The sequence below is a fragment of the Streptomyces sp. NBC_01669 genome (assembly GCF_026339735.1).
Lineage (GTDB): Bacteria > Actinomycetota > Actinomycetes > Streptomycetales > Streptomycetaceae > Streptomyces > Streptomyces yanii.
Window position 1 is genome coordinate 6,382,844 of record NZ_JAPEQG010000001.1, and the last position, 115,343, is coordinate 6,498,186.

General features: G+C 70.5%; 99 protein-coding genes, 1 other RNA gene and 3 pseudogenes (2 of these 103 running past the window's edge). 50 read left to right on the forward strand and 53 right to left on the reverse strand.

The genetic code is table 11. The features are described 5' to 3' along the window. Positions 1–526, reverse strand: partial view of an MFS transporter gene (locus OG972_RS28570; protein ID WP_266986195.1) — the start only. The gene continues 1,277 nt to the left of window position 1, outside the view; only the first 526 of its 1,803 coding nucleotides appear in the window; its start codon is at positions 524–526; its stop codon lies off the left edge, out of view. 245 nt (positions 527–771) lie between these two features. Between OG972_RS28570 and OG972_RS28575 the strand changes: the two genes are divergently transcribed. Genes OG972_RS28575 through OG972_RS28585 form a run of 3 tightly spaced genes read left to right on the forward strand, consistent with a single transcriptional unit; the run spans position 772 to position 5,728 of the window. Then, positions 772–2,946, forward strand: a complete 2,175-nt coding sequence (locus OG972_RS28575) for an acyl-CoA dehydrogenase (protein WP_266986197.1) — start codon at positions 772–774, stop codon at positions 2,944–2,946. 17 nt (positions 2,947–2,963) lie between these two features. Beyond that, positions 2,964–4,214, forward strand: coding sequence for a lipid-transfer protein (locus OG972_RS28580; RefSeq protein WP_266986199.1), 1,251 nt, complete (start codon positions 2,964–2,966; stop codon positions 4,212–4,214). Continuing rightward, entirely contained in the window at positions 4,211–5,728 is a 1,518-nt protein-coding gene (locus OG972_RS28585) for an MFS transporter (RefSeq protein ID WP_266986201.1), read from the forward strand. Before OG972_RS28580 ends, OG972_RS28585 begins: the two co-directional genes overlap by 4 nt. Positions 5,729–5,777: 49 nt before the next feature. Here OG972_RS28585 and OG972_RS28590 read toward each other — a convergent pair whose 3' ends face one another. The 4 genes from OG972_RS28590 to OG972_RS28605 are packed head-to-tail and all read right to left on the reverse strand — an operon-like array spanning position 5,778 to position 9,290. Next, complete coding sequence (locus OG972_RS28590) at positions 5,778–6,410, reverse strand: response regulator transcription factor (protein WP_266990762.1); 633 nt, start codon at positions 6,408–6,410, stop codon at positions 5,778–5,780. Positions 6,411–6,415: 5 nt separating this feature from the next. Next, a complete protein-coding gene (locus OG972_RS28595; protein WP_266986203.1) occupies positions 6,416–7,618 on the reverse strand; it encodes a sensor histidine kinase in 1,203 nt (400 codons plus the stop codon). Positions 7,619–7,629: 11 nt separating this feature from the next. Beyond that, the gene (locus OG972_RS28600) at positions 7,630–8,355 is read right to left on the reverse strand and encodes an ABC transporter permease (RefSeq protein WP_266986205.1); all 726 of its coding nucleotides are present in this window, start codon (positions 8,353–8,355) and stop codon (positions 7,630–7,632) included. After that, complete coding sequence (locus OG972_RS28605) at positions 8,355–9,290, reverse strand: ABC transporter ATP-binding protein (RefSeq protein ID WP_266986207.1); 936 nt, start codon at positions 9,288–9,290, stop codon at positions 8,355–8,357. Before OG972_RS28605 ends, OG972_RS28600 begins: the two co-directional genes overlap by 1 nt. A gap of 308 nt (positions 9,291–9,598) precedes the next feature. Here OG972_RS28605 and OG972_RS28610 point away from each other — a divergent pair, with 308 nt between their 5' ends. The 3 genes from OG972_RS28610 to OG972_RS28620 are packed head-to-tail and all read left to right on the forward strand — an operon-like array spanning position 9,599 to position 12,541. Then, positions 9,599–10,453: a MaoC/PaaZ C-terminal domain-containing protein gene (locus OG972_RS28610; RefSeq protein WP_266986210.1), complete on the forward strand. Its 855-nt coding sequence runs from the start codon at positions 9,599–9,601 to the stop codon at positions 10,451–10,453. Positions 10,454–10,483: 30 nt separating this feature from the next. Beyond that, positions 10,484–11,560, forward strand: coding sequence for a Zn-dependent alcohol dehydrogenase (locus OG972_RS28615; protein ID WP_266986212.1), 1,077 nt, complete (start codon positions 10,484–10,486; stop codon positions 11,558–11,560). Between the two features lie 33 nt (positions 11,561–11,593). Further along, positions 11,594–12,541, forward strand: coding sequence for a 3-oxoacyl-ACP reductase (locus tag OG972_RS28620; protein WP_266986214.1), 948 nt, complete (start codon positions 11,594–11,596; stop codon positions 12,539–12,541). Positions 12,542–12,943: 402 nt separating this feature from the next. Here OG972_RS28620 and OG972_RS28625 read toward each other — a convergent pair whose 3' ends face one another. Further along, positions 12,944–14,275: a hypothetical protein gene (locus OG972_RS28625; protein WP_266986216.1), complete on the reverse strand. Its 1,332-nt coding sequence runs from the start codon at positions 14,273–14,275 to the stop codon at positions 12,944–12,946. A 205-nt stretch (positions 14,276–14,480) separates the two neighbouring features. Here OG972_RS28625 and OG972_RS28630 point away from each other — a divergent pair, with 205 nt between their 5' ends. The 4 genes from OG972_RS28630 (at position 14,481) to OG972_RS28645 (ending at position 18,445) form a co-directional block, all read left to right on the forward strand. Continuing rightward, positions 14,481–15,524: an ABC transporter substrate-binding protein gene (locus OG972_RS28630; RefSeq protein ID WP_266986218.1), complete on the forward strand. Its 1,044-nt coding sequence runs from the start codon at positions 14,481–14,483 to the stop codon at positions 15,522–15,524. A gap of 109 nt (positions 15,525–15,633) precedes the next feature. After that, a complete protein-coding gene (locus OG972_RS28635) occupies positions 15,634–16,479 on the forward strand; it encodes a Nif3-like dinuclear metal center hexameric protein (RefSeq protein WP_266986220.1) in 846 nt (281 codons plus the stop codon). Beyond that, positions 16,476–17,219 (forward strand): zinc ribbon domain-containing protein, encoded by a 744-nt coding sequence (locus OG972_RS28640; RefSeq protein WP_266990764.1) that lies wholly within the window; start codon positions 16,476–16,478, stop codon positions 17,217–17,219. The genes OG972_RS28635 and OG972_RS28640 overlap by 4 nt, the downstream gene beginning before the upstream one ends. Beyond that, positions 17,219–18,445 (forward strand): bifunctional RNase H/acid phosphatase, encoded by a 1,227-nt coding sequence (locus OG972_RS28645; protein ID WP_266986222.1) that lies wholly within the window; start codon positions 17,219–17,221, stop codon positions 18,443–18,445. Before OG972_RS28640 ends, OG972_RS28645 begins: the two co-directional genes overlap by 1 nt. Before the next feature lie 225 nt (positions 18,446–18,670). On the opposite strand, the gene eda is transcribed toward OG972_RS28645, so the two are convergent. Then, complete coding sequence (gene eda / locus OG972_RS28650) at positions 18,671–19,294, reverse strand: bifunctional 4-hydroxy-2-oxoglutarate aldolase/2-dehydro-3-deoxy-phosphogluconate aldolase (protein ID WP_266986223.1); 624 nt, start codon at positions 19,292–19,294, stop codon at positions 18,671–18,673. A gap of 73 nt (positions 19,295–19,367) precedes the next feature. Further along, the gene (yaaA, locus tag OG972_RS28655) at positions 19,368–20,168 is read right to left on the reverse strand and encodes a peroxide stress protein YaaA (protein ID WP_266986225.1); all 801 of its coding nucleotides are present in this window, start codon (positions 20,166–20,168) and stop codon (positions 19,368–19,370) included. Positions 20,169–20,352: 184 nt separating this feature from the next. On the opposite strand from yaaA, the gene OG972_RS28660 reads away from it, so the two are divergent. The 5 genes from OG972_RS28660 to OG972_RS28680 all read left to right on the forward strand — a co-directional run bounded on the left by OG972_RS28660 (position 20,353) and on the right by OG972_RS28680 (position 24,822). Then, positions 20,353–21,795: an RNB domain-containing ribonuclease gene (locus OG972_RS28660; protein ID WP_266986227.1), complete on the forward strand. Its 1,443-nt coding sequence runs from the start codon at positions 20,353–20,355 to the stop codon at positions 21,793–21,795. A gap of 228 nt (positions 21,796–22,023) precedes the next feature. Continuing rightward, positions 22,024–22,566: a TetR/AcrR family transcriptional regulator gene (locus OG972_RS28665; RefSeq protein WP_266990766.1), complete on the forward strand. Its 543-nt coding sequence runs from the start codon at positions 22,024–22,026 to the stop codon at positions 22,564–22,566. Positions 22,567–22,584: 18 nt separating this feature from the next. Beyond that, an RNA gene (gene rnpB, locus OG972_RS28670) (RNase P RNA component class A) lies at positions 22,585–22,986 on the forward strand. 655 nt (positions 22,987–23,641) lie between these two features. Further along, entirely contained in the window at positions 23,642–24,121 is a 480-nt protein-coding gene (locus tag OG972_RS28675) for a hypothetical protein (RefSeq protein ID WP_266986229.1), read from the forward strand. Next, positions 24,118–24,822: a vitamin K epoxide reductase family protein gene (locus tag OG972_RS28680; RefSeq protein WP_266986231.1), complete on the forward strand. Its 705-nt coding sequence runs from the start codon at positions 24,118–24,120 to the stop codon at positions 24,820–24,822. The genes OG972_RS28675 and OG972_RS28680 overlap by 4 nt, the downstream gene beginning before the upstream one ends. A 284-nt stretch (positions 24,823–25,106) precedes the next feature. Here the strand turns inward: OG972_RS28680 and OG972_RS28685 are convergent, their stop codons facing one another. After that, on the reverse strand, positions 25,107–25,349 hold the full coding sequence (locus tag OG972_RS28685) for a hypothetical protein (protein ID WP_266986233.1): 243 nt from the start codon (positions 25,347–25,349) through the stop codon (positions 25,107–25,109). Positions 25,350–25,734: 385 nt separating this feature from the next. On the opposite strand from OG972_RS28685, the gene ctaD reads away from it, so the two are divergent. Then, positions 25,735–27,561 (forward strand): cytochrome c oxidase subunit I, encoded by a 1,827-nt coding sequence (gene ctaD / locus OG972_RS28690; protein WP_266986235.1) that lies wholly within the window; start codon positions 25,735–25,737, stop codon positions 27,559–27,561. A 53-nt stretch (positions 27,562–27,614) separates the two neighbouring features. Beyond that, positions 27,615–27,935 (forward strand): hypothetical protein, encoded by a 321-nt coding sequence (locus tag OG972_RS28695; RefSeq protein ID WP_266986237.1) that lies wholly within the window; start codon positions 27,615–27,617, stop codon positions 27,933–27,935. A 211-nt stretch (positions 27,936–28,146) separates the two neighbouring features. Here the strand turns inward: OG972_RS28695 and OG972_RS28700 are convergent, their stop codons facing one another. The 3 genes from OG972_RS28700 to OG972_RS28710 all read right to left on the reverse strand — a co-directional run bounded on the left by OG972_RS28700 (position 28,147) and on the right by OG972_RS28710 (position 29,684). Next, entirely contained in the window at positions 28,147–28,794 is a 648-nt protein-coding gene (locus OG972_RS28700; protein ID WP_266986239.1) for a protein-L-isoaspartate(D-aspartate) O-methyltransferase, read from the reverse strand. A 7-nt stretch (positions 28,795–28,801) separates the two neighbouring features. Then, positions 28,802–29,035, reverse strand: a complete 234-nt coding sequence (locus OG972_RS28705) for a hypothetical protein (RefSeq protein ID WP_266986241.1) — start codon at positions 29,033–29,035, stop codon at positions 28,802–28,804. Positions 29,036–29,447: 412 nt separating this feature from the next. Further along, positions 29,448–29,684 carry a hypothetical protein gene (locus tag OG972_RS28710; protein WP_323135902.1) on the reverse strand — a complete coding sequence of 79 codons (237 nt, stop codon included), beginning with the start codon at positions 29,682–29,684 and terminating at the stop codon, positions 29,448–29,450. Between the two features lie 100 nt (positions 29,685–29,784). Between OG972_RS28710 and OG972_RS28715 the strand changes: the two genes are divergently transcribed. After that, a complete protein-coding gene (locus OG972_RS28715) occupies positions 29,785–31,920 on the forward strand; it encodes a hypothetical protein (RefSeq protein ID WP_266986243.1) in 2,136 nt (711 codons plus the stop codon). A gap of 283 nt (positions 31,921–32,203) precedes the next feature. Here OG972_RS28715 and OG972_RS28720 read toward each other — a convergent pair whose 3' ends face one another. From OG972_RS28720 to OG972_RS28735, 4 genes are all read right to left on the reverse strand, one after another. After that, positions 32,204–33,109 (reverse strand): MauE/DoxX family redox-associated membrane protein, encoded by a 906-nt coding sequence (locus OG972_RS28720; RefSeq protein WP_266986245.1) that lies wholly within the window; start codon positions 33,107–33,109, stop codon positions 32,204–32,206. Between the two features lie 31 nt (positions 33,110–33,140). Next, positions 33,141–33,755 carry a cell wall protein gene (locus OG972_RS28725; RefSeq protein WP_266986247.1) on the reverse strand — a complete coding sequence of 205 codons (615 nt, stop codon included), beginning with the start codon at positions 33,753–33,755 and terminating at the stop codon, positions 33,141–33,143. A gap of 11 nt (positions 33,756–33,766) precedes the next feature. Further along, positions 33,767–34,189: an RlpA-like double-psi beta-barrel domain-containing protein gene (locus tag OG972_RS28730; RefSeq protein ID WP_266986249.1), complete on the reverse strand. Its 423-nt coding sequence runs from the start codon at positions 34,187–34,189 to the stop codon at positions 33,767–33,769. A gap of 273 nt (positions 34,190–34,462) precedes the next feature. Next, positions 34,463–35,815 carry a phosphoribosyltransferase family protein gene (locus OG972_RS28735; protein ID WP_266986251.1) on the reverse strand — a complete coding sequence of 451 codons (1,353 nt, stop codon included), beginning with the start codon at positions 35,813–35,815 and terminating at the stop codon, positions 34,463–34,465. A gap of 875 nt (positions 35,816–36,690) precedes the next feature. Between OG972_RS28735 and OG972_RS28740 the strand changes: the two genes are divergently transcribed. After that, positions 36,691–38,166, forward strand: a complete 1,476-nt coding sequence (locus tag OG972_RS28740; RefSeq protein WP_266986253.1) for an ATP-binding protein — start codon at positions 36,691–36,693, stop codon at positions 38,164–38,166. A gap of 208 nt (positions 38,167–38,374) precedes the next feature. Here OG972_RS28740 and OG972_RS28745 read toward each other — a convergent pair whose 3' ends face one another. The 3 genes from OG972_RS28745 to OG972_RS28755 are packed head-to-tail and all read right to left on the reverse strand — an operon-like array spanning position 38,375 to position 41,278. Then, positions 38,375–39,802: an RtcB family protein gene (locus OG972_RS28745; protein ID WP_323135903.1), complete on the reverse strand. Its 1,428-nt coding sequence runs from the start codon at positions 39,800–39,802 to the stop codon at positions 38,375–38,377. 5 nt (positions 39,803–39,807) lie between these two features. After that, a complete protein-coding gene (locus tag OG972_RS28750; protein WP_266986255.1) occupies positions 39,808–40,791 on the reverse strand; it encodes a CapA family protein in 984 nt (327 codons plus the stop codon). A gap of 25 nt (positions 40,792–40,816) precedes the next feature. Further along, complete coding sequence (locus OG972_RS28755; protein ID WP_266986257.1) at positions 40,817–41,278, reverse strand: archease; 462 nt, start codon at positions 41,276–41,278, stop codon at positions 40,817–40,819. A 287-nt stretch (positions 41,279–41,565) separates the two neighbouring features. Between OG972_RS28755 and OG972_RS28760 the strand changes: the two genes are divergently transcribed. Then, complete coding sequence (locus tag OG972_RS28760; protein WP_266986259.1) at positions 41,566–42,495, forward strand: LLM class F420-dependent oxidoreductase; 930 nt, start codon at positions 41,566–41,568, stop codon at positions 42,493–42,495. A 245-nt stretch (positions 42,496–42,740) separates the two neighbouring features. Here the strand turns inward: OG972_RS28760 and OG972_RS28765 are convergent, their stop codons facing one another. After that, positions 42,741–43,937, reverse strand: a complete 1,197-nt coding sequence (locus tag OG972_RS28765) for a winged helix DNA-binding domain-containing protein (RefSeq protein WP_266986261.1) — start codon at positions 43,935–43,937, stop codon at positions 42,741–42,743. Positions 43,938–44,780: 843 nt separating this feature from the next. Between OG972_RS28765 and OG972_RS28770 the strand changes: the two are divergent. After that, positions 44,781–45,539 (forward strand): annotated as a pseudogene (locus OG972_RS28770) (cellulose binding domain-containing protein); the annotation flags it as partial. A 681-nt stretch (positions 45,540–46,220) separates the two neighbouring features. Beyond that, positions 46,221–47,048 (forward strand): hypothetical protein, encoded by an 828-nt coding sequence (locus OG972_RS28775; RefSeq protein WP_266986263.1) that lies wholly within the window; start codon positions 46,221–46,223, stop codon positions 47,046–47,048. 57 nt (positions 47,049–47,105) lie between these two features. On the opposite strand, the gene OG972_RS28780 is transcribed toward OG972_RS28775, so the two are convergent. Beyond that, on the reverse strand, positions 47,106–48,011 hold the full coding sequence (locus OG972_RS28780; RefSeq protein ID WP_266986265.1) for a polysaccharide deacetylase family protein: 906 nt from the start codon (positions 48,009–48,011) through the stop codon (positions 47,106–47,108). A 119-nt stretch (positions 48,012–48,130) separates the two neighbouring features. Here OG972_RS28780 and OG972_RS28785 point away from each other — a divergent pair, with 119 nt between their 5' ends. Next, complete coding sequence (locus tag OG972_RS28785) at positions 48,131–48,571, forward strand: GNAT family N-acetyltransferase (protein WP_266986267.1); 441 nt, start codon at positions 48,131–48,133, stop codon at positions 48,569–48,571. Between the two features lie 54 nt (positions 48,572–48,625). Here OG972_RS28785 and OG972_RS28790 read toward each other — a convergent pair whose 3' ends face one another. Then, on the reverse strand, positions 48,626–49,528 hold the full coding sequence (locus OG972_RS28790) for a glycosyltransferase family 2 protein (protein ID WP_266986269.1): 903 nt from the start codon (positions 49,526–49,528) through the stop codon (positions 48,626–48,628). A gap of 113 nt (positions 49,529–49,641) precedes the next feature. Continuing rightward, positions 49,642–50,043 (reverse strand): MazG-like family protein, encoded by a 402-nt coding sequence (locus OG972_RS28795; protein WP_266986271.1) that lies wholly within the window; start codon positions 50,041–50,043, stop codon positions 49,642–49,644. A 71-nt stretch (positions 50,044–50,114) separates the two neighbouring features. Here OG972_RS28795 and OG972_RS28800 point away from each other — a divergent pair, with 71 nt between their 5' ends. Next, positions 50,115–51,107: an aldo/keto reductase gene (locus OG972_RS28800; protein WP_266986273.1), complete on the forward strand. Its 993-nt coding sequence runs from the start codon at positions 50,115–50,117 to the stop codon at positions 51,105–51,107. Positions 51,108–51,350: 243 nt separating this feature from the next. On the opposite strand, the pseudogene OG972_RS28805 reads toward OG972_RS28800, so the two are convergent. From OG972_RS28805 to OG972_RS28825, 5 genes and pseudogenes are all read right to left on the reverse strand, one after another. Then, positions 51,351–51,821 (reverse strand): annotated as a pseudogene (locus tag OG972_RS28805) (serine hydrolase); the annotation flags it as partial. A gap of 143 nt (positions 51,822–51,964) precedes the next feature. Then, positions 51,965–52,627, reverse strand: coding sequence for a ScbR family autoregulator-binding transcription factor (locus tag OG972_RS28810; RefSeq protein ID WP_266986275.1), 663 nt, complete (start codon positions 52,625–52,627; stop codon positions 51,965–51,967). Positions 52,628–52,896: 269 nt separating this feature from the next. After that, entirely contained in the window at positions 52,897–53,775 is an 879-nt protein-coding gene (locus OG972_RS28815) for a PhzF family phenazine biosynthesis protein (protein ID WP_266986277.1), read from the reverse strand. A gap of 173 nt (positions 53,776–53,948) precedes the next feature. After that, a complete protein-coding gene (locus tag OG972_RS28820; protein ID WP_266986279.1) occupies positions 53,949–54,722 on the reverse strand; it encodes an SDR family oxidoreductase in 774 nt (257 codons plus the stop codon). A gap of 277 nt (positions 54,723–54,999) precedes the next feature. Beyond that, positions 55,000–56,001 (reverse strand): Gfo/Idh/MocA family protein, encoded by a 1,002-nt coding sequence (locus OG972_RS28825; RefSeq protein ID WP_266986281.1) that lies wholly within the window; start codon positions 55,999–56,001, stop codon positions 55,000–55,002. An 80-nt stretch (positions 56,002–56,081) separates the two neighbouring features. Between OG972_RS28825 and OG972_RS28830 the strand changes: the two genes are divergently transcribed. Beyond that, entirely contained in the window at positions 56,082–57,389 is a 1,308-nt protein-coding gene (locus tag OG972_RS28830) for a multidrug effflux MFS transporter (RefSeq protein ID WP_266986283.1), read from the forward strand. Positions 57,390–57,492: 103 nt separating this feature from the next. Here OG972_RS28830 and OG972_RS28835 read toward each other — a convergent pair whose 3' ends face one another. Further along, positions 57,493–58,821 carry a hypothetical protein gene (locus OG972_RS28835; RefSeq protein ID WP_266986285.1) on the reverse strand — a complete coding sequence of 443 codons (1,329 nt, stop codon included), beginning with the start codon at positions 58,819–58,821 and terminating at the stop codon, positions 57,493–57,495. Between the two features lie 176 nt (positions 58,822–58,997). Between OG972_RS28835 and OG972_RS28840 the strand changes: the two genes are divergently transcribed. Further along, positions 58,998–59,999 carry a small ribosomal subunit Rsm22 family protein gene (locus OG972_RS28840; RefSeq protein ID WP_266986287.1) on the forward strand — a complete coding sequence of 334 codons (1,002 nt, stop codon included), beginning with the start codon at positions 58,998–59,000 and terminating at the stop codon, positions 59,997–59,999. 75 nt (positions 60,000–60,074) lie between these two features. Here the strand turns inward: OG972_RS28840 and ddaH are convergent, their stop codons facing one another. Next, positions 60,075–60,980, reverse strand: coding sequence for a dimethylargininase (ddaH, locus tag OG972_RS28845; RefSeq protein ID WP_353961646.1), 906 nt, complete (start codon positions 60,978–60,980; stop codon positions 60,075–60,077). 197 nt (positions 60,981–61,177) lie between these two features. Between ddaH and OG972_RS28850 the strand changes: the two genes are divergently transcribed. Together OG972_RS28850 and OG972_RS28855 are read left to right on the forward strand one after the other, a co-directional pair. Then, positions 61,178–61,786, forward strand: a complete 609-nt coding sequence (locus OG972_RS28850; protein ID WP_266986289.1) for a TetR/AcrR family transcriptional regulator — start codon at positions 61,178–61,180, stop codon at positions 61,784–61,786. A gap of 181 nt (positions 61,787–61,967) precedes the next feature. Beyond that, entirely contained in the window at positions 61,968–62,714 is a 747-nt protein-coding gene (locus OG972_RS28855) for a bifunctional DNA primase/polymerase (RefSeq protein WP_266986291.1), read from the forward strand. A gap of 89 nt (positions 62,715–62,803) precedes the next feature. Here the strand turns inward: OG972_RS28855 and OG972_RS28860 are convergent, their stop codons facing one another. The 4 genes from OG972_RS28860 to efeO are packed head-to-tail and all read right to left on the reverse strand — an operon-like array spanning position 62,804 to position 67,143. Continuing rightward, complete coding sequence (locus OG972_RS28860; RefSeq protein WP_266986293.1) at positions 62,804–63,739, reverse strand: hypothetical protein; 936 nt, start codon at positions 63,737–63,739, stop codon at positions 62,804–62,806. Beyond that, the gene (gene efeU / locus OG972_RS28865) at positions 63,672–64,643 is read right to left on the reverse strand and encodes an iron uptake transporter permease EfeU (RefSeq protein WP_266990772.1); all 972 of its coding nucleotides are present in this window, start codon (positions 64,641–64,643) and stop codon (positions 63,672–63,674) included. Before efeU ends, OG972_RS28860 begins: the two co-directional genes overlap by 68 nt. 32 nt (positions 64,644–64,675) lie before the next feature. Further along, positions 64,676–65,986, reverse strand: a complete 1,311-nt coding sequence (gene efeB / locus OG972_RS28870; protein WP_266986295.1) for an iron uptake transporter deferrochelatase/peroxidase subunit — start codon at positions 65,984–65,986, stop codon at positions 64,676–64,678. A gap of 20 nt (positions 65,987–66,006) precedes the next feature. Beyond that, positions 66,007–67,143 (reverse strand): iron uptake system protein EfeO, encoded by a 1,137-nt coding sequence (gene efeO / locus OG972_RS28875; protein ID WP_266986297.1) that lies wholly within the window; start codon positions 67,141–67,143, stop codon positions 66,007–66,009. 553 nt (positions 67,144–67,696) lie between these two features. On the opposite strand from efeO, the gene OG972_RS28880 reads away from it, so the two are divergent. After that, entirely contained in the window at positions 67,697–68,428 is a 732-nt protein-coding gene (locus OG972_RS28880) for a PhzF family phenazine biosynthesis protein (RefSeq protein WP_266986298.1), read from the forward strand. A gap of 64 nt (positions 68,429–68,492) precedes the next feature. On the opposite strand, the gene OG972_RS28885 is transcribed toward OG972_RS28880, so the two are convergent. Both OG972_RS28885 and map read right to left on the reverse strand, forming a co-directional pair. Continuing rightward, complete coding sequence (locus tag OG972_RS28885; RefSeq protein WP_266986300.1) at positions 68,493–69,158, reverse strand: heme oxygenase (biliverdin-producing); 666 nt, start codon at positions 69,156–69,158, stop codon at positions 68,493–68,495. A gap of 196 nt (positions 69,159–69,354) precedes the next feature. Then, positions 69,355–70,212 carry a type I methionyl aminopeptidase gene (gene map / locus OG972_RS28890; protein ID WP_266986302.1) on the reverse strand — a complete coding sequence of 286 codons (858 nt, stop codon included), beginning with the start codon at positions 70,210–70,212 and terminating at the stop codon, positions 69,355–69,357. Between the two features lie 58 nt (positions 70,213–70,270). On the opposite strand from map, the gene OG972_RS28895 reads away from it, so the two are divergent. Then, positions 70,271–70,501, forward strand: coding sequence for a hypothetical protein (locus OG972_RS28895; protein ID WP_266990774.1), 231 nt, complete (start codon positions 70,271–70,273; stop codon positions 70,499–70,501). A 35-nt stretch (positions 70,502–70,536) separates the two neighbouring features. On the opposite strand, the gene OG972_RS28900 is transcribed toward OG972_RS28895, so the two are convergent. Together OG972_RS28900 and OG972_RS28905 are read right to left on the reverse strand one after the other, a co-directional pair. Then, positions 70,537–71,862 carry an MFS transporter gene (locus OG972_RS28900; protein ID WP_266986304.1) on the reverse strand — a complete coding sequence of 442 codons (1,326 nt, stop codon included), beginning with the start codon at positions 71,860–71,862 and terminating at the stop codon, positions 70,537–70,539. 65 nt (positions 71,863–71,927) lie between these two features. Then, complete coding sequence (locus OG972_RS28905) at positions 71,928–72,530, reverse strand: hypothetical protein (RefSeq protein ID WP_266986306.1); 603 nt, start codon at positions 72,528–72,530, stop codon at positions 71,928–71,930. A 138-nt stretch (positions 72,531–72,668) separates the two neighbouring features. Here OG972_RS28905 and npdG point away from each other — a divergent pair, with 138 nt between their 5' ends. Then, entirely contained in the window at positions 72,669–73,379 is a 711-nt protein-coding gene (gene npdG, locus OG972_RS28910; RefSeq protein ID WP_266986308.1) for an NADPH-dependent F420 reductase, read from the forward strand. A gap of 99 nt (positions 73,380–73,478) precedes the next feature. Beyond that, positions 73,479–73,652, forward strand: a complete 174-nt coding sequence (locus OG972_RS28915) for a hypothetical protein (RefSeq protein WP_266986310.1) — start codon at positions 73,479–73,481, stop codon at positions 73,650–73,652. 23 nt (positions 73,653–73,675) lie between these two features. On the opposite strand, the gene OG972_RS28920 is transcribed toward OG972_RS28915, so the two are convergent. After that, positions 73,676–74,476: a site-2 protease family protein gene (locus OG972_RS28920; RefSeq protein WP_266986312.1), complete on the reverse strand. Its 801-nt coding sequence runs from the start codon at positions 74,474–74,476 to the stop codon at positions 73,676–73,678. 327 nt (positions 74,477–74,803) lie between these two features. Here OG972_RS28920 and OG972_RS28925 point away from each other — a divergent pair. Further along, positions 74,804–78,216: pseudogene (locus tag OG972_RS28925) on the forward strand (BTAD domain-containing putative transcriptional regulator). A 17-nt stretch (positions 78,217–78,233) separates the two neighbouring features. Here the strand turns inward: OG972_RS28925 and OG972_RS28930 are convergent. From OG972_RS28930 to OG972_RS28940, 3 genes are all read right to left on the reverse strand, one after another. Then, positions 78,234–79,085 (reverse strand): ABC transporter permease, encoded by an 852-nt coding sequence (locus tag OG972_RS28930; RefSeq protein ID WP_266986314.1) that lies wholly within the window; start codon positions 79,083–79,085, stop codon positions 78,234–78,236. Continuing rightward, positions 79,082–80,098, reverse strand: coding sequence for an ATP-binding cassette domain-containing protein (locus OG972_RS28935; protein ID WP_266986316.1), 1,017 nt, complete (start codon positions 80,096–80,098; stop codon positions 79,082–79,084). Before OG972_RS28935 ends, OG972_RS28930 begins: the two co-directional genes overlap by 4 nt. 252 nt (positions 80,099–80,350) lie before the next feature. Beyond that, positions 80,351–80,722, reverse strand: a complete 372-nt coding sequence (locus OG972_RS28940; protein ID WP_266986318.1) for a helix-turn-helix domain-containing protein — start codon at positions 80,720–80,722, stop codon at positions 80,351–80,353. A gap of 100 nt (positions 80,723–80,822) precedes the next feature. Between OG972_RS28940 and OG972_RS28945 the strand changes: the two genes are divergently transcribed. Together OG972_RS28945 and OG972_RS28950 are read left to right on the forward strand one after the other, a co-directional pair. After that, on the forward strand, positions 80,823–81,461 hold the full coding sequence (locus tag OG972_RS28945; RefSeq protein ID WP_266986320.1) for an NAD(P)-dependent oxidoreductase: 639 nt from the start codon (positions 80,823–80,825) through the stop codon (positions 81,459–81,461). An 887-nt stretch (positions 81,462–82,348) separates the two neighbouring features. Next, complete coding sequence (locus OG972_RS28950) at positions 82,349–84,391, forward strand: transposase (RefSeq protein WP_266986322.1); 2,043 nt, start codon at positions 82,349–82,351, stop codon at positions 84,389–84,391. On the opposite strand, the gene panB is transcribed toward OG972_RS28950, so the two are convergent. Beyond that, a complete protein-coding gene (gene panB, locus OG972_RS28955; RefSeq protein WP_266986324.1) occupies positions 84,388–85,272 on the reverse strand; it encodes a 3-methyl-2-oxobutanoate hydroxymethyltransferase in 885 nt (294 codons plus the stop codon). The genes OG972_RS28950 and panB overlap by 4 nt on opposite strands. Positions 85,273–85,429: 157 nt before the next feature. On the opposite strand from panB, the gene OG972_RS28960 reads away from it, so the two are divergent. The 4 genes from OG972_RS28960 (at position 85,430) to OG972_RS28975 (ending at position 90,540) form a co-directional block, all read left to right on the forward strand. Beyond that, positions 85,430–87,040 carry a DHA2 family efflux MFS transporter permease subunit gene (locus OG972_RS28960; protein ID WP_266986326.1) on the forward strand — a complete coding sequence of 537 codons (1,611 nt, stop codon included), beginning with the start codon at positions 85,430–85,432 and terminating at the stop codon, positions 87,038–87,040. A 150-nt stretch (positions 87,041–87,190) separates the two neighbouring features. Beyond that, on the forward strand, positions 87,191–87,880 hold the full coding sequence (locus tag OG972_RS28965; RefSeq protein ID WP_266986328.1) for a TetR/AcrR family transcriptional regulator: 690 nt from the start codon (positions 87,191–87,193) through the stop codon (positions 87,878–87,880). 192 nt (positions 87,881–88,072) lie between these two features. After that, positions 88,073–89,095 carry an endonuclease/exonuclease/phosphatase family protein gene (locus tag OG972_RS28970; RefSeq protein WP_266986330.1) on the forward strand — a complete coding sequence of 341 codons (1,023 nt, stop codon included), beginning with the start codon at positions 88,073–88,075 and terminating at the stop codon, positions 89,093–89,095. Between the two features lie 230 nt (positions 89,096–89,325). Continuing rightward, positions 89,326–90,540 carry an MFS transporter gene (locus tag OG972_RS28975; protein ID WP_266986332.1) on the forward strand — a complete coding sequence of 405 codons (1,215 nt, stop codon included), beginning with the start codon at positions 89,326–89,328 and terminating at the stop codon, positions 90,538–90,540. Positions 90,541–90,730: 190 nt separating this feature from the next. Here the strand turns inward: OG972_RS28975 and OG972_RS28980 are convergent, their stop codons facing one another. From OG972_RS28980 to OG972_RS29005, 6 genes are all read right to left on the reverse strand, one after another. Next, the gene (locus OG972_RS28980; protein ID WP_266986333.1) at positions 90,731–92,485 is read right to left on the reverse strand and encodes an NAD+ synthase; all 1,755 of its coding nucleotides are present in this window, start codon (positions 92,483–92,485) and stop codon (positions 90,731–90,733) included. A gap of 99 nt (positions 92,486–92,584) precedes the next feature. Then, a complete protein-coding gene (locus OG972_RS28985; protein ID WP_266986334.1) occupies positions 92,585–94,219 on the reverse strand; it encodes a multicopper oxidase domain-containing protein in 1,635 nt (544 codons plus the stop codon). A 61-nt stretch (positions 94,220–94,280) separates the two neighbouring features. After that, positions 94,281–94,706, reverse strand: coding sequence for a hypothetical protein (locus tag OG972_RS28990; protein WP_266986336.1), 426 nt, complete (start codon positions 94,704–94,706; stop codon positions 94,281–94,283). Between the two features lie 100 nt (positions 94,707–94,806). After that, positions 94,807–95,232, reverse strand: coding sequence for a CBS domain-containing protein (locus OG972_RS28995; RefSeq protein ID WP_266986338.1), 426 nt, complete (start codon positions 95,230–95,232; stop codon positions 94,807–94,809). 135 nt (positions 95,233–95,367) lie between these two features. Then, a complete protein-coding gene (locus tag OG972_RS29000) occupies positions 95,368–96,108 on the reverse strand; it encodes a DUF305 domain-containing protein (RefSeq protein ID WP_323135904.1) in 741 nt (246 codons plus the stop codon). A 17-nt stretch (positions 96,109–96,125) separates the two neighbouring features. Then, the gene (locus OG972_RS29005; RefSeq protein WP_266986342.1) at positions 96,126–96,803 is read right to left on the reverse strand and encodes a DUF3105 domain-containing protein; all 678 of its coding nucleotides are present in this window, start codon (positions 96,801–96,803) and stop codon (positions 96,126–96,128) included. Positions 96,804–97,077: 274 nt separating this feature from the next. Here OG972_RS29005 and glnA point away from each other — a divergent pair, with 274 nt between their 5' ends. After that, positions 97,078–98,439 carry a type I glutamate--ammonia ligase gene (gene glnA / locus OG972_RS29010; protein ID WP_266986344.1) on the forward strand — a complete coding sequence of 454 codons (1,362 nt, stop codon included), beginning with the start codon at positions 97,078–97,080 and terminating at the stop codon, positions 98,437–98,439. Between the two features lie 151 nt (positions 98,440–98,590). Here glnA and OG972_RS29015 read toward each other — a convergent pair whose 3' ends face one another. Continuing rightward, positions 98,591–99,181, reverse strand: coding sequence for a TetR family transcriptional regulator (locus tag OG972_RS29015; protein ID WP_266986346.1), 591 nt, complete (start codon positions 99,179–99,181; stop codon positions 98,591–98,593). A gap of 156 nt (positions 99,182–99,337) precedes the next feature. Here OG972_RS29015 and OG972_RS29020 point away from each other — a divergent pair, with 156 nt between their 5' ends. From OG972_RS29020 to OG972_RS29030, 3 genes are all read left to right on the forward strand, one after another. Next, positions 99,338–100,837, forward strand: a complete 1,500-nt coding sequence (locus OG972_RS29020; protein ID WP_323135957.1) for an MDR family MFS transporter — start codon at positions 99,338–99,340, stop codon at positions 100,835–100,837. A gap of 163 nt (positions 100,838–101,000) precedes the next feature. Then, positions 101,001–101,216 (forward strand): hypothetical protein, encoded by a 216-nt coding sequence (locus OG972_RS29025; protein ID WP_266986350.1) that lies wholly within the window; start codon positions 101,001–101,003, stop codon positions 101,214–101,216. 218 nt (positions 101,217–101,434) lie between these two features. Then, entirely contained in the window at positions 101,435–102,247 is an 813-nt protein-coding gene (locus OG972_RS29030) for a putative protein N(5)-glutamine methyltransferase (RefSeq protein ID WP_266986352.1), read from the forward strand. 113 nt (positions 102,248–102,360) lie between these two features. Here the strand turns inward: OG972_RS29030 and OG972_RS29035 are convergent, their stop codons facing one another. Then, on the reverse strand, positions 102,361–102,876 hold the full coding sequence (locus OG972_RS29035) for a pyridoxamine 5'-phosphate oxidase family protein (protein ID WP_266986354.1): 516 nt from the start codon (positions 102,874–102,876) through the stop codon (positions 102,361–102,363). Positions 102,877–103,011: 135 nt separating this feature from the next. Here OG972_RS29035 and OG972_RS29040 point away from each other — a divergent pair, with 135 nt between their 5' ends. Beyond that, entirely contained in the window at positions 103,012–106,002 is a 2,991-nt protein-coding gene (locus OG972_RS29040) for a bifunctional [glutamine synthetase] adenylyltransferase/[glutamine synthetase]-adenylyl-L-tyrosine phosphorylase (protein ID WP_266986356.1), read from the forward strand. A gap of 87 nt (positions 106,003–106,089) precedes the next feature. Here the strand turns inward: OG972_RS29040 and OG972_RS29045 are convergent, their stop codons facing one another. After that, positions 106,090–107,025 carry a phosphatase PAP2 family protein gene (locus OG972_RS29045; RefSeq protein ID WP_266986358.1) on the reverse strand — a complete coding sequence of 312 codons (936 nt, stop codon included), beginning with the start codon at positions 107,023–107,025 and terminating at the stop codon, positions 106,090–106,092. A 74-nt stretch (positions 107,026–107,099) separates the two neighbouring features. Further along, on the reverse strand, positions 107,100–108,167 hold the full coding sequence (locus tag OG972_RS29050) for a LacI family DNA-binding transcriptional regulator (RefSeq protein WP_266986360.1): 1,068 nt from the start codon (positions 108,165–108,167) through the stop codon (positions 107,100–107,102). A 407-nt stretch (positions 108,168–108,574) separates the two neighbouring features. On the opposite strand from OG972_RS29050, the gene OG972_RS29055 reads away from it, so the two are divergent. The 6 genes from OG972_RS29055 to OG972_RS29080 all read left to right on the forward strand — a co-directional run. After that, the gene (locus tag OG972_RS29055; protein ID WP_266986362.1) at positions 108,575–109,849 is read left to right on the forward strand and encodes an extracellular solute-binding protein; all 1,275 of its coding nucleotides are present in this window, start codon (positions 108,575–108,577) and stop codon (positions 109,847–109,849) included. A 21-nt stretch (positions 109,850–109,870) separates the two neighbouring features. Continuing rightward, positions 109,871–110,887, forward strand: a complete 1,017-nt coding sequence (locus tag OG972_RS29060; protein ID WP_266986364.1) for a carbohydrate ABC transporter permease — start codon at positions 109,871–109,873, stop codon at positions 110,885–110,887. Beyond that, complete coding sequence (locus tag OG972_RS29065) at positions 110,884–111,768, forward strand: sugar ABC transporter permease (protein WP_266986366.1); 885 nt, start codon at positions 110,884–110,886, stop codon at positions 111,766–111,768. Before OG972_RS29060 ends, OG972_RS29065 begins: the two co-directional genes overlap by 4 nt. Positions 111,769–111,874: 106 nt before the next feature. After that, positions 111,875–113,551 carry a glycoside hydrolase family 13 protein gene (locus OG972_RS29070; protein ID WP_266986368.1) on the forward strand — a complete coding sequence of 559 codons (1,677 nt, stop codon included), beginning with the start codon at positions 111,875–111,877 and terminating at the stop codon, positions 113,549–113,551. Continuing rightward, on the forward strand, positions 113,536–114,594 hold the full coding sequence (locus OG972_RS29075) for a LacI family DNA-binding transcriptional regulator (RefSeq protein ID WP_266986370.1): 1,059 nt from the start codon (positions 113,536–113,538) through the stop codon (positions 114,592–114,594). Before OG972_RS29070 ends, OG972_RS29075 begins: the two co-directional genes overlap by 16 nt. 472 nt (positions 114,595–115,066) lie before the next feature. Then, positions 115,067–115,343, forward strand: the beginning of a protein-coding gene (locus OG972_RS29080) for a carbohydrate-binding module family 20 domain-containing protein (RefSeq protein WP_266986372.1). The gene runs 1,430 nt beyond the window's last position; 277 of the gene's 1,707 nt are visible here — the first part of the coding sequence; the start codon lies at positions 115,067–115,069; its stop codon lies beyond the right edge, outside the window.

Genomic DNA, 115,343 nt, shown 5'->3' on the forward strand with positions numbered 1-115,343 from the left:
CGTGCTGCGCGACCAGCGCGGCGCCGGGCAGCGCGAGCCCGCCGCCCACGCCGATCGAGGAACTCATCAGCGCCATCGCCGAGCCGAGCTTCTCGCGCGGCAGCTCGTCGCGCATGATGCCGATGCCCAGCGGGATGGCGCCCATCGCGAAGCCCTGGAGCGCCCGCCCCACGATCATGACGACGAGTTCCTCGGTGAAGGCGCAGACCAGCGAGCCGATCACCATGACGGCGAGGCTGGCGAGCAGCATCCTCCGCTTGCCGTGGAGGTCACCGAGCCGACCCATGATCGGCGTGGCGACGGCCCCGGCGAGCAGCGTCGCGGTCATCACCCAGGTGGCGTTGGACGGATCGGTGTGAAGAAGAGCGGGCAGGTCCTTGATGACGGGGACGAGCAGGGTCTGCATCACCGCGACGGTGATACCCGCGAAGGCGAGTACGGGGACGACACCGCCGCCCGCACGTCGCTCCCGCGGATCGGGGAGCTGCTGCTCCTCGGCGTGCTGATCGTTCGTCGTCTGTGGCATACGTGCGGCCTCCGGGCAGCGGAAGAAGGGGAGAGCGGAGTGCGGTCCGGCGGCGGGCAGCACCGACCGCCAAGTGTGTGCACGCTGAACGCTTCCGGAGGTCCGGGGTATTCCGGTGAACGCGGTACCAACAGGACATGGCACGGCACTTGGCCGGAACCGTGCGGCCATCTGACCTTCCGTCAGATTGAAACGTGTTCTACTCTTGCGCCGTTCCAGTGGCCGCGACCGGCGAGGATCCGTACATGGGCATCGGAATCACCCAGGAACAGCGGGATTTGGCGCGGGCCGTACGGGGGTGGCTGGCGCGCGCCGTACCCCCGGACGAGATCCGCGAGCTCCTCGACGCGAGCGCTCCTTCCGCACCCGGCGTGCGCCCCGGCTACTGGGACGGTCTCGGCGAGCAGGGGCTGCTCGGCATCCATGTGCCCGAGGAGAACGGCGGAGCGGGCGGCACACTCCTCGACCTCGCCGTGGTTCTGGAGGAGGCGGGACGGGCCGCGCTCCCCGGCCCGTACCTGGCGAACGCGCTCGCCTCGGCGGTGCTCGGCGACGCGGGCGGGAGCGACCTGCTGGGCGCCCTCGCCGCCGGTACCCGCATCGGCGCCGTCGCCCTCGGCCCCGGCACCCTCACCGTCGTGGAGGGCGAGGACGGTCACCTTCTCGACGGCACGGCTCCGCCCGTGCTCTCCGGTGCCGACGCCGACCTGCTTCTGCTCCCCGCCGAATCGGCCGCCGGTACCCTCTGGTTCGCCGTCGACACCGCAGCCGAGGGGCTGACCGTGCGCCCGCACCGCGGCGCCGACCCGACCCGCCCCACCGCCGAGGTCCGGGCCGACGGCGTACTCGTACCCGCGGACCGTGCCGTACGGATCGACTCCGCGGCCGTCCGTGATCTCGCCGCCGTCCTCCTCGCAGCCGAGGCGTGCGGCACCGCCTCCCGGGCGCTGGACACCGCCGTCGCGTACGCCCAGGTCCGCGAACAGTTCGGCCGTCCCATCGGGCAGTTCCAGGGCATCAAGCATCTCTGCGCCGACATGCTCGTCCGCGTCGAACAGGCCCGCGCCCTGGTGTGGGACGCCGCCCGCGCGGCGGACGAAGCCCCGGAGGTACGGGGACTGGTCGCCGCCCTCGCCGCGGGCACCTCGCTCGACGCCGCGTACAGCTGCGCCAAGGACTGCATCCAGGTCCTCGGCGGTATCGGCTTCACCTGGGAGCACGACGCACACCTCCATCTGCGCCGGGCGCTCGTGGCGCGGCAGTTGCTGGGGGCGGGGGACGCCCACCGGCTGCGGGCCCTCCGGCTGGCCGAGGGCGGAGCGCGCCGCGAGCTCGTCCTCGAACTCCCCGCCGAGGCCGACCGCCACCGCGCCGAGGCGCGCGAGGCCGTCGCCGCCGCCCAGGGGCTCGACCCGAAGGCGGCCCGCCGCGTCCTCGCCCCGACCGGCTACGCCGCCCCGCATCTGCCCGCCCCCTACGGTCTGGACGCCGGACCTCTCCACCAGCTCGCCGTGCAGCAGGAGTTGAAGGAGCAGGGAGTGAAGGTGAGCGACCTGGGGATCGCCACCTGGGTGGTGCCGTCGCTCCTCGCGCACGGGACACCGGAACAGCAGGACCGCTACCTCATGCCCACCCTGCGCGGCGAACTCCTCTGGTGTCAGCTGTTCTCCGAGCCCGGCGCCGGCTCCGACCTCGCCTCGCTCCGCACGAAGGCCGAGCGGACCTCCGGGGGCTGGCGGATCAATGGCCAGAAGGTGTGGACGAGCGCCGCCCAGTGGGCCGATCACGGCATCCTGCTCGCCAGGACCGACCCGGACGCCCCCAAGCACCAGGGGCTCAGCTACTTCCTCGTCGACATGAGGAACACCGAAGGCATCGACATCCGCCCGCTGAAGGAGATCACCGGCGACTTCCTCTTCAACGAGGTGTACTTCGACGACGTCCTGCTGCCCACCGACGCCGTCGTCGGCGACGTGGGCGACGGCTGGCGGGTCGCCCGCAACACCCTCGGCAACGAACGCGTCCACATGGCCGACCAGATGACCTTCGACACCGGACTGGAAGCGCTCATCGCCCGTTCCGGCGAGCTCGACGGCAGCTACCGGGCGCGGATCGGCGCCCTCGCCGCCGAGGCGCACGCACTCGCCTGCATCGGACTGCGGACCACCCTGCAGCAGGTGTCCGGACTGGAGCCGGGCGCCGGAGCCTCGGTACGCAAGCTCGTCCAGACCACCCACCAGCAGAAGGTCGCCGAAATCGCCCTGGAACTGCTCGGACCTGCGGGCGCGACCGCGGAAGGTCCCGGGGATCGGGCCCTGCACGGATTCCTGATGTCCCGCTGTCTGACCATCGCGGGCGGCACCACCCAGGTTCAGCTCAATGTCGTCGCCGAGCGCATTCTCGGCCTCCCGCGTGACTGAAGGGACGTGACCTCGCCATGAAGGCGTACATCGTCGGTGTCGGGATGACGAAGTTCGAGAAGCCGGAGACACGCGACTGGCAGTACTGGGACATGGCGAAGGAGGCGGGGAACGCCGCGCTCGCCGACGCCTCGGTCGCCTACGAGGAGGTGCAGCAGGTCCCCGTCGGCTACTGCTTCCAGGCCTCCACGGCCGGCCAGCGCGCCGCGTACGAGCTCGGACTGACCGGCGTACCCGTCTACAACGTCAACAACAACTGCGCCACCGGCTCCACCGCGCTGATGCTGGCCCGGCAGTTCGTCGAGGGCGGCATCAGCGACTGCGTCCTCGCGCTCGGCTTCGAGAAGATGACGCGCGGGTCGTTGGGGAGCGGGTCCGACGGCGGAGCGGACTTCAGGACCTCGCCCGTCGCCCGGCACTACGGGATCATGGCCGCCGCCCACGGCTTCGAGATGTCCCCGCCCACCGCCCAGATCTTCGGCAACGCGGCCCGCGAACACATGGAGCGGTACGGGACGACCGAGGCGCAGCTCGCGGCGGTCGGCGCCAAGAACCACCGGCACTCGGTGAACAACCCGTACGCCCAGTTCCAGGACGCCTGCACGGTCGACGAGATCCTCGCCGCCAGGACCGTCCATCGCCCGCTGACCAAACTCCAGTGCTCGCCCACCTCCGACGGGGCGGCCGCAGCCGTCGTCGTGTCGGAACGCTTCGTCGGCAGCCACGGGCTGGAGGACAGGGCGGTCGAGATCGTCGCCCAGGCCATGACGACCGACACCGGCGAGTCCTTCGCCTCCGGCACCTGCATCGACGCCGTCGGACTGCCCATGTCACGCGCCGCCGCCCGGCAGGTGTACGACACCTCGGGGCTCTCGGCCGCGGACCTCGACATCATCGAACTGCACGACTGCTTCTCCATCAACGAACTCCTCACCTACGAGGCGCTCGGCCTGTGCGGTGAGGGCGAGTCCGGCAAGCTCGTCGAGTCCGGGGCCACCACCTACGGCGGCCGCTGGGTGGTCAACCCGTCCGGTGGCCTGATCTCCAAGGGCCACCCGCTCGGCGCCACCGGCATCGCCCAGGCCGCCGAACTCACCTGGCAGCTGCGCGGCGAGGCGGGCGACCGGCAGGTGCCCGGTGCCCGGGTCGGACTCGCCCACAACATCGGGCTCGGCGGCGCGGCGGTCGTCACGCTCCTCCGCCGACAGTCGGAGCCGGGTGTCCGGCCATATACCGATGTACGGGGCGCAGGGCGCCTGCGAGTATGACGCTCATGGTTGACGTCACGGCGCCCACGCCCCTGCAGAAATCCCGCACCTGGGCGGTGGTACTCGCCGCCTGCACAGGTCAGTTCCTCGTCATTCTCGACGTGTCCGTCGTCAATGTGGCGCTGCCGTCCATGCGGTCCGACCTGGGGCTGAGCGCCGGTCAGTTGCAGTGGGTCCTCAACGCGTACGCGATCGCTTTCGCCGGGTTCATGCTTCTCGGCGGGCGCGCCGCCGACATATACGGCCGCAAGCGGATGTTCCTGGTCGGTCTCGGCCTGTTCACCGCCGCCTCGCTCGTCGGCGGGTTTGCCCAGGAGGGCTGGCAGCTGCTCGCCGCCCGTGCCGCGCAGGGGCTCGGTGCCGCCGTGCTCTCTCCCGCGACCCTCACGCTTCTCACCGCCGCAGTTCCCGAGGGCCCGGCCAGGACCAGGGCGATCGGCACGTGGATGGCCGTCGGTGCCGGAGGCGGCGCGGCCGGCGGACTGGTCGGCGGGGCGCTCACCGACCTCCTCTCCTGGCGCTGGGTCCTGCTGATCAATGTGCCGTTCGGCGTGCTCGTCCTGATCGGCGCCACGGTCTGGCTCGCCGAGAGCCGGGCGGGCGGGCGGCACCGTATCGACCTGCTGGGCGCGGTGCTCGTCACGGTGGGGCTGGCCACGGTCTCGTACGGCATCGTGCAGACCGAGCGGGAGGGCTGGACGGCTGCGGCCACCCTGGTGCCGCTGCTCGGCGGGGTGGCGCTGCTGGCCCTCTTCGTCCTGGTGGAGGCGCGGACGGCGGTGCCTCTGATGCCGCTCCGGGTGCTGGGCACGCGGGCGGTGGCGGCGGCGAACGTGGCGATGATCGTGATGGGTTCCGCGACGTTCTCGATGTGGTACTTCATGACCGTGTACGCGCAGTCGGTGCTGGGCTACACGCCGATGCAGGCCGGACTGGCCCTGATGCCCACCTCGTTGGCGGTGGTGCTCGGCTCGACGTTCGCGCCGCGGATCATGGCACGCGTCGGCGCGAAGAACCTCGTCCTGATCGGTCTGGCGATCACCGCCACGGGCTTCGGCTGGCAGTCCACGATGGGCGCAGACGGCTCGTACCTCACGTCGATCTGCGGGCCCGGCATCCTGATGATGGCCGGTGCGGGGTTCGCGTCCACGCCGCTCGCCTCCCTCGCCACCTCGGGCGCGGCGCCCGGGGACGCCGGTCTGGTCTCCGGGCTGGTCAACACCTCACGCACGATGGGCGGTGCGCTGGGTCTCGCTGTCCTCTCCACGGTCGCGGCGGCACGGACCGGGGGCGGCACCGGCGCGGAGGAGCTGACCGCAGGGTTCGCGCTGGCGTTCCGGACGGCCGGCACGGTACTGCTGGGCGGACTGCTGCTGATGGTCCTGTGGCTGCCGCGCCACCACTCGTCGCGCTCCGGAAGGTCCGGCCCGTCGGCCACGTCAGGCCCGTCGAGCACCTCGACTCCGTCCCGCGCGTCGAGCACGTCGGGCATGTCGAGCCCGTCCGGCGACTGAGGGCAGAAGGGGCGGCGGCCACGCCCGGCGCCCCTCCCGCGAACACCGCCTACAGCCAGCCCTGCTGCCGCGCCGCCCGCACCGCCTCCATGCGGTTCCGCGTCCCTGTCTTCCCGATCGCCGACGACAGGTAATTACGTACCGTCGACTCGGACAGATGCAGCTTCGCCGCGATGTCGGAGACCGTCGCCCCGTCCACCGAGGCGTTCAGCGCGTCCCGTTCCCGCGCCGTGAGCGGGCTGGGGCCCGCGCTCAGGGCGGCCGCGGCGAGGGCGGGGTCGATGACGGTCTCACCGGTCAGCACCCGGCGGATCGCCGCCGCGAGCTCCTCGACCGGGCCGTCCTTGACCAGGAACCCCGCCGCGCCCGCCTCCATCGCGCGGCGCAGATAGCCGGGACGCCCGAAGGTGGTGAGGATCAGCACCCGGCAGTCCGGTACCTCCTCGCGCAGGTCGGCGGCGGCGTCGAGCCCGCTGCGGCCCGGGAGTTCGATGTCGAGGAGTGCCACATCGGGACGGGACAGCAGTGCGGCGTCCACGATCTCGTCCCCGGCGCCGACCTGGGCCACGACCTCGATGTCCGGTTCGAGCCCGAGCAGCAGGGCGAGCGCGCCGCGCATCATGCCCTGGTCCTCGGCGAGCAGCACCCGGACGGACGTGTGCGGCAGGTGATCTCGGGGCATCTCGTTCACCGGCCCAGCGTAGGGGGTGAGGAGGGACTTCCTGCGGCGTTCACCGTGTCCACCGGCAGCTCCGCGCCGACCACGAAGCCACCGCCCGGCCCGGGACCCGCGGTGAGCGAGCCTCCCGCCGCGGCGAGACGTTCGGTGAGGCCCTTCAGGCCGGTGCCGCCGATGCCGGGTGCGGGCGGCGGGCCCGCCGGTCCGCGGCCGTCGTCGGTGACGGTCAGCCGGACGTGCTCGGCCGCGCCGGCCACGACGAACGAGCAGGTGGTCGCGTTGCTGTGGCGTACGACGTTGGTCACCGTCTCCCGCACCACCCAGCCCAGCAACGCCTCCGCCTGCGGGGTGAGCGGCGGTCCCGAGCGGCGGACCACCGCTTCGATCCCGGCGGCGGTCAACGCGGACCTGGCCCGGTCGAGTTCGGTGGCCAGGCTCCCCTCGCGGTAGCCCGTGACGGCCTCCCGGATCTCGGTGAGGGCCTGACGGCCGACGGACTCGATGTCGGCGACCTGGGCCAGCGCCGCGTCCATGTCGCGCGGTGCGAGCCGACGCGCGGCCTCCGACTTCACGACGATCACGGAGAGCGTGTGCCCCAGCAGATCGTGCAGATCGCGGGAGAACCGCAGCCGCTCCTTCTCGACGGCGGTCGTGGCCAGTTCCTGCCGGGTGGCCCGCAGCTCCGTCACGGTCTCCGACAGGGTCAGGATCGCGGCCGTCACCGCACCCGAGATGAAGGTGCCGTATCCGATGGTCCAGGGGTCCGAGTTGTTGTCCCCGCGCCAGATGGCGACACACGTGGCGACGGCCGCGAGGCCCAACATGCCGAACATCAGCTGCCGGTTGCGCAGGATGGTGCCGCAGGCCAGCGAGAGCAGGGGGAAGAACAGCAGCCAGCTGCCGCCGTACCCGATCGCCAGCCCGAACGTGACCAGGGCCATCACGGCGAGCAGCACATACGACACCGGGCTCTCGCGTTTCCTTTTCTCGAACCCCCGGAACACCACAGAGGGGTAGAGGGAGTTGAAGACGAGGAGTCCGAGACCGCCGATCCAGGGGTTGGAAGTCTCGCCCTGGAAGAGGTTGGAGAAGGCGCCGAGACCCAACAGCAGCCAGGGCAGCAGGGCGTACGGTCCGGGCGGCCCGAGGCGCCCTTCCTTCCGGTGCTGCCTGCGCCGTTCCTTCCACGATCCTGATCCGTTTCGGGACATGCTCGCTCCTGTCACACGGTCCTCGCCGACCGACGGTACGAGACGACGGCGTACGCACCGAACAGCAGGAGCCACCCGGCGAGCACGGCGAACGTACCGGCGGAGGGCGCGTGGCCGCCCGTGGTCGCCCAGCCCAGGTCGGCGAACCGGTGGGCGGGCGTGTACGTGCCGATGGAGCGGAGCCAGGACGGGTACTCGGAGAGCGGGAACCACAGTCCGCCGACGATCGCGAACCCCATCAGACAGGCCACGTTGACCACGCCGGTGGCCTGCGGGGTGAGCCGGTAGCCGTTGCCGATGCCGAGCATGGTGAAGGGCAGCGCACCGATCCACAGCAGCAGGGTCAGCGCGGTCCACTGCCAGACCTCCAGCCGCACGCCGTTGACCAGCGCCCCGGCGAGCAGCACCGTCAGGATGGTCGGCAGCACGGTCACCGAACCGCTGATCGCACGGCCCACGACCACCCGGGACGGGGCGAGCGGGGTGATCCGCAACTGCTGGAGCCAGCCGAGGGATTTGTCGGACGCGACGCCCGTACCGATCGACATGGCGGCGCCCAGCGCCCCGTACGCGGCCATACCGACCATCGAGAAGGCCTTCCACCCGCTCGCGTCGTCCCCGCCCCCGCCGAGGTTGGTGAAGAGCAGGTACATCAGGACCGGCATGCCGATCCCGAAGATCATGAAGACGCCGTCGCGCAGGGTGCGCCGGATCTCGAGCACGATGTAGGGGAGCATCACACGGTCTCGCTCTCGGAGTCGGTGGCGGGGGAGGTCAGTGAGAGGAACGCGTCCTCGAGCGTGGCCGGGGAGACCCGGAGATTGCGGACCCGGCCGAGGCGGGCCAGCTCGATCACCGTGGCGTCCGAGTCGTCCGTACGCAGCAGGGCACGGTCGCCGCGGATCTCGACGGCGTTGACGCCGGGCAGCAGCTCCAGACCCTGGGTCGGTCCGCCCGCCAGGTCGAAGGAGACGTGGCTGCCGCCGACGGACTCCTTGATGAGGTCGCCGCTGCCGTCCGCGACGATCCGGCCGTGGTCGATGACGACGATCCGGTCGGCGTTCTCGTCGGCCTCCTCCAGGTAGTGCGTGGAGAAGAGGACCGTGTTGCCGCGCCGGGCGTAGGCACGCATGGAGCCCCAGAACGCCCGCCGGGCTTCGACGTCCAGGGCGGCGGTCGGCTCGTCCAGGACGACCAACTCCGGGTTTCCGGCCAGTGCGACGGCGAACCGGACGCGCTGGATCTGCCCGCCGGAGAGCTTGTCGATGCGCCGGTCGGCGTACGCGGAGACGCCCGCCAGGGCCAGCGATTCGGGGACCGGCATCGGGCTGGGGTAGGTGGAGGCGACGAACGCGATCAGTTCGCGGACGGTGACCCGGGGGATCGGCCGCCCGTCCTGCAGCATGGCGCCGACCCGGCCGGCCCGTACCGCCTGCTCGGGGGCGCTGCCGAGCAGTTGCACACCTCCGGAGTCCGGCTCGTTCAGACCGAGGAGCAGACTGATGGCGGTGGACTTGCCCGCGCCGTTGCGGCCGAGCAGTGCGACGGTCTCGCCGCGCTCCACGGTCAGATCGATCCCGTCGACGGCCCGTACGGTCCGCTCCGCCCGGCCGAAGGTCTTGACTGCCCCGGTGAAGACCACCGCGGGCCCGTTCCCCGTTGTCTTTTCCATGACACTGACGGTACGGAGCCGGGCCTGCACCACGGCAGAGGCGCTTGTACGGACTCCGCCATGACAAATGTCATGGCCCGGGTGTGCGCCTGAACGGCCCTCGGAGGGCGTCTGATCGCCTGTCCCGCACCGCATCTGACGCGACGTCAGCAGTCTTCCCAACTGCTGGGAGCTGCGTTATACATAGGGCCAACCGGCTAGAACGCGTTCTAGAACGAGCGTGGCGGCCGGTCCCGCACGACCTCGGTGCGGCCGACGGTGCGGACGGCCGCGCCGAGGTCTTCCCACCATCAAGGAGCAGCACCTCCATGCCCATTGATGCCGCAAAGGCGATCGCCGCCGACCCCCGGACCGCAGAGATCGGCTGGGACCACAAGGACATCCAGCTCTACCACCTCGGACTCGGCGCCGGCATCCCCGCCACCGACCCCGACGAGCTGCGCTACACCCTGGAGTCCCGGCTCCATGTCCTGCCCAGCTTCGCCACCGTCGCAGGCGCCGGCATGGGCGTCGTCGGCGGACTGTCCTCGCCCGGGATCGACGTCGACCTCGCCGCCGTGCTCCACGGCGGACAGACCGTACGGGTGCACCGGCCGATCCCGGTGAAGGGCAGGGCCGTGCAGACATCGAAGGTCGCCGCCGTGTACGACAAGGGCAAGGCGGCCGTCCTCGTCCTGCGCACCGAGGCCGCCGACGACGACGGACCGCTGTGGACCAACGACGCCCAGATCTTCGTCCGCGGCGAGGGCGGCTTCGGCGGCGAGCGCGGCCCGTCCGAGCGGCTCGCGCTCCCCGACCGGGCACCCGACCGGGTGGTCGAGCGGACCATCCGGAAGGACCAGGCGCTGCTCTACCGGCTCTCCGGGGACTGGAACCCGCTGCACGCCGACCCCGAGTTCGCCGAACTGGCCGGCTTCGACCGGCCGATCCTGCACGGTCTGTGCACCTACGGCATGACGCTCAAGGCCGTGGCCGACACGCTGCTCGACGGTGCTGTGGCACGGATCGGCGCATACAGCACCCGTTTCGCCGGGGTGGTCTTCCCGGGCGAGACCCTCCGCATCCGGATGTGGGCCGGGGACGGCCGCGTCCAGGTGGCCGTGACCGCCGCCGAGCGGGGCGATGCACCGGTCCTGGCCGACACGCTCGTCGAGCACTTCTGAATCACCCGACGACCCGAGGGGAGCCGCACCATGCGCGCAGCCGTACTGCACGAGATAGGTCAGGACAAACTGGAAGTCCTCGACGACGTCGAGGCGGTGGGCTTCGGCCCGGGCAAGGTCAGGCTCCGCATCCGGGCCACCGGGCTGTGCCACTCCGACGTCTCGGCGATGAGCGGCGTGCTGCCGCAGCCCGCCCCCTTCATCCCGGGCCACGAGGGCGCCGGTGAGGTCCTCGACATCGGCGACGGCGTGACCGGACTGAGCGCGGGGGACCGGGTGCTGGTCTGCTGGCTGCCCGCCTGCGGGGCGTGTCCCGCCTGCAGGCGCGGCCAGACGCAGCTCTGCCTGGCCGGGTTCATGAACGCGGGCACACCCAACTTCAAGCGCCCCGGCGGCGATGTGTTCGGCTTCGCCGGGACCGGCACCTTCACCGAGGAGGTGGTCGTCGACGCGGGCTGCGCGGTGCCGATCCCCGACGACGTGCCGTTCGAGATCGCCGCGCTGATCGGCTGCGGGGTGACCACCGGACTCGGCGCCGCGATCAACACCGCGCAGGTGCAGGCAGGTTCGTCGGTCGCGGTGATCGGCTGCGGCGGCGTCGGTATCTCCACCATCCAGGGGGCCAGGGTCCAGGGCGCCGCCCAGATCGTCGCCGTCGACCCGGTCGCGTCCCGGCGCGAGGCGGCACTCCGGTTCGGCGCGACGGAGGCGGTCTCGCCCGACGAGCTCGCCGACGCCAAGCAGCGGATCACTGGCGGCGAGGGCTTCGACTACGTCTTCGAGGTCGTCGGCAAGTCGGCGACGGCCCGCACGGCGTACGAGAGCACCCGGCGCGGCGGCACGCTCTGCATCGTCGGCGCGGGCGCGATGGACGACAACTTCCAGGTCAACATGTTCGAGCTGTTCTTCGACGAGAAGCGGATCCTGCCCTCGATGTACGGGGGAGGGGACGTGCTCCGCTCCTATGAACGGGCCATCGCGCTCTGGCGGGCGGGCCGGATCGACCTCGAATCGATGATCACCCACCGGGTGCAGCTGGCCGAGATCAACGACGCCCTCGGCCAGATGAGGACCGGCGAGGCGCTCCGTACCTGCATCGAACTCTGACCCCGTCGCTTCCGAGAGGACTCCGAGATTCCGATGGCACACCCCCTTCCCCTGGACGGGCTGTCCGCGATCGTCACGGGCGCGGGCCGCGGCCTCGGGCGCGCCGAAGCGCTGGAACTGGCGAGGCTCGGCGCGGCCGTCGTCGTCAACGACTACGGACAGCCGGGCCGCGACGGCTCCGGCGAGGCATCGGCGACCCCCGCCGAGAAGGTCGCCGAGGAGATTCGCGCGGCCGGCGGCAGGGCCGTCGCCCACCTCGGCGACGTCTCCGACCACGAGCAGGCCCGCGCCCTGGTGGAGCTGGCCGTCAGCACGTACGGCACGCTCGACATCCTGGTCAACAACGCGGGCATCCTGCGTGACCGGATGGTCTTCTCGATGACCGAGGACGAGTGGGACTCCGTCATCCGGGTGCATCTCAAGGGCCACTTCAACACCACGCACTTCGCCGCGGCCCACTGGCGCGCCCGCTCCAAGGAGTCCGGCGGCCCGGTCTACGGCCGGATCATCAACACCTCGTCGGAAGCGTTCCTGGCGGGCTCGGCGGGCCAGCCGAACTATGCGGCGGCCAAGGGCGGCATCGTCGGCCTCACCACCTCGACGGCCCTGGCCCTGGCCAAGTACGGCGTCACCGCCAACGCCATCTGCCCGCGGGCCCGCACCCGGATGACGGAGGACGTCTTCGCGGGATTCGAGGAGCCGACGGACGGCCGGCTCGACGCGCTGGCCCCCGAACACGTCTCCCCGCTGGTCGGCTATCTGGCCTCGCCGGCGGCCGCCGAGGTCAACGGCCAGCTGCTCGTGGTGCACGGCGGGATGGTCGCGATCGTCGAACGCCCGCGGGTGGCCGCGAAGTTCGACTCGTCCAAGGAGACGTTCTCCTTCGACGAGCTGGACGAACTGATCTCCCCGTACTACGCGGAGCGTCCGCCGAACGAGACGTTCGCGGCGGCGGAGGTACTGGGACTGAAGCGGGGCTGACCCCCGGGGGACAGCGCACAAGGAAGGGCCTCCGCAGCCGAACAGCGCTGCGGAGGCCCTTCCCTCACTCGTTCCCTCGTTGATTTCCGTTGCGGTCAGGCCGCTCTGCTGCCCCCCTCGGCGGGGCGCCGGTGGCGACCGTGCGGCTGCCCGCCCGTGCTCTCCATCGACACACCCCCTCGGTGCTTTCCGGAGCCGTCGGCGTCGGCCCGTGCGGCGTCCGCCCCCGGCGGGCGCGTCTGGGTCGTGTCGGTTCGGGCTTCAGACATGTGGGAAGTCACCCCGTTGTGATCGCTTACGTGTGTGTCACCGGGACCATCGCGCCACCACCACCCGACACGGCCGGCGTCGGCAACCGCGCCCATCGGCTCGTAGGGGTGCCCCCTGGCCCCGGCCCAGAATTTAACCAGGTGCCGTGCGCCCCACGAGAGGCGCCTGGCCCAATGGAACCGGCTTGCACACGGGAAGAGGCGCGACAGCCGCGGACGGTTGCATACCGCTTTCCGCGACCGCCGTCCACGCAGGCCCGGCGCCGCGTTCCCCGTCCTCCGGCGCCTGCAGCAGGGCCACCCCGCACGGCACGTCCCGGCCGACGTACGGGAGCTTGAGGAAGCCGTCCCGGGTCCACAACCCGGACCCGGCCAACCATCCTTCCGGGGCGGCGAGTTGGTGCAGCCTGCGCCCCGCCGGACGCCACACCCCGACCCAGCTGCCGGCCGCACCGTCGATCCGCAGCGCCACCGCACAGCTCTCCGGCATCAGCGTCTGCCCCGGCTGCACTGCGAACGGCGTCACCGCGAGATCCGCCGGATGCAGACACTCCGGGAAGCGCACCGGCAGACAGCTGCCGAGCACCCCCCACCCGAGCCGGTCGTGGCCCGGCGCATCGGAACGGATCAGCAGCAGTCCGCTGTCCGCATCGGCGAGCAGCAGACGGTCGTTGCTGTCCGGCGTGATCTGCAGCAGCGGCGTCACCTCGCCGCTCCGGTCCAGATCCACGGCGACGGCCTTCACCGGACCGCCGCCCACAGGCTCCCGGTCCAGGGCCAGCATCCGCCCCGCCCGGTCCAGCCATACCCCGCCGGAGCACCGTCCAGGCACCTCGGCGACCTGCTCCGGCCCGTACGCCCCGCCCGCCACCAGCCAGACGGCGGTGGAGCGTTCACCGACCGACAGCGCGTACGCACTCGCACCGTCCGGCGACGGCGGCAACAGGGTCAGGGGGGTGTCGTCGGCGCACTCGAGGGCGCCGAGGGGCAGTTCGCCGGTGCCGGGGCCGGTCGGATAGAGCAAGGAGAAGGCGTGCCGGTCCGCCACCCGCCGCCGGATCAACACCCGGCCGTCGGCGAGCGGCAGCACGTCGGAGTCCGGCTCCTCGGGCTGGTCGAGGGGGAGCGGCACGGCGTACGGCTCGTGCCCGTCGAGCGTCCAGCGCTCGGGGAACCAGGCGGCGTCCGGCGCCTGCCCGGCGAGCGTGAGCCGCGCCGCGTACGAGCCGTCGGCGGCGATGGTGAACGCGCCGGCCCCGACGGCGGCAGCCCCGCCCGGCCCGGCGGACCCGCCGGGCCCGTCGGGGAGACTCGGCTCACCGAACTCGCCCTGCCCGCCGGGCTCGATGAGCCCGTCCGGCTCCTCCGGCTCGTCCGAGCCCCCGGGTTCTTCCGCTTCTCCGGACGCGGGATCCACCGTCACGGCGGCCCCGGCCGACTCACCCTCGATGGCACGGGCAGTCATGGACTCATCACCTCCGGCAACCGAAGCTAGTTTTCGCACTTCCTGCCGAACAACACGAGAACCGCCATTTCACACATATGGGTGGTGATGCCCGTATTCGCCTGAGAGCGAGGGGGTGGTTGTGCTGCCGTTGAAGGGTGTAGCTAAGGTTAGGCATCCCTAAGCATTTCCTGTGAGTCCCTCAACTGGAGCAAGTGACCACGTGATGTCCATACGACGCCGCAGCGCCGCAGCGGTCGGCCTGGCAGTGGCCGCCGCCCTCGCCCTCTCCGCCTGCAGCAGCGACGACGGCGGAAAGGCGGGCGACTCGGCCAAGTCCGCCGGCGGCGACAAGAAGGCGGCGGTGGCGACGGGCGGCAAGGACTTCGGCGACGCGGCGAAGAAGACGGCCGGGTACGGGACGGACGCCCCGGCGGGCCAGTTCCCCCGGACCCTCACCCACGCCATGGGCAAGACCGAGCTCAAGTCCGCCCCGAAGCGGGTCGTCGTGCTGGACGTCGGCGAGTTCGACAACGTCGTCTCGCTGGGTGTGAAGCCCGTCGGCTACGCCCCCTCCGAGGGCGACGAGGCCATTCCCTCGTACCTGAAGAAGAACGCGGGCAACCCGAAAAACGTCGGCACGATCAACAGCCTCAACCTCGAGGCGATCGCGGGCCTGAAGCCGGACCTGATCCTCGGCAGCCAGCTGCGCGCCGCCGACAAGTACGACCAGCTCTCCAAGATCGCGCCGACTGTGTTCTCCATCCGTCCGGGCTTCACCTGGAAGGAGAACTACCTCCTCAACGCCGCGGCGCTGGACAAGACCGCCAAGGCGAAGAGCCAGCTCGACGCGTACGAGAAGAAGGCCGCGAAGCTGGGCGAGGACATCGGCCCCGACAAGCCGACCATCTCCATGGTCCGCTACCTGCCGGACCGCATCCGCCTCTACGCGAAGGCGTCGTTCATCGGCACGATCCTTGAGGACGCAGGTCTGCCGCGGCCCAAGAACCAGCAGATCGACGACCTCGCCGCCGAGATCAGCCCCGAGAAGATCGACGAGGCGGACGCCGACTGGATCTTTACCGGCGTCTACGGCGACCCGAAGGCGACCAAGCGCGACACCGCGCAGTCCAACCCGCTGTGGAAGAACCTGAAGGCGGTCAAGGAGGGCCGGGCGAAGGACGTCCCGGACGAGACCTGGTACCTCGGCCTCGGCGTCACCGCGGCGAACCTGGTCCTCGACGACCTCCGCGCCGACCTGGTCAAGTAGCCGACCGGGCGGAACTGCGCGTAACGATGCGTAACCGGCTGTCGCCCGGCCCTCACGGGTCGCCTCAGCCATGGGCAACGGGGCACGGACGGAAGGTAGCCTTTCCTCCGTGCCCCGTCTGTCTGAAGTTCTCACCGCGCTCGACGCCCTCTGGCCCCCCGAGCGGGCCGAAGGATGGGACGCGGTCGGAACGGTCTGCGGAGACGTGGACAACCCGGCCGCCGAAGTCGACCGCGTGCTCTTCGCCGTCGACCCGGTCCAGGAGGTCGCCGACGAGGCGGTCAGGCTCGGAGCGCAGCTGATCGTCACCCACCACCCCCTTTATCTGCGGGGTACGACGACGGTCGCGGCCGACACCTTCAAGGGCCGGGTCGTGCACACCCTCATCAAGCACGACATCGCCCTGCACGTCGCGCACACCAACGCCGACACCGCCGACCCGGGCGTCTCCGACGCCCTCGCCGGCGCCCTCGACCTGCGGGTCACCGGCCCCCTCGTACCCGACCCGACCGACTCCAAGGGCCGTCGCGGCCTCGGCCGGATCTGCGAACTCGGCCACCCCGAGACCCTCCGCGACTTCGCGGCCCGCGCCGCCGCCCGGCTGCCCGCCACCGCGCAGGGCATCCGCGTGGCCGGCGACCCGGACGCGCTCGTGCGCACCGTCGCGGTCAGCGGCGGCTCCGGCGACGGCCTCTTCGACGCCGTGCGCGCCGCGGGCGTCGACGCCTTCCTCACCGCCGATCTGCGCCACCACCCGGCCTCCGAGGCCGTTCAGCAGTCTCCGATCGGCCTGATCGACGCCGCGCACTGGGCCACCGAATGGCCCTGGTGCGAGCAGGCCGCGGCGCAGCTCGACGCGATTTCCGACCGCCACGGATGGGACCTGCGGGTCCATGTCTCGAAGCAGGTCACCGACCCCTGGACCACCCACCACTCTTCTGGAGCCCCCAACTGAACGCCGCGCCCGCCGACCAGATCCGACTTCTCGACGTCCAGGCCCTCGACGTACGGCTGTCGCAGCTCGCCCACAAGCGCAAGTCGCTGCCCGAGCACACCGAGATCGACTCGCTCACCGCCGACCTCGCACAACTGCGTGACCTGCTGGTCGCCTCGCAGACCGAGGAGAGCGACACCGCTCGCGAGCAGACCAAGGCGGAGCAGGACGTCGACCTGGTGCGCCAGCGCGCCGTCCGCGACCAGCAGCGCCTCGACTCCGGCGCCGTCACCTCGCCGAAGGACCTGGAGAGCCTCCAGCGCGAGATCACCTCGCTGGCCAAGCGCCAGGGTGACCTGGAGGACGTCGTCCTCGAGGTCATGGAGCGCCGCGAGTCCGCACAGGAGCGCGTCACCGAACTGACCGCACGGGTCTCCGCCGTCCAGGCCAAGGTCGACGACGCGACCGCCCGCCGGGACGCCGCGACCAATGGGCTCGACGAGGAGGCCGCGACCGTCACGAAGGAGCGCGAGCTCGTCGCCGGCTCCGTGCCGGCCGACCTCCTCAAGCTGTACGACAAGCTCCGCGCCCAGTCGGGTGGGGTCGGTGCCGCCCGGCTCTACCAGCGCCGTTGCGAGGGCTGCCGGCTGGAGCTGAACATCACCGAGGTCAACGACGTGAAGGCGGCGTCCCCGGACACGGTGCTGCGCTGCGAGAACTGCCACCGCATCCTGGTCCGTACGGCGGAATCGGGCCTGTAATGACGGAGTCGCGCCAGTTCGTCATCGAGGCCGACGGCGGCTCCCGGGGCAACCCGGGGCCCGCCGGGTACGGCGCGGTCGTGATCGACCCGGTCACGGGGGAGACGCTCGCCGAGGCCGCCGAGTACATCGGCATTGCGACGAACAACGTGGCCGAGTACAAAGGCCTCATCGCGGGCCTGAAGGCCGCGAAGGCGCTGGTGCCGGACGCATCGGCGGACGGTGCACTGCGGGTGCGCGTCCGGATGGACTCCAAGCTGGTCGTGGAACAGATGTCGGGCCGCTGGAAGATCAAGCACCCCGACATGAAGCCGCTCGCGGCGGAGGCGGCCCGGATCCTTCCGGCGTCCGCCGTCACGTACGAGTGGATCCCGCGCGAGAAGAACAAGCACGCGGACCGGCTTGCCAACGAGGCGATGGACGCGGGCAGGCGAGGCAAGCAGTGGGAGCCGTCGGCGTCGACGGCCGCACTCGACCTGCCCCCGGTCTCCGGTCCCCCCGGCGACGCGGTGGCAGGCGCCGCGAAGGCGCGGGCGGCGATGTCCACCCGCCGTGAACCCGCGGCCACCCCACAGGTCGGCTGGGGCGCCGACCCCGACATGGGTGCGCCCGCGACGTTCGTCCTGCTCCGCCACGGCGAGACGGCCCTCACCCCCGAGAAACGATTCTCCGGAAGTGGCGGCACCGACCCCGAACTCTCGGCGGCCGGCCGCCACCAGGCGGAGCGCGTGGCCGAGTCCCTCGCGGCCCGCGGCACCATCCAGGAGATCGTCAGCTCGCCCCTGCGCCGCTGCCGCGAAACGGCGGCGACGGTGGCCGCACGCCTGGGCCTGACCATCGAGATCGAGGAAGGTCTGCGCGAGACGGACTTCGGTGCCTGGGAAGGCCTGACGTTCGCCGAGGTCCGTGAACGGTACGGCCCCGACCTGGACGCCTGGCTCGCCTCCACGAGGACGCCCCCGACAGGCGGCGGCGAGAGCTTCGCCGAGGTGGCCCGCCGGGTCTCGTCCACCCGCGACCGCCTGACCACCCGCTACGCGGGCCGCACGGTGCTCCTGGTCACGCACGTGACCCCGATCAAGACCCTGGTCCGCCTGGCCCTGGGCGCCCCACCGGAGTCCCTGTTCCGCATGGAACTCTCGGCGGCGTCGCTTTCTGCGGTGGCGTACTACGCGGACGGCAACGCGTCACTGCGACTGCTGAACGACACGTCGCACCTCCGGTAGAAAGCGGAAGCCGCTAGAAAGCGGAAGCCGCGCACGGACTCTGTCGCTCCTGAGGGTGGCGCCCCGGGAACGGCGCGAGGCTGTTGCCGCCGCAGGGGTGGTTCCCACGTGGTGCGAAGCTGCCGCCGCGCGAAGCAGGCTGCCCGCTTCCGCAGGGGCAGCCCCGTCAGCACCCACCGGGGTCCGGGGCGGAGCCCCCGGTTCGGGAAGGGGCGGGGAGGGGAATCAGCCGCGCAGCGCCGCCGCCTCGCCCGCCAGCCGCTCCACCCGCGCCCAGTCCTTCGCCGCCACCGCATCCCCCGGCACCATCCAACTGCCGCCCACGCAGCCGACGTTCGGCAGTGCCAGATACGAGGGAGCCGAGGCGAGCGAGATGCCGCCCGTCGGGCAGAACCGGGCCTGGGGGAGCGGTGCGGACAGGGCCTTGAGGTAGGCCGTGCCACCCGCCGCCTCCGCCGGGAAGAACTTCATCTCGGTGACCCCGCGCTCCAGCAGCGCCACCACCTCGGACGTCGTCGAGACGCCCGGCAGAAACGGCACCCCCGACCCCTTCATCGCGTCCAGCAGCACATCCGTCCAGCCCGGACTGACCAGGAACCGGGCCCCGGCCGCCACCGTGTCGGCGACGTTCTGCGCGGAGATCACCGTGCCCGCGCCCACCACCGCATCCGGTACCTCCGCGGCGATCGCCTTGATCACGTCCAGTGCCGGCGCCGTCCGCAGCGTCACCTCGATGGCCGGGAGCCCGCCCGCGACCAGGGCCCGGGCGAGCGGCACCGCGTCGGCGGCGTCCTCCAGGACGACTACGGGGACTACGGGGGCAAGGTCCAGCACAGAGGAGGAGGTCATGGCCTCATCTTGCCGCGCTCACCGCACAGTACGCAACGAGCGTTGCACATGCTGCAACACTGCTTGTCGGGCGTCAGTGGATCTCCGTCACGACGACATCGAGCGCCCACGGCCGCCCCGCCCGCCCCGGAGCCTCCGCCTCCACCACGTACCCCAGCTCCCGCAACGCGTCCACCAGCTCCGCGGGCCCCTTCGGCCGGTCCCCCGACTGCAGCAGGTCGCGGACCATCCGCCCCTTCGTCGCCTTGTTGAAGTGGCTGACCACCGACCGCTTCTCCACCCCGTCCACCATCTGGGAGTGCAGCACCCGCACGCTCGCCGTGCGCTCCGCCACCGCACCCTTCGGCTTCCACGCCGCCGTGTACGCGGACGACCGCAGGTCCAGTACGAGCCCGTCCCCGGCCGCCTCCGGCATCACCTCGGCCATCGGCGCCCGCCAGTACGCGCCCAAGGCGCCGAGCCCCGGCAGCTTCACCCCCATCGAGCAGCGGTACGACGGAATCCGGTCGCCCACCCGCACTGCGCCCCACAGCCCGGAGAAGACCAGCAGCGACTTCCCGGCCCGCCGCCGGGCCGCCGTGTCCAGGGACGCCAGGTCCAGCGCGTCGTACAGCACCCCGGTATAGATCTCCCCGGCGGGCCGCGTTCCCGCCGTCCGCAGCTCGACGTTCTTCGCGATCTCGCCGCGCAGCCCCTCGCCGATACCGAGCACCTCGCGGGCCTTCTCCTCGTCCGCCACGCAGAGCTCGACCAGCTCGTCGAGGACCGCAGCCCGAGCCTCGGCAAGCCCCGGCAGCGACAGCGACTCCGGCTTCAGGGGTGCTCCGCGCCCCGAGGCGGCCTTTCCTTCGGAGGGCGGCAACAGCACGAGCACGACGGTTCTCCTTCGTACGAACAGGGAAGCGGCCCCCACGACTGCCCAAGGCCTGCCTGCCAGCGTAAAGGGACGCCGGGACCGCCCATCCCGGCACCCGGTCCGCAGGACCAACTGGTCCCCGGACCGCAGGGCCGCCCGCACCCGGGATGCCGGTCGCCCCGCCCCGCCATACGCTCGGTCCATGCCCCGCCGCCATCTCCACATGACCGGCGCAGCCGACACCCCGCTGCGGGCGGCCCTGCGCGAACTGCGCACCACGCTCGGACTGCCCGTCGATTTTCCGCGCGAGGTCCTCGCGGAGGCGGCGCAGGTGGCGAAGTCCCTCGTCCTGACAGGACACCAGGACGCGACGGACCTCCCCCTCTTCACCATCGACCCGCCCACCTCCACCGACCTCGACCAGGCGATGCACCTCGAACGCCGCACGCACGGCTTCCGGGTGCACTACGCCATCGCCGACGTCGCCGCCTTCGTCCGCCCCGGCGGCGCACTCGACACCGAGGCCCACCGCCGGGTGACGACCCTCTATTTCCCCGACGGCAAGGTGCCGCTGCACCCCACCCCGCTCTCCGAGGGCGAAGCCAGCCTCCTCCCCGGGCAGCCACGCCCCGCCCTGCTCTGGCGGATCGACCTCGACGCGGAGGGCCGCACGGTCGCCACCGACGTACGACGGGCCCTGGTCCGCAGCCGCGCCAAGCTGGACTACGCGGGCGTCCAGCGGCAGATCGACGCGGGCACCGCCGAGGAACCCCTCGCCCTGCTGAAGGATATCGGCCGGCTCCGCGAGGAGCAGGAGGTCGCCCGCGGCGGGATTTCGCTCGACGTGCCCGAGCAGGAGATCGTCCAGCGTGACGGCGCATACGGCCTGGAGTACCGCGCGCCGCTGCCCGCCTACGGCTGGAACGGGCAGATCTCCCTCCTCACCGGCCTGGCCGCCGCCCATCTGATGGCCGAGGCGGGCACCGGCATCCTGCGTACGCTCCCGGTCGCCCCGGACGGCGCCGTCGCCCGGCTGCGCCGCTCCGCCGAGGCCCTGCACATCGACTGGCCGCACCACGTCCCGTACGCCCAGATCGTCCGGTCGCTCGACCCGAGGAGGGCGAGCCACGCCGCGTTCCTCCAGGAGTGCACCACCCTGCTGCGCGGCGCCGGCTACACGGTCTTCGACCACGGCGAACTCCCCACCCCCGCCGTCCACGCCGCGGTCGCCGACCTCTACACGCACTGCACCGCACCCCTGCGCCGCCTCGTCGACCGGTACGCGGCCGAACTGTGCGTCGCGGCGGTCGCGGACCAGGAGCCGCCCGAGTGGGTGACGGCCGCGCTCCCCGGCCTCCCGAAGGAAATGGCCGAAGGGACCCGCCGCGCCAACACGGTGGAACGCGAGTGCGTCGACCTGGTCGAGGCAGCACTCCTCAGCGACCAGGTGGGCGAGGTCTTCGACGCGTACGTGGTCGACGTACAGGACCAGGAACCCACCATCGGCACGGTCCACATCGAGCACCCCGCCATCGTGGCCCGCATCGACGGCGGCACGACGAAGCTCCCCCTGGGCGAGCGGCTCCGGGTCCGCCTCACCCAGGCGGACCCGGGGGCGGCGAAGGTACTGTTCGCGCCCGCATGAGAGCGGCGACGGCGGCGCGCGGCCGGCCGGCCTCGTGTCCCGGTGCGGCCGACCCGCCCGTCATCTCGTACGATCGCGCCTTCGGCCACGGGCTCCGAGGGCACCACGGACTCCGGCGCACCCCTGCAGACTCCGTACGAAGGAAGGCTTTCCAGCGTGACTGAACGTGTCACTGCACCCACGACGGACGCCGTCACGGGCCATGTGACCGGCCATGCGACGGGCCATGTGACGGACCGGGCCCGGCAGATCATCGCCGCCGCCCGCACCCTCCTGGAGACGGAAGGCCCGGAAGCCCTCACCATGCGCCGGCTCGCCGACAGCATCGGGATCACGGCGCCGTCCCTCTACAAACACTTTCCGGACAAGGCCTCCGTCCTGACGGCCCTGGCCGGCGAGGTGCTGCGGGAGACGGCCGAGACGCTGGAAGCGGCCGAGTCCGCCGCCCCCGGCTCGTTCCCGGCCTTCGCCACCGCGTACCGCGCCTACGCCCTCGCCCACCCGCACCTCTACCTCCTCACCACCGCGCGGCCCATGGACTCCACGGCGCTCCCTCCCGGCCTGCAGGAACGCGCCGTGGCTCCTCTCCTCCGCGCGGTCGACGGCGACCAGGAGCGGGCTCGGGCGGCCTGGGCGTTCGCCCACGGAATGGTGGTCCTGGAACTCAACGGGCGGTTTCCCCCGGGCGCCGATCTGTCGGCCGCCTGGTCCGCAGGCATTGCGGCGTTCGCCCGATCAGCTCCGTCCGAGGCGTCCCGCGCGTCCGGGTAGCATGGTCGACACGGCAGACGAGCCGGGCGGACGGCCGCGTGGGGATTTTCGGATCCTCCCGAGGAACGTCCGGGCTCCACAGGGCAGGGTGGTGGCTAACGGCCACCCGGGGTGACCCGCGGGACAGTGCCACAGAAAACAAACCGCCGGGGACTTCGGTCCTCGGTAAGGGTGAAACGGTGGTGTAAGAGACCACCAGCGCCTGAGGTGACTCAGGCGGCTAGGTAAACCCCACCCGGAGCAAGGTCAAGAGGGGCCGTCGCAGGACGGCCCTGCGCGAACGTCCGAGGGCTGCTCGCCCGAGTTCGCGGGTAGACCGCACGAGACCGGCAGCAATGCCGGTCCTAGATGGATGGCCGTCTCCCCGGCCGCCGCGAGGCGACCGGGTGACAGAACCCGGCGTACAGCCCGACTCGTCTGCCGCCACCTGCGGTTTTTCCTTCGAAAGGGCCTCCGACCTGCGTCGGAGGCCCTTTCTGGGCTTTCAGTAGCTTGCCGCTTCGGGCCGCAAGAAGTCCCTCCGAAGCCCCTCGGACAGCGCTGAAAGTCCCTGAATAGTCCCTGGGGTGAAGAGGCGAGGAGTGTCGCGCAGGGCTGTGGCGATGCCCGCCTGGGGCGGGAGTCGCGGTGCTGTGCGTGCTCGCCCTGCCGCGTCGGCTCACGGGGTCCGGAGCCCCGACGTCCCGCCGAGCAGGCTCAGCGCCTGAGCGCCCGTCAACTCGACCGGGCGGCGTGGTCCGGTGGCCGCCGGGCCGCGCGCCGGGGCCGATGCCGACGGCGTGGGACTGGTCGCGGGAACGGACGGCTGGGGCGACTGATGACCTGCGTGGCTCATAGGGCGGCCTTGTCTCCTGATCTGCTCGCCTGCCGCACGAGTACATCGCGTGCTGCCATCCGCACGCCAGGGCCGAACGGCCCAGGGCCGAACGGCCCTAGCGGCGTCGGACCCCCGATGGGTTCACTGCGGTGGACCGCATGCTGCAGGCCGGCCCAACGGCGGCTCCGGGGCCGGGCCGTGGCTTGTGGAGCGTTCGGTCGGAGCGGGCGGTGCGGATGTGTACAGGAGGAGAACGCGTTGATCGCGGTCGTCGGACACAGAGACCTCAACGACAGAACTCTGGCGCTGGTGGAGGCTGAACTGGGAGCGCGGCTGGACTGCCTTGCAGAGGGCGTGGCCGCTCTCGTACGGGTCGGGGCGGGGCTGCCGCTGGTGTTCGGGCGCGCCGCCCGGGAAGCCGGACGGAAGCTGACGGTACTGCTGCCGGCCCAGGGCGCGGTGCCCGCAGTGCTGCCCGAGGGGGACCGGCAGGCCGCAGGGGAACTGCTGGTCCTGGCCGAGAACGTACGGTTGCTGGCATTTGATCCGGCCGACCGCAACGCTTGTGTCAGCGCCGATGAACGTCTGGTGGAGACGTGCCGGACCGTGCTCGCCGTGTGGGACGGTTCGCCGTCGGACGGCCGGGACGCCACCGCACATCTGGTTGCCTTCGCCCGGGCGCGTGGAATCCGGGTGGAGGTCGTCTGGCCGGACGGCTCCGTGCGGGGGCGGGCATGAGCGCGTCGGCGCGTGAGTCGGAGCTGGTAGCGGGAGCCCCCGAGGCCGATGACCGGGAGGTCCGCTCCTCGCAGGACAGGGCGGACGACGGTGCTTCGGGGACGAGCGGCGAACAGGAGCGGACCGCGGCGCGCCAGGGATTCGCATGGCTGTTGGTGATCACCGCCGCCCTCGGGCTGCTGGGCTCCTTCGTGATCACCACCGACAAGTTCGAACTGCTCGCCGACCCCGGCTTCGTACCCGCCTGCTCGCTGAGCCCCGTGGTGTCCTGCACGGATGTGATGCGCAGCGAACAGGCGTCGGTGTTCGGCTTCCCCAATCCGCTCATCGGACTGATCGCCTTCGGGATGGTGATGGGGACCGGCGCGGGCCTGCTCGCAGGTGCGCGCTACCAGCGGTGGTACTGGCTGGGGCTGAACCTGGGCACCTTGTTCGGCGTCGGCTTCTGCATGTGGCTGATGACGCAGGCGCTGTACGACATCGGCGCGCTCTGCCTGTGGTGCGTACTCGTGTGGGTGGCCACCATCTTCATGTTCTGGCACACGACCGTGCACAACCTGCGCCATGGCGTCCTGCCCGCCCCACGCGCTCTCGTCGCGGTGGTGCTGGAGTTCCCGCTTGTGGTCCCGGTTACCTGGTGCCTGGTCATCGTCATGCTGATAGCAACGCGGTTCTGGTCGTACTGGCAGACGTTTCTATGACCCGTACGATGCCGGTGCTGTCGTGATGGGTGTGCATGGCCGGGACTCCGGCGGCGGCCGGCCGGGCGCCGACGGCCCGCGCGGAGCCTGTCGTGGATGCCTCGGGTTCCAGGGCCAGATAGACGTGCTGCCGGGCGGGGCGGCCCCGGGACGCTGCGCCGGCATTCCGTCCAGGGCCCCCCGGACCGGGATCTGCGGAGAGACCGGCCTGACCGGCTGTGAGGACGGTCAGCCAGGGGCGTCCGCGCCGGAACGCCTCCGGATACGCCGCGTCGTACATGCCCTCACCCACCCTTGCATCCAGCAGCAGCCGCACCCGGAGCGCACGGGACCGTTCGGCGACCCAACTGCGCGAAGGTGCCGATCATCTCGTCCGTACGGTGCAGATTACCGATCAGATAGCGGAAGATCCCGACGAGATGGGCCTGCTGGAACGCCATCGACTCGGGGAACAACGACCGCAGATACGGATGCCGCTCGAACATGACCCGGTACAGCTCGGCGATCAGCTCCTCCAGCGGGCTCACCAGCGGCAGGAATTCGCTGATCAGCTGCTGGTCGGCCGTTCCGTTGTACGCCTGAGGTGCCTCGGCGCGCAGGGCTGGGACCGGTCCACGGGCGGTCGGCCTACGACAGCCCAGGTGCCGAGGGCCCGGCGGTGTGTGGTCTCGAAGGCCGGCGCGGGCGGGGCCGGTCGGCTGCCGAATGCGTGGGGAAGTAGGGCCGGTCGGCCCCGTGGAAGGTGCCCGTCGGTCCCTGGGGAGCGTCGCCGCTTGCGACCAGCATGGTGCGGTCGGGAAGGTCCGGTCCGTTCCCTCGTGATCCGCCGGACCTTCCCGACCGCTCCCTGAAGCCGTCCGCGTGCGGCCGGGGCGCGTTCGGAGAACTGCCAGAGCTGGAGGACACGGTCCGGTGGACGCAATGGAATCGCAGGGCAATCAGGCCGCCCCTGCATATGGCCCCAAGCCCCCCGGCCCCAGGGCCGACCCCGCCGGCGCGCGGGCCATCACCGTCGACGCGGAGGGCACCCCGGCCGGTCGCCGGCCCACTCGGGCGGGCACGACCCAGCCCGGCACGACCCAGCCCGGCAGGACGCAGCCCGGCACCGATCTGCCGGGCCGTTCCTCGCGCGGCCGGATCGTCGTCTCGTGGCTCACGACGACCGACCACAAGCAGATCGGCACGCTCTATCTCGTCACCGCGTTCGCCTTCTTCCTGATCGGTGGGGCGATGGCGCTGGTGATGCGCGCCGAACTCGCGCGTCCCGGGACGCAGATAATGTCCAACGAGCAGTTCAACCAGGCATTCACGATGCATGGCTCGGTGATGCTGCTGTTGTTCGCCATGCCGCTGTTCACGGGATTCGCCAACTGGCTCATGCCGCTCCAGATAGGCGCACCCGATGTGGCCTTTCCGCGGCTGAACATGCTGGCCTACTGGTTGTTCCTCTTCGGTTCACTGATCGCCGCGGGAGGGTTTCTCACTCCTCAAGGAGCTGCCGACTTCGGCTGGTTCGCCTATGCCCCGCTGTCCGACGCCGTTCACTCGCCGGGCGTCGGCGCCGATATGTGGATCATGGGCGTGGCACTGTCCGGCTTCGGTTCCATTCTCGGAGCGGTGAACTTCATCACCACCATCATCTGCATGCGTGCCCCGGGAATGACCATGTTCCGGATGTCGATCTTCACCTGGAACGTACTGCTGACCGCCGTACTCATCCTCCTGGTCTTCCCGGTCCTCGCCGCAGCACTCCTCGCGCTGGAGATGGACCGGAAGTTCGGCTCGCACATCTTCGACGCCGCCAACGGGGGTGCACTTCTGTGGCAGCACCTGTTCTGGTTCTTCGGGCACCCGGAGGTCTATGTGTTGGCTCTGCCGTTCTTCGGCATCGTCTCCGAGATCATTCCGGTCTTCTCCCGAAAGCCGATGTTCGGCTATATCGGTCTCATTGCCGCGACGATAGCCATTGCCGGTTTGTCCGTCACTGTCTGGGCCCACCACATGTATGTCACCGGTGGTGTACTGCTGCCCTTCTTCTCCTTCATGACCTTCCTGATCGCCGTACCGACCGGAGTGAAGTTCTTCAACTGGATCGGCACGATGTGGAAGGGGTCGCTGTCTTTCGAGACGCCGATGCTGTGGGCCACCGGATTTCTGATCACCTTCGTCTTCGGTGGACTGACCGGAGTCATCCTGGCCTCACCCCCACTGGACTTCCACGTCTCCGACTCGTACTTCGTGGTCGCCCACTTCCACTACACGCTCTTCGGTACGGTCGTCTACGCGATGTTCGCCGGATTCCACTTCTGGTGGCCGAAGTTCACCGGCAAGATGCTCGACGAGCGCCTGGGGAAGATCAACTTCTGGGTGCTGACGGTCGGCTTCCATCTCACGTTCCTGGTGCAGCACTGGCTCGGTGTGGAGGGAATGCCCCGCCGATACGCGGACTATCTCGCCGCCGACGGTTTCACCGCCCTCAATACCCTGTCCACTATCGGCTCGTTCCTGCTCGGGCTGTCGTTCCTCCCCTTCTTCTACAACATCTGGAAGACCGCTCAGTACGGCAAGAAGGTACCCGTGGACGACCCCTGGGGTTATGGCCGCTCCCTGGAATGGGCCACGTCGTGTCCTCCTCCCCGGCACAACTTCACCGCCCTGCCCCGAATCCGCAGCGAGTCCCCGGCCTTCGATCTGCACCATCCGGAGATTGCCGCGCTCGACCCTGCCGTACCGCACTGACCTCTGAGCCCGTCTACCACCGCAAGCCCCGCTCCTGAGGAGAGTGCTGCCCGATGTCCCATGGTGTTCTGGCGCTTGGCGTCGCCGTACTCTGCGTATCGGGCAACGTCTGGTACCTGCCCGCCTGCATCGACCTGCGTGCCGGGCAGGACCGGCCGCGCTCCCGCCGGCTGGTCGCGGCCGCTGTACTGACCGGGTGGGGATCGGCGGCCCTCACGATGCTCCTGCTGCTCATGCCGGTCACCCTGTCCGCGGTCGCGCTGGTGGCGGTCGCGGGCACCACCACCACGGTGTCCCTGGCCTTCCGCGCGCGGCTGAGTCGCGGCCAGGAGCAGCGTGAAGAGGAGGCCCGCTGGGCCGCGCTCTTCCGTTGACCAACGCGTTCGCGTCCTTCCCGATACCTGGTGCCGAGTGGGTGAGAACTTCCGGAGTGCGCCGGCCGGATGCCCGTAAAAGTGCAGGTCAGAGCGTGATCGCTCCCTGAGTGGAACAGAACCCGGCGTACAGTCCGACTCGTCTGCCGCTTGCTCACTACCTCGATGCGACGGCCTGTCCACGGAAAGAGGCGGCGGTCTGGCGGTCTGTCTAGGGAAAGCCGTACCGTCCCCGCAGACGCACGAAACGGGCCGCCGTCAGCAGCCGCACGGTGACCAGCCCCGAGGAGGTGCGCCGGAAGGACATGACATCCTCGTCCCCTCCCGGCCCGATGGGCTGTACCAGACGGCCGCCGAGCCGCAACTGTTCAATCAGTGGCACGGGGACCTCGGGGAACGCGGCGGACACGAGGATGGCGTCATAAGGAGCGAGGTCCGGCACGCCGCCGCTGCCGTCCCCGATCCGTAGTTCCACGTTCCGGATGTCTTGGCCGGCCAGATTGCGCCGGGCCTGAGCGGCGATGTCCGGCCACATCTCGATGCTCACCACGTCCGCCGCCAGCCGGGCGAGCAGCGCGGTCTGGAAGCCGAGTCCCGTACCGACCTCCAGTACATGCTCGTCCCCGTCCAGGCCGAGGCTCTCGATCATCATGGCCGACAGCGAGGGCTGCGTGGTCACCTGCTCGTAGCCGATCGGCACCGGTACGTCGTCGTAAGCGGCCGCCGCACGGTTGCTGGGGACGAACTGCTCTCGCGGCGTCGTACGCACAGCCTGGAGCAGGCGCTCATCACCGATCCCGGCCGCACGAAGGGCCCGTACGAGATCATCGGGAGTACGAGCAGAATCTCGCGAGCGCACCGGCTGCTCAGGTGCGATCGACCAGCTGCGCGAACCTCTGCCGGTGGGCGCAGTGCGCACAGCAGAAGAACTGCCCCTCGGCCCGCAGACCGTAGCCGGGAGTGTGGCTCCGACCGGTGGTGCACACCGGAGCCAACTGCCGGGCAGCGCATTCCGGACTGTCGAAGACGTGGACAGCTCCCTCCGCCGCTACCTCGAACGCCATGTCGTAGTCGTCGTTGCAGAACTCGCACGCTGTCACGAACGTTCACTCCTTGATGGACTGCGGGCATGTGGCTCGCATGCGGCCCGGCTCCCGCTCGAAAGGCTGTTTCCGACTCATCGACTCATCTTCCACGGGCCCGATGCGCGGATGCGTCCGTGCGCAGGGATCACACGGCTGGGCCCCGACGGTGATGTGCGCGCCTCCATCGATGTGCGCACCAAGGAAGGAGCCCCGAGTTTCTTCGACCTCATGCGGAAGGAGGCGTTCGGCGACAACCAAGGCAACCCGACTCGGCCGGCCCCTTGCCGAACTGCTCGTGCATCACCTGCCGGTGATCTCGGGGAGCCAGGCCGTGTCCTCCGCGCCCGGCGCACCGGAGCCCGGCTCGGGCAGCCAACGCGCCGCGCCCGTGCCCAGAGAGACCGTGGCCCGCGGCCGCATCGGTCCGTCACCCCTGCGCGAGAGCAGGACGAGCTCCCAGAGCCCCACGCCCACGACGGTGCGGGAACCGCTGCTGCAACGCGCGGTACAGGCACTCCCACGGTGCCGCGCCGGACGCCGCCGGATCGAGCCACACGGTGGAGTACGCCCGGTGCCGGAAGGTGCGCACCCCGTCCAGCGGCGTCTCGGCCGCCACCGCAGCGAGCAGCAGCGGCGCCGCCCGCTCGAAGTGGGACTCAGGCACGAAGCCGAAGGTGGCTCCGGGTCCCGGCCTGCCCTCATGGCCGGTAGCGTGGGCAGCGGAGACGGAGCCCTGCGAAAGGCAAGAGCGGGAAATCATGCGGATGATCTTCAATCCCGCGGAGGAGAACGAGTACGAGGCGGCCTGTGATCTTCTTGTCCACCGGTTCGACCGGTGGGCCCGGGAGAACGGGATCGACGCCGATCCGTTCGTCGCCGAAGCCGCGCTGGAGTACCGCCATATCGGTACGCCGGACGGCAGGCTGGGACTATGGGACCAGCGGCACATCGAGGAGTTCCTGCTCGACTGGGTTCCGCGGTCGGTGACCGTACTTCCCGACGAGGAGCCCGCCGATGTGCCGGGCACTCTGCGAGCCCTGCTGCGGTATCTGGATGCCGTCCACCTCGCGGATCCTCGAGGGGCGTCCCTGTCCGAGGGGCTGGAGGCCGTCGACGCGGCAGCGCCGTGCCACGCGGAGGCGATGGCCGACCGCAGCCGCTGGGGCATGGCGAAGTTCTGGATCACCATCGCCGCGGAGCAGGGCGTCGACGTCCACGACGAGCATGCGCTGCAGGACTTCGTGGGGCGGACACAGCGCGAAGAGGTGCCCTACGACCCCGAGGTGCTTCAGGCCATCGCCGAGCGGCAGTTGCGCAGTTCCGGGCCCGTACGGTCCGAGCCGCAGCTCCCGATCACGCTCCCGGGCGACGACGTCCTGCGGGAGCAGGCCGACCGGTCACCGGTCCTGCGGCAGCTGCGCGGCCTTGCCGAATGGGCGGGGCGCGAGGGCCGGACGCTCACCGGCTCCGGCAGGCTGCGGCTGTCCGATGCGCGGGAGCTCGTGGAGCGGCTGGACACCGGGGACAGCACCGACTCGGTCCGCTCGTCCGCGGGTCTGCCGCGCCTCAACCTCCTTGTGGAGTGGGCGAAGACAGCGAGGCTGATACGAGTCGCCAAGGGGAAGCTGTACGTGGTGGCCAGGGCGGAGCCCGTGCTGAACGACCCGCTTGGACTGTGGCGGCGCGCCTTCGACGCGTTCCGCGAGCTGCGTGGCCCAGTGCGGGGCGCGCGCGGTGGCAGGTACAGAAAATCCGTGCTGTCCGACGCCTACGACGACCTCGACGTGCATGACGTCATCCTGCCCGACGTACTGGCAACCCTCTACAGCCTGCCGTACCCCATGCCCTGGCCCGCGTTGCGGGACGCCGTCCACCTCGCCCACCGCTCGCGTTCGTTGCTCGGCGCTTTCGCCACGTTCGAACAAGCCGATGACGATCTGCGCACGGTGCTGGGTGTGTTGGAGAGCCTGGGGGCGATCGAGTGCCACCGGGGGATGGCCGATCCTGTCTTCGCGGATCTGGCGATGAGCGAGAACGACATCGAGGGGTGGGCCGGCATACCGACCGAGGACGATGACGACCTCGAGACGTCGCCCGGCGTGCTGCCGGGGATGTCGACCGGACGTGCCGGACCGCTGGGCGAAGCCCTGCCGGACGGTGCCCTGTTGGACGAGGAGGACACCCGGCGGGCCCGGAAACTGAAGTCCGAACTGAGCGCCGGTCCTGTTGAGTTGATCCGTCTCACCGACCTCGGAACGGACTCCGTGCGTCGTCGGCTGCTGGCCGAAGGCCGGGACGCGCCTCTGATCGGTGAGCTTGCCCAGGCCCCGGCGGCCGGCCTGCTGGGCGTCCTCGCCGATGACTACGATCCCGAGTCCGCCCGGGCGGAGCTCGCCGGGTGGATCGCCGTCCACGGCGCCCGGCCCGCGGCGCTGGAGCAGCTCGTCCACACGGTGCGGACCATGCCGTTCCGCACCCGGGCCGAGGCCATGCTGGACGTCCTCGTCTCCTCGCTCGACGACGGGGAGCGGCTGCTGCGAAGTCTCCGTTCGGACCCCTCGGTGGCTCCCACCGCGCTGAGCCTCCTGGCCCGCCGGGGGATTCTCTCCCCGGAGGACCTGACGGAGCCGGAAAGTCTGCTCATGGTTGCTGAAAGCCTGTTGCAGCTCTGTGAGGCGGCCGGCGCCGACGGGGCGAGAGAGGTACTGCACCAACAGGGCCGTGAGGCCGAAGAGGCCCTCCGGGCGGCTCTGGCCTCCGGTCACCCGGACCGGGAGGGCCTCACGAACCTTCAGGTCCTCGCCGAGAGAGTGTCCCGGGAGCGCAAGGCCCACGTCGCCCTTGTCCGGCAGCGCGGCCACCGAAGGAACGGCAGACAGGGCGGCAAGCGGCGCCGCTGAGGACCTGGCGCTCAAGACCGGCCGGGCGACCGCATGACAGCGGCGAGTCAGCCGCCCGCACCTCGTGTCCGTCACCGCGCATCACCGGGCGGTAACGGAGAAGATCTTCCGGTGAAGGTGCCGGTTGCCCGCGGCAAACAGCCCGGCTCGTCTGCCGCTCGTACGGTCGGCCCGCTACGGCGCCCGGCAGGTATGGAGCAGGGGGCCGGACCCGCGGCTGTCGCGGGTCCGGCCCTGTCGTGCTCCTCACGCCCGTGGGGCGCCGAGGTGTCCGTCCGTGGCGTCAGCCCGCCATCGGCAGGCTCTTGCGCGACGGCACCGCGCCCAGTTCGTCCACGGCCACCGCCCCCCCGCTGTCCGCGTCGACGTAGCTGACACGGACGACCGGGTCGTCGCCGGTGTCGCGGCCGGCCGTGGCATCGAGTGCGAACACCACCGCGACCGGACGCGCGTTCTCCCCGTCCCCGTACACACCCGAGTACTGGAGAATGCGCCAGCCGTCGTCCTCCCAGTGGTCCAGCAGCGCGGACCGGACCACTGGCGCGGCGGCCTGCCAGGCAAGGGAGTTCTCCAGGAGCTCGACGCTCGCCGCGACCGGCACCTGGTGGTTCCCGGCGGCGGTGCCGAGGAGCGGGTGCCCGAAGACACGCAGCCTCGTCCGGCGCAGTGGCAGCAGCCACCACCGGTCGAGGTCGGCCGAGAGAGCGACCAGCACCGCCGCCGCCCCGGCCAGGAAGACAAGGGCACCGGCAGGCCGCTCGGAGACCGCCGACCACCACGTGTCCTGTGCCGGCGCCACCGCGGCCCCGCCGATGAGCACGACCGCCGCCCGTGCGAACGCCCGCCAGGTGATGGGCGTGTCCTCACGTGCCGAGCAGCCGCAGGAGGACTCCGGTGCCATGGTCCGGCCGTAGCCGAGATAGACGAGGAAGCCCGCCCCGAGGACCGCGGCGGCTGCCCCCGGCACCGGGTTCGCCGGAATCACCAGCAGACCTGCGGCGATCAGGAGTTCACCTGCGCCGGTCGCGCGCAGCACCGTCGTGGCCCGCTCACTGCTGCGCAGCATCCGGGCCAGCGCCGTCTTCGGCGCCTGCTGCGCGGTGCCCCGGCTGAACACCTTGACCGCTCCGGTCCACCCGAGCAGGCCCGCGAGGACCAGTGGGGCGAGGCCCGTTGTCAGTGACAGCATCTCTTCCTCTCTCTGTGTCCTCGGTCCCGCATCAGTGCCCGACGGAGATGCGGACGACGTCCACGGAGTTGTCGGACGGCCGCCAGGCACCGAGCACCTGGGCGCTCTGCCCGATACGCAGCCGGGACAGGTCGGACGTCAGGGCGCGGCCCGCGTAGGAGGCGCTGGCGTCCGGGGCGACGTGACCGACCAGTTCGTGCTGCCCGTGGGCGAGGTGCAAGCGGTTCTTCGCGATGCCGCGGATCTGCGTGTCAAGGTTCACGATGTTCACCCACACCGCGTCGGCGGCCACGGTGCCGTCGGGCATCTTGACGCCGCGTGCGTAGAGCCCGTCGCCGACCTCGATCACCTCGGCCGTGGTGGCGCGCACCTTCCACACGCTGGTGACGTTGGTCATCTGCACCCGGGAGTGGCCGCCCTGGGAGCCCGCCACCTCCAGGACGCTGCCGGTGATGCCTGTGATGCGGCCCTCCACGAAGGTGGACTTGGCTATCGCGGGGTCGAGCGAGGGCTCCGCGGCGAAGGCGGCCTCGGCATCGAGGCCGCCGAGCGCGGTCGCGCCGACGATGGTCGCGCCGCCGAGGGCGGCAGTGGTGAGGAAGCGCCGACGGCGCATCCCGTCGGCCCGGTCGTGTCGTACGGTCATGTCCGTCCCCCTCACTCGTAGATGTAGACCGGCAGCTTGCCGGAGCTGAGGTTGCCGATCGCCGAGAAGGCGGCCGGGGTCAGGTCGAGGACGCGGTTGGTGCGACAGGTGCCGTTGCAGCACGTCGCCTCTCCGCACCAGTCCTTGGTGCGTGGGCCGCAGTCGGTGATCGTGATGCACACCGTCGCGCCCGAGCACTGGTGTTTCACTTTCATCACCGCACCGCAGCCGCGTCTGGGGATGTTCTCGCCACAGAGGTCGGGCCGGGTGATGTTCCAGCACGCCTGTGAGGCGTTGGGCCACGCGCCGTGGTGTGCGCTGGACTGGCAGTTGCCGCAGGCGCCGCCGCCGGCGCTGGAGCATGGGCCCCAGGCGTTGCCGCAGCAGAACCAGCTGGTTTCACCGGCCCACAGGCTGGTGGATCCGCAAGCCATCGTGTTGCCTCCCCTAGGAAATGACAAGTGCATGACAAGATGCGTGTCGACCGAGGACAGGCACAGGTGAAGCGGGGATGCCCACGCCGCGGCCGGGGATGGTTGTGCGAGCGAAGCAACCCAATGATGCGCGTAGATAAGCAGGTTGCATAGATGGCCTCGTTCCCCTCCGTTCGCGCGCCGCCGTCCTTCACCGCGCCCCTCACGGCACGGACCCAGGGGACGTGCACAGCTGTGCCGGAGCGCGGCGGTGGCCGCGCGCCGCGCCGACGCTCAACCTCCCGGTTCTGCGCGAGGCCCCAGGTGGCCGGTGAACCACTCTGTGGCCAGGTCCGCCACCTTGGCGAGAGCACCAGGCTCCTCGAACAGGTGAGTGGCGCCGGGGACCACGGCGAGCCGGCTCTCGCAGCGCAGCTGTGCCCGGGCCTGGCGGTTCAGGTCCAGCACCACCTCGTCCTCGCCTCCGACGATGAGCAGCGTGGGTGCGGTCACCGCCGGCAGGCGGGGCCCGGCCAGATCGGGCCTGCCGCCGCGGGAGACGACCGCCACGACCTGGGAGCCCGGCTCCGCCGCCGCCCACAACGCGGCGGCCGCGCCGGTGCTGGCGCCGAAGTAGCCCACCGCGAGGCCCTGGGCCTCGGGTTGTTCGAGCAGCCAACGAGTCGTGTCGGTCAGACGGCGGGCCAGCAGGGCGGTGTCGAAGACGTTGGCCCGGTCCAGTTCTTCCTGCGCCGTGAGGAGGTCGAACAGCAGCGTGGCCAGGCCGACCTTGTTCAGCGAGGTCGCGACGGAGCGGTTGCGCGGGCTGTGCCGGCTGCTGCCGCTGCCGTGGGCGAACACCACGAGGCCCGTGGCCCCTTCGGGGACGGCCAGGTGTCCGGCGAGCCGGACCGGTCCGGCGTGCACGACGACTTCCGGATCCGCAACGGGCGGAGTGGCGGATCGTGCCGCATCCTGCGGGGCCGAGCCCAGCGGATCGCTCCCTGGCAGACGGTCTGCCGCCCGTTCGAGGCAGGCGATGACCTCGGAGTCGGTGGTCTGCGCGAAGTCCTCGTAGAACTGTCCGATCCCGAGGAAGCCGACCGGGGTGGACAGGCACACCAGCTCATCGGCGGCGCCCTGCATCCTGGCGGTCCAGCCTTCCGGTGCCACGGGGACGGCGAGCACCACCCGGGCCGCTCCGTGGCCGCGCGCGATCAGGCAGGCGGCCCGGGCGGTCGACCCGGTGGCGACGCCGTCGTCGACGACGACCGCCGTCCGGCCCCTGACCCCGGTACGCCGCCGGCTGCCCCGGTAGCGCAGGGCACGCCTGTCCAGCTCCGCACGCTCCCGCTCCTCCACAGCGGCCAGTTCCTCCTCGGCCGTTCCCGTCGCACGCATCACCTCCTCGTTGACGACGCGCACACCGTCCTCACCGATGGCTCCCATGCCCAGCTCCGGCTGGAAGGGCACGCCGAGCTTGCGCACCACGATGATGTCCAGAGGCGCTCCGAGGGCCTCGGCGACCTCCGCCGCCACCAGCACGCCACCACGGGGAAGGCCGAGGACGACGATGTCCTCGCCCGCGAGGTGTGTCAGCCGCCCGGCCAGTCGCCGCCCCGCGTCAGGGCGGTCGGTGAAGTGCATGGTCCAGCCTCCTCGATGCGGCAGAACCCGGCCGTGACACCCCGCACGGACGCCTGCACCCGGTTTCCCGGGGCGGGAAACGTGCCGACCACGGTCGGTCCTCGTGGGCGATGCGGCACGCTCGCGGCTCCTGCGGGCCGTCGGAGTCACGTTCGGCGGTGCGGGACGCGGCCCGCCCGGGACGCGTTCTTCCGTCGAGCCGGTCTCTTCGGTTCACCACCGACTACGAGCGGTGCGGAAACGGTCTGATGTCAGCCGACCACATCGACTGCTCCGGCAGTGCCGGACGGCCGCCCTCACGGCTCCGCCCGCGGCTCCCACGCTCGTGAATGTCGGCCGGACTCCTTGCCGACCCTGCCTCACGCCCCACGCTACTCGCGTTCAGCAGAGGCGCGAGCGCCGAACGCTTCACCGCCGGAGCCCACCATGACCGCCGCCCCGGCGTGCCAGGGAGCCATTTCTCCGCACCTCATGAATACGGACGAACGGATGATGTGGCCGATACCTCGGTGGGGTGCCGGTCGACCGGGCAGGGCGTCGACATCCCGTTCGCGTCGGTCCCGGACCGTCCACGCGTCGAAGGCCTGTGCCGCCCGGTGGACGGCGTCGTCGCTGTCCAGCCGACCCCTTCACCGCGCCTTCGGACACCCACGTCGACACCGGACCACCGCGGCGCGCGGCATCATCGGCCCGCACACCGCACACCGCACACCGCACACCGCACACCGCACACCGCACACCGCACACCGCACACCGCACACACCGCATCCGCCACTGACATACGCTGCCCGGTCCCGCTCGTTGAGAGGCGCGGCCGCCACCCCGGAGGTCTACTGGGTCTGAAGGCTGCCGCCGAACGAGGGGACAACCCACCCGTGCGATCCGCCACCGCCACTGCTGCCCGGCCGAAGGAGCTCTTCGACCGTGAGGCCGAATGGGACGCGCTCGTCGCCTTCGCCCGCGATCCCCGGCCCGGGCCCGCGGTCGCCATCGTCACCGGGCCCCGTCGGCAGGGCAAGAGCTTCCTGCTCCAGCAACTGACCTCGGCGACCGGTGGCTTCTACTTCGGGGCCCAGGACGTGGCGGAGGCGGAGTCCCTCCGGCGGCTCGGCGACCAGCTCGCCCGTCACACCGGTGCCGACCGCCCGACCCGCTGGAGCTGCTGGGCGGACGCGCTCGACGCCTTCGCGACTCTCGCGAGCGAACACCCGCTGCCCGTCGTCATCGACGGCTTCCCCGAGCTCGTCCGGCAGAGCCCCGCCCTGCCCTCCGACGTCAGCGGCGTCTGCCGTCGACTGCGCGAGGCGGGCCGGTCCAACCGAGTGAGGCTGCTGCTGTGCGGCAGTGCCATGCCGATGATGCGCCGACTGCTCGGCACTGCCTCGACCGCGGCAGACCTTCATCTGAAGATCCTTCCCCTGGACTTCCGGCAGGGCGCGCGGCTCTGGAGCATCGACGATCCGCGCCTCGCCCTCCAGGTCCACGCCGTCGTCGGCGCAAGCACCGCCTTCAGGTACGACCCGGCCGGTGAGGACATCCCGGTCGGCCCCGACGATTTCGACGCCTGGGTGTGCCGGACCGTCCTCAACCCCCGCCTTCCGCTGTTGTGGAAGGCCGGACACATCATCGAGCAGGAGCCCGACGGCTGGGACCGCGGCCTGTGCCACTCCACCCTGGCCGCCATCGCCGACGGCTGCTCGACGCCGGGCGCGATCGCCGACTGGATGGACCGCCCGGCCACCGAGGTACCCCACATCCTCTCCGTGCTGCGTGACTGCGGCCTCGTCCAGGGCGCACCCGATGCCTTCCGGCCGGGCGTGAACCGCTATCGCATCACCGAGCCGCTGCTCGCCTTCGACCACGCCGTCATACGCCCCAACCGCATCGCGCTGGGGCAGCAGGGCCCCGCAGAGGTCTGGAAGTCTGCGCGGTCCGTCTTCGAATCCGCCGTGGTCCGGCCGCATTTCGCCCAGGTGTGCCGGGACTGGGTGACCAGGTTCGCGTCCCGGGACACCTTCGGCCCCCGACCCGTCACCGCCTCCGCCGGGTCGCTTTCAGGGATCCGGGGGCACCGGCCGGTCGACGTCGATGTGGTGGTCCGCGGCGAGGTCCACGGCCGTGCCGGGGTCCTGCTCTCGGTCGGCAGGGCGTGTTGGGACGAGGTGATGGACGTGCGTCACCTGCACGAGCAGCTCCAGATCCTGGCCGAACTCGCCGACCGCGGCGAGGACGTGAGCCGGGCTCGGCCGGCCTGTTACAGCGCGGTCGGGTTCAGCCCGCACCTGCGCGAGGCCGAGGCGCGAGGCGAGGTGGTCCTGGTGGATCCCGAGCGGCTCTACCACGGAGAGTGAGAGGCCGCGTCCGGCTTCCCGCCGTGCTCTGACGGGATGTCGCCACCGGCGGTCGGTCGGCACGACCGAAGGCGCCGTTCACGGGCTCGCCGCCCCGTGACAGTCGATGACTGTGCTCGCGCGGTCTGCGTCGAGCAGCCGCTTGTCGTGGGCCCGCCCGGACCGGGGCCTCCGGGGGAACAGCCCACCTCTCCCGCTCCGCGCCGACTCATCCCTTGACGACGCCCAGTGGCACCAGGCGGACGATCAGCCGGGCGAGTCCGGCGCCCTCGGTGACGGCGGCGACCGTGTCGACGTCCTTGTACGCCTCCGGCGTCTCCTCGGCGAGACCACGCCACGAGGAGGGGCGCACGGCGATGCCCCGGGCCTCCAGCTCGCCGCGGAGCCGCTCCCCGCGGACCATGCGCAGCGCGTGGTGGCGGCTCCAGACCCGGCCGGCGCCGTGACAGGCGGAGTGGAAGGCGTCGTTGCCGGGCAGGCCGACCATCACGTACGAGGCGGTGCCCATCGTCCCGGGGACCAGTACCGGCTGGCCCGCCCGGACGAGGTCCTCGGGCAGGCCCGGGTCGCCCGGCGGCAGCGCCCGCGTGGCGCCCTTGCGGTGGACGCACAGTGAACGTGCCACACCGTCCACTTCGTGGGTCTCGAGTTTCGCGGTGTTGTGCGAGATGTCATAGACCAGCTCAAGACCGACGTCCGCAGCGGTCGCGAAGGCATGGCGGGTGGCTTCGGACAGCAGCTGGCGGTTGGCCCGGCCGTAGTTGGCGGCCGCCGCCATCGCCCCCAGATAGGCGCGGCCCCGCGGCGAGTCGACCGGCGTGCAGGCCAGCTGCCGATCCGGGACCTGGATGCGGTACCGGTGCAGTTCCTGGTCCATCACGCGAACGTGGTCGGTGCACACCTGGTGGCCCAGGCCGCGCGAGCCGCAGTGGATCATGACGCACACCTGGCCCACCCGTAGCCCGAAGGCCGCTGCGGTGGCCTGGTCGTAGACCTGGTCGACCGCCTGGACCTCCAGGAAGTGGTTGCCCGAGCCGAGGCTTCCCACCTGGTGGAGGCCCCGCTCGACGGCGCGCCTGCTCACCTGCCCCGGGGCCGCTCCGTCCAGGACGCCGTAGTCCTCGCAGCGCGCGAGGTCGCGTGGCACACCGTGGCCGCGCTCGACCGCGTAGCGAGCGCCGCCGACCAGCAGGTCGTCCATCTCCCCGGCCCCCGACAGCTTCCACAGGCCGCCGCGCCCCATGCCGCGCGGGATGGTGCGGTCGAGGATGTCCATCAGCCGCCGCATCCGGTCGTGGTCGAGCGCCTCGCGGTCGATGCCGGCGGCCAGCAGCCGTACGCCGCAGGAGATGTCGAACCCGACGCCGCCGGGCGAGATGACCCCGCCGTGGGAGATGTCGGTGGCGGCCACCCCGCCGATCGGGAAGCCGTAGCCCCAGTGGACGTCGGGCATGGCGAAGGAGGCGCGGACGATGCCGGGCAGCGTCGCCACGTTCGCCACCTGCTCCAGCGCCTTGTCCCCCGCCGCCTGCGGCAGCAGCGCCCGCGAGGCGAACACCACCCCGGGTACGCGCATCGGCTCCCGCTGCTCGATCCGGAAGCGGTACTGGTTCTCCTCCACCAGTGCGATCTCCACGTCTCTCACCTCCAGTCGACCGTCAGCCGTCCGGTCCGATCGGCGACGGCGGTGCCGAACTCGGCGCAGGCGGTGGTCAGCCGCTCGCGGATCCACTCCCGGTCCTCGCCGATCGCCAGGCGGGTGTGGCAGTAGTCCAGGGCCAGCGGCACCGCCTCCACCTGCGCGGGAACCATGTGTGCGGCATCCGGGCCGTCCAGGGTCACCAGGAAGAGGAGCCCCAGGTCGTTGCGCAGGACCGGGTCGACGGCGTAGTCGTCGACGAAGTCACCCAGGTCGTAGAGGATCCGGTCGGCGATCCCGTGGAAGACATGGGCGGAGTGCCCGGCGACCAGCGTCGCTCCCGCCGCCAGCAGCTCCGGGGCCGCGGCCGAGACACGGCGCGGCGGCCGGGAGGTCATGTTGGGACCCCAGTGCGGAGTCACCAGCACGACGTCCGCTGCCGCAGCGGCCCGGGCCACCGACTTCGTCAGCCAGCCGGGCACCCCCGCATGGAGATCGGCCCAGGCGACACCGGGGCTGTCCTCCCCGGCCGCATAGTCCTCCGGGTGGTCCGTGACGCCGACCACCGCCAGCCGCACTCCGCCCGCCTCCAGCACCGCGAACTCCCGGGCCGCGCCTGCGTTCGCCCCGGCGCCGACCGCGTGGACGCCCACCCCGGCCAGCAGCGTGCAGGTGTCCGCCATGGCGTCGAACCCGTAGTCCAGAGCATGGTTGTTGGCGAGCGTCACACAGTTCACCCCCAGTTCGGCCAGCACCTTCGCGGCGGCCGGGGGAGCACGGAAGAAGAATGCCTTCCACGGGTCGGGCCAGCGGTGCCCGCGGTCGGAGACACAGCACTCCAGGTTGAGCACGAACAGGTCCGCCTCCGCGATCGCCTCTCTGACCCCTGCGGAGACGAGCGTCTTCGGCTCCGGCGAGCGGCGCAGCTCCTCGGCGACGCTGCGCCCGAGCATGGTGTCGCCGGCCAGTGCCACCGTGAGCGCCATGATTCCGTCCCTTTCCCGCCCCGGCTCAGACGTCGAGGGTCACCCTGCAGGTCCAGCCGTCGGGGCCACCGCGCAGCTGGAGGTCGTGCAACGAAACGGCCTTGGGTACCGCACCGACCGGCACGACGGTGCCGACGTCTGCCATCCGGAAGCGGACCGACAGCTCCCGGCCGTCCCCCGCCGACCGGATCGGCCCCACCTCCACATCGAGCGGGATCTCACCGTCGGTATCCATCCGGTAGACGACCTCCTCCAGGACGGACACCAGTAGATCCTCGTCGGACTCCGCCGTGACCGCGTATTCGCGTTCCCCGGCGACTGCTGATCCGGACGTGTCGGCGAAACCCTCCACGACCGCGCGCACCGCCTCACCGATGCAGCCCTCGGCCGTCGGCGACCACGCCTCCACCCGCATGTCCGCGGTGTGTGGCACATCCCGGTGGCCACGCGCGCCGGGCTGCTTCCCCACAGGTTCCCGACCGTCCACGGTCGGCACCTCTCCGTCGTCTCCGGATGCACAGCCTGACGCCGAGTTCTCCGAGCCGCAGGCGATGCCTCCTCCAGAGTCGTCCCGTACACCGCTTCGGGGCAACCTGCACGAGGTGACGTACGCGGTCACCGGCCACGGGGCGGTCGGCAAGGTCGGCCATCAAGACCTGAAGCCACCCGTCGGCGCCGCGCACATTCACTCGCCCCTACCCGCCCTGTTGACCGCAGGCAATCGACATATGACATACGGTAGTTGTCCCGCTGTCCTCGTGAAGGAGTGCACGCATGCCGGTCTCGCTCGGTCTCGGTCTTCCGCAGATGAAGCAGTACGACATCGGTCGCGACGTGGCTGCGGTGGCACGCGCGGCGGAGGACGCCGGGTACGAGAGCCTGTGGGTCTTCGAGCGCGTGCTCTTTCCGGAGCCGGCCACCCAGGGGCTGTACGGCGTACCGGGGCTGCCGTGGCCCGATCAGTACCGCAGCGTCGCCGACCCGCTGGTCACCCTCACACTGGCCGCCGCGGCCACCGACCGGGCCCGGCTCGGCACCAGCGTCCTGGTTGCCCCGCTCCACGTACCGTTCCAGCTGGCCCGATCGCTCGCCTCGCTCGACGTCGCGAGCGGCGGCCGGGTGATCGCGGGTCTCGGAACCGGCTGGTCACTCGACGAGTACGCGGCCGCCTCGGTCGCCCCCTTCGAGAAGCGCGGCGCGGTCCTGGACGAACTGCTGGACGTCTGCGCGGTCGTCTGGGGCCCGGACCCGGTCTCGTACCGGGGCGAGCTGACCACCATCGCACCGGCCGAGGTCGGCCCCAAGCCCGTTCGCCCCATCCCGGTCTATCTGCCGGCGAACAGCCCACGCGCCGGCCGCCGGCTGGTGGACCGGGCGGACGGCTGGATGCCTGTGGCCATGGGCCCCTCGACACTGGCCGAACAGTGGCGGCGGGTACAGGACCTGGCGGCCGAGCGTGGCAGGCAGAGGCCGATCGAGGTGTGTGCCCGTGCCAATGCGAGATACAGCGCCAAGCCGTTCGAGGGCGCGGACCGGCAGCCCTTCCAGGGCAGCGTGGCCCAGATCGTGGAGGACCTGGTGGCCCATGCTGCAGTGGGTGTGTCGGAGATCCTGCTGGACCTCCAGGCGACGACGCGAGACGCCGCCGAACTGGCCGATGTGGCGGCCGAGGTGTATCGGGCGGCCCGAGCGGCGGGCGTCTGACGGATGCGCCGAGGAAGCACCGGTCTGCCGTCAGGCGGGACTGGGCCCCGTCCCGCCGACAGCACACCCCCGCATCCGCCCCTCGGATTGCGGCGGGTGCCTGCCAGGGTTCCTGCGAAGCATGAGCCGGTGTTCACGATCGGGTGCTGGTCGGCTACGCCCGGTCCGCCGCGCGGACCGTGGGGGCACCGGCGGACCGATGATCCCGACAGGCTCTCAGTCACCGAACTGGTGGGTATCCACCCTCACCCGTCGAGCGCCGGGTGATCCCGGCCGATGTTCGGGGCGCCGTCTCCATTCCCGGGGAGCAGCCGGGCCTCGGCGCTCGGCAGCTTGCTCCACCAGTGGTCGAAGCGGCGATAGACCTCCGGATCGCGGTCGGCCAGGAAGGCCGTCAGCGACCGGGCCTCGGAGGCGAGTTGCTCCCAGATGTCGTCCGGTAGGGGGTGGAAGGCGGTCGCCTCGATTCCTCCCTCGGCCGGACGCCACACACCGGCGACGTACCCGTCGATCAACAGGGTCGGCAGCACGTCGCCGTTCCTGCGGGTGACGAGCGTGCGGTAGTCCGGTGGGATGACACGGCTGCGGTCGGAGTAGGCCAGCAGGATGCTGTCCCACATGGCCATCAGCCGGGGCGGTGCCGGCGTGTCCTCGTGCGGACGCGATGCGCCCGGCGTGTCGAACAGTTCTTCGCCGTTCGGCCCTTCCAGCCGCTCGATGGCACCGTCACCGGCGAGAGCCCGCAGCGCCGTCCGGGCCCTGGCGCGCTGGACCAGTGCGAACTGTGCCACGTCCGCCACCGATGCGGGCCCGAACCCCTCGAGATAGCGCTGGACCAGCGTCTGCAGGGACGCGGCGGACACCTCCGGGTTCGCCAGCACCGGTCGGGTCGGGGGCGCGACATACGACGGACGGGAGCCGAAGGACCACGGTGGCGTGGTGGGTGCGTGCAGCAGTGGCGTGTACTGCCGCAGCCCCCACCACGCTCCGGGCTTCGGCGGCGCACCCAGCCGCTGTGCGAGCCAGGCCTCGTACTCCGCGGCCGTTCGCGGCCGGTCGGCGAACGCGAGCAGCTCCGGAACCAGCGCGTCGGCGTCCTCGGCAGTCAGCCCGGACGCGGTGAAGCGGTCACCCAGCCTGGAGGCACGCAACAACGGCTGCACGGCCTCACGAAAGGCCCGGAAATCGTCGATGTGGACGGCATGCAACGTGATCCGCATGAGGGTCGACTTGACGACCGTGTGGCCGGCGAAGGCCGAATCGAGGTCGGCCGGGTCGAAGTCGGTGAGCCGGTTCCACAGCGCGACGTAGGGCGAGGCCGCCTGCTGCGCCTGCAGCGCGACCACGCGCCGTACCGCATCCGCGACGCCGAGCGTCTCCCGCTGCAACAGCAACTGCCGAGCGAGCGTGGAGCGGTTGAGCTCTCGCGCTGTGATTCGCATGCCGTGACCGTCTCATTCCCCATGTCGTGGGCCCGGCACCGACGACGCGCGCGGAGTACCCGGCTGTGCACCCTAACCCGTACGCCGGCACCTGATCGAGACCCGCAGCCCCCACCGTCGTGATCCGAGAGCTGCCCATCATCGGACTTTCTCCAGGCGAACTTCCTTGCGAAACCGGTCCGTTCCGGAGTCGGTCGCAGCAGCCCGGCGTCGATCGGGCCCGCACGCGTCCGGGTACTCGGTGACGCATTCCCGTCGGTGTACGGATGTCGTGCGCGGTGGCCCTCGACAGGCGATTTTCGGCCAGTGCGTCGCCGCGTCGCGAGCCGCGGGGTGGCCCCCGGAGGGCTGCGTTCCGCTCACGCTCCTCCGGGGTGGGGTCCATGCGTCCGGGCGGGTGGTCACCGGAGAGGGGAAACGCCCGGCCGGAATGCGGTGCGGGCGGCAGTCGCCGCGCGCACGGTGGGTCCGCATGTGATTCCGGATCGCCGACCCATCCCGGACCTGCGGTTGTGTGCCGCGAAGAGCGTTTCCGTGTGCGGTCAAGTTAACGAATACGTAAGGCAGTTATGATTCAACACTTGACAGGTGCGCATCACTACGCCACCTTGGGAGCGCTCCCATCGTCAAGACTTGCACGCTTCCCCACCCTCCGCTCCCCACATCTTCGAGACGTGAACCGGAGGCATGGGCGCCGTCGCGCTCCCATGCCTCCGGCTGTTCTCGGCCGAGGAAAGCGAATGTCATGAGTCTGGCAAAGCGCACCATGCACGGCTGCCCGGGCGGGCTGCCGGTTCTGCTGCTCACCGCATGTGCAGTCGCCGCATCGCTGGCGGGCGTGCCGGCCGCGGCGGCGGTGGCGACACCCAGGCGCCTTCCGCGCCGACCGGCCTGACGGTCACGGGGAAGACGAGCGGCAGCGTCTCGCTGTCCTGGTCGGCCTCGACCGACAACACCGGCGTGACGGCCTACGACGTCTACCGCGCGGGAGTGCAGGTGGGCTCCTCGGCCACGACGTCCTTCACCGACACGGGGCTCACCGCCTCGACGGCGTACAGCTACACGGTCAAGGCCCGGGACGCGGCCGGGAACGTCTCGGCGGCCTCCGCCGCCGTCTCCGCAACCACGTCCGAGGGCGGCGGAACGGGCACCGGCACCCTCAAGGTCCAGTACAAGAACAGCGACTCGTCGGCTACCGACAACCAGATCCGGATGGGCCTGCAACTGGTCAACACCGGGAGTGCCGCGGTGAACCTGTCCACGGTGAAGGTGCGCTACTGGTTCACCCCCGAGGCCGGCGCGAGCACCTTCGGTACCGCCTGTGACTACGCGGTGCTGGGCTGCGGCAGTGTGACCCTCGGGGTGACGGCCTCCGGCAGCTCGGCCGCCGGGGCCAGCCACTACCTGGAGGTCGGTTTCGGCAGCGGCAGCCTCGCGGCGGGGGCCTCCACCGGGGAGATCCAGCTGCGTCTGAACAAGACCGACTGGTCGAACTTCAACGAGGCGGACGACTACAGCCGCAGCACCAACACGGCCTACGCCGATGCGGCGAAGGTCGGCGTGTACGTGGGCGGCACCCTCGCCTGGGGTACCGCTCCCTGACCTGTCCGTCCCCCCTTTCCGCCACCGATTCCACCGCTCCCGTTGCCGCTCCTGTGCCGCGGCGACGGGAGCGGCCGCGCAATGCGTGCGGGACGGCCTTCAGTTCGTGTGCGGGCGACCGTCGGCCGCGTCATGGGTCTGCTTCAGGGCCATGGGGAAGGCCGATGGACCGGTGGGGCTGCACAGCGCGTCGGGGGCGCGGTGGGGGCGAAGGTCCCTGAGGACGGACTCGACTTCGCAGAGGAAGGATTGATAGGAGGTCAGGCGCTGCCATTCGGAGTCGGGGACGCCGGGCACCGTAGCGGCGCACGCTGACCAACTTGCCACCAGTTCGGCGTACAGCGGTGTGTCACTTGCCGTCTCCGTGTACGTCTGACCCGGCATGAACGCGCCGGTGATCTGCTCGCGCGGTGCGCGCGCTCCGTGTGCCGCATCCAGCTGGGGCCTCGGGCGCGGCCGGGCATGAGAGGGGCGTGGGGCCTGCGAGGGGCGTGGAATGGATGCCGCCGAGCCCCTGCCGATGACGGTAGCGGATGAGGGTGCGTTCATGACGGTGGTAACGATCAACCGCCATTTGGGTAACTACCGTCCGACACGGCAAGATTAGATGGAGTTTCACCTTTCTTGGTGCCTTTGAGCCGAAAATCGCTTCAAATCCTGTGGAGGGACGTTGGTCCCGGCATGGAACCGAGGGAGCTGTGGGAGCGTCATGCCGTACTGGCGCGGGCCTATTTCAGGAATGACGAGGACGTGCGCGATGCGCAGAGCACCCTCGACGAGCAACAGGCGAACCGTATGCGGACGCTGGCTGCGTTCGCGGTGACGCTGGGGAGCGACGGGACCGTCGCGGATCTCCTCGGGCTCCATGAACGCGAAGTGCGCATGGCTCGCCGCACCGTGGGAAAGGACGATGCCCGGGCAATCGCCAAGGCGCTCCTGGACCACCACGCTGCCGATGCGCACGAGCTGTCTCCCGAGGACGCGGACAGATGCCTGCCGTACGCGGAACCGGGGGAAAGGCCGGTGTCCCATGACGCTCCGGCCCCACCTCCGTGCCCCCCTCACGCCCCGGGCACCCCGGACGTTGCCGACGAGGCGGTCCAGGGAGTGGTGTCGTCGACGGCCGTGGACGCGGTCCTGGTCGGTGCGTGGAGCACCGGGGCCGACCTCTCCGTACTGGCAGGTGAGCTCGGTCTCGACCTCCCTCGCCTCGTCGCCCGCACCCGCTACCTGGAGGCGCAGGGCCGCCTCACCCAGGCCCCGCAGCCTCTGGACCGTTCCGGCCGTCACCGCCGCGTCGAAGGCGCCGAGGCGCCCACCGTGTCCCGGCCCCAGCAGTGGTACTACCCCACCCAGCATCGCCCGTCGCACCAGGCGACGACGTGGGACCAGGCGACGACGTGGGACCAGCAGGCTTCTCACACCACCATGAACTCCGCACCGATGCATGACTGGGACGGCATCCTCGATCAGTGGCAGGTCGCCACCAGCCCCACGTCCTCCTGGTAGGGAACCGCACCGGAGCTCCCGGCGGCGGCGAGTCCGATGCCGTCGTGGCGGATTCCATCACTCCGCTGCCGTCCGGGCCCACTTCTCCTGAAGGGACCGATAGTCGATCACCACGATCCCTTCCTCCCGGAGGATTTCGCGGGCCTTGGGCGAGACGAGGAACTCGTAGTCGGTCCGGCGCACGCGCCAGCCGTCGGGCTCGATCGCCTGCGCCTCCTCGTTGCCGAGACCCGGATGTACCGCCCATTCGCTGAGACCGGTCGGCAGGGTGCGCAGCAGTTCGGTGTAGCGGGCCGGCTTGCCGTCGATGTCCAGAGCGAAACTGTCCAGGAACGGCCGATCGGTGACCGGCAGCCCCTGCCGTCGCAGCTTTCGGCGCCCCGGCTCGAGCCAGATCCGTACCGCCAGGCCGTACTCGGCGGCCAGCGCCACGGTCAGGTCGAGGATGTCGTCGCGTCCGCCGTCGGCCAGGCAGTGCCAGTCCAGATGAGTCGGGGACAGACCGGCTTCGAACACGGCGTCGATCTGCGCGCGGAACTCGGATTCGACCTCGTCGATACGGGCCCGGGCGAGGAGCTCGGAGCGGGTGGCGGGAGTGAAGAGATCGCCCGCGTCGTCGAGCAGGGACGGGACGTGCGCCTTCGGCGTCAGCGGGCCCCACCGGTAGTGCGTCGTATCGCACACCAGTGTGAGGTGGATCCCGAACGGGATCTCCGGACGCCCGCGGAGCAGATGCATGGCGTGCAGCGCCCAGGGGCACGGCGCCATGAGGCTGCAGGAACTGACGATCCCCCGCTCGATCGACTCGATGACGGCCGAGTTGACGGCGTGGTACATCCCGAGGTCATCGGCGTTGATGATGAGTACCCGGGCGTCGGGAGGGAATCCCAGCAGCTCGGACGAGAGCACCGAGGACGGGGTTGCTGCCGGTACGACGACGTCTTCTTCTCTGCGTTCATCCATCCCGGCAGTGTGAACTCCCGGTGGCAGGCCGCGCTGGGAATTCGAGGCCGGTGCGGCGCCGATGTCCGAGGTGTCGAAAGGCAGTTGACGTCCCACCGCGCGCACGGTTTCCTGCTGCGATGAGTGATCTTCGCTTCGAACCCGTGGACGCCGAAGCCACGCTTCAGGACTGGCGGCACGTTCACAACACGATCATTCCCACTGCCGAGTTGTCTCTCGACGAGGTGCGTGAGCGTGTCCGGCGTCACCGGTTGGAGGTGGCCTATCTCGACGATGCTCTCGTGGGCTGTTCGACGGTGCGGCCGCCCACGAGTGAGGCATCGGTGGCCACCGTCATCGCCCGGGTGCTCCCCGCTCACCGGCGACGGGGGATCGGTGCCCAACTCTACGCACGAGGGCTGGAACAGGCGCGAAAGCTTGGCGCGGACGTCATCGAGACGGTTGTCCTGGCGACCAACCCGGACGGGCTGCGGTTCGCGCACGCGCACGGATTCGTCGAGGTCGACCGCTATGTGCTGCCGGGTGACAGCGTGCCCTTCATCGATCTGCGACTGGCCTGAGCGAGCTTGTCGGCGGGCGCCCGCGCGAACCGGGCGCCCGTCGGCACGTCCGGGTCAGATGACCGGTGGCCGCCCCAGCATCGTCATCCGCCACACCGTGCGCCACCGCATCGGCTGCCGACGCCCGCACGGGGTGCGGACCCCCTCGGCGAAGCCGCCGGCCCAGGCGCGCAGTCCCGTGGCCGATCGGGTGCGGGCCACGGTGAGGAGGGTCCAGGTGCCCAGATAGGCGGGGACCAGAGGGAGCGGCAGATTGCGGCGGGCCAGCCAGACGCGATTGCGGGCCGTCATCCGGTAGTAGACCGAGTGCCGGGCCGGGGACGTCTTGGGGTGCTGGAGCAGCAGATCGGGCTCGTAAAGGATCTTCCAGCCTGCGTCGAGCGCCCGCCAGGAGAGGTCCGTCTCCTCGTGCGTGAAGAAGAACTCCGCCGGCCATGGGCCGGTTTCCGCGAGCATCTTCATGGAGAGGGCGTGGCCACCGCCGAGGAACGCCGTGACGGGGCCGCGCCGCATCGGGTCGGTGGCGCGCAGCCGGGGGACGTGGCGGCGCTGCGTCTCGCCGTGTTCGTCGGCGATACGGAACCCGACGATGCCGAGCTGCGGGTCGGCGGCGTACAGCTCCTGGACCTTGCGCAGCACACCGGTGTCGACGAGCAGACCGTCGTCGTCCAGCTCGACGACGACATCCACGTCCCCGCGTTCCGCCAGTGCCGCGATGGCGACGTTACGGCCGCCGGGGCAGCCGAGGTTCTCGTCCAGCTCGATCGTGGTCACGCCGCCGGCGAGGCCCGACAGGCCGGGGAAGCCGGTGAAGTCCGGGAGCGGCGAGCCGTTGCCCACGACGACGAGACGGGCCGGCAGCACGTCCTGCATGGCCACCGAGGCCAACAGCGCCTCGACCTGCTGCGGGCGGTCGCCCATGGTCACGATGGATACGCCGATGCGCGGTTCGGACAAGGTCAGCACTCCTGAGCTCGCTGCGGTGCCCGCGATCGTAGTCGCTCGATGTTCAGCTGTCGGTCGCCGCCCTGCCACAGGGCGGATGTCGCTGCCCGGTAGGGGATCGGCCGTCAGGAACCGGGGGCGCCGTCGGCCTCACCGGTCCGCTCCGGCGAGGGCACCCGTGCCGCGATCCGGCGCAGATGCCCCGCGAAGACCTGGGGCGCCTCGGGGGTGAGGGTGCGGAGGGCGACCATCGCCGTCACGACGACATCGCAGAGTTCCGCCTCCACGTCCTGCCAGGAATGGGTGACGCCCTTGCGCGGGTTCTGACCGATGGCCCCGATGACGGCCTGGGCGACCTCGCCGACCTCCTCCGAGAGTTTCAGCATCCGCAACAGGAGATCCTGCTCGGGGCGGATGCCGGTTCCCGCGTCGAGCCAGCTGCGGAGGTGGTCGATGGTGTCCCAGGGAGACCGGTCCGCATCGTCGGTGTCCGTGCCGTCCGGGCGGCCGTTCAGGTCGGCGTTCATACGGTGCAGCCTGCCATGTCCGGACACCGGTGCTTGTCCTCGTGCGCACTCCAACTCCTAGCCTGCGTGGCATGAAGACAGAGATGAGGAACAGGACCCTCGGGCGCGACGGGGCCGAGGTAGGTGCGCTCGGCTTCGGCTGCTGGGCCATCGGCGGCGAATGGGCGGACCGGGACGGCAATCCGCTCGGCTGGGGTGCGGTCGACGACGAGGAGTCCGTGGCCGCGGTCAGGCGGGCGCTCGACCTCGGTGTGACGTTCTTCGACACGGCCGATGTGTACGGGGCCGGGCACAGCGAACGCGTTCTCGCCCGGGCCCTCGCGGGGAACCGCGACGACGTCGTCATCGCCACCAAGTGGGGCAACCGCTTCGACGAGCGGACCCGCACACTGATCGCCGGCGACAGCTCGCCCGCGTACGCCCGCGAGGCGCTCATCGGCTCGCTCCGCAGGCTCGGCACCGACCGCATCGACCTCTATCAGCTGCACCTGTCCGATGCTCCGCTCGACGAAGCCGCCGAACTCCGTGAGGTCTGTGAGGAGTTCGTGGCCGAGGGGCTGATCCTGGCGTACGCGTGGAGCACCGACGACCCGGTGCGCGCCGCGCTGTTCGCCGAGGGGGCACACTGCGTCGCCGTGCAGCACGCCTGCAATGTGCTTCAGGACGCGCCGGAGATGCTTGCGCTCTGTGCGGAGCAGGGGCTCGCGAGCATCAACCGCAGCCCGCTCGCGATGGGCCTTCTCACCGGCGCGTACGGCCCCGGCCGGCGCGGCGGTGCGGGTGACATCCGGGCCACCCCGCCCGCCTGGCTGCGGTGGTTCGGGGCGGGCGGGGCCGCGGCGCCGGAGTGGGCCGCGCGGGTCGACGCCGTACGCGAGATCCTGACCGCGGACGGCCGCACCCTTGCGCAGGGCGCCCTCGGCTGGCTCTGGGCGCGCAGCCCGCACACCGTGCCGATCCCCGGTTTCCGGACGGTCGCCCAGGCCGAGGAGAATGCCGGGGCGATGGCCCACGGGCCGCTGCGGGACGAGCAGGTGGCGGAGATCGGCGCGCTGCTGGCGTAGCGGGGATCCGTCCGGACGGATCCGGGCCGCCCATGGCCTCAGAGCCTGTCGGGTGACCTTTGATCGGGCGGCCACGCCCTGGCACGCACGCTTCCCGCGTTGCCGAAATGTCCTCGTAGCTCCTTCCCCAGGCTCTCAGCTTCGTTCGAGCAGGGGAGACCCCATCCGAGGACATCCCGCCGTCTTGGAATCGCACGCACCGGACCGCGTCCGCTATCCGACCGAAGGTCACCCGGCAGGCTCTCAGGCGCCCGCTGCGTACCGCCAGAAGTCCCGCATCAGGGCGGGCGGTGTCGGTCCGGTCATCTCCAGCTGGCTGAGCATGATGGAGACCGTGCCGGTGGACGGAGTGAGGTGGGCCGTCGTTCCCGTGCCGCCGACCCAGTCGTAGCGTCCCGGCACGTTCCACGGATCGGCGGTCTCGACATCGACCGAGCCGCCGAAGCCCCAGCCCTGGCCCTCGATGAACAGGGCACTGGCTGCCCGCTGGGCCGGTGTCAGCTGGTCGGTGGTCATCTGCCGCACCGATGCGGGCGACAGCAGCCCGTCGCCGTCGGCGAGCAGCATGCGGGCGAAGGCGAGCCAGTCGTCGACCGTGGACACCAGTCCGCCCGCGCCGGACGGGAACGGGGGCACGCTGCTCCACTGCCCGTCGGGGGCGTCCACCAGCTGAGTGCCGCCGTCCGGATCGATGCGGTAGTAACTGGTGCGGTCAGAGGTAAGACTTCCGTCGCCGCCCGGAATCACCGGGCCGGTGGCATGGATTACGCCCGACTGGCGGTCCGAGGGTGGAGAGCCGGGGGAGCCTCGCAGACCGCCCGTTACGATTCCGGGCCGGACGGTGCGGCTCCGGGCACTCAGCCGGTGGCGCCGGCCTGGCTCGGCACGGATTCCAGCTGCGCGAGCAGCCGCCCGCCGCGATCCTCCGACATGTCGAGCGTGGCCAGCACGGCGGGCGTCGAGATGCTCGGCAGGACGTAATGCAGCAGTACGGAGATCCGGCGCCCCAAGTCCTCACGCCGGCACAGGACCTGGGACATCACCTGGATTCCGGAGAAGGCGCCCGCCAGCAGCTCGGCGGTCTCACGCGGATGCACGTGCGGCAGCAGCTCGCCCTGGCTCCTGGCGGCGCTCAGCAGATGTTCGAGCCGGTCGATCCAGGCCCGGAACGGGGTGCCCCGGTCGAGACCCTCGACCGCCTGGTCCATCGCCAGCCCGACGCTTGCCCTCACCAGGGGTTCGTGGCGGAGCCGGTGGGCGAGAATCATTCCCTGGTCCACGAGCTCCTGAAGCTTCGTCGGTTGCGGCGGCAGCGGAAAACTGTCCAGCTGGACATCCATCACACCGAGCGCCAGTTCTTCCTTCGAGTTGAAGTGGAAGTACAGCGCGCCCTTGGTCACCCCCGCCCTGGCGAGGATCTCGCTGATGGTGGCGCTGCTGTAGCCACGCTCGTCGAACACGGCGGCGGCCGCCACCAGGATCGACCGTCGAGTCTGGATCGCGCGCGCCTGCTGGGCCATCAGCTACGAGTCTCTCTAGTCGTGGCGTGGTCGGCGCCACAGGGGTCTGACTGAAAGGGGAAACCGGACTGTCAGCATCTTACTGCTGGGGTGGTCGGCCTCCTAAGGGCTGTCCCGGGGTGGATCCGCCGGGACGACGTCTTGATCCGTCTCCCCTCACGCGGCGCCCGGCCCCTCGCGCGTCGACCGCGAGCCGGGCACGGGCTTCGGCGCCGCCCACGCCCGGCACACCCCTCGGTGACGTCAGCGGTCCGGCCTCGGCCGGTTGCTCACTGCGCCGCGGGGATACGCGTTCCCGTGCCGCTCACCCGCACCCGCGCGTCGCCCGCGCGCAGTTCGACCGCGAGCGTGCCGGGGCGGCCCATGTCCTGACCCTGGTGGAGGGTGAGGACCGCGGCGTCCGGGACGAGCGCCAGCTCGCGCAGGTACGCGCCGAAGGCGGCCGCCGCCGCACCCGTCGCCGGGTCCTCGACCACGCCGCCGACCGGGAACGGGTCGCGGACGTGGAAGACGGTCGCCGACTCGCGCCACACCAGCTGGACCGTGGTCAGGTCGAGCCGGTGCATCAGCGCTTCGAGGCGGGCGAAGTCGTAGTCGAGGTCGGCGAGGCGCTCCCGGCTTCCGGCGGCCAGCACCAGATGACGGGCGCCCGCATAGGCGATCCGTGGCGGCAGGGCCGGGTCCAGGTCGCCGGCCGGCCAGTCCAGGGCGGCCAGCGCCTCGGCCAGGTCGTCCGGGGCGACATCCGTGACATGCGGTTCGACGCTGGTGAGGGTGGCGCGGAGTTCGGTGGCGTCCCGGACGACGGTGACCGGGACCGTACCCGCCTGAGTGGTGAACACGAGGTCGCCCGGCCCGTTGCGCTCGGCGAGGGCGATGGCTGTCGCGACGGTGGCATGGCCGCAGAACGGGACTTCGGCCTTCGGGCTGAAGTAGCGGATCGTGTAGCCGCGACCACCCGATTCACCCGAAGTGCCCGGTCCGGTCAGGAATGCCGACTCGCTGTAGCCGAGTTCCGCCGCGATCGCGAGCATCGCGGCGTCGTCGAGACCGGACGCGTCGAGGACGACCCCCGCCGGATTGCCGCCCTGCGGGTCGGCGGAGAAGGCGGTGTAGCGCAGGACCTCGGTTCCTGAAATCTCACTCATGACGCTGCTCAACCCTGCCGCGAGCCAAGGCATTCCCGCCCGGGGCGGGCCGGCGGCCCGGAACGCGGCCCACGGGCGTGGTGGCGGTTCTTGACGCCGGTGCCCGTTTCACCCAGGAGCAGGAGTCCGGGAGCGTGCCGCTCGGCTCGACCGGCGGCGCGCGCAAGGAATCGTCAACCCCGGCCCACGTACGGCATCGTCGTCGCCAGGACCGTCGCGAACTGCACGTTCGCTTCCAGCGGCAGCTCCGCCATGTGCACCACCGTCCGGGCCACGTCCGCCGCTGCCATCACCGGCTCCACCGCCAGTTCGCCGTTGGCCTGGAGGATGCCGGTCTGCATCCGCTCCGTCATCTCCGTGGCTGCGTTCCCGATGTCGATCTGCCCGCAGGCGATCCGGTACGGACGGCCGTCCAGCGACAGCGACTTCGTCAGCCCGGTCATCGCGTGCTTGGTCGCCGTGTACGCCACCGAGTGGGGGCGCGGCGCATGTGCGGAGATCGAGCCGTTGTTGATGATCCGGCCGCCCTGCGGGTCCTGCTCCTTCATCTGCCGGTACGCGGCCTGCGCGCACAGGAAGGCCCCTGTCAGGTTCACATCGACGACCGTGCGCCAGTCCTCGTAGGAGAGCTCCTCGACCGGGACGGAGCGCGGGCCGAACGTGCCCGCGTTGTTGAACAGCAGGTCGACCCGGCCGGTCCACTCCCGTACGGAGGAGAAGAGCACGTCCACGTCCTCGGGGCGGGAGACGTCGGCGGGGACGGTGATCGCCCGGGCGTCCGGCCCGGCCAGTTCCACGGTCTCGGCGAGGGGTTCGGGGCGGCGGCCCGCGAGCGCCACCGACCAACCGGCGCCCGTCAGGGCGAGAGCCACCGCGCGGCCGATCCCGGAGCCCGCGCCCGTGACGACGGCCGTCCTCACGTCGGGGTTCAACACTTTGTTGCCCATGACGACGCAGCGTACGCCTCTCGCCTCAAGAGTCGCCGCCGGGCGGCCGGTTCGGGCTCCCAGGGGTCATTCCCCGATCGTTCCCCGGCGATTCCTGCGCCACCGGCGGATGCACATGGTCTCCCTCGCCGTTGAACTGCTGCGGCTCGGCCGCAAAGGCGGTCTACTCCTCAGCCGGGAGAACCAAGGCCTCGCTCACGAGGGAGAGCGCTGCAAAAGTCCTCGGAGGTGGGGAACCAGGGCCTCACGCCTGCGTGAAGCCCTGCCTCCGTCCCGGTCAGCCGATGTCGTCCGCCGGGTAGCGGACGCCGATGCGGTCACGTACCGCATCGAGCGTCCGCATCACCGCCAGCGATCCGTCCAGCGGCACCAGCGGCGACTCCGTCTCACCGGCCCTCAGCGCGCGCAGGACCTCCGCCTGCTCGAACTGCATCCCGCGGAGCCCGTCGCCCGCGCTCCCCGCGGTGAACTCCTCCGGGTCGTGACCCTCCCGGTGCAGCACGAACCGCTCCGGGTAGAAGAAACCGCGCGGGAAGTCGATCCGCCCCCTGGTGCCCGTGACCGACGCGGTCTGCGGGGTGTCGGCGGTGACCGAGCAACTGAGCAGCGCCGTGGCGCCCGACTCCCAGCCCAGCAGCATGCCGGTGTTCAGATCGACGCCCTCGGGGGAGAGCAGCGCATCGGCCTGGACACGGTCCGGCTCACCCAGCAGCAGATGAGCGAACGACACCGGGTACACCCCGAGGTCCAGCAGCGCGCCGCCGCCGAGCGCCGGGTCCCGCAGCCGGTGGTCCGGGCCGAACGGACCCGCGAGCCCGAAGTCGGCCTGCACGGTACGGATGTCGCCGATGGCGCCGTCGGCGATCAGTGCGGTCAGCCGCCGGACGACCGGGCTGCAGTACGTCCACATCGCCTCCATGAGGAAGAGGCCACGGTCCCGGGCGAGCGCCACGAGCTCCTCCGCCTCCCGGGAATTGAGCGTGAACGCCTTCTCGCACAGCACGTGCTTTCCGGCCTCCAGGCAGAGCGCGGTGGCCTCCCGGTGCGCGGAGTGCGGCGTGGCCACGTACACCACGTCGACCTCGTCGTCGGCGGCGAGCTCGGCCCAGCTGCCGTACGCCTTCGGTATGCCGAACCGTTCGGCGAACGCCTTCGCCGACGTGTCCGTACGGGAAGCCACGGCGACCACTTCCGTGTCGGGCATCGCCTGCAGGTCGGCGGTGAAGGTCGCGGCGATGCCACCCGTAGCCAGCACGCCCCAACGCACGGTCCTGCTCATGCCTGCTCCCAAGAAAAAGGTCTCGACCACTCCGGCTGAGCTGAGAGCATAGAGGCGGATTCAACTATTTGGAGATGAGAATGCCGGAGACCGGCGTGAGCCGAGCCCAGCACGCAGACATATCGAACGCCGCAGTCGAGCCCGGCACCGGCGAGAGCACCGGTGCCGGGCCCGCCGCCACCGCCGCGGCCCGCCGCACCGCACTCCTCGTCACCCTCGTCCTCGGCGGTCTCACCGCTCTTCCGCCGCTCTCCATGGACATGTACCTGCCTGCGCTGCCGGCAGTCACCGACGCCCTGCACGCCCCCGCGGCCACCGTCCAGCTCACCCTCACCGCCTGCCTCGCCGGAATGGCGCTCGGCCAGGTCGTCGTCGGACCGATGAGCGACCGCTGGGGCAGGCGCCGGCCGCTGCTCATCGGCATGGCGGTCTACGTACTCGCCACCGCGATCTGCGTCTTCGCGCCCACCGCGGAACTCCTCATCGGCTTCCGCCTCCTGCAGGGCCTTGCGGGCGCGGCCGGCATCGTCATCGCCCGCGCCGTCGTCCGTGACATGTACGACGGCGTGGAGATGGCCAAGTTCTTCTCCACCCTGATGCTGATCTCCGGCGTCGCACCGATCGTCGCGCCGCTGATCGGCGGACAGGTGCTGCGGTTCACCGACTGGCGGGGCATCTTCGCCGTTCTCACCGTCGTCGGCGTCGCGCTCACCCTCGTCGTCTGGAAGTGGCTGCACGAGACGCTGCCGCCGGAGGAACGGCACACCGGCGGGATCGGCGAGGCACTGCGCACCATGCGCGGGCTCCTCGGCGACCGGGTCTTCACCGGTTACATGATCGCGGGCAGCCTCGCCTTCGCCGCACTCTTCGCCTATGTCAGCGCCTCACCGTTCGTGGTTCAGGAAATTTACGGTGCCTCGCCGCAGACCTTCAGCCTGCTCTTCGGCATCAACTCCATCGGCCTGATCACTGTCGGCCAGATCAACGGCAGGCTGCTGGTGGGCCGGATCAGCCTGGACAAGGCGCTCGGTTTCGGGCTCGGCGTCATCGTCCTCGCCGCGGTCGCGCTGCTGCTGATGACGTCCGGCGTCTTCGGCGAGGTCGGTCTGGTGCCGGTCGCCGCCGGGCTCTTCGTCCTGATGTCCGCGATGGGGCTCGCGATGCCGAACACCAATGCCCAGGCGCTCATGCGTACCAAGCACGCGGCGGGTTCCGCCTCGGCGCTGCTCGGTACGTCGTCGTTCCTGATCGGGGCTGTCGCCTCACCGCTCGTCGGGATCGCGGGGGAGGAGACGGCCGTCCCGATGGCGGTCGTCCAGGTCGTGTGCGCGGTCGGCGCGATGGTCTGCTTCCTGGGCCTGTGCCGACCCTGGCAACGGCGGTCGTAGAAGCTCGGGAACGACCCGGGAGTGTCCGGCGGATCACGGCCGGGACCGCGACGCCAGGCACCCCCCACGTTCTCGTCCCCACCAGGACGGCCCTTGGAGGAGCTCAGTGGGGCGCGCGCGGGTAGCCGAGCAGATGAAGCCGGTCCAGCTCGTCCGTCCACCGGAACACGCCGACGCCTGCCTCCGCCTCCGCGCCCGGCAGCCGCACATTGGACGGCAGCCCCTCCGGGGTCCCGGTGACGACCTCGACGGCGACCGGGCGGCCGCCACCGTTCAGGGCGTCCGTCGCGTTGCGCACGTTCGTCGCGCCGTACGCGATGCCCTCGTCCGTGACGGAGGCCAGCGTCAGCCGCTTCGAACCGTCCGGCGCCTCCAGGCAGAAACCCTTCTTGGCCGTCAGGTCGAAGGCGAGGTTCCCGGCCACCAGATAGCCGCCCGAGGGCGACATGACGGCCTGCGGGTACTGGCCCGGCTTGATGGCCACCTTGTTGCACTCCACCGTGGCCACCGGTTTCCCCGTCTCCGCGTCGTGCACCGCCCACAGGTCATGGGTCTTCGCCGGCTCCTGCCCCTTGGCGAGCTGCCACTTGGCCAGCACCCAGCCGGGGGCCACGGTCGTCGGGATCCCGCTGGTGCGGTCGGTGTTCTTCGGGGCGACGTTCCGGCTGAACCAGCCGCCCTGCACCCAGAACTCCCGAGCCCCGCTCACCAGCAGGCCCTTCTTCGTCAGTCCGAACACCTCGGTGAGCTGCTTGCAGGACGGGCAGTCCTTCGGGTACTTCAACGCCGAGGGAGCGATCTTCGAGATCTGTCCGGTCGCCGGGTCGACCACGACACTGGTCGTCCGACCGTCGCTGATCAGGATGTCGGGGCCGGAGGCGATGACGCTCGGGGCGGAGGACCACGGCACCTCGATGCGCCGCCGGGCGCCGTCCTTCACGTCGTACACATCGAGGGAGACGATCGTGTCGGCCGGGGTCAGCGCGTTCACGCCGACCTTTCCGTACGTCCAGGTGACGAAGTACTCCACGTCGTTCTTGGTGACCAGGAGCAGCTTCGGGGAGTGCTTCGAGGCCGGCGGCCGCCAGTTCTCGCCCTTCCAGCCCGCCTTCCCGGTCTCCGAGTCGATGGTCTCCAGCCGGTACTGGTTGTCGGCGACCCGCAGCAGATAGCCGAGGCGTCCCGTCGTCCGGGAGATCGCGTAGTCGGGAGAGGTGTTGACGAGCTCCCAGCCGCTTTGTGTGGTGTACGCGGGAGGAACCGTGAGCTGCGTCGCCGGGCCCGGACCCGTGGGCGTCGGCACCGGTTTCGCCGGCTTGTCGGCGCCCTTCCTGTCCTGGCTGCCCCCGGCACCGCACGTGGCCAGCAGAAGCAGCAGGGCGAGTACGAGCACCCCGGCGACCAGAGTCAGGCGCACGATCTTCTGTCTCATGGTCCCCTCCGATGAGCAATCCTGGCGTCGCGCCGGTCAGCGTAGCAACTGGCCGGGGTTTACCAGCAGTTCGGATCCGGCGCTGTTCCGCGAAGGTCTCGCACCGGACGACGGGGCGCACGACGGGACAGGCACCGGCCGGGGAACAACCGGTCGTATCCGCCTACAATTCGTCAGTGAACGTCACCCTCTCCACCGCGGAAGCCCTGCGCACGGCGCTGGCCGGACTCCTCGACGGGCTGCCGCCCAAGCAGGCCGCGCAGGCCGTCGACCGGCTCATCGCCAACTACCGGGGGACCACCCCCACCGATGCCCCGGTGCTCCGCGACCGCTCGGACGTCGCCGCGTACGCCGCGTACCGCATGCCCGCGACCTTCGAAGCGGTACGGTCCGCCCTCGCCGCCCTCCGTGAGGCCGCTCCGGAGTGGACGCCCGCCACGCACACCGACATCGGCGGCGGCACGGGTGCGGCGAGCTGGGCCGTCGCCGGGGCCTGGGAAGGCCAGCGGACCACCGTCCTGGACTGGGCCGAGCCCGCGCTCACCCTCGGCCGCGAGCTCGCCGAGGCCTCCGGCATCGAGGCCCTGCGCGCCGCCGAGTGGCGGCGGGCCCGGATCGGCGCGGGACTGGAGCTCGACCCCACGGACCTGGTGACCATCAGCTACGTACTCAAGGAACTGACGGCGCAGGCGCGCACCGGGCTGGTCGACACCGCGGCGGCCGCCGCACAGGCCGTCGTGATCGTCGAGCCCGGCACCCCCGACGGCTACGCCCGCGTCATCGAGGCCCGCGACCGGCTGATCGCCGCCGGACTGACGGTTGCCGCCCCGTGCCCGCACAGCGACGCGTGCCCCATCGAGCCGGGCACCGACTGGTGCCACTTCTCGGCCCGGGTCAGCCGCTCCTCGCTGCACCGGCAGGTGAAGGGCGGCTCTCTGCCGTACGAGGACGAGAAGTTCAGCTATGTCGTGGCGACCCGCTTCGCCACCGAACCGGTGCGCGCCCGGGTCACCCGCAAGCCGCAGATCCGCAAGGGGCAGGTGCTGCTGGACCTGTGCACGCGCGACGAGGCCCTGCAGCGCTCCACGGTCACCAAGCGGCACGGCGAGCTGTACCGGGCCGCCCGGGACATCGCGTGGGGCGACGCCTGGCCGCCGCCCCACGATGAGGGTGACTAAGACCGACCGGCAAATGGAGGGCGGCGTCGCGGGGCCGGTGCACGTACCCCAGCCCCGCTCCTTCACCCGCGCTGCCTACTGCCGGGCACTCTGGGGGCTCCGCAGCTCCTGGGTGCAGCACTTCACGCTGCCGCCACCCTTGAGCAGCTCGCTCAGGTCCATCGGGACCGGTTCGAAGCCGCGCGCCCGGAGCGGGTCGAAGAGGCCCGCGGCGCCCTGCGGCACCAGCACGTGGAGCCCGTCGCTGACCGAGTTCAGGCCGAACGCGGCGGCGTCCGCCTCCTCGGCGATCAGCGCGTCGGGGAAGAGCCGACGCAGCACCGACCGGCTGCCCGGCGAGAACGCGCCCGGGTAGTACATGATCTCGTCGCCCACCTCGTCGAGCACGCAGAGGGCCGTGTCCAGGTGGTAGTAGCGCGGGTCGACCAGATCGAGGCCGATCACCGGCCGGCCGAAGAACTCCTGCGCCTCGTCGTGCGAGAGCGGACTGGACCGGAAGCCGCGCCCGGCCAGGAGGTACGAGGAGGTGACCGCGAAGTCGCCCTCGCCCTCGTTGACGTGGTCCGGCTCACGGATCTCGGTGAAGCCGTGGTCCCGGAACCAGTCCCGGTGCGCCTCCGCCTCCGCGTACCGCTCCTGGTACGCGAACCGGGCACCCAGCACCCGCCCGTCGACGACGGTGGCACCATTCGCGGCGAAGACCATGTCGGGCAGTTCGGGGTGCGGGGTGAGCAGCTCGACGGTGTGGCCGAGCGCGCGGTAGCGGTCGCGCAGGTCCTCCCACTGGGCCTGCGCCAGCGGCAGATCGACCGGCTTGGTCGGGTCCATCCACGGGTTGATGGAGTAGGTGACCTTGAAGTGGGCGGGGGCGCACATCAGGTAGCGGCGCGGGGTGGCTTCACGGGGCGCCGGAGCAGTGGCTTCGCGGGGCGAGGGGACGGCGGCTTCACGAAGCGATGAGGGTGTGGCTTCACGAGGCAATGAGGGCTCCTCACGGACGGCAGGGGTTGCCTGCGGGGTGCCGGGGCTCGCACGGGTCTGTGCGTGAGCTCATGGTGCGCCGTTCGGAGCTACCGCGCAGTGAACCGATCGGGTGGTTCTGCGGGATGCTCCGTGACGTCTGCGGAGAGACGCGGAGACGATACGTCTCGCCTCGCTCCGCTGCTACCGTGACGGGCATGGCAGAGAACAGGCCGCCCGACCCCGGCCGCCGCAGCGAGCGCTCCCGCCGGGCGATCTACGACGCGGCACTCGGCCTCGTCGGCGAGGTCGGCTACCCGAGGACGACGATCGAGGCCATCGCCGCCCGCGCCGGTGTCGGCAAGCAGACGATCTACCGCTGGTGGCCCTCCAAGGCCGCCGTCCTGATGGAGGCCTTCATCGACCTCGGCAACCGGGCCGCCGAGCAGGCCGGGGAGTACGCCATCCCGGACACCGGCGACCTGGCGGCCGACCTGAGGACCGTCCTGCGGGCCACCGTCGACGAGCTGAACGACCCGGTGACCGAGGCGCCCACCCGGGCGCTGGCCGCCGAGGGGATCGTCGACGCCGCGCTCGGCGCGGAATTCGTCGAGAAGCTGCTCGAACCGCAGCTGCAGCTCTACGTCACCAGGCTGCGCGCCGCCCAGGAGGCGGGTGACGTGCGCGCCGACATCGATCCGAGGATCGCCCTCGAGCTCCTCGTCGCCCCGCTCACCCATCGCTGGCTGCTGCGGACCCGGCCGCTCACCCACGCGTACGCGGACGCGCTCGTCGACTACGCCCTGCACGGTCTGGCCGCTCGCTGAGTCACGCCGTGCCACACAGTCACCCCGAGCCAGTCACAGCCACGCCTATCATTTCCGGACAAAAGATTGCAAATGGCCCTGCTCGGTGCATCGGTCGGCGCCCCCGCTTCAGGACTCTGGCCACCCGGGGCGCAGGATGGTGGGACCATAGGGCAGGGGCAACGCTGAGGTAAGGGGATTGATGGGCGTCGATTTCGGCCGTTCTCGCGGCACAGAGAGCAAGTTTTCCCAATGGCTGCGCCGGCGACCCAAACCGCAGCAGCGCGCGGTCGACGACACCGCCCGGGAGGCGCTGCTCCTGGCCGTCGCCGAGGCCGGAATGCCGATCGCGCCCGCCGCCCACCCGATCGGCTACCGATGTTCGTGCGAACGCATCGGCTGTCCCACTCCCGCCAGGCACCCCGTCTCCTTCGCCTGGCAGACGCAGTCCACCACCGACCGCGCCCAGATCGAGCGCTGGGCCCGCAGCCAGCCACAGGCCAACTTCATCACCGCGACCGGCATGATCCATGACGTCCTCGACGTGCCGTTGACCGCGGGCAGCCAGGCACTGGAGCGGCTCCTCGCTGCGAATGTCGACGTCGGCCCGGTGGCCGTGTCCGGCGAGGACCGGATGCTCTTCTTCACCGCCACCCGCGGCACCCCCGAGGACGAGGACGAGTGGTGGCCCTGCGAGCTGGACTGCCACCCCGAGACCATGGACGAACACCCGGGACTGCGCTGGCACTGCCGCGGCAGCTACGTGCTCCTGCCGCCCGCCCTGCTTCCCGGTGAGCTGGACGTGCACTGGGTCCGCGGGCCGGAGAACCCACTGCCGGACCCGCTGACGCTGCTGGAGACGCTCACCGACGCCTGCGCGCAGTACGCCGACGCGGCGGACCAGAGCGATCTCGACCACGGATCGGTGGCCTGGCCGCTCAGCCGCTGAAGCCGGAGCGCGGGGCCTCACGAGCCCTGCGCCCCGTCTCCCGCGTCACGGCTACCGGATCGCGGGTCATGGCTCCCGGGATCACGGCGTCACGAGCCCTTCGCCGCCGTGAGCCCCGGCAGTCGGTTCAGCATGATCACCTTGGCGCCGTTCGCAGCGCCCTTCTTCGGGACGTACACCAGCTGGCTGGAGACGCGCTCCTTGGTGAGGGTGGTCTTCACCTCACCGGTCAGCAGCGCCTGCACATCCGCGTTGACGGGCGGACGCAGTCCTTTCGCCGCGGTCTGTTGCTCGAAGTGCTTGCTGCTGAAGAAGACCAGTGCCCCGCCGTCCTCGGTCTCCAGGCCGAGCGGACCGAACGTACCTCTGTCCAGCGGCTGGTCGATGTACTGATACGAGAAGCCCGCCTGGCGGGTGGTCCTGCGCGCGTCCCGCCAGCCCGAGGTGGCGACCCCGGGGGCGAACACGTCCGGAGTGCCCTTCTGCAGATACTCCGTGTACTGGGTGCCCAAGTCCTCGGGAGCCACGGAGAGTTCACTGCTGTCCGTGGCCACCGGCCGGGCCCGCCCGTCGCTGTCCTTCGCGAAGGCGGGCACCGCGGCGGGCGCCACGACCGACAGATAGGCGGCCCGCCATCCGGCGTCGGGCCCGGACCGCAGGAAGACGATCAGCCAGCGGGTGTCCTGCTTCCCGCTGTCCTGGTCGCGGTTGGAGTCGGTGTCCGCGACGAACCAGCGCGGCCAGCCTGCCTTCTTCGGGATGACATAGGTGGCGTCGGTCAGCTCCAACGGCCTGTGGTTGGCATTGCCGCCGGGGCTGTTCTTCTGCCGCGCCTTCAGACCGGCCTGGTTGATCGCGCCGAGCGAACCGGTCACCCGGTCCGCGTCGAGCGCGGGATCGTAGGCCTTGTCCGCCGCGTTGTACGCGGTGGTGAAGTCCGCGAGGGCCTTCGCGGCCTCAGACTTCGTCGCCGCCGGTACGACTTCCAGCTCGCCGTGCACCGTCACGCACCCGCTCGCCGTCATGCTCAGCACTGTCGCTGCCGCGAGTCCCGTCGCCAGCCGAATCGGCCTCAGGCTTCTCATCCGTTGCTTTCTGCGCCTTCTGATCCGTCGCCCCCACTGACCGTCCGAACCCTACCGGGGCAAGGAACAGTGCGAGCGTGGGGATCAGATACAGCGCCCACACCGTGATCTGAAGAACGGTCGGGTCGGGCTGGAAGTTGAAGGTGCCCTTCAGCAGCGTGCCGTACCAGCTGTCCGGCGGAATCGTGGCGCTGATGTCGAACGCCTGGTTGTGGATACCGCCCAGGAACTCCGCCTCCTGCAGGTCGTGGACGCCGTATGCGAGGACACCCGCCGCGACGACCACCAGCATGCCGCCGGTCCAGGTGAAGAACTTCGCCAGGTTGATCTTCAGCGCACCTCGGTAGAACAGCCAGCCCAGCATCACGGCGGCGGCGATCCCGAGGAACGCGCCGATCATCGGATGCCAGCCGTCGTCCGCCGCGTGCACCGCGCGCCAGACGAACAGCGAGGTCTCGAGCCCTTCCCGGCCGACCGCGAGCAGCGCCGTCGCGACGAGCGCCCCGGTGCCCATCGCGAGCGCCGCGTCCAGTTTGCCGTGCAACTCCTTCTTCAGATGCCGCGCGGTGCGCCGCATCCAGAACACCATCCAGGTGACCAGGCCCACGGAGACGATCGACAGCGAACCGCCGAGCGCCTCCTGCGCCTTGAACGTCATCTCCTGCGAGCCGAATTCGAGACCGGCACCGAACGCCAGGCTGACGACGACCGCGATGCCGACACCGATCCAGATCGGCAGCAGTTTGCTCTTGTTGCCGGTCTTCACCAGATAGGCGATGAGGATGCAGACGACCAGGCTCGCCTCAAGACCTTCGCGCAGGCCGATCAGGAAGTTGCTGAACACGTTTCGGTTCTCCTTTTCCGCTTCGAGTTCCGTTACGAGAACAGCGCCCGGCCCCACCAGTCGTCCTTGTCGCGGACGCCCGGCGGGACGGCGAAGTGCGCCGAACCCACGTGCTGGATGTACTCGTTGAGTGCGTCGTGTGCCGCGAGGCGGCGTTGCAGCGGGATGAACGCCTTACGGACATCGCGCTGGTAGGCGAGGAAGAACAGCCCGGCGTCGAGCCGGCCCAGACCGTCCGTACCGTCCGTGAAGGAGTAGCCGCGGCGCAGGATCGTCGCACCGTCGTTGCTGTCCGGGTGGGCGAGTCGCACATGGGCGGTCGGCAGCATCGCCTTGAGGAACGGCTCGTCGCGCTCCTTCGCCTTGCCCACCGGGGCGCCCTCGCCCTTGTCCCGGCCGAAGACGTCCTCCTGCTCCTGGAGTCCGGTCCGGTCCCAGGTCTCGATGTGCATGCGGATGCGCCGGGCCACCAGGTACGAACCCCCGGTCATCCAGCCCGCCTTGTCCTTCTCGCCGACCCACACATGTTTGTCCAGGGCCGCGGTGTCGGTGCCGGAGATGTTCCGGGTGCCGTCCTTGAAGCCCATCATGTTGCGCGGGGTCTGGGCGTCGGGCGTCGTCGACGACGTCTTGCCGAAGCCCAGCTGGGACCAGCGGATCGCGGTGCGGCCCATGCCGATCCTGGCGAGGTTACGGATGGCGTGCACCGCGACCTGCGGGTCGTCCGCGCACGCCTGGACGCACAGGTCGCCGCCGCTGCGGGCCGCATCGAGATTGTCACCGGGGAATTTCGGCAGATCGACGAGCGCCTCCGGGCGCCGGTCCTCAAGACCGAACCGCCCCTTGGCGAACAGTGAGGGACCGAAGCCGATGGTGAGGGTGAGCCGGGACGGCTTGAGGCCCAGCGCCTCGCCCGTGTCGTCCGGCGGTGCTTCGGCGAGACCGCCGTACGCCCCGTCGCCGACCGCATGACCGGCCGTCATCCGCTCGGCCGCCCGCGTCCACTCCTTGAGCAGGGCGATCAGCTCGGCCCGGTCCTTCGTCGTCACGTCGAACGCGGCGAAGTGCAGCCTGTCCTGGACGGCGGTGGCGATACCGGCCTGGTGCACACCGTGGAACGGCACCGCGGCGCCGCTGTCCGCGGCCGGCACGGCATCGCTCTCCGTGCGCACCGCGGCGACCGCGCCACCGGCCGCGACCGCGCCGAGCGCCAGCCCGGCACCGCCCCAGCCGAGCAGCGCGCGGCGTGACGGGGTGCGGTCGCGGGTGCCGGGGACAGCCCCCTCGGTGGTGTCCGCGCCGGCGGCGTCCGTCCCGGCGGTGTTCTGGGTCTTCTCGGACATGTCTGGTGCCTCCCCGTCCGCTACTTCGTCACCGCGGCGGCGAGCTGCGACAGCGGCTCGGCCAGGGCGTTGACGGCATCCGACAGCTCCTTGCGGTCCGCCTTGCCGACCTTCTCGTACGAGGTGAACTCGTAGGAGCTCTTGTCCTCGCGGTACTTGTCCAGCAGCGTGTTCAGCGCCGCGAACTGCTTGTCCAGGGTGGCGGTCAGCGCCGCGTCGTTCTTCGAGGCGATCGGCTTCAGCAGCTCGAACGACTTCTGCGCGCCCTCGACATTGCCCTTGAAGTCGACCAGGTCGGTGTGGCTGTAGCGCTCCTCCTCACCGGTGACCTTGCCGGTGGCGACCTCGTCGAGGAGCTCCTTGGCGCCGTTGGCCATCGAGGTCGGGGTGATCTCCGCCGTGCCGACCCGCTTCTGCCAGTCGACCAGGTCCTTGTAGAGGACGGGGGCGAGGGCCTTCTCCTCGGCGCCGAGCTTCTTGTCCTGCCACAGCGCCTTCTCCAGGCGGTGCCAGCCGGTCCACTTCTGGCCGTCCTCCAGGCCGTCCTCGCGGACGTCGACCTTCGGGTCGATGTCACCGAAGGACTCGGCGACCGGCTCGGTGCGCTCCCAGCCGATGCGGGAGTCGGCGTACGCCTTCTTCGCGGCCTCGATGTCACCCGCGGCAACGGCGTCCGTGAAGACCTTGACCTTCGGCAGCGTCTCATCGGCCTGCGCCTGCACATAGGTGCGGTAGTCGGCGACGGCCTTGTCCATCTCGGGGCTGCGCTTGACCGCGGTGCCGCCGGTGACCTCGATCTTCTGCCGGAAGCCGGCGCCCTTCATACCCGGCTTGCAGACGACGTCGTACGAACCGGCCTTGACCTCGGCGGTGATGGTGGCCTTGGTGCCGGGGCCGATGTTCTCGCGCTCGGCGACGATGCGGTCGTCCGGGAAGAGGACGTAGACCTCGGTGACCTTGGATCCCTTGTTCTCCACGGCCAGTGCGACGTGACCGGCCGGGAGGGTCTTCTTCGACACCGCGCAGGAGTCGTCCTTCGCGGTGACCTTCACCGCGCCGTCCCCCTTGCCGTCGCTCTTCTCGGCGCAGCCCGTGACGGCGGTCAGGGCTGCTGCGGTGGCGACAGCGGTGACGACGGAGAAACGAACGGCTCGCATACGGGCTCCACATAGGCTGAAGAGAGGAAGAACTGGGGCTGGACAAAGGCGGGTGAGGCGAACCTAACTTAACCGAGGCTTACCTGACCGATACCCACCCGTGCAGTGATTCAGCTCTCACCTGGGGGGCGGGGGAACGGGGCGATCACGGGTAGCCCATGGGAAACCCAAGGAAAGGTCAATCAATGGTCAAATGGCCGGATTCCGGTTCGGTGCGACGAACGGCGCCTCCGTCTACGGATGCCGGAACGCCTCCACCGGCTGTCGGCAGGCCTCCCCGAGCACCTCGGCGGGTGTGGCCCCGCCACCGCGATCCGCTTCCGGTGCGGCACCGAGGCCGCCGGATCGTCCTCTCCGCACGCTCCGTCCCGGCCCGCAGGGGCCGCCCCGCTCACCTTCGACAGGGGTGCCGAACTCCCGGGCTCCACAGACGCGTCGGGCTCCCGGGCTTCTCGGGTGGCTCCGCCACGACCGGCGCAGGCACGGCCGACCGGCGACCCGCCGCTCCGGCCCTGCGGCGCGACCGACGCCCGCGCGATGCTTGAATGCGCACGTGAATGACTTCGACGTACCCGCGGGCATCGACGTATTGCGGGTGTTCTGCGGCCCCGACGGCCGGCAGGGCAACGCCCTCGGGGTCGTACGCGACGGGCGCGCGTACCCCGACGAGGCGTCCCGGCACGCGCTCGCCTGGCAACTCGGTTTCAGCGAGACCGTGTTCGTCGACGATCCCGAGCGCGGTCACGTCGACATCTACACGCCGGGGCTCCGGCTGCCCTTCGCCGGGCATCCGCTCGTGGGCGTCGCCTGGCTGCTCGATCTGGAGATTCTGGAACTGCCGGTCGGGGATGTCTTCGCCCGCCAGGACGGCGAGTTCACCTGGATCACCGCGCGCCCCGAGTGGGCGCCGCCGCGCACACTGGAGCGCTATGCGTCCGTCGCCGAGGTCGAGGCGCTGAACGGACCACCGCCCGGGGAGGGATGGCTCTACGTCTGGGCGTGGGAGGACGAGGCGGCGGGTCGAGTGAGGGCGCGGGCTTTCCCGCGGCGCGTCGATGGGCGCGGCGTCAGCCGCTCCGGTGGAGCCGGGGCTTGCACCGGGGGAATCGTCGAGGACGAGGCGACGGGGGCGGCGGCGCTGCTGCTCAGCGCGCAACTGGGCCGTGCGCTCAACATCACACAGGGACGGGGCTCCCAGATCCTCACCGCACCCGCACCGGACGGCACCGTGGAAATCGGAGGCCGCGTCCTGATGGCAGACACAGGCCTGTCACCGGCACTGTGACGTCCATGTCGGACCGGGTCCACCGCCGAAAGCCGGTCACCCCGCCCCCCGCACCGCCGGGGCTCTACGCGCTGAGCGGGAAGACCTCTCCCAGCTCCCGGAGCACCGCCGTGTTCAGCGAGAACGCCCGCTTGCACTCGTCGACGATCCGCTGCTTCTCCCGGTCGTCGGCGTTCACCGCATCCAGCAGCTCGCGGTAACCCCGCTTGAACGAGGCGGGGTTGGGGATCCCCTCGAAGACATAGAACCGCACCCCGTCGCCCTTGCGCGTGAACCCCCAGGTCTTCTCCGCCCTGTCGCGGATGATCTGACCTCCGGAGAGGTCTCCGAGGTAACGGGTGTAGTGGTGTGCGATGTACCCGGCGGGCCAGGTGCACGCGCACTGGGCGACCCGGTCGGCGTACAGGGCCGTCGCGGGCAGCGGTTCCAGGCCCTCGCGCCAGTCCGCGCCTCGCAGATGGGTCAGGTCGCGCTCCAGCTCGGCGGTGCGCATCAGCTCCGACTGTATGAACGGACCCGCGACCGGGTCGGAGCGCAGCGCCTCCGCGTCGTCCTCCAGTGCCCGGTAGACGAACCACAGCTGCTCGGTGTAGCGCGCGTACGCATTGACTCCGAGCCGCCCGCCCAGCAGGTCGCTCATGAAGGTCGAGGTCTCCGCCTCGGTGTGCTGCTCGTGCGACGCCGTGCGGATGAGTGTCGAGAAGGGCGTGGCGGTGGCGGTGGCGTCCAAGGCGGGCCTCCGGGGACCGAGGGGAGGGAAGGTCCGGAAAGAGAGGATGTCGACAGCAACTGCGCGCAGCAGTGTTCGACAGCCCCGATCCTGATACTTAGGCTCGCCTAAGTCGACAACTTCCCGACGGCCTGTCGGTAAAAACGATACGCCGGATTCCGCTCCTGTGCCCGGTGGGAAAGATCGCGTACGAGGGCTACGGAAGGGTAAGGATCTCCGCGCCCGTCTCCGTCACCACCAGCGTGTGCTCGAACTGGGCGGTGCGCTTGCGGTCCTTCGTCACCACGGTCCAGCCGTCGTCCCACATGTCGTACTGGTGCGTTCCGAGCGTCAGCATCGGCTCGATGGTGAAGGTCATGCCGGGCTGCATCACGGTGGTCGCGTGCGGGCTGTCGTAGTGCGGAATGATCAGGCCGGAGTGGAACGAGGAATTGATCCCGTGCCCGGTGAAGTCCCGGACCACGCCGTACCCGAAGCGCTTGGCGTACGACTCGATGACCCGCCCGATCACATTGATCTGGCGCCCGGGGCGGACCGCCTTGATGGCGCGGTTCAGGGACTCCTCGGTGCGCTCCACGAGCAGCCGGGACTCCTCGTCCACGTCGCCGCAGAGATAGGTGGCGTTGTTGTCGCCGTGCACACCGTTGATGTACGCGGTGACGTCGAGGTTCACGATGTCGCCGTCGCGCAGCACCGTGGAGTCCGGGATGCCGTGGCAGATGACCTCGTTGAGCGACGAGCAGAGCGACTTGGGGAAGCCGCGGTAGCCGAGCGTCGACGGGTAGGCGCCGTGATCGCACATGAACTCGTGGGCGACCCGGTCGAGTTCGTCCGTCGTCACACCCGGGGCGATGTGCTTCGCGGCCTCCGCCATCGCCTGCGCGGCGATCCGCCCCGCGATGCGCATGCGCTCGACGGTGTCGGCGTCCTGGATCTCCGGGCCGGTGTACGGCGTGGGAGCGGGCTTGCCCACATACTCGGGGCGCCGGATGTTTCCGGGTACGGAACGGATGGGAGTGATCTCCCCTGGTACGAGGAGCGACTGGCCAGACATGTCAGCGAGTCTAACCAGCGTGCTTGGGGCAGCATGGCCCCGAGGAAAGGAGCCGATGATGGCCCTGTTCAAGAAGCGCACGGTCGGCAAGCCGGGCGAATGGTACTACTGCCTGGAGCACAAGAAGGTCGAGGAAGGCCCGGAGTGCCCGGCGAAGGACCGGTTCGGGCCGTACACCACGCCCGAGGAGGCCCGGCACGCCATGGAGACGGCGCAGGAGCGGAACCTGGAGTGGGAGAACGACCCCAAATGGCACGACCGTTCCACGCCTCCTGAGGCCGACGCGTAGGCCCGGCCCCGGGGCTCCGCCCCGGACGCCGTTTCTCACACGCCGGAGGGGCTCGACTGTCCGGACGCCGGGAGACCGGATGCTCTAGCCTGCCGCCGCCGTTCGGCGTCCTCGTCCGTCCCGGAGTCGTACGTGAACAGCTTCGGCAGCGCCGCCGCCAGCAGCGCGACCGAGGCCACGCACGCCACCCCGCCCGACCAGATCGCCGAGCGGGTGCCCGTCCAGCCCGCCATCGCGCCCGCCCGCACCTGACCCAGCTGCGGCCCGACGCTGTACGACAGCACCTCGATGCCCGCCAGCCTCCCGCGCAACTCCTCCGGGATGGTCTGGTTCCAGATCGTCGAGCGGCCGAGCCCGCTGAGCATGTCGCCCGCTCCCGCCGCCGCCAGGCAGCCCAGCACCAGCCAGACATTGCTGAACCATCCCGCCGCAGCGATCGCCAGCCCCCAGGCGGCCGCGCCGAAGACCACGAACAGCCCGTGCCGTCGCACCCGTGAGGTCCAGCCGCTCGTCAGCCCCAGCACCAGGGACCCGACCGACCCCGCCGCGTACATCAGCCCCAGCGACCACTCGGCGTGCAGCTCGTCCGCGAGGAACGGGAAGATCGTGTTCGGGAAGGCGAAGAACATCGCGGCCAGATCGATCGCGTATGTCCCCAGCAGCACCGGCCGGCTCCACGCGTACCGCGCGCCCTCCGCGATCCCGCGCAGCGACGGCTTCCGCGCGTGCGCGGCGGGCGGTGCGGGCGCCAGCCGCAGACACAGCAGTACGGAGACGGTGAACGTGGCCACCGTGACCGCGTACGCCGTCGCGTGCCCGGCATAGGCCACCACCAGACCGGCCACTGCCGGGCCCGTGATCGCGCCGAACTGCCAGCGCAGCGAGTTCAGCGCGGCGGCCGCGGTGAGCTGGTCGTGCGGCACGATCCTGGCCATCAGTGAGTCCAGCGCGGGCCGCTGCAGCCCGGCGAGCGCGGAGACGCCGCCCGCGACGAGATAGAGCGGCCAGAGCGCAGGGTCGGGCAGCGCGGCATTCGCCAGGAGGACGACGGCGAGCAGCCCCAGCCCCGCCTCGGTGCCCAGGATCACCTTGCGGCGGTCCGCGGAGTCGGCGAGCGCCCCGCCGTACAGACCGAAGACGACCAGCGGTACCAGCTCGACCGCACCCATCGCGCCGACGGCGAGCGGCGAACCGGTGAGCTCCTTGATCTGGAGCGGCAGCGCGATCAACGCCATGAAGCTGCCGAAATAGGTGATCAGGCCCTGGACCCACAGCAGCCGGAAGTCGGCCGAGGACCGCAAGGGCGAGAGGTCGGGCAGCAGCGCGGCGAGCCGGGCGGGCAGGGCGGAGGCGGAGGTCACGAGGGGTCATGGTCCCGTGCTGTACGTGCCGACTGCAACCGGTTTTGGCCGCGGTGCGCGGCCATTCACCACCTCGGTGACGGTGGCGCGGTCAGCCGGTCGGCGAGCCGGGACAGCCGGTCCCGGAAGCTGCGCCGACCGCGCGGCGCCGGGGCGCTGTTCTCGCCGGCCGCGGCGCTCACCAGGTGCTGCACGGTGTCCAGGTCCACATCGTCGGTGCCGGTCACCGCGAGCGTCTCATGGGCCAGCCCTCCCACCTCAGGGTCGCCGTCGCCCAGCGACAGCACCGTCGCCCCGGCCCGGCGCGCATCGTGCACCCGCTCCAGCAGCCCGGCCCCGGGCCGCTGCGGGGCCACCAGGAGCAGCGTCTCGCCCCGCCCGGCCGCCTCGATCCGGCCCAGACCGACGGCCAGGTGGGCCGGGTCGCCCGGTTCCACCCGGTGCCGTACGAGCGTGGGAGTCAGCTCCGGCAGCCCGGACCAGGTGGACTCGTCGACGAGATGGGCCGCGAGGTGCCACGGCTCGTACGCCGCCGTCCCCACCAGCAGCAGCCCGCCGCCGTGCGGAACGACGGACGAGCGCAGCGTCCCCGCGAAACGCCGGGCCGCCGCGGGCCACTCGGTCCCGGCGAGCACTTCTCGGAGCAGGGCGACGCGTACGGCATCCATGGCCCGGCATCATGCCGCAGAGCTCGTCCCCGGCACCGGCGAACGGCACCGAACCAACCGAACGGGGGGCCTGAGTGACGGATGTCGCAGGAGGCCGGCCTGGCCTTCCCTTCCAGGGCGGGCAGTAATGTCGGCGCCATGACTACGAACGACAGTGGCAGCGCGCCCAAGCCCGTCGCCAAGGATCCCTGGGACCTTCCCGACGTATCCGGGCTGACCGTCGGTGTGCTCGGCGGCACCGGTCCGCAGGGCCGCGGGCTCGCCTACCGGTTCGCCCGCGCCGGGCAGAAGGTGATCATCGGCTCGCGCGCCGCCGAGCGCGCCCAGGCCGCCGCCGGCGAGCTGGGCCTCGGCGTCGAGGGCGCGGACAACGCCGACTGCGCCCGGCGCAGCGACGTCGTGATCGTCGCCGTGCCGTGGGACGGCCACGCCAAGACCCTGGAGTCGCTGCGCGAGGAGCTCGCCGGGAAGCTCGTCATCGACTGCGTCAACCCGCTGGGCTTCGACAAGCAGGGGGCGTACGCCCTGAAGCCCGAGGAGGGCAGCGCCGCCGAGCAGGCCGCCGCCCTGCTGCCCGATTCCCGGGTCACCGCCGCCTTCCACCACCTCTCGGCGGTGCTGCTCCAGGACGAGGCGATCGAGGAGATCGACACCGATGTGCTGGTGCTGGGCGAGGTCCGCGCCGACACCGACCTCGTCCAGGCGCTCGCCGGCCGGATCCCCGGCATGCGTGGCATCTTCGCGGGCCGGCTGCGCAATGCCCACCAGGTCGAATCGCTCGTCGCCAACCTGATCTCGGTCAACCGCCGCTACAAGGCGCACGCGGGCCTGCGTACCACCGACGTGTGAGCCGACGGGCGCCCACGGCCGCACCCTGCGGAGGGCGGAACGGGGCATGAGGGACACTGGACGGGACCGTGCACCGCCCCCGGACAGGAGCTGCCCCTCATGCCCCGCCTCGCTCTCTACGCCCTCGCCGTCTGCGTCCTCGCCGTCGGTGCGGCCGTGGCTTCCTTCGTCCAGGGCAGCTGGCTCGGGATCGTCTGGGTGCTGATGGCCGGGCTCTCGTCCAACATGGCGTGGTACTACCTGCGCAAGCAGCGCGCCGGGACCGCGGGCTGAGGACTGTCCTCGGGGGACAGCCCTCAGGGCCTGTCGACGGCGCAGGCCGGGTTCGCCGTGCTCCAGAACTGGTAGGCATCGCGTCCGCAGTACGTCCTGAATTCACTCACGCCCAGTGACTGCAGCAGGCTGTGGATCGCGTCGAAGAACACGTGGTTGATCTCCGGAATCCACAGCACGCCGAAGACCGCGATCAGTCCGAACTGCGCGAACGGCTCCGCCTGGCGGCGGATCCGGTACGACAACCAGGGCTCGATCACCCCGTACCCGTCCAGGCCGGGGACGGGCAGGAAGTTCAGGATCGCCGCGGTGACCTGGAGCAGCGCAAGGAACGCCAGCGCGTACCGGAACTCCCTCGGGACCCCGTCCAGGGCGTGCAGCCAGAACGGCGCCGTGCAGACGAGCGCGAACAGTACGTTCATCAGCGGGCCCGCCGCCGAGATCAGGCTGTGCTTCCAGCGGCCGCTGATCCGGCCCCGCTCGATGAAGACCGCGCCACCGGGCAGACCGATCCCACCCATGATCACGAACAGCACCGGCAGCACGATGCTCAGCAGCGCGTGCGTGTAGGCGAGCGGGTTGAGCGTGAGATAACCCTTCTCCCCGATCGAGTTGTCCCCGCTGTGCAGCGCGGTGCGGGCGTGCGCGTACTCGTGCAGACAGAGGGAGACGACCCACGCCGCCGTGACGAAGAGGAAGACCGCGAGCCCCGGGGGAGACCCGAAGGCCGTCCACACCGCCCAGCCCGATACCGCCATGACGGCGACGATCCCGAGGAAGACCGGGCTGATCCGCCGGTCGCTCCGGGCTGCTGCAGTGGTCATCAACGGACTCCAGGTGGCTCGGTGCGGGGGAGTGCGTCGGGGCGGGCACGAACCCCGACCGTACCGGTGGCACGGAGGAAACGTCTCGCGCCGACGCGGTGGTTCCGGACCTGCGCCTGTTTCCCGTGCGGAGCTGTTTCCCCGAGAGAACAAGAACTCCGCCCGCGTGATGCCCGTCCGGGAAGGTCCGAACCGGGCTGGTGCTGATCGCGGAAGACCTGACGGGCCGTAGGCCCGACAGGCAGCGTGAGCGAGAAATTCCCGCAGGTCCCATGGCGCGACGTAATCCCCTCTCCGGGGAGGAGAGCGGTCAAGGAGAATAGGCGCGTGCGCTACAGCATCCTCGGCACCACACAGGCACTCCACGACGACGGCACGGCCGTCGTCATCGGTGGGGCGCGGCTGCGCGCCCTGCTGACCGTTCTCGCGCTGCGTCCCGGCCGTACGGTCCCGGCCACCGTGCTCGTCGACGAGGTGTGGGACGGCGATCCGCCCGCCGACGCGGTCGGTGCCCTGCAGGCGCTCGTCGGCCGGCTCCGCCGGGTCCTCGGCCATGAGGCGATCACCTCGGCGGAGAGCGGCTACCGGCTCGCCGCCGACCCGGACGCGGTCGACCTGCACCGCTTCGGGCGGCTCGCCGGCGACGGTACGCGCGCACTGGAGGAGGGCGACCCGGCGAAGGCCGTGGCGGTCCTCGACGACGCCCTCGCACTCTGGCGCGGACCGGTTCTCGCCGATCTGCCGGACCGGGGCGCCGTCGCCGCCCGCTGGACGGCCCGCCGCCTGGACGCCCGCCGCGCCAGGCTGACCGCGGCGCTGGCGCTGGGCCGGGCCGATGAGGTCCTGCCCGAGCTGGTCGCGCTCTGCGCGGACCACCCGATGGACGAACCCCTTCAGGCGCTGCGGCTGCGGGCGCTGCGGGATGCCGGACGTACGGCGCAGGCGCTGGCGGCGTACGAAGAGGTGCGCACCGTGCTCGCCGACCGCCTCGGCGCCGACCCGGGCCCCGAACTGCGCGCACTGCACGCGGAGTTCCTTCATCAGGAGCCGGTGCGCAGACCGTCGAATCGGACGCCGGGACAGGAGCCTGCCCACGCCCCGGGCCGGGCGGCTGCAGAGGCCCCCGTGACGGAACCGGCCCGCACCCCCGCCCCCCACGCCCACGGCAACCTGCGCGCCAGGCTCACCAGCTTCGTCGGGCGCGAGGACGACATCGACGCCCTCCGTGACGACCTCGCGCAGGCCCGGCTCGTCACCCTTCTCGGGCCCGGCGGCGCGGGCAAGACCCGGCTCTCCCAGGAGGCGGCCGAATCCGTCGCGCCCGCCTGGCCGGACGGTGTCTGGCTGGCCGAGCTCGCCCCGTCGACGACCCGGAAACCGTGCCCGAAGCCGTACTGACCGCCCTCGGTGCCCGCGAGACCGTGCTGCGCGGCGCCGGTGCCGAAGAGCTCCGGGCCGCCGAGCGCGGCGCGGGCGACCCGCTCGTCCGGCTCACCGAGCACTGCTCCCGGCGCCGCATGCTCCTCCTGCTCGACAACTGCGAGCACGTCATCGAGGCCGCCGCCGCGCTCGCCGACCATCTGCTCGCCCACTGCCCGGACCTCACCGTCCTGGCGACCAGCCGCGAACCCCTCGGCGTACCCGGCGAGTTCGTCCGCCCCGTCGACCCGCTGCCCGACCCGATGGCGCTGCGCCTGCTGGGCGACCGCGGCGCCGCCGCGAAGCCGGGGTTCCGGACCGATGCCGACGAGGAGACCGCGGCGGCCGCCGCCGAGATCTGCCGCCGGCTCGACGGACTGCCGCTCGCCATCGAACTCGCCGCCGCCCGGCTGCGCATGCTCAGCCCGCGTCAGATCGCCGACCGGCTCGACGACCGGTTCCGCCTGCTGACCAGTGGGAGCCGTACCGTGCTGCCGCGCCAGCAGACCCTGCGTGCCGTCGTCGACTGGTCCTGGGACCTCCTCGACGCGCCCGAACGTGCCGTCCTGCGCCGCCTGTCCGTGTTCGCCGGCGGCTGCACCCTCGCCGCGGCGGAGTCGGTCTGCGCCCACCCCGCCCCGGACGCCCCGGTCGTCCCCGACGATCCGGTCGAGCCCGTCGACCCGCGTGATGTCGCCGTCCTGCTCGGCTCGCTCGTCGACAAGTCCCTTGTCGCCGCCGCGCCCGCCGACGACGGAGAGATGCGCTACCGGCTCCTGGAGACCGTGGGCGAGTACGCCGCAGGACGGCTCGACGAGGCAGGGGAGCGAACCGTCGTCGAGTTGCAACACCTGGTCTTCTACCGGGAGTTGGCTCGTACCACCGACCCCGAGCTCAGAGGCGCGGGACAGCGGGCCGCCATCGAGCTCCTGGAGCGCGAGTACGAGAACCTGCGCACGGCCCTGCGGCGCGCCGTCGCCGCCCGCGACGAGCAGGAGGTGCTCTGCCTGGTCCTCTCCCTCGCCTGGTACTGGCAGATGCGTGACCTGCGGACCGATGCACGCCAGTGGTCCGACGCGGCCGCCGAGCTCGGCCCCGACCCGTTCGCCCCGCCCGCCCGGCCCGCGCCCTCGCTCCATGAGCGGTGCACCGACGCGCCACCGCCCATGTCGTCCGAGCTGCTCGAAGAGGCGCGGCGAGGGGTGCGTCTGATCCAGCTGGTCAGCATGGACCATGCGATGGACGAGTGGACCACCGAGCAGAGCATGGAGCGGCTGCGCGTCATCGCGGGCACCTACCGGACGGGTCAGCCGCAGACCTGCCGCGCCCCGGCGTCGCTCTGGTTCTTCGCGGTCCTGCTCACCGGGGACGTGGGCCGGCTGCGCGAGCTGCTGGACGAAACGGTCCGTTCCTGCCGGGAGTTCGGCTACGAATGGGAGCTCGCCGCCGCTCTCCAGATGCGCGCCAATGTGCTGGCCAATCGCCCCGACTGGGCGGGCGAGGCCCGGGGGGACGCCGACGAGAGCCTGGAGATCTTCAACCGGCTCGGCGATGCCTGGGGTGCCGCGGAAGCGCTCTCCTGCCGGGGCGAGGCCTATGAGAAGAAGGGCGAATACACCAGCGCGGCGGACGACTTCCTCGCTGCGATCGGCTGGGCCGAGCAGCTGGGGGCCCGCTCCCAGGTGTCGCTTCTGCGCACCCGGTACGCCTCCGTGCTGACCGAGCTCGACCGCGGCGCCGAGGCCGAGACGATCCTCCGTGAGGTGCTCACCGAGGGCCGTCAGGCGGGGCACGAGGCGATGCCGGCCGCCCGGCTCCATCTCGCCATGTGGCTGGGCCGCTCCGGGCGTACGGCCGAGGCGCGGGAGCAACTCATCGAGCTGCGCGAGGAGTTCCGGTCCGAGACGGTGGCGATCTTCGACGGGTTCGTGCTGGGCGGCATGGCGTGGCTGGACAACGAGGACGGCCTGTACGCCGACGCCCTCGACCGGGGCCGGCAGGCTCTGGTCCGGTCCCAGGACCCGCTGTCGCAGATGGTGGCACCCCAGATGTCCGCCCTTCATCTCGTCACCGTGGCCTGGGCCCTCGGCGGACTCGGTGGCGAGCGCCGGGCGGCGGACGCGGCTCGGCTGCTGGGGGCCCGGGAGGGTCTGCTGCCGGCCGGTCATGTCGAGGCGTCGCTGGAGCGCGACAACCACGCGCGGGCGGTGGAACTGGTCCGCGGCGTCCTCGGGGAGGCCGCCTACGCCGCCGCGTACGCCGAGGGCGGCGGCCTCACACTGGAGGAGGCCGCCGCCCTCGTGGACGCGTATCGGCACTGACCCCGGACGTCCCGTCCTCAGGTTTTCTTGCGGAACTTGGAGACCGCGAGCGGCGCCGTCACCAGGGTGATGGCCGCGGCCCAGCCGAGCGTCAGCCACACCGAGTGCGCCACCGGACCGCCGAGCATCAGCCCACGCGCCGCGTCCGCGAGATTGGACAGCGGGTTGTAGTCGGTGAACGACCGGAGCCAGCCGGGCATCGTCGTCGGCGGCGCGAAGATCGAGGAACCGAACTGCAGGGGCATCATCACCAGGAACCCCATTCCCTGAACCGCCTGGGCCGTCTTCAGGGACAGCCCCAGCAGCATGAAGATCCACATGATGGCGACGCCGAACGCCGCCGAGAGACCGACAGCCGCGAGCAGACCGAACACCGAGGTCTTGAGCTGCATGCCGATCAGGAAGCCCATGCCCAGCAGGATCACCGTGGCGACCATCATCCGGCCGAGCTCGACCACGATCTTCGCGATGAGGACCGAGGAACGGGCGATCGGCATCGTCCGGAACCGGTCCATGACGCCCTTGCGGAAGTCGTCATTGACACCGGTGCCGACCGCCATGGCGATGTTCATGCCCATCATCGCCATCAGCCCGGGGATCACGTAGTTGATGTACGTCTGCCGGTCCCCGCCCAGGCTCGCGCCGACGGAGCCGCCGAAGACGTACACGAACAGCAGCGTGAAGACGATCGGCATCAGGAGCGCGTCGAACATCGACTCCGGGTCCTGCTTGATCTGGAGCAGATTGCGCCGTACCAGCGCGCCGATGTGCCGCAGATTGCCGCGCAGCCCGATCCGGCCCTCGTCGTGGAGGACCTTCGCCGGGGCGGAGCCGGTCGGGGCGTCGGGGGTCAGAGTCGCCGTGCTCATGCCGGGACCTCCTCGGGGATCGTGTCGGTCACGGACGGCGAGGTCTTCTCACCGGTGATGGCAAGGAACACCTCGTCCAGGCTGGGCAGCGCGGTGGCGATGTGCGCAATGGAGAGACCACGGCCGGCGAACAGGCCGATGACGGCGGTCAGTTGGTCGTCGCTGAGGATCGGTACGTACAGCATTCCCTCGTCCGGGACGGCCTGCGAACCGGCGATCCCGTCGAGACCGGCCTCCGCGAGGGCCTTGACCATGGCGGGCAGCTGGGCCGGGTCCGTGGGCCGGATCTGCAGGGTGCGGCCGCCGACCTTCGCCTTGAGCTCGTCGACCCCGCCGTTGGCGATGATCCGGCCCTTGTCGATGACGGTGAGCTCGTTGGCGAGCTGCTCGGCCTCTTCCATGTACTGGGTGGTGAGCAGCACGGTCGCCCCCTCCGCGACCATCCGCTGCACCTCGTCCCAGACCTCGTTACGGGTCCGGGGGTCGAGCCCCGTCGTCGGCTCGTCCAGATACAGCACGGCTGGGCTGCCGATCATCGAGGCGGCCAGGTCGAGCCGGCGCCGCATGCCGCCGGAGTAGTTCATCGCGGGCCGCTTGGCGGCTTCGGTGAGCGAGAACCGCTCCAGCAGCTCGTCGGCGCGGGTCCGCGCGGTCTTGCGGGGCAGGTCGAGGAGGCGCCCGATCATATAGAGGTTCTCCCAGCCGGAGAGCTTCTCGTCGACCGAGGCGTACTGGCCGGTCAGGCCGATGATGCGGCGCAGCTGCCGGGGCTGCTTCACCACGTCGTAGCCCGCGACGGTGGCGTGGCCGGCGTCCGGCACGATGAGGGTGGAGAGGCAGCGTACGAGGGTGGTCTTGCCGGCGCCGTTGGGGCCGAGCACACCGAGGACGGTGCCCTCGCGCACATCGAGGTCCACGCCGTCCAGTGCCTTGGTCTCGCCGTAGTGCTTGACCAGCCCCCGCACCTCGACGGCGTTGCCGCCGGTCCTGGGGTTCTTGTCGATTCGCGTCATGCCCACTATGGGAACATCCGCCACCGACAGTCCACCGACATCCTGCCGACAGGGCCCCCTACAGAACGCCTGCAGCGGCCGGCACACGCCGACAGCCCGCCGATGGAGGAAGTCGGCGGGCTGTCGGTGTGGGGGCAGTGGCCAATGTCCAGGGCCCTTCTTTCGGACAGGTCCTGGTGGAACTAAAGCGTGTTTGGAATGCTTCGACACACACCACGGTGGGTTAATTACGCCCTGGTGTCTGAGCCAGGGCTACGGTGCATTGTATGAGTCCCGCGCATCGAGTAGCTCATCCCAGTGCGCCGCTGCCCACGCACACGCCGCGTCCAACGGCTCCAGCATGCTGCGGCCCAGTGGCGTCAGCGCGTACTCCACTCGGAGTTCCGGGGCAGCGTGCACCGTACGTGACACGAGCCCGTCGCGCTCCAGGCCGCGTAGCGACTGCGTCAGCACCTTCGGGGTGACGCGGCGCAGCGGCACGCGGAGTTCGGAGAAGCGGCGCGGGCCGTCCTCCAGGCAACGGATGACCAGGGCCGCCCACTTGTCTCCGAAGCGAAATGGCAACAGTGAGGAGGGGCACAGCTCGTCGAACATGTCGGGGGCCAGCGGCTGCCGGTGCGTCATGGTGGTCTCCTGCCTCGCCGCTGGTGTCAGCGGTATCCAGGTGGTAACTGCCCTCACGGATACCTTCCGGAGCATCGACTCACCAGGAGGTATTCCGAAGATGAGCAGGATCGTGATTTTCGGTGCGGGCGGCCGGGCCGGCCGACAGGCCGTCGCCGAGGCGCGTCGGCGTGGGCACGAGGTCACCGCGGTCGTGCGCGACCCCGCGCGCTACAGCGGCTTGGCGGATGGTGACGTACGGATCGCCGCTGGTGACGTCACCGACGTGGCGGACGTCGCCGCCCTCGCGGCCGGCCACGACGCCGCGATCACCGCGGCCGCGGTGTACGGCGCGGGAACCGACCCGGACGCATTCTTTACCAGCGCCGCGCACGCCCTCGTCAAGGGCCTGCGGCAGGCCGGAGTGGACAGACTCGTCGCTGTCGGGCTATCGGCGCTGCTGCCTGGCCCCGATGGGACCCGGCTGCTGGACGCGCGCGGTTTCCCCGCGGAGTTTCGGCCCTTCTGCCTGGCCCACGCCGCCGGTCTGGAGGTTCTCCGTGTCGAGGGCGGCGCGCTGGATTGGGTGTATGTGAGCCCGGCTGGCGACTTCGACCACGAGGGCGAGCGCACCGGTCACTACGACATGCGCGAACAGGGCGACACCGCAGCCCGCATTTCCTACGCCGACTTCGCCCTCATCCTGCTCGACGAGGCCGAGACCCCGCGGCACTTCCGCAGTCACCTGGCCGTGGCATAACGACACGCAGGGCAACACCAGGGCGATGAAATCACTCTGAGATGCTCACAAACACCGCCGTATCAGGGTGAGTTGGATGATCGCTTCGTAGCGGACGGTGAGCTTGTCGTACCTGGTAGGTGTGCCACGAGGCGCCAGTGCGTCGTGAAGCGCGGTGAATCGAAGGAGGTGCAAGACCTCCTCGCTGGGTTGTCGCAGCAGCCTGGTGGGAGCTGAGCGCAGTCCGATCCGGGAGACGCCGGTGGGCGGGAAGCAGCGCTGACAAAGCCGGGACTGCCCGGAACTACCAGACGGGCCGGGTCCGGCGAGCGAGACAAGAGGGCATACGAAAGGAACCGGTGGTAAAGCTCCGTAAGCGTGGCACCGGCTCAAATCTGGTGGATGTGGGCCGGATTGCAGTGCGCGCTCGCTGAGCGGACTGACTTCGTAGCCGACTTGGCGTGTCGGTGGGGAGGCCACGGTGAAAGCCTGCGGCGTAACCGTGGCGATGCTGCCGGGGCAGGGCTGGATGCCGGACTGATCGATCGATTCACCGTGAACACGCGAACCGTCCCGCATCGTTCCCCGGGCCCGGAATCCATTCGGGCGCTGAATTCATCGGCGACATCAGGGAAGACGACCGCCTGACCGTCGGACTGCTGCGGAGCGCGAAGACCGCCATTCCTTCCCGGACGTGTCGGACGGCGGGCATCCTCCGCTGACTCACAGTCTCAAGGCGCTATCTGACCCGGACATAGCGCCTTAGAGGAGCTAACGGAAAGCCTCCGTGCGGCCATGTCCCCTTCGTCAGACACTCGTTGGATTGGTCATGGGCAAGGGGCAGGGGCCGCCATGGGTGGTGTTGGATGACTTGTGGGTGCGGGTCGACCGCACCGGGCGGGGAAGCGGTGACGGTCATACAGGCTGCCCAGCCGCAACGGAAGTTCCGGGGGGAGAACAAGGCCCGCAAGTGGAAGAAGCCCGACGGAGGGCAGGTGTCGGTGATGGTGCTGCCGCTGGCCGTCACCGACCCGGCCGACGTGGCGCGCCTGGAGAAGCTGTTCGGCTCCATGTGGTCGATCAAGCGCGGCGTCCAGCGCGATGCCCGCAATAAGGTCGATGCCTACTGGTGCGCGAAGCGCGAGCGGGACCGTGACGGGGCGAAGGCTGCACGGCAGCGCCTCGGCCTCAACCGTGAAGCCCTGGAGCGCTGCGCGTACAAGCACCTTGAAAACTCCGGGCACCTCAAGCACCACGCCACCAAGGCCCTCGCGATGCATATGGCAGATGAGGTGTGGAATGGGGTGCAGCGGCACCTGTTCGCTGACGCCACGGGCAAGCGTCATGGGCGGCCGAAGGTGGGTCGCTGGCACGACTTCACCCGCATCCCCGGCCGCGCCCGTTCCCACACCACCGCGAACAAGTGGGAGACCTTCCGTCTGGTGGGTGCCCTCCACGGCCACGTCATGGCCTACACCGACGGCGGCCGGCACAGCTTGATGCAGCCCCGCCGCATGGGCGTCCCGGCGCTGCCGAAGAGCAAGGTGCCCACGGGCAAGCTCACGGTGTCGGGGAAGCCGGGGACGCGGAAGGCAACATGGTGGGACCACACCGGTCCCCTCGCCGTGGTGTTCGCAGGCGGTCCCAACTCCAGCGCGGGGGACCTCGTGCTCCCTGTGCGGGTGCCGCAGCAGCCGGGTCAGTGGGCGCGAGTTGATCACTTCCTGGCCAATCCCGGCCGCTGGCACAAGGTGGATCTCGTACGCCGCCGAAAGGCGTCGGCGCCGGGCGGCTGGGTGTATGAGGCGCACCTGATGGTCCTCGGCCCCGGATACGCCTCGCCTGCCGTACGGGAAATGCGCGAGCAGGCCGCCGCCCTGAACCGCGTCGGCGGGGTGGACGGCAACGTCTCCAACCTGTCGATCGTGTCCTTCCCCGCCGACCTCAACCCCGCCGAGGGGCGGCCGGAGTCCACTGAGATCGTCCTCAACCCTGCCGATCGCGCCCTGATGGAGCGGCAGGCGAAGAAGCGGCGGGGACGTGCGCGGGCTCTGGAGCGCTCCCGGAGGGCGACCAACGCGGCGCAGTACGGGCTGTCGAAGAAGCAGGTCAAGCGCGCCGCTCGGCGAGCAGAGAAGGGTCTCAAGGCCAAGGCGGTCGCGGTGCCGGGCGGTGCCCGTGCCGCACGCTCGGACGGGGTGCCGAAGCAGGCATTCCGCCGCGACCAGCTGTCGGGCGGCTACCGGGAGCTGCGCGCCCGCCAGGCCGAACACGCCGCCTCCATCGCCGAGCACCGTCGGCACCGCGCCCGCACCATGGCCCGCGAGATCATCGCCAAGCACGGCCCCGTACTGGTGGTGGAGGACTGCGACATCCGCACCTGGTACCGGCTGTGGGGCAAGCGACTCTCGCAGACCACGCCCGGCATGTTCATCGCTGCTCTCGACCGCGAGTGCACCGCAGCAGGCAGGAGGCTGGTCCGCGCTTCGACATGGAGTACGGCGCTGTCCCAGCATTGCCTGTGCGGCGAGCGCGTCTCGAAGACGCTGCGGGACCGTGACCACAAGTGCATCGCCTGCGGCCTCGCCGGGAAACGAGACCTCGTGTCCGCCGCGCTGGCCGCGTTCGTCCGCTTCGCCGACGTGGACGACCCCAAGACCGCGTACCTGGACACCGCACAGTCCCGGCACGCGCAGATCATCTTTAGAGAAGGGCTGGAAGAAGCCCTGCGGAAGTCAACCACACAGAGCCAGAACACCGTACGAGGTGCTGGTCGCGTGGCAGTCCCACGGCAATGCCGTGCGACCTCTGCTCCCCGAACCGCCGCAGGGCGGAGCCGAGCAAACCCAGATGAGACACCGCAAGGTGACCACGCTGGAACGCCCGGCTCACGCCCCGGTTGCATCCCGCAGCAGCTCACCCTCTGGGGTGACATGCGGGACAAGTCTTAGTGGAAGGTGTGCTCCGGCGCCGGGAACGTGCCGCCGACGACCTCGTCGGCGAACTCCTTCGCCGCGTCACCGAGCACCTTGCGCATGTTCGCGTACTGCTTGGTGAAGCGCGGCACCTTGCCGCCGGTCAGCCCCACCATGTCGGTGTAGACCAGCACCTGGGCGTCGGTGTCAGGACCGGCGCCGATGCCGATGGTCGGGATGTGCAGACTGCGGGTGATCTCGGCGGCGACCTCGGCCGGTACAAGCTCCAGGACGACGGCGAACGCCCCCGCGTCCTGCGCCGCCTTGGCGTCCCGGATCAGCCGGTGGGCGGCCTCGTCGCTGCGGCCCTGCACCCGGTAGCCCATGGTGTTCACGGACTGCGGGGTCAGGCCGAGGTGCGACATGACCGGGATGCCGGCCGAGACGAGCAGCTCGGTCTGGGGGAGCGAACGCTCGCCGCCCTCCAGCTTGACCGCCCCGACGCCGGACTCCTTGACCAGCCGGGTGGCGTTGCGCAGGGCCTGGACGGGCCCTTCCTGGTAGGCCCCGAAGGGCAGGTCGCCGACGATGAGGGCGCGCTTGGTGCCCCGTACGACGGCGGCGGAGAGGATGGCGATCTCGTCCATCGTGACGGGCACGGTGGTCTCGTAGCCGAGGTGACAGTTGCCCATGGAGTCGCCGACGAGCATGACCGGGATGCCGGCCTCGTCGAAGACGGACGCGGTCATCGCGTCGTAGGCGGTGAGCATGGGCCACTTCTCGCCGCGCTCGGTGGCGGCGGCGATGTCGTGGACGGTGATGCGGCGGGTGCTCTTGCCTCCGTACAGCGCCTTGCTGCTGTCGGTGGGGGCCCCCGCGGGGGTTGCGGGCTGGTTCTCTGCAGCCTGAAGCGTCATTGCCAACGGCTCCTTCGTCATCTCGAGGCGCCCTGACGGCGTCCCCGGATCGCGTCCATGGTGGCATCCCGGGGCCGTCCGCGGGAAGTGGGCACGACTGGGCAAAGACTTTCCAATACGAGACGGTCTCGTATCGAAATGGGATACGCTCGCCGGCATGTCGATACCGTCCGGCCCTCCGGCCGCCGTGCCCCGTGTTCCCGAGGCGATCCACCGTCGCCGTTGGGTGATCCTCACCGTTCTGATGTTCAGCCTGCTCATCGTGGTGCTGGACAACTCGATCCTGAACGTCGCGGTCAAGACCATCGCGAGCCCGTCGCCCACCGGGCTCGGAGCCACCCAGAGCGAGCTGGAGTGGGCGATCAACTCGTACACGCTGGTCTTCGCCGGACTCCTCTTCACCGCCGGTCTGCTCGGCGACCGCATCGGCCGCAAGAAGGTCCTGCTCTTCGGCATCCTGCTGTTCGGTATCGGCTCGGCGCTCGCCGCGATGTCCGGTTCGCCCGGCGAACTCATCACCTGGCGCGCCGTGATGGGCTTCGGCGCCGCGTTCGTGATGCCCGCCACACTCGCGATCCTGATGAACGTCTTCGAGCGCGACGAGCAGCCCAAGGCGATCGGCATCTGGGCCGGCAGTGTCGGCCTGGGCATCGCCATCGGCCCGATCACCGGCGGACTGCTGCTCGAACACTTCTGGTGGGGCTCGATCTTCCTGGTCAACGTGCCCGTCGTCGTCATCGCACTGATCGCGATGGCGGTGCTCGTGCCGGATTCCCGGGACCCGAAGCCGGGCCGGATCGACCCGCTCGGGGTCGTCCTCTCCATCGTCGGTCTGGTCCTGCTGGTGTTCGGCATCATCCGTGGCGGCGAACTCGCCGACTTCGGCGACGCCGTCGTACTCCTCTCGATCATCGGGGGTCTCGTCGTCCTGGCCGGATTCGTCTGGCACGAGAAGCGCAGCAGCCACCCGGCCATCGACATCACGTACTTCAAGAACGGCGCGTTCTCCGCCGCCGTCGCCGCTGTGGCGCTGGTCTTCTTCGCGCTGATGGGCGTGACCTTCTTCTCCGCCTTCTACCTGCAGAGCGTGCGCGGCTACAGCGCCCTGCAGTCCGGACTCCTGATCGTGCCGCTGGCCGCCGCGCAGATGATCTTCGCGCCGCGCGCCCGGCTGGTCGTCGAGCGGTTCGGCTCCCGTGCGGTGTGCACCGCCGGCATGCTGCTGGTCGCGGTCGGACTGTCGGCGTTCGCACTGTTCGACGCCAGTACACCCGTCTGGGTGATGTGTCTGGTCTTCTTCGTCCAGGGCACCGGCATGGCGCACGTCATGCCGCCCGTCACCGTTGCCGTGATGCAGGCGCTGCCGCGCGAGAAGGCCGGTTCCGGATCGGCCATCAACAACACGTTCCGGCAGGTCGGCGGGGCGCTTGGGATCGCTGTCCTGGGCTCGGTGCTGTCCACCGTCTACCGCGGTGACATCGAGGGCCACCTCGGTACGCTCCCGGCCGCGGCCAGGGACGCGGCGGGGGAGTCGATCGAGGCGACCCTCGGCATCGCGGAGAAGCTCGGTCCGGCGGGCGCCCCGCTGGTCGGCGCGGCCAACGACGCGTTCATCAGCGCCATGCACGTCACCGCCCTCGGCTCCGCGTGCGTCGCCCTGATCGGAGCCCTCGTGGTCGGAATCTTCCTGCCGGGCAGGCCGCCCGCCGGGCAGCGGACCGGACACGGCGACGACGACCGGGCCGTGCCCGCGGGCGCGCGCCGATGACGCCATGACGGCCACGGGCCCGGATGGCTGAATAGCCCCGCCCCGGTCACCCCCGGACACACCGGGCCGACCGGGGCGGGAAGCAGGACACCGCCCCGGTCGGTGAGAATCGGGACAGGGACCGGACGGCGCGGCGAGAGGTGGAGCCAGGTGCAGGCGCAGGACGAGGACCGGGAACCGCGGCGCGGCCGACCGCGCAGTGCGGCGGCGGAGCGGGCGATCCTGGACGCCGTCGTCGACCTCCTGGAGACCGGCGAACCGCTCGCCGGACTGTCCATCGAGCGCATCGCCCGGACCGCAGGCGTCGGCAAGGCCACCATCTACCGGCGCTGGAGCGGCAAGGAAGAACTCTTCGTCGATGTGCTGCGCCACATCGAACCCCCGGAACCGAAGATCTCCGGCACCGCCGGGCTCAGCGACCTCCGCGTGATGCTGGAGTCGCTGCGCGTGCGCGGACTCGCCCAGCGCTCCTCGGTCCTCCTCCACAACGTCTTCGCGCAGATGAAGAGCCACCCCAAACTGTGGGCCGAGTACCAGTGCACGGTGATAGCACCGCGCCGGGTCGCGATGACGGCGGCCGTGCGGCGGGCGGTCGAAGCGGGCGAACTCCGGGCGGACCTGGACGTGGAGCTGATGGACGACCTGTTCATCGGCCCCATGCTCGTACGGACCATTCACCGGCCCGACGCGCCGCTCCCGGAAGACCTTGCCGATCGCATCATCCGGACGCTGGTCGAGGGCCTGGCGCCGCGCCCGACGGCTCCCGACACCACCCCGGTCCCCGCCCGGACAGCCGCGCCCGCCACCCGTCCGTCCGACAAAAACGCAGGCCAGGCCTGACTCGCCCGGCCTCCGCCCGAGTGTGAGCGTTGTGTCACAACGCCCCACAAGATCCGTCCGGCCGGAACCCGCCGGACCACGCCCTTCGTCCTCGTGGCAGTACGGCCGTCGTGGACGGCAGGAAAGGCGTTGCTCATCGCCTAGGGTCGTGGAGCGCGGCGATGGGTACGGCGAAGCAGTGAGGACAGCGCGATGGTGCAGGCGTACAGGGCGGACACCGGGAACGGCAGCGCGGGACCGCAGCGCACCGGGTCCCGCTTCCGGAACCTGCGCGACAGATGGACCAGCGGCAAGGGCATGTGGCGGCGCGGCATCGTCCTCGCCGCCTGCGCGGTCCTGCTGACCCTTGTGATGTTCTTCCACGCGGAGATCCCGAACAGGATCGGCAACCTGGGCAGCCTCTCCGAGACGTTCCTGCCGTGGTTCGGTGTGTTCGTCCCGGTGCTGCTCGTCCTGGGCCTGGTGCGCCGCTCCGCGACCGCACTGATCGCCCTGCTGCTGCCGGCCGTGGTCTGGCTCCATCTCTTCGGCGGGCTGCTCACCGACAAGTCGGGCAGCGGCGGCGACCTGACCGTCGCCACCCACAACGTCAACGCGGGCAACCCCGACCCCGCGGGTACCGCCCAGCAGGTCGCGGGCTCCGGTGCGGACGTCATCGCCCTGCAGGAGCTGCCGTCCGGCCAGGTAGCCGCGTACGAATCGGCGCTCGCCGACCGCTATCCGTACCACTCGGTGCAGGGGACCGTCGGTCTGTGGAGCAAGTACCCGATGAGCGGCACACGCCCCGTGGACATCAAGATGGGCTGGACCCGGGCCATGCGCTCCACAGTGACGACACCGAAGGGCAAGGTCGCCGTCTATGTCGCCCACATGCCGTCCGTGCGGGTCAAGCTGAACGCCGGATTCACCGCCAACCAGCGCGACGCGAGCGCGGACGCGCTCGGTGAGGCCATCGCCGACGAACAGCTCGGCAAGGTGATCCTGCTCGGCGACCTCAACGGCACGATGAACGACCGCTCGCTGAACGCGGTCACCTCGCAGATGCGGTCCACGCAGGGCGCCGCGGGCAACGGCTTCGGCTTCAGCTGGCCGGCGTCGTTCCCGATGGCCCGGATCGACCAGATCATGGTCAAGGGCATCGAACCGATGTCGTCATGGACGCTCCCGGCCACGGGCAGCGACCATCTCCCGATCGCCGCCCGCGTCGAGCTCTGAGGCAACGGTCCGTTTACCTCCTGGCATAAACCGTCTGAGAGTATTTGTTCCTCCGGGGAACGCGAGCCGACCGGCGACGGAGCCGGTGACCGCGGTGCGACCCGGCCTTCGGGCCGGGCGCGCCGCGCTGCCCGGGCCCGCCGCCCCCACGCCCTCGCCCCCACCCGGCGGCCGGTCAGCCATGCCCGGACGCGGCGGGCCGAGCTCCCTGCGGAAAGGTCTCTCCCGCCATGCCACTGGCTCTTCTCGCGCTCGCCATCAGCGCATTTGGCATCGGAACCGCCGAGTTCGTGATGATGGGCCTGCTGCCCGATGTCGCGGACGACCTGGGTACGTCGGTACCCACCGCCGGCTATCTCGTGTCCGCGTACGCGATCGGGGTCGTCCTCGGCGCCCCGCTGCTCACCGCCGTCGGCTCCCGGGTCCCGCGCAAGCGGATGCTCCTGCTGCTCATGGCCCTGTTCACCGTCGGCAACCTCGCTTCCGCGCTCGCCCCCGGTTTCGGCTGGTTGCTCGCGGGCCGGTTCCTCGCCGGGCTGCCGCACGGAGCGTTCTTCGGCGTCGGCGCAGTCGTCGCCGCGCGCCTGGTCGCTGAGGGGCGGCAGGCGCGGGCGGTGGCGACGATGTTCCTCGGCCTCACGGTCGCCAACATCGTCGGCGTACCCGCGGCCACGCTCCTCGGCCAGCACCTCGGCTGGCGCGCGACGTTCCTGGTCGTCGCCGCGATCGGACTGTGCTCGATGGCCGCGCTCGCCCGGCTCGTCCCGCGGGCGCCGGCCGACGCGCACCAGGGTCTCGGCCGCGAACTCCGCGCCCTCGGCAACCGGCAGGTGCTGCTCGGCCTGCTCACCGCCGTCTTCGGCTTCGCCGGTGTCTTCGCCGTCTACTCGTACCTGTCGGCGATGACGACCGAGGTGATGGGCTTCGGAGAATCCTCGGTGACACCGGTCCTGGCGCTGTTCGGCATCGGCATGACCCTGGGCGCCCTCGCGGCGGGACCGCTCACGGACCGGGCGCTGCGCCCCACCCTGTACGGCTCGCTGAGCGCGCTCGCGGTGGTCCTGGTCGTCTTCCCGTTCGCCGTGCACGTGAAGTGGGCGGCACTGGTCATGGTCGTCCTGCTCGGCGGGATCGGCTTCATGACCACGACGCCGCTGCAGATGCTCGTCATGAACAAGGCCAAGGACGCCCCGACGCTGGCGTCCGCCTCCAACCACTCGGCCTTCAACCTCGCCAACGCGGGCGGTGCCTGGCTGGGCGGGGCCGCGATCGCGGCGGGCTGGGGCTGGACGTCCCCGGCACTGGTGGGCGCGGGGCTGACCGTGGCGGGTCTGGCGGTGGCGGCGACGGCGGGGGTGCTGGACCGTGGGAGGCCGGGTGAGTCCCGGGTGGTGGCGGGCACGGGGGCGTCCACGACGCCGAAGTCCCACGCGGACGTGTGCTGAACAGTGCCGCGCGCCGGGGGGCGCTCCTCCCCAAGCGCCGGACGGGGGCGATCCCGCCGGGCCCGATCCCAAGTCCCTGCGCCGCCGGCCATGACGACGGCGGCCGGGCACATCGGGTCCGCCCGGCGGTTGAGGACGGAACGGCTGCCGGGGCGGGCCGGCTCCCATCGGGCCGGCCCGCCCCGTCGCGTCACACCGACTCGCGCCACCGATTGGTGATGGGCAGCCGCCGGTCCTTCCCGAACCCCTTGGCCGAGATCTTCGTCCCCGGCGGGTACTGCCGCCGCTTGTACTCGGCGGTGTCCACCATCCGCAGCGTCCTCGTCACCAGCGTCTCGTCGAACCCGGCCGCCACGATCGACTCCAGCCCCAGGTCCCGGTCGACGTACAGCTCCAGGATCCGGTCCAGCACGTCGTAGTCCGGCAGCGAGTCCGTGTCGACCTGGTCGGGCCGCAGCTCGGCGCTGGGCGGCTTGGTGATGGACGCCTCCGGGATCGGCGGCGTCTGGCCGCGTTCCTCCGCAGCCCGGTTGCGCCACTTCGCCAACCGGAAGATCGACGTCTTGTAGACGTCCTTGATCGGCCCGTACGCGCCGACGGAGTCCCCGTACAGCGTCGAGTAGCCGACCGCCAGCTCCGACTTGTTGCCCGGCGCGAGGACGATCTGGCCCTCCTGGTTGGAGACGGCCATCAGCATCGTGCCGCGCAGTCGCGACTGGAGGTTCTCCTCGGCGAGACCGGTGAGGCCCAGCGCCTCCATGTACGCGTCGAACATCGGCTCGATCGGTACGGTGCGGAAGTTCAGTCCGGTGCGCCGCGCCAGCTCCGCCGCGTCGCCCTTGGAGTGGTCCGAGGAGTACTTCGACGGCATCGAGATGCCGTACACGTTCTGCGCGCCCAGCGCATCGCACGCGATGGCCGCGACGAGTGCCGAGTCGATCCCGCCGGAGAGCCCGATCAGCACACTGCTGAAACCGTTCTTCGCGGCGTACGCACGCAGACCCACGACCAGCGCCGAGTACAGCTCCTCGTCGTCGTCGAGCCGCTCGGCGTAGCCGCCGGTCAGCTCCGCCTCGTACGCAGGGACAGGCTTGTCGGAGAGGACCACATGGTCGATCCGCAGTCCGTCGTTCACCACCCCGGACGGCGCCTCGGGCGCCGCGGCGGGCAGGTCCAGATCGAGGACGACGCAGCCCTCGGCGAACTGCGGGGCACGGGCGATCACGTCGCCGTCCCTGTCGACGACGATCGAGTCGCCGTCGAAGACCAGCTCGTCCTGCCCGCCGATCATCGCCAGATAAGCGGTGGTGCAGCCGGCCTCCTGGGCCCGCTTGCGGACCAGTTCCAGCCGGGTGTCGTCCTTGTCCCGCTCGTACGGCGAGGCATTGATCGACAGCAGCAGCCCGGCCCCGGCGGCGCGCGCGGCCGGCACCCGGCCGCCGTCCTGCCAGAGGTCCTCGCAGATCGCGAGCGCCACATCGACACCATGGACCCGCACGACGGGCATCGAATCGCCCGGCACGAAGTACCGGAACTCGTCGAAGACCCCGTAGTTGGGCAGGTGGTGCTTGGCGAAGGACAGCGCGACCCGCCCGCGGTGCAGCACCGCGGCGGCGTTCTGCGGAGAACCGGCAGGCTGGCCGTAGCGCGGCTGGGCCGTCTCGGAACGGTCGAGATAACCGACGACGACCGGCAGCTCCCCGAAGCCCTCCGCGTCGAGGCGGGCGGCGAGCGCACGCAGCGCGTTCCGCGACGCCTCGACGAAGGACGACCTCAGGGCCAGGTCCTCGACGGGGTATCCGGTCAGCACCATCTCGGGGAACGCCACCAGGTGGGCGCCCTGTTCGGCGGAGTGCCGGGTCCAGTGGATGATCGCCTCGGCGTTGCCGGCGAGGTCACCGACGGTCGAGTCGATCTGATTCAGTGCGAGGCGTAGTTGAGGCACGCGCCTCAGTGTAATCGTCTTTCTGACGCGATGTCCTGGCGGGCCGCACTTCCGCTGCCGCGGCCGACGCAGCCCTTGCCGCGGCCCGCCGGCACCGGGTCAGCGGCGGTAGCCGAGGACCGTCATCATGTTCATGTTCGAGTGGTAGACGTTGTGGCAGTGGAGCATCCACAGTCCCGGGTTGTCCGCGTCGAACTCCACGGCCACCGACCTGTTGGGCAGGACGATCGCGGTGTCCTTGCGCGCCCCGGGAGCCCTGTCCAGCACCGAGCGCGGTCCCGCACGTCCCGCGAGGGCGAACGTGTGCCCGTGCAGATGGATCGGGTGCCACATCTCCGTGATGTTGTAGAACTCCAGCCGGACCCGCTCGCCCGCCTTGACCGGATGGCGCCAAGCGGGGTCGTACTTCCTGTGGTCGAAGGCCCAGTCGAACGCCCTCATGCTGCCGGTCATCTTGATCCGGATCGTCCGGTCGGGCCTGCGGGCAGCCAGCGCCACGGACTTGTCCGCCTGCAGCTCGAAGGCTGACACCAGCTGCCCGGTCAGCTCCTTGGGCCGCACGGAGGCGGTCGGCGCCGCGCCGCCGCCGGTACGGAGCAGGGCCAGCGCCGACGCCTTCTTGCCCTCGGCGACCGCCGTCAGCGGGAACACCCCGTCCCGGGCGGTGACCAGCACGTCGTACCGCTCGCCCATGCCCAGCAGCAGCGTGTCCGTCGTGGTGTGCCGGACCGGGAAGCCGTCCGCGTGGGTGATGGTCATCCGGTGGCCGCCGAGCGCGACGCGGAAGGGGGTGTCGCCGCCCCCGTTGATGATGCGCACCCGGATCCGGTCGCCGGGCTTCGCGGTGAACGTGGTCGGGTCCTTCGGGATGCGGCCGTTGATCAGGTAGTACGGGTAGTCGACATCGCCCGCGTCACCGCCGAGCAGTTCGCTCGGGGCGCCCCCCAGCACCCGCGAGGGTCCGGACCCGGACCCGGAACGGGGCTTGTCATCGGCCCCGGAAGACCCGTGATCCATGCCACCCATGCCGTGGCTGAGCTCGGCGAGCACCGCCTCCGGAGAGGAACCCTCCACTCCGTCGACCCAGTCGTCGAGGACGACGACCCACTCCTTGTCGTACGACAGGGGCTCCTTCGGGTCGTCGATGATCAGTGGTGCGTACAGACCGCGGTCCTGCTGGACGCCCTGGTGCGGATGGAACCAGTACGTCCCCGACTGCGGCACCGCGAAGCGGTACGTGAACTCCGCGCCCGGTTTGATGGCCGGCTGGGTCAGCTGGGGAACACCATCCATGTCGTTGCGCACATGGAGGCCGTGCCAGTGCAGGGTGGTCGACGTCGGCAGGTGGTTGGCGAGGGTGACTGCCAGGGTGTCGCCCGCGGTGATCCGGATTTCCTTGCCGGGCAGCCGGTCCCCGAAGGCCCAGGAGCTGACGGTGAGCCCGCCGCCCAGATCGAGGCGGGTCGGGGTGGCGGTGAGGTTGAGCTTCCGTACAGGGCCGGAGCCTCGCTTCGCCTCGACCGCCGCGATCTCCGCGTCGCCGGGGGAGACGTACTCTCCGCGGCTCCCCGACGCGGGCGACGGGCTGTGGCCCATGGCGTCGTGATGCGTGGGGCCGGGGTTCGCGGCGTGCCGTTCCGGGGCCGTACCACTGGAGCAGGCGGCCAGAACTCCCGTGCCGGCCACGGCGATTCCGGCGCCGAGCACGGCGCGTCGAGTGGGTTGAGTGGGCATGGCTGGAACACCTCTGATGCTGTCGGTGCGGGCTGGAGGAGGGGTGCGGAGCGGCCCGCTCCTATATCCGAAGCACCGACAACCGGGCGGGAGCCGTCGTCGCGGGCGGGGGGCCGGACCGCAGCGCACGCGACAACAGCGCTCCCGCGGCAACGAGGAGATGCTCCGTGGTCCGGAGCGCCATCAGCCGGCCGGCGAGCAGGGCGAGACCCCAGGCGCCCAGCACGGCGAGACAGACCGCCATCGGGTCCGTGCCGTCGCCCATCGGCGTCGGCGGGACGGAGGAGTGCTCCGCCGAGGACTCCCTCGTGGCGCTCGCCGGGTGTACCCCCTGAGTTTCCTGGTCCCGCAGGTGGTCCATCGTCACCACGGCCTCATGGCCGCCGTGTTCCGCCGGATACCCGACGGTGTGCATGGTGAAGACCCCGAACAGCAGCGCGGTAAACAGCAACAGCTGTCCGTACATCGCACTACATTTCGGGCTCATGTCAGGCACCCTACCCCCGCCGGGTATACCTCGCACCCGGGCCCGGCACCCCCCGTTGTCATGGGTGCCGGGCCCGCGGTGGTGCGCTGTCGAAGGCCGGTCAGACGCGGGCGTAGACCTTCTCCGCCCAGCCCGCGATCTGGTCCTCGGAGAGGTGCTGGGCGAGGTCGGCCTCACTGATCATGCCGATCAGCATCTTGTTCTCGACCACCGGGAGCCGGCGGATCCGGTGGTTCTGCATCTCCTCCAGAACCTCGTTCACCTCTGCGTTCGCATCGATCCAGCGCGGTGTTCCCTGGGCGAGCTCACCCGCGGTCACCTTCGACGGATCGTGGCCCATCGCCACACAGCCGACCACGATGTCGCGGTCCGTGAGGATGCCGACCATCCGGTCCTGCTCGCCGTTGGCCGAGATCGGCAGTGCGCCGACGTTGTGTTCGCGCATCATCTGGGCGGCGCGGTCGAGCGTCTCGTGCGCGGGGATCCACTGGGCCCCGGCGTGCATGATGTCCTTGGCGGTGGTCATGAGGGATTCCTCCTGGTGTCGATGGGCACTGCGGTCCGACCCCGAGCGAACCCATCGTCATGGGCCCGTTCGGGGTGCGCGACCGCTATCACCCATTCGGGTGCATTCATACCGCTTCAGGAACGGCGGAATGCCTCAGGACCTGGGCTTCGCCCCGCGCGCCGCCAGCATCTTCGCCATCGCGTCCAGCTCGGACCGCTGGGCCTCGACCATGCCCTGGGCGAGGCGCTTCTCCGCCTTCACCGTGCAGAGCCCGGCGCACCCGCGCGCCATGGCGACGCCGCCCTTGTGGTGGTCGGTCATCAGCTGCAGGAACAGGATCTCGGCCTGCTTGCCGCTCGCCTTCCTGAGCCGGTCGAGTTCGGTCCGGGTGGCCATGCCGGGCATGAGGGCGCCGTCATGAGCGGTGAAGGCGCCGTCCGACCCGCCCGCGTTCCCCATGCCGTCCATGCCCTCCATGCCCTCCATGTCGTCCATGTCGTCCGTGCCGTGATCACCGTGCGTGCCGTGTCCACCGTGGGTCGTCATCCACGCCATCGGCTCCTGCCCGGCGGCCACCTTCGGCAGCTCCCACAGATCCAGCCAGCCGAGCAGCATGCCCCGCTGATTGGCCTGGGTATTGGCGATGTCGTACGCGAAACGGCGTACTTCCTCGTCCTGCGTGCGGTCACGCACGATGAAGGACATCTCCACGGCCTGCTGATGGTGGACCGCCATGTCGCGGGCGAACCCGGCGTCCGCCGAGTCCGGGCCGGGCACCCGGACGGCCGCGGGGGCCTCTCCGGGCTGCTTCCCGTCCGCTGTGTCGTCCCGCGCCGAGGCGACCGTCGCCACCCCCGCGAGGAGCAGCGCGAGGGCGACGGCGGAACCGGCCACCCACTGTTTCGTACCGGTCACTGAGACCCCAGCCCGCCCGTGCACGCCGCACCCGGCTCCGGGGTCTGTTCCCCCTGCACGAACTTGGCGAAGAACCGGCCGACCCGCGGGTCATCGGCGCTGTCCACGGTGACCTGCTTGCCCCAGGCACTCAGCATGATCGTGCCGGCCTGGTCCTTGTACGGGCTCATCAGCGAGTACGGCGTCTTCCCGACCAGGGCCGCGAGCTCGGCCACGTCGGCGGCCGACGCCTTGTCCGTGTACGTCACCCACACCGACCCGTGCTCCAGCGAGTGCACGGCGTTCATGTCGGGGATCGCCTTTTTGTATACCTCGCCGTCGCAATTCATCCAGACGGGGCTGTGGTCACCGCCGACCGGAGGCTTCATCGGGTACGTGACCGTCTCGGTGACGTGGTTGCGGGTCAGCTTCTTCGCGTCCCACGTCTTCAGCCCCTCGATCGGCTCGGCCGCCAGCACCTTCTTCTCCGCCGCGGAAGCCGTCGCTTCATCGGCCGCGACGGCGTCCCTCTTGTCCGCAGCCTCGGACCTGTCCAGCAGCGCGTAGGAACCGAAAGCGACCAGACCAGCGACGACAAGGGCGCTCAGCCCTATGGCGAGGGCACGGTTGCGACGGTCGCGTACACGGTCGGCGTTGCGCATCTGCTCTATGCGGGTCCTGCGGTCGAAGCTCATGTCGTCTGGTCCTTCGGTCCTTCTGCGAACGGGCGGGGAGGGACAGGAACGGGTCGGGAAACCGGCGTGCTCGGGGCAGTTGCGACGCCGCTCCGCCCCCGGGACCTCTCCTTCGGAGGCCCCGCACGCCATGGCCGCCGATCGTAGTGGGTGGCCGAGTGCTCCATCTCACGTCGAGTGCGTAATCTGGGTGAAATCCCGGGTCGTGATACTGGAGTCTCTCCCCTATCCCGGGCGGTGGTGCACAGACCGTCTGAACTGCAAGGATGTGGCTATGGACAAGCAGCAGGAATTCGTCCTCAGGACACTTGAGGAGCGCGACATCCGCTTCGTGCGCCTGTGGTTCACCGATGTGCTCGGGTATCTCAAGTCCGTTGCCGTGGCCCCTGCCGAGCTGGAACAGGCGTTTGACGAGGGAATCGGCTTCGACGGTTCGGCCATCGAGGGCTTCGCCCGGGTGTACGAGTCCGACATGATCGCCAAGCCGGATCCGGGCACCTTCCAGATCCTGCCCTGGCGTGCGGAGGCCCCCGGCACCGCGCGGATGTTCTGCGACATCCTGATGCCCGACGGTTCGCCGTCCTTCGCCGACCCGCGCTATGTGCTCAAGCGCATCCTCGCCAGGACCTCCGACCTGGGTTTCACCTTCTACACCCACCCGGAGATCGAGTTCTTCCTGCTGAAGGACAAGCCGGTCGACGGCAGCCGCCCGACCCCAGCCGACAGCTCCGGCTACTTCGACCACACCCCGCAGAACGTCGGCATGGACTTCCGCCGCCAGGCGATCACCATGCTCGAATCCATGGGCATCTCCGTCGAGTTCAGCCACCACGAGGGCGCCCCCGGCCAGCAGGAGATCGACCTGCGGTATGCGGACGCGCTCTCGACCGCCGACAACATCATGACCTTCCGTCTCGTGATGAAGCAGGTGGCGCTGGAGCAGGGCGTCCAGGCGACGTTCATGCCGAAGCCGTTCTCGGAGCACCCCGGCTCCGGCATGCACACCCACCTCTCCCTCTTCGAGGGCGACCGCAACGCGTTCTACGAGTCGGGCGCCGAGTACCAGCTCTCCAAGGTCGGCCGCTCGTTCATCGCAGGCCTGCTCAAGCACGCCGCGGAGATCTCCGCTGTGACGAACCAGTGGGTCAACTCGTACAAGCGCATCTGGGGCGGCTCCTCCCGCGCCGCGGGCGCCGGTGGCGAAGCCCCCTCGTACATCTGCTGGGGCCACAACAACCGCTCCGCGCTGATCCGCGTCCCGATGTACAAGCCCGGCAAGACCGGTTCGGCCCGCGTCGAGGTCCGCTCCATCGACTCCGGTGCCAACCCCTATCTGACGTACGCGGTGCTGCTCGCCGCGGGCCTCAAGGGCATCGAGGAGGGGTACGAACTTCCGGCGGGCGCCGACGACGACGTGTGGGCGCTGTCCGACGCCGAGCGACGCGCGATGGGCATCGAGCCGCTGCCGCAGAACCTGGGCGAGGCGATCTCGCTGATGGAGAAGAGCGAACTGGTCGCCGAGACGCTCGGCGAGCACGTCTTCGACTTCTTCCTGCGCAACAAGAAGCAGGAGTGGGAGGAGTACCGCAGCGAGGTCACGGCCTTCGAGCTGAAGGCACTGCTGCCGGTGCTGTAATCGCAGGTCAGCGCCATCTGAGCGAATGTAGGGGGCTTCGGGCCGACGGTTTCGTGCCGTCGGCCCGAAGTCTGTGCGCGCACCGTTTCCCGAAGTGGGCCGTTTCCCGAAGCGGCCCGGGGCCCGCCTTTCTCGCGGCCCGGGCCCGCGCTCACTCGAAGCTGCGGGCCATCTCGTCGAGGATTTCGCCGATCACCTGGGACGGCTCCCGCGCCAGGTCCTCCTCGATCCACATGCGCATCGCGATCCGCAGCGACGAAAGAAACGCCGCCGCGAGGACCAGCGGTCGTACCGCGTTCTCCGCCGGGCTCTGACGGGACGCCACCGCCTCCGCCAAGTCCCGTTCCAGAGTGGCGTGGTTGGCGAGCTGCCGGGCCAGCAGGGAGGGATGCCGCATGGCCAGCCGGGTGCGGATCGCCCATTCGCGCTCCGGCGGTGCGACCCGCTTCCCGAACTCCGCGACGGCCGCCCGCAGCGCGGGCCAGGCGGGCTCGTCCGCGGGGCGCTCGCGCACGGTCCTGACGAGGTCCCTCATCTGCTGCTCCTCCCCGTAGAGGAGGGCGTCCTCCTTGCCCGTGAAGTAGTTGGAGAACGTTCTGCGGGAGATCCCGGCCGCGTCCGCGACGGCCTCCACGGTGACGTGATCGAAGCCGTGCTCGACGGTCAGCCGCAGCGTCGCTTCGTGCACGGCCTGCCGGGTGGCTTCCTTCTTGCGTTCCCGCAGTCCCACAGAGCTCTCCATGGACTCATTATCTCCCCGCCTCGATATTGTTGCCCACTGGGTAAAATTGCCCATTGGGCATGTAAGGTGACCCGGTATTTCGTACCCACCCCTGTTCGAACCCTCCGGAGGTTGCGCGTGAGCGCACAGACGGCCGCGCCGACCGAAGTCGCGCCGATGGACCATCGTCATGTCCTGCGGGCACTGAGCGGACTGCTCATCGTGCTGTTCGTGGCCATGATCAGCAGCACCGTCGTCTCGGTCGCGCTCCCGCAGATCATCGGCTTGCTCAACGGCACCCAGTCGCAGTACACCTGGGTCGTCACCGCGAGCCTGTTGGCGTCGACGGCGTCCACCCCGATCTGGGGCAAGCTCGCCGACATGTTCAGCAAGAAGCTGCTGCTGCAGATATCCATCGGCATCTTCGTCATCTCGTCGATCGCCTGCGGATTCGCCCAGAGCACCGGCCAGCTGATCACCTTCCGGGCCGTCCAGGGGCTCGGCATGGGCGCACTCCAGGTGCTCGTCCAGGTCATCATCGCCGCGATGATCAGCCCGAAGGAGCGCGGGCGCTACAACGGATACCTCGGCGGCGTCATGGCCGTCGCCACCGTCGGCGGACCGCTCCTCGGCGGCTTCATCACCGACACCTCGTGGCTCGGCTGGCGCTGGTGCTTCTTCATCGCCGTACCGTTCACCCTGCTCGCGTTCGTGATGCTCACCCGCACCCTGCACCTCGCCGAGGTCCGCCGCACGGACGTGAAGGTCGACTACCTGGGCGCCACACTGATCGCCGCCGGTGTCAGCCTGCTGCTCCTGTGGGTCACGTTCGTCGGGAACGACTTCGACTGGCTCTCCTGGCAGACCCTCGTCATGGTCGCCGCCAGTGCCCTGATCCTCCTCGCCGCAGTCCTGGTCGAATCCCGGGTCAAGGAGCCGGTCGTCCCGCTCCACGTCGTACGTCGCCGGGACCCCGCTCTCGCCATCGTCGCGAGCCTCGCGGTGGGTATGGCGATGTTCGGCGGTGCGGTCTTCCTCGGTCAGTACTTCCAGATCGGCCGTGGCTACTCGCCGACCGAAGCGGGCCTGCTCACCATCCCGTTGATGCTCGGCGTCCTGGTCTCCTCGACCGTCGCCGGACGGCTGGTCTCGAAGACCGGAAAGGTGAAGCCGTACATCATCACCGGCGTCGTCGTCCTCACCCTCGGCTTCCTCGGGCTGTCCACGATCGACCACGAGACGTCGCTGGTCCTCGTCTCCGTCGGGATGCTCGCGGTCGGCGCGGGCGTCGGCATGTCGATGCAGAACCTCGTCCTGGTCCTCCAGAACACGGTCCCGCTCAGCGAACTCGGCGCCGCCAGCGGTGCGATCACGTTCTTCCGCTCGCTCGGCGGCACGATCGGTGTCTCGGTGCTCGGGGCGGTGCTCGCCAACCAGGTCGCCACGAAGATCACCCACGGCCTGGCCGAACTCGGCGTCGACCCGGCGGCCTCGGCCTCCGGCGGCTCCACCCTGAACGTGGCGGCGATGCCGCCGCAGATCCAGGAAGTGGTGCGTGCCGCGTACGGTGACGCAACGGGCAGCATCTTTCTGATCTCGGCGGGGATCGCGGTGGTCGGTGTGATCGCGGCGCTGTTCCTGACGCCGACGAAGCTGCGCGACAGCGTGGACCTGTAGCCGGTCCCCCGTACGCGCGTGCGCCCCTGCCGGTCAGGCACGGGGCGCACGCGCGTACGGACCCCTGCCGCGGGAGCGGGCGGGGCCGGTCCGGGAGTCTGGACGCGGCGTGTCCCACGGGGGACAATCGGCGGACATCGCACGGTCCGGACACGGGGGTTTCATGGCAAGCGTGTTGATGCTGCTCGGTGGGCTGCTGGCGCTGATCGTCGCGCTCATCGTCAAACTGCAGCTGAAGTCGCGGCGCAGGACCGAGAGCTTCGAGGGCCAGCAGATCGAGCGGCAGCATCGCGAGGCGATCCGGCACACCCGTGCGAACAACACCTCGGTGGCCGTCCACAACCGGCTCTTCGACGGCGGTCGAGGACGCCGTTCCTGACCCGCCGCCATCGCCGTCCGGCCGTCCGGGGCAGTGGCCGACACGTCGGCTCGATTCGGGTAGTGTTGCCGACCCCAGCACGGGGACATACCGAGGAGGTGAGACCCATTACCGCTGTATCAGGCTGGGTGCTCACCTCTCGCGACTGCGTGGCCGGACCGGTCTAGGTCCTGGGCGGACCGCGGAGCACCCATCGGCATTCCGAAAGGCTCCGCTCCATGTCGCTTTCCTCGACACCGCTCCCTTACTCCTTCATCGTTACCAGACTTCGCGCCGCCGGCTGTGTATTCGCCGAGGACGAGGCGGAGTTGATCCTCTCCACGGCCGCGAACGCGGCCGAACTCGCGGCCATGGTCGACCGGCGGGCAGCCGGACTTCCCCTCGAACACGTCCTCGGCTGGGCCGAGTTCCGCGGTCTGCGGATCGCCGTGGACCCCGGCGTCTTCGTCCCCCGGCGCCGTACCGAATTCCTCGTCGACCAGGCCGTCGGTCTTGTCCGTCCCGCGGGCGGGCCCGCCGTCGTCGTCGATCTGTGCTGCGGGTCGGGCGCGCTGGGCGCCGCGCTCGCCGCGTCCCTGGACCGGGTCGAGCTGCACTCCAGCGATGTCGAACCCGCCGCGGTGCGGTGCGCGCGCCGCAATGTCGCCGGTACGGGGGAGGTGTACGAGGGCGACCTCTTCGAACCCCTGCCCGCCTCGCTGCGCGGCCGCGTCGGGATTCTGCTCGCCAATGTGCCGTACGTACCCAGCGAGGACGTCGAACTCCTGCCCGTGGAGGCCAGGGTCCATGAACCAAGGGTGGCGCTCGACGGTGGGGGCGACGGGCTCGATGTGCTGCGCAGGGTGACCGCCGAAGCGCCGCAGTGGCTGGCGCCGGGCGGCCATCTGCTGGTCGAGACGAGCGAACGGCAGGCGGCGCGCGCCGAGGAGACCGTCGCCCGGAGCGGGCTGACTGCGCGGGTGGTCACCTCCGACGAGCTGTACGCGACCGTCGTCATCGGTACCAGACCCGGCACCGGGGACGGCAAGTAGCCCGCCCCGGGGCGGCTGAGCGGCTCCCGCTCAGCCGCCGTGCGCGTCAGCGACGGCACGCTTCACCGGGGTCCGGCGGTGGCAGGGGACCGGAACGCCGCGCGGGACGCCTGTCAGCCGAAGAGCCAGCGCGTCTGGCTGTACGGCTCGCCCTTGCCGAAGCCGAATGCCTTGCGCGGGGCCACCCCGAACACCTCGGCACGGCCGCCCGCACCGTTCGCGAACGCGCCCGCGTGGACCTCGAAGTGCCAGTCCGCGCCGTACTTGTCCTCCCAGAGCTCCGCCAGCCGGGTCAGCCGGGCCTCGTCCTTCACCGGGACCGCCCGGCCCTCGACCACCACGTCGAAGCCCCGGGACAGCGTGTTGGTGCCGGTCGTCAGCACGACCTCCGGGTTCTCCGCCAGGTTCCGGGCCTTGCGCTCCGTCGGGCCCGTGCAGAAGTGCAGCGCGCCGTCCGTCCACAGCCCGATCAGCGGAGTGACATGCGGGCGACCGTCCGGGCGGACCGTGGACAGCCAGAACACCCCTGCCCGCGTCAGCACACCCAAGGCTTCCGACCACGGGCGGGCAGTGGCTCCCTTGTCGCTGTACTCGTGTTGCAGCTCGGCGACGGGTTCGGGTCCGGACATGGCGCCCTCCTGATACAGGTCCTGCAAGCGATCGTGCCTGCGAAGTACGGACCGCGCACCCGCTACGAATTCATCGGCGCCGGGCTAGGCTCGGAATGCTGGGACGGGAACGGGCGGCGAGCAGGAGAGCACGGAATGACGACGGTGCCGGGACGCAGAAGCAGTACGTTCACCCGACTGCTGCGGCACGGTTTCACCGACCCCGCCGCCGCAGAGCGGCTGCTCGACCTGCCCGCCCTGGCGTCCGTGCGCACCGATCCGGTGCTGCTCGACGCGCTCGGGGCGACCGCCGACCCCGATCTGGCGCTGCGCGGACTCGTCCGGCTGGTGGAGGCGGAGGACGCCGACGAGCGGCAGATGCTGCTGGACACGCTCGTCTCCGCCAAGCCGCTGCGGGACCGGCTGCTCGGGGTGCTCGGAGCGTCCGAGGCGCTCGGCGACCATCTGGCCCGGCACCCCCGCCACTGGCAGGCGCTCGCGATGTACGAGGCGACGGACCTGCACCCCGGGGTCGCCGAATTCGAGCACGAGCTCGGGGGCGCCCACGACCCGGACACGCTGCGCATCGCCTACCGCCGATGCCTGCTGGCCATAGCGGCCCGGGATGTGTGCGGTACGACGGACGTCGCCGAGACCGCCGCCGAACTCGCCGACCTGGCGACCGCGACCCTGCGGGCCGCGCTCGCCATCGCCCGGACGGCCGCACCCGCCGACGCCGCCCTGTGCCGGCTGGCGGTCATCGCGATGGGCAAGTGCGGCGGGCACGAACTGAACTACGTCTCCGACGTCGACGTCATCTTCGTGGCGGAACCGGTCGACAGCTCGGAGGAGAGCAAGGCCATCCAGGCCGCCACCCGGCTGGCCGCGCACATGATGCGGATCTGCTCCGAGACGACCGTCGAGGGCACCATCTGGCCGGTCGATGCCAACCTCCGTCCCGAGGGCCGCAACGGACCGCTGGTACGGACGCTCTCCTCACATCTCGCGTACTACCAGCGCTGGGCCAAGACCTGGGAGTTCCAGGCGCTGCTCAAGGCCCGGCCGGTGGCCGGAGACCCCGAGCTGGGTGCGGAGTACGTCGAAGCCGTCTCGCCGATGGTCTGGCAGGCAGCGGACCGGGAGAACTTCGTCGGCGACGTACAGAAGATGCGCCGCCGGGTCGTCGACAACATCCCCGCGGACCGCGTCGACCGCGAGATCAAGCTCGGGCCCGGCGGGCTGCGGGACGTCGAGTTCGCCGTACAGCTGCTGCAGCTCGTACACGGCCGCAGCGACGCGTCCCTGCACAGCGGCTCGACCCTGGACGCCCTGCGGGCGCTCGCCGGGGGCGGCTACGTCGGCCGGGTGGACGCCGCGCAGTTCGACGACGCGTACCGCTTCCTGCGCGCCATGGAGCACCGCATCCAGCTCTACCGGCTGCGCCGCACCCACCTCGTGCCCGAGGACGAATCGGATCTGCGGCGGCTCGGGCGCTCCCTCGGGATGCGTACGGACCCCATCGCCGAGATCAACCAGGCGTGGAAGCGGCACGCGTCCGTGGTGCGGCGGCTGCACGAGAAACTGTTCTACCGGCCGCTGCTGGACGCCGTCGCCCAGCTCGCACCCGGCGAGACCCGGCTCAGCGCGAAGGCCGCCGAGGTCCGGCTCGAAGCGCTCGGATACGCCGATCCGACCGCCGCGCTCCGGCACCTGGAGGCGCTGTCCTCCGGGGTGTCCCGCAAGGCAGCGATCCAGCGGACCCTGCTGCCGGTGCTGCTCGGCTGGTTCGCGGACTCCGCCGACCCGGACGCCGGGCTCCTCGGCTTCCGCAAGGTGTCCGACGCGCTCGGCAAGACCCCCTGGTATCTGCGGCTGCTGCGCGACGAGGGGGCGGCGGCGGAGAACCTCGCCCGCGTCCTCTCGGCCGGACGGCTCGCCCCCGACCTGCTGCTGCGGGCGCCCGAGGCGGTGGCGATCCTCGGCGACCCGCAGGGGCTGAACCCGCGCAGCCGCAATCACCTGGAGCAGGAGGTGCTGGCCGCGGTGGGGCGGGCCGAGGACGCGGAGTCCGCGGTCGCGGTGGTCCGCGGTGTGCGGCGGCGCGAACTGTTCCGTACGACGGCGGCGGACCTCATCGGCTCGTACGGCACGGAGGAGAACCCCGCGGAACCCGACCACGGCGCACTTGTCGACCGGGTCGGCAACGCGGTCACGGACCTGAACGCGGTCACCATCGCGGGCGCGCTGCGCGCCGTCGTACGCGAACAGTGGGGCGACACCCTTCCCACCAGGTTCGCCGTCATCGGCATGGGCCGCTTCGGCGGTCATGAACTCGGTTACGGATCCGATGCCGACGTCCTGTTCGTGCACACACCGCGCGAGGGCGTCGACGAGCAGGAGGCGGCCCGGGCCGCCAACACCGTCGTCGCCGAGATGCGCAGACTGCTGCAGCTGCCCACCGCCGACCCGCCGCTGATCATCGACGCGGATCTGCGGCCGGAGGGCAAGAGCGGACCGCTGGTGCGCACATTGAAGTCGTACGACGCGTACTACCGGCGCTGGTCGCTGGTCTGGGAGAGCCAGGCCCTGCTGCGCGCCGAACCCATGGCGGGTGACCCGGACCTCGGCCGCGCCTTCATCGAACTGATCGATCCCCTGCGCTACCCGATGGAGGGGCTGGGGGAGGACGCGGTCCGCGAGATCCGCCGCCTCAAGGCCCGGATGGAGTCCGAACGGATGCCGCGCGGCGCCGACCCGACGCTCCACACGAAGCTGGGCAGGGGTGGGCTGAGCGACGTCGAGTGGACGGTCCAGCTGTTGCAGATGCAGCACGGCTGGGTGGAACCGGGGCTGCGCACCACCCGCACGCGCGAGGCGCTGGCCGCGGCGTGCGCTGCGGAACTGATCTCCGGCGAGGACGCGCAGACGCTGGACGAGGCATGGGTGCTGGCGACCCGGGTCCGCAACGCGGTGATGCTGGTGCGCGGACGCCCGGCGGACACGTTCCCTTCGGGGCCGCGGGAGCTGACGGCGGTGGGGCGGTACCTGGGGTACGAGCCGGGGCACGTGGGGGACATGCTGGACGACTACCGGCGGATCACGCGGCGGGCGCGCGCGGTGGTGGAGGAGCGGTTCTACGGGGCGTGAGGGAGACGTCCTCACATGCCGGACGGGCTTGTACGGCCGACCCGGCCGGCACATGCGAGCCCGTCCTGCGAGGGAGACCGGAGACGTTCACCGGCGCACCGGTGCCTCCGCGGCCGGGTGGCCCGCCCGGATCGGCGTCCCCGCGCTCAGCCTTGCCAGGCGTGCCCGCCCCCGCGGCACCTGCACCCGCTTCGGGAGGTGGTGCGGCAGCGCCCCGTACCAGGCGTACGACACCGCGAAACCGAACGTCAGGCAGGCCATCCCGCCCACCGCGTCGAGCCAGAAATGGTTGGCCGTCGACACGATCACGACCAGGGTGACCGCCGGGTACAACAGGCCCAGAATCCGCGCCCAGGGCGCCGACGCCAGTGCGAAGACGGTCAGCCCGCACCACAGTGACCAGCCGATGTGCATCGACGGCATCGCCGCGTACTGGTTCGACATGTTCTTGAAGTTGCCCGAGGCCATCGAACCCCAGGTGTGGTGCACCAGCACGGTGTCGATGAAGTGCCCGCCGTTCATCAGACGCGGCGGCGCGAGGGGAAACAGGTAGTAACCGAGCAGTGCGACACCCGTCGTTGCGAACAGCACCAGACGGGCTGCCGCGTAACGGCCGGGATGGAAGCGGAACAGCCACACCAGCACACCGATGGTGACGATGAAGTGCAGTGTCGCGTAGTAGTAGTTCATCGAGACGATCAGCCATGTCACGGAATTCACCGCGCGGTTGACCGTCTGTTCGACGGCGATGCCCAGGAACTTCTCCACCGACCAGAGCCGGTCGGCATTCGCCAGGGCCGCGACCTTCTGCTCGGGGACAGCGTTGCGCACCAGCGAGTAGAGCCAGTAACTGACCGCGATCAGCGTGACTTCGAACCAGATGCGCGGCCTACCGGGAGACCGCAGCGAGCGCAGCCTCGCGAGCCTGTCGTTCCGCTTCGCCTCGAGGGCCGCCTCGTCCACGATGGGTGACGGGGGGGCCGCCGTTCGGCCTTCCTGTGACTTCACGCTCAATTCACCCATAGGCATCGATTCTGCCAGATATGTCTCTCTGCCCGATCATCCTCCGGTCGGGTTCCGGCTGCACATGATGCACCCTACGGGCGGGCGTGCGACCCTGGGGCCGTTCCGGAAGCGGAAGCCGAATCCGGGCCGGGACCCGCGGCAGTTGAACCCCGTACGACCAGTTCCGGCATGAAGACGAACTCGCTGTGCGGAGCCGGCGTGCCACCGATCTCCTCGAGCAGGGTGCGGACCGCGGCCTGACCCATCGCCGTGACCGGCTGCCGGATCGTCGTCAGCGGCGGATCGGTGAACGCTATGAGCGGCGAATCGTCGTAGCCGACGACCGACAGGTCGCGCGGCACCTCCATCGACAGCCTGCGCGCGGCCCGGATCGCTCCGAGCGCCATCATGTCGCTCGCGCACACCACCGCCGTGCACCCACGCTCTATCAGTGCGGAGGCGGCCGCCTGGCCACCCTCCAGCGTGAACAGCGAGTGCTGGATCAGCACCTCCACCTCGTCCGAGGTGAGGTTCAACTGCTCCTGCACGGTGGCGCGGAAGCCCTCGATCTTCCGGAGTACGGGAACGAAACGCTTGGGCCCGACCGCAAGACCGATCCGCTGATGGCCGAGCGACACCAGATGCGTCACCGCGAGCCGCATCGCCGCCCGGTCGTCGGGCGAGATGAAGGGTGCCTGGACCTTCGGCGAGAATCCGTTGACCAGGACGAAAGGGACGCCCTGGGCGCGCAGTTGCTCGTACCGCTGCATGTCGGCCGAGGTGTCGGCGTGCAGGCCCGAGACGAAGATGATGCCGGAGACGCCACGGTCGACGAGCATCTCGGTGAGCTCGTCCTCGGTGGAACCGCCGGGCGTCTGTGTGGCCAGCACCGGGGTGTAGCCCTGCCGGGTCAGCGCCTGGCCGATCACCTGGGCGAGCGCCGGGAAGATGGGGTTCTCCAGCTCGGGCGTGATCAGCCCGACCAGCCCCGCGCTGCGCCTGCGCAGCCGTACCGGCCGTTCGTAGCCGAGGACGTCGAGCGCGGCCAGTACGGATTCGCGGGTGGCTGCAGCAACACCGGGTTTGCCGTTCAGTACACGGCTGACCGTAGCTTCGCTGACCCCCGCCTGAGTTGCGATATCGGCAAGCCGTGCGGTCATGGAAGTGGACTGTACCGGGCGTATGTCGGATTGCCCACCATGCGCAGGAATCGGGCGACCGGACCCGTACGGCCAGGCGCGGCAACCGCGTGCGCCGGTGAGCGGCCGCGCCCCGGAGCGTCGTCGCGGACAGGGCTGCCGCAACATCTTGCAAGGACTTGCGAAGGCGCCATGCTGCCTGCAGTCGGATCGTCGCACTGCGGAATCGGCCGCCCGTGCCTTCTCCTGCCAGGGCTGGGCCGTTCTCGTCAAGAGGCTTGACGGCAACCTTGAGGACACGCAAATGTAACGATCGTCGAAGCTTGCAGAAATCTTCCGCAAGGTCTTTCGGCGTTCTTTCATCCTTGTTACGTTCACGTCGACCCGGCGCCGCGACGGAGCGGTACGGCAGTTGAAGGAGTTCACAGATGCGACGTGGCATAACGGCCACCGCCCTGGTCGCGGCCCTGGCGCTCGCGGCGACCGCCTGCGGCGGTGACGACAAGTCCGACGGCACCAGCAAGAGCTCGGGTGAGCTCTCCGGGACCGTGACGTGGTGGGACACCTCCACCGCGGGCAGCGAGGACAAGGTCTTCAAGAAGATCGCCGAGGACTTCGAGAAGAAGCACCCGAAGGTGGACGTCAAGTACGTCAACGTGCCCTTCGGCGAGGCGCAGAACAAGTTCAAGAACGCTGCCCAGTCCGGCTCCGGCGCCCCCGACGTGATCCGCTCCGAGGTTGCCTGGACCCCCGAGTTCGCGGACCTCGGCTACCTCGCCCCGCTGGACGGCACCCCCGCCCTGCAGAAGGCGGACGACTTCCTGAAGCAGGCCGCGGCGTCCACCAAGTACAACGGCAAGACGTACGCGGTGCCGCAGGTCATCGACTCCATGGGCATCTTCTACAACAAGAAGATCTTCAAGGAGGCCGGCGTCGAGGTTCCCACCACCGTGGACGAGCTGAAGACCGTCTCCAAGAAGATCAAGGACAAGACCGGCAAGACCGGCATGTACCTGCGCGGCGACGACGCGTACTGGTTCCTGTCCTTCCTGTACGGCGAGGGCGGCGACCTCGTCGACGCGTCCACCAAGTCCGTCACCGTCGACAACGCCGCGGGCGTCAAGGCGATGAAGGTCGTCAAGGACCTCGTCGACTCCGGTGCGGCCAAGACCGACGCGACGGACGGCTGGGAGAACATGCAGTCGTCCTTCAAGGACGGCAAGGTCGCCATGATGATCAACGGCCCGTGGGCCGTCGCCGACACCTACGCCGGCAAGGAGTTCAAGGACAAGGCCAACCTGGGCGTCGCCCCGGTCCCGGCCGGTTCCGTCGCGCAGGGTGCCCCGCAGGGCGGTCACAACCTGGCCGTCTACGCGGGCTCCAAGAACCTCGACGCCTCCTACGCCTTCGTCGACTACATGACGTCCGCGGAAACCCAGGCCCAGGTCACCAAGGAGCTGAACCTCCTGCCGACCCGTACCTCCGCCTACACGAAGGAAGAGGTCGTCGACAACGAGATCGTCGGCTTCTTCAAGCCGGTCGTCGAGACCGCCGTCGAGCGCCCCTGGATCCCGGAGACCGGCAGCCTCTTCGCCCCGCTCGTCACCGAGTACACCAAGGTCCTGACCGGCCAGACCACGCCGGAGAAGGGCGCCAAGGCCACCGGTGACTCCTACCGCAAGCTCCTCAAGGGCTGGAAGTAACTCAGGAAGGCAGGCCGACTGATGGCTGTCCACACCAGCCAGTCGGTGGCGAAGGCCGCGGACGACGACGTCGTCCGCGGCCGGAGCCGCGGTACTGGTAACCCTCCACCACCGAGCAGGCTCCGTCGGGCGCTGTCGACCCACTGGTACGCCTGGACCATGGTCGCCCCGGTCGTCGTCGTGATCGGCGTGATCATCGGCTACCCGCTCGTCCGCGGCGTCTACCTGTCGCTGACCGACGCCAACGAGCGCAACGTCGCACGGTCCATCGGTGTCAACCACATGCCCGCGACGTACAAGTTCGTCGGCCTGGACAACTACGCCGACGCACTCACGGGCAACCAGTTCCTCGGCACGCTCGGGTGGACCCTGGTGTGGACGGTCTCCTGCGTGAGCATCACGTTCGTCCTCGGCATGGCCCTCGCCAATATCCTCAACCGCCGGATCGCCGGCCGCTCCGTGTACCGGATGGCGCTGATCCTGCCCTGGGCCATTCCCGGATTCGTCTCCGTGTTCGCCTGGCGCTTCCTCTACAACGGGGACCGCGGGCTGCTCAACAAGATCCTCTCCGGTGCCGGTATCGACGGCGTCCCGTGGCTGAACGACCCGACCTGGGCGAAGTTCGCCGTCATCGCCGTCAACGTCTGGCTCGGCGTGCCGTTCATGATGGTCGCCCTGCTCGGCGGTCTGCAGTCCATCCCCAGCGAGCAGTACGAGGCCGCCGAGATGGACGGCGCCACCGCCTGGCAGCGGTTCCGCCACATCACGCTGCCGGGTCTGCGGCCGGTCTCCACCACGGTGATCCTGCTGTCGACCATCTGGACCTTCAACATGTTCCCGGTGATCTTCCTGCTGACCCGCGGAGGACCCGGCGAGGCCACCCAGATCCTGGTCACCCAGGCGTACAAGTTCTCCTTCGAGATCAGCCCCCGCGACTTCGCGCAGTCCTCCACCTGGGGCGTGCTGATCCTCGTCCTCCTGATGCTCTTCGCCGCGGTCTACCGGCGAGTCCTCCGCACGCAGGGAGATAACTGGTGACCACCGCCCCCGCACCCACCGCGCACCACTCGGCGCGCAAGGTCAAGGTCCGGCTCCGCGGCGAACGCTCGCCGCTCGCCTCCGTCGGACTGCACCTCACGCTGATCGTGGCGTCCGTGATCGCCGTGTTTCCGGTGCTGTGGGTCCTGCTGACCTCGCTGAAGCCCGCCGCGTACGCGACGACCACGGACTTCTTCAAGGACACGACCTTCGAGAACTACACCGGCCTGATCAAGGACACCGAGTTCCTGACCTGGTTCGGCAACTCCCTGGTCATCGCCGGGCTCACCACCGTCCTCGGCGTCTTCGTCTCCGCCACCACCGGCTACGCCGTCAGCCGCTTCCGGTTCCCCGGCAAGCGCGGGCTGATGTGGACGCTGCTGATCACCCAGATGTTCCCGGTCGCCGTCCTCATCGTGCCGATCTACAACATCATGTCGGGCCTGGGACTGCTCAACCAGCCCGCCGGTCTCGTCATCACGTACCTCACCATCGCGGTGCCGTTCTGCGCCTGGATGATGAAGGGCTTCTTCGACACCATCCCGCGCGAGATCGACGAGTCGGGGCAGGTCGACGGCCTCACCCCGTTCGGCACGTTCTGGCGGCTCATCCTGCCGCTCGCCAAGCCCGGCCTCGCCGTCACCGCGTTCTACTCCTTCATCACCGCCTGGGGCGAAGTTGCGTACGCCTCCGCCTTCATGGTCGGCGACGAGAACCTCACGCTCGCCGGCGGACTGCAGAAGTTCGTCAACCAGTACGGAGCCCAGTGGGGGCCGATGACCGCCGCGTCCGTGCTCATCGCGATACCCGCGGCCCTGGTCTTCCTCTTCGCCCAGCGCCACCTGGTGACCGGCATGTCCGCCGGAGCCGTCAAGGGCTGACGTACGCAGCAGCACGACCGTACGACCGCACGCACCAAGTCACGGCGGCGCCGGATCCCCGACCCGGTCCCGGCGCCGCTCCCCACCCAGACACCCCAGGGACGACATGACCCAGCACCTCGCTGCCCCCTCCACCGGCACGTCCGACGACGCTCCGGGCCACCGCACCGGCTGGTGGCAGGACGCGGTGATCTACCAGGTCTATCCGCGGAGCTTCGCCGACGGCAACGGCGACGGCATGGGCGATCTCGCAGGCGTACGCGGCAGACTCCCGTACCTCAAGGACCTCGGCGTCGATGCGGTCTGGCTCAGCCCGTTCTACGCGTCGCCGCAGGCGGATGCGGGGTACGACGTCTCCGACTACCGCGCCATCGATCCGATGTTCGGCACGCTGCTGGATGCCGACGGGCTGATCCGGGACGCCCACGACCTGGGCCTGCGGATCATCGTCGACCTGGTGCCCAACCACTCCTCCGACCAGCACGAGTGGTTCAAGCGTGCCCTCGCCGAGGGCCCCGGCTCCGCGCTGCGCGAGCGCTACCACTTCCGCCCCGGCAAGGGCGCGGACGGTGATCTGCCGCCCAACGACTGGGAGTCCATCTTCGGCGGACCCGCCTGGACCCGGACCACCGACCCGGACGGCACCCCCGGCGACTGGTACCTCCACCTGTTCGCCCCGGAGCAGCCCGACTTCAACTGGGAACACCCCGCCGTCGCCGACGAGTTCCGCTCCATCCTGCGGTTCTGGCTCGACATGGGCGTCGACGGCTTCCGCGTCGACGTCGCACACGGCCTCGTCAAGGCCGAGGGGCTGCCCGACCTCGGCACCCACGACCAGCTCAAGCTGCTCGGAAACGATGTCATGCCGTTCTTCGACCAGGACGGGGTGCACGAGATCTACCGCTCCTGGCGCACCATCCTCGACGAGTACCCCGGCGACCGTATCGCCGTCGCCGAGGCATGGACCCCGACCGTCGAGCGCACCGCCAACTACGTGCGCCACGACGAGATGCACCAGGCGTTCAACTTCCAGTACCTCTCCACCGCCTGGGACGCCGCAGAGCTGCGCAAGGTCATCGACGGCTCGCTCGACGCGATGCGCCCGGTCGGCGCCCCCACCACCTGGGTGCTCTCCAACCACGACGTCACGCGGCACGCGACCCGGTTCGCGAACCCGCCCGGCCTCGGCACCCAGATCCGCACCGCCGGGGACCGCGAGACGGGGCTGCGCCGGGCCCGCGCCGCCAGCCTCCTGATGCTGGCGCTGCCCGGATCCGCGTACGTCTACCAGGGTGAGGAACTCGGCCTGCCCGACGTCACCGACCTGCCCGACGAGGCCCGCCAGGACCCGTCGTTCTTCCGCGCCGACGGCCAGGACGGCTTCCGCGACGGCTGCCGGGTGCCGATCCCGTGGACCCGCGACGGCAGCTCGTACGGCTTCGGCACCGGCGGCAGCTGGCTGCCCCAGCCCGACAGCTGGGCCGAGCTGAGCGTCGAGGCGCAGACCGGCGAGGCGGGCTCCACGCTGGAGATGTACCGGGCCGCGCTCGCCGCCCGCCGGGTGCACCGGGGGCTCGGCGCCGGGACCGCCGTGGAGTGGCTGGACGCCCCCGAAGGGCTGCTGGCCTTCGCCCGCCCCGGCTTCGTCTGCACCGTCAACACGACCGGCCGGCCGGTCCGTATCCCGGTCCGCGGCCAGGTGCTGCTCTCCAGCAGCCCCGTCGTCACCGACGGCGCGGAGATGGAGCTGCCCGCGGACACCACGGTGTGGTGGACAGTGTGACCGTCCCTCTGCCCAGGACCGGCGGTGCGCCGAGGCTCTCGGACATCGCCGGTCAGGCCTCGGTCAGCGAGGCGACCGTCAGCCGGGTGCTCAACGGCAAACCGGGCGTCGCGGACACCACGCGTCAGCGGGTGCTCGCGGCACTCGACATCCTCGGCTACGAGCGTCCCGTGCGGCTGCGGCAGCGCAGCGCCGGGCTGATCGGACTGGTGACCCCCGAGCTCACCAACCCGATCTTCCCGGCGTTCGCGCAGTCCGTCGAGCAGGTCCTGGCCGGGCACGGCTACACCCCGGTGCTCTGCACCCAGCTGCCCGGCGGCGCCACCGAGGACGAGCTCGTCGAGCAGCTCGTCGAACGCGGCGTCGGCGGCATCGTCTTCCTCTCCGGACTGCACGCCGACCTGTCGGCCGACCCCGCCCGGTACGCCGCGCTCACCGACCGCGGCGTCCCGTTCGTCCTGATCAACGGTTACAACGAACGGATCAGCGCGCCCTTCGTCTCGCCCGACGACACCGCCGCCGTCCGGATGGCCGTCGGTCATCTCGCCGAACTCGGCCATCGCAGGGTCGGCCTGGCCATCGGACCGCAGCGCTATGTGCCGTCCCGCCGCAAACGGGACGGTTTCCTCGACGCCGCGGTGAACCTGCTGGGACTGGACCGCGCCGAGGCCGAACTCCTCGTCTGCTCGACGCTGTTCAGCGTCGAGGGCGGCCAGGTCGCGGCCGGGGCGCTGCTCGACCAGGGGTGCACGGGCATCGTCTGCGGCAGTGACCTGATGGCGCTGGGCGTGGTGCGCGCCGCCCGGGACCGTGGGCTCGCCGTGCCGCGCGACGTGTCCGTGGTCGGCTTCGACGACTCCCAGCTGATCGCGTTCACCGATCCGCCGCTGACGACGGTGCGGCAGCCCGTGCAGGCGATGGCGGCGGCCGCGGTCGGGGCGCTGCTGGAGGAGATCGGCGGCAGCCCCGTCCAGCGCACGGAGTACGTGTTCCAGCCGGAGCTGGTGGTGCGGGGGTCCACCGCGGCGGTCCGCACCACCTGACGGTGCGTGCGGCATGCGCAGAGGTCCTGGATCCGGAGGGGGGATCCAGGACCTCGTCGTCTCTGGGTACGAGGACAGGTCGACGTACAGGAGAGGCACCCGGAGTCGGCCCTGAATGGGCCGGCGGGGAGTGAGCGACTCCGGGTGCCTCTCTTGTCCGTGACCGGCCCGGCCGGCCGGGCGCGTGGGGCCCGGGATACCGGGACCCCCGACCGACCGGACCGGAGTCGGGAGAAACGTAACAGCGCTGCAATGTTTTGCGTAAGACCTTGCAGGAAGAAAACTGCAGCATTTCGCGGATGTAAGCGGGTGGTGTCCAAAGGGTTGACCGGAACCTGACGGGCTCGTACGGTCTCCCCGCGGCAAGGTTTGCATTCTTGCAGCAAGAACCTTCAGGAGCCTTGAGGGCAGGGCGCGTTGCCACGTGAGGCTGCACCGTCACCCGCATTTCCCCCACAGCAGGAGGAAAGACATGGCACGCAGACACCTGTCTGCAGCGCTCGCCCTGATAGCAGGCGCCGCCGCTCTCGTGGCCCCCACCACGACCGCCCAGGCGTCCACGCCGGGCGACAAGGACGTCACCGCAGTCCTCTTCGAGTGGAAGTTCGACTCCGTTGCGAAGGCGTGCACGGACTCCCTCGGTCCCGCCGGCTATGGCTACGTGCAGGTCTCGCCACCCCAGGAGCACATCCAGGGCAGTCAGTGGTGGACTTCGTACCAGCCCGTCAGCTACAAGATCGCAGGACGGC

Coding starts and splice junctions, on each gene's coding strand:
- OG972_RS28660 (WP_266986227.1), top strand. CDS start 20,353: ATGCCCCGCCGCCATCTCCACATGACCGGCGCAGCCGACACCCCGCTG.
- OG972_RS28945 (WP_266986320.1), top strand. CDS start 80,823: ATGAGCAGGATCGTGATTTTCGGTGCGGGCGGCCGGGCCGGCCGACAG.
- OG972_RS28825 (WP_266986281.1), bottom strand. CDS start 56,001: ATGAGCAGGACCGTGCGTTGGGGCGTGCTGGCTACGGGTGGCATCGCC.
- OG972_RS28775 (WP_266986263.1), top strand. CDS start 46,221: ATGGAACCGAGGGAGCTGTGGGAGCGTCATGCCGTACTGGCGCGGGCC.
- OG972_RS28715 (WP_266986243.1), top strand. CDS start 29,785: ATGATCTTCAATCCCGCGGAGGAGAACGAGTACGAGGCGGCCTGTGAT.
- OG972_RS28970 (WP_266986330.1), top strand. CDS start 88,073: ATGGTGCAGGCGTACAGGGCGGACACCGGGAACGGCAGCGCGGGACCG.
- OG972_RS28735 (WP_266986251.1), bottom strand. CDS start 35,815: ATGCACTTCACCGACCGCCCTGACGCGGGGCGGCGACTGGCCGGGCGG.
- OG972_RS28760 (WP_266986259.1), top strand. CDS start 41,566: ATGCCGGTCTCGCTCGGTCTCGGTCTTCCGCAGATGAAGCAGTACGAC.
- OG972_RS28795 (WP_266986271.1), bottom strand. CDS start 50,043: ATGAACGCCGACCTGAACGGCCGCCCGGACGGCACGGACACCGACGAT.
- OG972_RS29045 (WP_266986358.1), bottom strand. CDS start 107,025: ATGGGTGAATTGAGCGTGAAGTCACAGGAAGGCCGAACGGCGGCCCCC.
- OG972_RS28895 (WP_266990774.1), top strand. CDS start 70,271: ATGGCCCTGTTCAAGAAGCGCACGGTCGGCAAGCCGGGCGAATGGTAC.
- OG972_RS28905 (WP_266986306.1), bottom strand. CDS start 72,530: ATGGATGCCGTACGCGTCGCCCTGCTCCGAGAAGTGCTCGCCGGGACC.
- panB (WP_266986324.1), bottom strand. CDS start 85,272: ATGACGCTTCAGGCTGCAGAGAACCAGCCCGCAACCCCCGCGGGGGCC.
- OG972_RS29015 (WP_266986346.1), bottom strand. CDS start 99,181: ATGGAGAGCTCTGTGGGACTGCGGGAACGCAAGAAGGAAGCCACCCGG.
- OG972_RS28575 (WP_266986197.1), top strand. CDS start 772: ATGGGCATCGGAATCACCCAGGAACAGCGGGATTTGGCGCGGGCCGTA.
- OG972_RS28680 (WP_266986231.1), top strand. CDS start 24,118: ATGAGCGCGTCGGCGCGTGAGTCGGAGCTGGTAGCGGGAGCCCCCGAG.
- OG972_RS28595 (WP_266986203.1), bottom strand. CDS start 7,618: ATGTCCCGAAACGGATCAGGATCGTGGAAGGAACGGCGCAGGCAGCAC.
- OG972_RS28615 (WP_266986212.1), top strand. CDS start 10,484: ATGCGCGCAGCCGTACTGCACGAGATAGGTCAGGACAAACTGGAAGTC.
- OG972_RS28835 (WP_266986285.1), bottom strand. CDS start 58,821: ATGAGACAGAAGATCGTGCGCCTGACTCTGGTCGCCGGGGTGCTCGTA.
- OG972_RS28800 (WP_266986273.1), top strand. CDS start 50,115: ATGAAGACAGAGATGAGGAACAGGACCCTCGGGCGCGACGGGGCCGAG.
- OG972_RS28860 (WP_266986293.1), bottom strand. CDS start 63,739: ATGACGGCGAGCGGGTGCGTGACGGTGCACGGCGAGCTGGAAGTCGTA.
- OG972_RS28610 (WP_266986210.1), top strand. CDS start 9,599: ATGCCCATTGATGCCGCAAAGGCGATCGCCGCCGACCCCCGGACCGCA.
- OG972_RS29030 (WP_266986352.1), top strand. CDS start 101,435: ATGTCGCTTTCCTCGACACCGCTCCCTTACTCCTTCATCGTTACCAGA.
- OG972_RS28855 (WP_266986291.1), top strand. CDS start 61,968: ATGGGCGTCGATTTCGGCCGTTCTCGCGGCACAGAGAGCAAGTTTTCC.
- OG972_RS28620 (WP_266986214.1), top strand. CDS start 11,594: ATGGCACACCCCCTTCCCCTGGACGGGCTGTCCGCGATCGTCACGGGC.
- OG972_RS28630 (WP_266986218.1), top strand. CDS start 14,481: ATGTCCATACGACGCCGCAGCGCCGCAGCGGTCGGCCTGGCAGTGGCC.
- OG972_RS28935 (WP_266986316.1), bottom strand. CDS start 80,098: ATGACGCGAATCGACAAGAACCCCAGGACCGGCGGCAACGCCGTCGAG.
- OG972_RS28930 (WP_266986314.1), bottom strand. CDS start 79,085: ATGAGCACGGCGACTCTGACCCCCGACGCCCCGACCGGCTCCGCCCCG.
- eda (WP_266986223.1), bottom strand. CDS start 19,294: ATGACCTCCTCCTCTGTGCTGGACCTTGCCCCCGTAGTCCCCGTAGTC.
- OG972_RS28960 (WP_266986326.1), top strand. CDS start 85,430: ATGTCGATACCGTCCGGCCCTCCGGCCGCCGTGCCCCGTGTTCCCGAG.
- OG972_RS29060 (WP_266986364.1), top strand. CDS start 109,871: ATGGCTGTCCACACCAGCCAGTCGGTGGCGAAGGCCGCGGACGACGAC.
- OG972_RS28765 (WP_266986261.1), bottom strand. CDS start 43,937: ATGCGAATCACAGCGCGAGAGCTCAACCGCTCCACGCTCGCTCGGCAG.
- OG972_RS28915 (WP_266986310.1), top strand. CDS start 73,479: ATGCCCCGCCTCGCTCTCTACGCCCTCGCCGTCTGCGTCCTCGCCGTC.
- OG972_RS28600 (WP_266986205.1), bottom strand. CDS start 8,355: ATGCTCCCCTACATCGTGCTCGAGATCCGGCGCACCCTGCGCGACGGC.
- OG972_RS28830 (WP_266986283.1), top strand. CDS start 56,082: ATGCCGGAGACCGGCGTGAGCCGAGCCCAGCACGCAGACATATCGAAC.
- OG972_RS28695 (WP_266986237.1), top strand. CDS start 27,615: ATGTCCCATGGTGTTCTGGCGCTTGGCGTCGCCGTACTCTGCGTATCG.
- glnA (WP_266986344.1), top strand. CDS start 97,078: ATGGACAAGCAGCAGGAATTCGTCCTCAGGACACTTGAGGAGCGCGAC.
- OG972_RS28815 (WP_266986277.1), bottom strand. CDS start 53,775: ATGAGTGAGATTTCAGGAACCGAGGTCCTGCGCTACACCGCCTTCTCC.
- npdG (WP_266986308.1), top strand. CDS start 72,669: ATGACTACGAACGACAGTGGCAGCGCGCCCAAGCCCGTCGCCAAGGAT.
- OG972_RS28645 (WP_266986222.1), top strand. CDS start 17,219: ATGACGGAGTCGCGCCAGTTCGTCATCGAGGCCGACGGCGGCTCCCGG.
- OG972_RS28625 (WP_266986216.1), bottom strand. CDS start 14,275: ATGACTGCCCGTGCCATCGAGGGTGAGTCGGCCGGGGCCGCCGTGACG.
- efeB (WP_266986295.1), bottom strand. CDS start 65,986: ATGTCCGAGAAGACCCAGAACACCGCCGGGACGGACGCCGCCGGCGCG.
- OG972_RS29020 (WP_323135957.1), top strand. CDS start 99,338: ATGGACCATCGTCATGTCCTGCGGGCACTGAGCGGACTGCTCATCGTG.
- OG972_RS29035 (WP_266986354.1), bottom strand. CDS start 102,876: ATGTCCGGACCCGAACCCGTCGCCGAGCTGCAACACGAGTACAGCGAC.
- OG972_RS28820 (WP_266986279.1), bottom strand. CDS start 54,722: ATGGGCAACAAAGTGTTGAACCCCGACGTGAGGACGGCCGTCGTCACG.
- OG972_RS29025 (WP_266986350.1), top strand. CDS start 101,001: ATGGCAAGCGTGTTGATGCTGCTCGGTGGGCTGCTGGCGCTGATCGTC.
- OG972_RS29050 (WP_266986360.1), bottom strand. CDS start 108,167: ATGACCGCACGGCTTGCCGATATCGCAACTCAGGCGGGGGTCAGCGAA.
- OG972_RS28920 (WP_266986312.1), bottom strand. CDS start 74,476: ATGACCACTGCAGCAGCCCGGAGCGACCGGCGGATCAGCCCGGTCTTC.
- OG972_RS28785 (WP_266986267.1), top strand. CDS start 48,131: ATGAGTGATCTTCGCTTCGAACCCGTGGACGCCGAAGCCACGCTTCAG.
- OG972_RS29070 (WP_266986368.1), top strand. CDS start 111,875: ATGACCCAGCACCTCGCTGCCCCCTCCACCGGCACGTCCGACGACGCT.
- efeO (WP_266986297.1), bottom strand. CDS start 67,143: ATGCGAGCCGTTCGTTTCTCCGTCGTCACCGCTGTCGCCACCGCAGCA.
- OG972_RS28725 (WP_266986247.1), bottom strand. CDS start 33,755: ATGACCGTACGACACGACCGGGCCGACGGGATGCGCCGTCGGCGCTTC.
- OG972_RS28730 (WP_266986249.1), bottom strand. CDS start 34,189: ATGGCTTGCGGATCCACCAGCCTGTGGGCCGGTGAAACCAGCTGGTTC.
- OG972_RS29040 (WP_266986356.1), top strand. CDS start 103,012: ATGACGACGGTGCCGGGACGCAGAAGCAGTACGTTCACCCGACTGCTG.
- OG972_RS28585 (WP_266986201.1), top strand. CDS start 4,211: ATGACGCTCATGGTTGACGTCACGGCGCCCACGCCCCTGCAGAAATCC.
- OG972_RS28850 (WP_266986289.1), top strand. CDS start 61,178: ATGGCAGAGAACAGGCCGCCCGACCCCGGCCGCCGCAGCGAGCGCTCC.
- OG972_RS28810 (WP_266986275.1), bottom strand. CDS start 52,627: ATGGCCCAGCAGGCGCGCGCGATCCAGACTCGACGGTCGATCCTGGTG.
- OG972_RS28750 (WP_266986255.1), bottom strand. CDS start 40,791: ATGGCGCTCACGGTGGCACTGGCCGGCGACACCATGCTCGGGCGCAGC.
- OG972_RS28720 (WP_266986245.1), bottom strand. CDS start 33,109: ATGCTGTCACTGACAACGGGCCTCGCCCCACTGGTCCTCGCGGGCCTG.
- OG972_RS28780 (WP_266986265.1), bottom strand. CDS start 48,011: ATGGATGAACGCAGAGAAGAAGACGTCGTCGTACCGGCAGCAACCCCG.
- OG972_RS29005 (WP_266986342.1), bottom strand. CDS start 96,803: ATGAGCTTCGACCGCAGGACCCGCATAGAGCAGATGCGCAACGCCGAC.
- OG972_RS28995 (WP_266986338.1), bottom strand. CDS start 95,232: ATGACCACCGCCAAGGACATCATGCACGCCGGGGCCCAGTGGATCCCC.
- map (WP_266986302.1), bottom strand. CDS start 70,212: ATGTCTGGCCAGTCGCTCCTCGTACCAGGGGAGATCACTCCCATCCGT.
- OG972_RS28990 (WP_266986336.1), bottom strand. CDS start 94,706: ATGAGCCCGAAATGTAGTGCGATGTACGGACAGCTGTTGCTGTTTACC.
- OG972_RS28985 (WP_266986334.1), bottom strand. CDS start 94,219: ATGCCCACTCAACCCACTCGACGCGCCGTGCTCGGCGCCGGAATCGCC.
- OG972_RS28605 (WP_266986207.1), bottom strand. CDS start 9,290: ATGGAAAAGACAACGGGGAACGGGCCCGCGGTGGTCTTCACCGGGGCA.
- OG972_RS28580 (WP_266986199.1), top strand. CDS start 2,964: ATGAAGGCGTACATCGTCGGTGTCGGGATGACGAAGTTCGAGAAGCCG.
- OG972_RS28975 (WP_266986332.1), top strand. CDS start 89,326: ATGCCACTGGCTCTTCTCGCGCTCGCCATCAGCGCATTTGGCATCGGA.
- OG972_RS29055 (WP_266986362.1), top strand. CDS start 108,575: ATGCGACGTGGCATAACGGCCACCGCCCTGGTCGCGGCCCTGGCGCTC.
- OG972_RS28590 (WP_266990762.1), bottom strand. CDS start 6,410: ATGCCCCGAGATCACCTGCCGCACACGTCCGTCCGGGTGCTGCTCGCC.
- OG972_RS28940 (WP_266986318.1), bottom strand. CDS start 80,722: ATGACGCACCGGCAGCCGCTGGCCCCCGACATGTTCGACGAGCTGTGC.